Annotated in this window: 87 protein-coding genes and 1 pseudogene (1 of these 88 only partly in view); 44 read left to right on the top strand and 44 right to left on the bottom strand. The window is 33.6% G+C overall.

Annotation, left to right across the window (positions count from 1 at the left end):
* Positions 1-325 precede the first annotated feature (325 nt).
* Positions 326-1,003, bottom strand: a complete 678-nt coding sequence (gene trmD, locus FNW52_RS05395) for a tRNA (guanosine(37)-N1)-methyltransferase TrmD (protein WP_143376441.1) — start codon at positions 1,001-1,003, stop codon at positions 326-328.
* Positions 1,004-1,174: 171 nt separating this feature from the next.
* Here trmD and FNW52_RS05390 point away from each other — a divergent pair, with 171 nt between their 5' ends.
* From FNW52_RS05390 to FNW52_RS05345, 10 genes are all read left to right on the top strand, one after another.
* On the top strand, positions 1,175-3,301 hold the full coding sequence (locus FNW52_RS05390; RefSeq protein WP_143376440.1) for a M3 family metallopeptidase: 2,127 nt from the start codon (positions 1,175-1,177) through the stop codon (positions 3,299-3,301).
* Positions 3,302-3,612: 311 nt separating this feature from the next.
* On the top strand, positions 3,613-4,635 hold the full coding sequence (locus tag FNW52_RS05385) for a hypothetical protein (RefSeq protein WP_143376439.1): 1,023 nt from the start codon (positions 3,613-3,615) through the stop codon (positions 4,633-4,635).
* Positions 4,636-4,977: 342 nt separating this feature from the next.
* The gene (locus FNW52_RS05380; protein WP_143376438.1) at positions 4,978-5,400 is read left to right on the top strand and encodes an Rrf2 family transcriptional regulator; all 423 of its coding nucleotides are present in this window, start codon (positions 4,978-4,980) and stop codon (positions 5,398-5,400) included.
* 53 nt (positions 5,401-5,453) lie between these two features.
* Positions 5,454-6,119, top strand: coding sequence for a class I SAM-dependent methyltransferase (locus tag FNW52_RS05375; protein ID WP_143376437.1), 666 nt, complete (start codon positions 5,454-5,456; stop codon positions 6,117-6,119).
* Positions 6,120-6,186: 67 nt separating this feature from the next.
* Entirely contained in the window at positions 6,187-6,540 is a 354-nt protein-coding gene (locus FNW52_RS05370) for a DoxX family protein (protein WP_143376436.1), read from the top strand.
* A gap of 41 nt (positions 6,541-6,581) precedes the next feature.
* Positions 6,582-7,190 (top strand): hypothetical protein, encoded by a 609-nt coding sequence (locus tag FNW52_RS05365; protein ID WP_143376435.1) that lies wholly within the window; start codon positions 6,582-6,584, stop codon positions 7,188-7,190.
* A gap of 548 nt (positions 7,191-7,738) precedes the next feature.
* Positions 7,739-8,635 carry an alpha/beta hydrolase gene (locus FNW52_RS05360; RefSeq protein WP_143376434.1) on the top strand — a complete coding sequence of 299 codons (897 nt, stop codon included), beginning with the start codon at positions 7,739-7,741 and terminating at the stop codon, positions 8,633-8,635.
* 128 nt (positions 8,636-8,763) lie between these two features.
* Positions 8,764-9,660, top strand: a complete 897-nt coding sequence (locus tag FNW52_RS05355) for a GNAT family N-acetyltransferase (protein WP_143376433.1) — start codon at positions 8,764-8,766, stop codon at positions 9,658-9,660.
* A gap of 246 nt (positions 9,661-9,906) precedes the next feature.
* On the top strand, positions 9,907-10,626 hold the full coding sequence (locus tag FNW52_RS05350; RefSeq protein ID WP_143376432.1) for a GNAT family N-acetyltransferase: 720 nt from the start codon (positions 9,907-9,909) through the stop codon (positions 10,624-10,626).
* A gap of 26 nt (positions 10,627-10,652) precedes the next feature.
* Positions 10,653-11,237 (top strand): hypothetical protein, encoded by a 585-nt coding sequence (locus tag FNW52_RS05345; RefSeq protein ID WP_143376431.1) that lies wholly within the window; start codon positions 10,653-10,655, stop codon positions 11,235-11,237.
* A 26-nt stretch (positions 11,238-11,263) separates the two neighbouring features.
* Here the strand turns inward: FNW52_RS05345 and FNW52_RS05340 are convergent, their stop codons facing one another.
* The gene (locus tag FNW52_RS05340) at positions 11,264-11,818 is read right to left on the bottom strand and encodes a thioredoxin family protein (protein ID WP_143376430.1); all 555 of its coding nucleotides are present in this window, start codon (positions 11,816-11,818) and stop codon (positions 11,264-11,266) included.
* Positions 11,819-11,971: 153 nt separating this feature from the next.
* On the opposite strand from FNW52_RS05340, the gene FNW52_RS05335 reads away from it, so the two are divergent.
* The gene (locus FNW52_RS05335; RefSeq protein WP_143376527.1) at positions 11,972-12,307 is read left to right on the top strand and encodes a tRNA-binding protein; all 336 of its coding nucleotides are present in this window, start codon (positions 11,972-11,974) and stop codon (positions 12,305-12,307) included.
* Positions 12,308-12,505: 198 nt separating this feature from the next.
* On the opposite strand, the gene FNW52_RS05330 is transcribed toward FNW52_RS05335, so the two are convergent.
* The 5 genes from FNW52_RS05330 to FNW52_RS05310 form a co-directional block, all read right to left on the bottom strand.
* Positions 12,506-13,033 carry a YceI family protein gene (locus FNW52_RS05330; protein ID WP_143376429.1) on the bottom strand — a complete coding sequence of 176 codons (528 nt, stop codon included), beginning with the start codon at positions 13,031-13,033 and terminating at the stop codon, positions 12,506-12,508.
* A gap of 165 nt (positions 13,034-13,198) precedes the next feature.
* Positions 13,199-14,017, bottom strand: a complete 819-nt coding sequence (locus tag FNW52_RS05325) for a sulfurtransferase (protein WP_143376428.1) — start codon at positions 14,015-14,017, stop codon at positions 13,199-13,201.
* Positions 14,018-14,019: 2 nt separating this feature from the next.
* Positions 14,020-14,568 (bottom strand): alpha/beta hydrolase, encoded by a 549-nt coding sequence (locus FNW52_RS05320; RefSeq protein ID WP_143376427.1) that lies wholly within the window; start codon positions 14,566-14,568, stop codon positions 14,020-14,022.
* Between the two features lie 316 nt (positions 14,569-14,884).
* Entirely contained in the window at positions 14,885-15,265 is a 381-nt protein-coding gene (locus FNW52_RS05315; protein WP_143376426.1) for a PUR family DNA/RNA-binding protein, read from the bottom strand.
* Positions 15,266-15,333: 68 nt separating this feature from the next.
* Positions 15,334-17,094 carry an ABC transporter ATP-binding protein gene (locus FNW52_RS05310; protein ID WP_143376425.1) on the bottom strand — a complete coding sequence of 587 codons (1,761 nt, stop codon included), beginning with the start codon at positions 17,092-17,094 and terminating at the stop codon, positions 15,334-15,336.
* Positions 17,095-17,296: 202 nt separating this feature from the next.
* Here FNW52_RS05310 and FNW52_RS05305 point away from each other — a divergent pair, with 202 nt between their 5' ends.
* From FNW52_RS05305 to yajC, 3 genes are all read left to right on the top strand, one after another.
* Complete coding sequence (locus FNW52_RS05305; RefSeq protein WP_143376424.1) at positions 17,297-18,403, top strand: Glu/Leu/Phe/Val dehydrogenase; 1,107 nt, start codon at positions 17,297-17,299, stop codon at positions 18,401-18,403.
* A 333-nt stretch (positions 18,404-18,736) separates the two neighbouring features.
* Positions 18,737-19,648, top strand: coding sequence for a transcription antitermination factor NusB (gene nusB / locus FNW52_RS05300; RefSeq protein ID WP_143376526.1), 912 nt, complete (start codon positions 18,737-18,739; stop codon positions 19,646-19,648).
* A gap of 208 nt (positions 19,649-19,856) precedes the next feature.
* Entirely contained in the window at positions 19,857-20,132 is a 276-nt protein-coding gene (gene yajC / locus FNW52_RS05290; protein ID WP_143376423.1) for a preprotein translocase subunit YajC, read from the top strand.
* Between the two features lie 83 nt (positions 20,133-20,215).
* Here yajC and FNW52_RS05285 read toward each other — a convergent pair whose 3' ends face one another.
* From FNW52_RS05285 to FNW52_RS05270, 4 genes are all read right to left on the bottom strand, one after another.
* The gene (locus tag FNW52_RS05285) at positions 20,216-20,779 is read right to left on the bottom strand and encodes a hypothetical protein (RefSeq protein ID WP_143376422.1); all 564 of its coding nucleotides are present in this window, start codon (positions 20,777-20,779) and stop codon (positions 20,216-20,218) included.
* Positions 20,780-21,380: 601 nt separating this feature from the next.
* Positions 21,381-21,944 carry a YdeI family protein gene (locus FNW52_RS05280; protein ID WP_143376421.1) on the bottom strand — a complete coding sequence of 188 codons (564 nt, stop codon included), beginning with the start codon at positions 21,942-21,944 and terminating at the stop codon, positions 21,381-21,383.
* A 150-nt stretch (positions 21,945-22,094) separates the two neighbouring features.
* Positions 22,095-23,372 (bottom strand): peptidase T, encoded by a 1,278-nt coding sequence (gene pepT / locus FNW52_RS05275; protein ID WP_143376420.1) that lies wholly within the window; start codon positions 23,370-23,372, stop codon positions 22,095-22,097.
* 155 nt (positions 23,373-23,527) lie between these two features.
* The gene (locus tag FNW52_RS05270; RefSeq protein WP_143376419.1) at positions 23,528-24,178 is read right to left on the bottom strand and encodes a hypothetical protein; all 651 of its coding nucleotides are present in this window, start codon (positions 24,176-24,178) and stop codon (positions 23,528-23,530) included.
* Positions 24,179-24,526: 348 nt separating this feature from the next.
* On the opposite strand from FNW52_RS05270, the gene FNW52_RS05265 reads away from it, so the two are divergent.
* Complete coding sequence (locus FNW52_RS05265; protein WP_143376418.1) at positions 24,527-25,489, top strand: ion channel; 963 nt, start codon at positions 24,527-24,529, stop codon at positions 25,487-25,489.
* Here FNW52_RS05265 and FNW52_RS05260 read toward each other — a convergent pair.
* On the bottom strand, positions 25,481-26,170 hold the full coding sequence (locus tag FNW52_RS05260) for an NAD-dependent deacylase (RefSeq protein ID WP_143376417.1): 690 nt from the start codon (positions 26,168-26,170) through the stop codon (positions 25,481-25,483). The two genes, FNW52_RS05265 and FNW52_RS05260, sit on opposite strands and share 9 nt — an antisense overlap.
* Before the next feature lie 238 nt (positions 26,171-26,408).
* Between FNW52_RS05260 and FNW52_RS05255 the strand changes: the two genes are divergently transcribed.
* Positions 26,409-27,068 carry an RNA methyltransferase gene (locus tag FNW52_RS05255; protein WP_143376416.1) on the top strand — a complete coding sequence of 220 codons (660 nt, stop codon included), beginning with the start codon at positions 26,409-26,411 and terminating at the stop codon, positions 27,066-27,068.
* 384 nt (positions 27,069-27,452) lie between these two features.
* Here FNW52_RS05255 and FNW52_RS05250 read toward each other — a convergent pair whose 3' ends face one another.
* The 3 genes from FNW52_RS05250 to FNW52_RS05240 form a co-directional block, all read right to left on the bottom strand.
* A complete protein-coding gene (locus FNW52_RS05250) occupies positions 27,453-28,220 on the bottom strand; it encodes a carboxypeptidase-like regulatory domain-containing protein (protein ID WP_143376415.1) in 768 nt (255 codons plus the stop codon).
* Positions 28,221-28,597: 377 nt separating this feature from the next.
* Positions 28,598-30,535, bottom strand: coding sequence for a DEAD/DEAH box helicase (locus tag FNW52_RS05245; protein WP_143376414.1), 1,938 nt, complete (start codon positions 30,533-30,535; stop codon positions 28,598-28,600).
* A gap of 833 nt (positions 30,536-31,368) precedes the next feature.
* On the bottom strand, positions 31,369-31,950 hold the full coding sequence (locus FNW52_RS05240; protein ID WP_143376413.1) for a non-canonical purine NTP diphosphatase: 582 nt from the start codon (positions 31,948-31,950) through the stop codon (positions 31,369-31,371).
* Positions 31,951-32,186: 236 nt separating this feature from the next.
* Here FNW52_RS05240 and FNW52_RS05235 point away from each other — a divergent pair, with 236 nt between their 5' ends.
* Positions 32,187-32,618: a lipocalin family protein gene (locus FNW52_RS05235; RefSeq protein WP_143376412.1), complete on the top strand. Its 432-nt coding sequence runs from the start codon at positions 32,187-32,189 to the stop codon at positions 32,616-32,618.
* 71 nt (positions 32,619-32,689) lie between these two features.
* On the opposite strand, the gene FNW52_RS05230 is transcribed toward FNW52_RS05235, so the two are convergent.
* Positions 32,690-32,944 (bottom strand): non-canonical purine NTP pyrophosphatase, encoded by a 255-nt coding sequence (locus FNW52_RS05230; RefSeq protein WP_143376411.1) that lies wholly within the window; start codon positions 32,942-32,944, stop codon positions 32,690-32,692.
* A 253-nt stretch (positions 32,945-33,197) separates the two neighbouring features.
* On the opposite strand from FNW52_RS05230, the gene FNW52_RS05225 reads away from it, so the two are divergent.
* Positions 33,198-34,022 (top strand): KilA-N domain-containing protein, encoded by an 825-nt coding sequence (locus FNW52_RS05225; protein ID WP_143376410.1) that lies wholly within the window; start codon positions 33,198-33,200, stop codon positions 34,020-34,022.
* Between the two features lie 585 nt (positions 34,023-34,607).
* Here the strand turns inward: FNW52_RS05225 and FNW52_RS05220 are convergent.
* Positions 34,608-35,396, bottom strand: coding sequence for an NYN domain-containing protein (locus tag FNW52_RS05220; protein ID WP_143376409.1), 789 nt, complete (start codon positions 35,394-35,396; stop codon positions 34,608-34,610).
* Positions 35,397-35,804: 408 nt separating this feature from the next.
* Between FNW52_RS05220 and FNW52_RS05215 the strand changes: the two genes are divergently transcribed.
* Positions 35,805-37,067, top strand: a complete 1,263-nt coding sequence (locus FNW52_RS05215; RefSeq protein WP_143376408.1) for a pyridoxal phosphate-dependent aminotransferase family protein — start codon at positions 35,805-35,807, stop codon at positions 37,065-37,067.
* A 113-nt stretch (positions 37,068-37,180) separates the two neighbouring features.
* On the opposite strand, the gene FNW52_RS05210 is transcribed toward FNW52_RS05215, so the two are convergent.
* Positions 37,181-38,299: a GTP cyclohydrolase gene (locus FNW52_RS05210; RefSeq protein WP_143376407.1), complete on the bottom strand. Its 1,119-nt coding sequence runs from the start codon at positions 38,297-38,299 to the stop codon at positions 37,181-37,183.
* A 20-nt stretch (positions 38,300-38,319) separates the two neighbouring features.
* Positions 38,320-39,270, bottom strand: a complete 951-nt coding sequence (locus FNW52_RS05205) for a transporter (RefSeq protein WP_143376406.1) — start codon at positions 39,268-39,270, stop codon at positions 38,320-38,322.
* 136 nt (positions 39,271-39,406) lie between these two features.
* On the opposite strand from FNW52_RS05205, the gene FNW52_RS05200 reads away from it, so the two are divergent.
* From FNW52_RS05200 to FNW52_RS05170, 8 genes are all read left to right on the top strand, one after another.
* Positions 39,407-39,688 (top strand): DUF4834 family protein, encoded by a 282-nt coding sequence (locus tag FNW52_RS05200; protein ID WP_143376405.1) that lies wholly within the window; start codon positions 39,407-39,409, stop codon positions 39,686-39,688.
* A gap of 210 nt (positions 39,689-39,898) precedes the next feature.
* Entirely contained in the window at positions 39,899-42,328 is a 2,430-nt protein-coding gene (locus FNW52_RS05195; protein WP_143376404.1) for a YfhO family protein, read from the top strand.
* A gap of 156 nt (positions 42,329-42,484) precedes the next feature.
* The gene (locus FNW52_RS20675) at positions 42,485-42,640 is read left to right on the top strand and encodes a hypothetical protein (protein ID WP_185965923.1); all 156 of its coding nucleotides are present in this window, start codon (positions 42,485-42,487) and stop codon (positions 42,638-42,640) included.
* A gap of 4 nt (positions 42,641-42,644) precedes the next feature.
* Complete coding sequence (locus FNW52_RS05190; protein ID WP_143376403.1) at positions 42,645-43,106, top strand: nucleotidyltransferase; 462 nt, start codon at positions 42,645-42,647, stop codon at positions 43,104-43,106.
* A 24-nt stretch (positions 43,107-43,130) separates the two neighbouring features.
* Positions 43,131-44,426, top strand: coding sequence for a glycosyltransferase family 4 protein (locus FNW52_RS05185; protein ID WP_143376402.1), 1,296 nt, complete (start codon positions 43,131-43,133; stop codon positions 44,424-44,426).
* A gap of 30 nt (positions 44,427-44,456) precedes the next feature.
* A complete protein-coding gene (locus tag FNW52_RS05180) occupies positions 44,457-45,920 on the top strand; it encodes an oligosaccharide flippase family protein (RefSeq protein WP_143376401.1) in 1,464 nt (487 codons plus the stop codon).
* A gap of 133 nt (positions 45,921-46,053) precedes the next feature.
* On the top strand, positions 46,054-47,745 hold the full coding sequence (locus FNW52_RS05175) for a mechanosensitive ion channel family protein (RefSeq protein ID WP_143376400.1): 1,692 nt from the start codon (positions 46,054-46,056) through the stop codon (positions 47,743-47,745).
* Between the two features lie 274 nt (positions 47,746-48,019).
* The gene (locus FNW52_RS05170) at positions 48,020-48,319 is read left to right on the top strand and encodes a hypothetical protein (RefSeq protein ID WP_143376399.1); all 300 of its coding nucleotides are present in this window, start codon (positions 48,020-48,022) and stop codon (positions 48,317-48,319) included.
* Between the two features lie 87 nt (positions 48,320-48,406).
* Here FNW52_RS05170 and uvrA read toward each other — a convergent pair whose 3' ends face one another.
* Complete coding sequence (uvrA, locus tag FNW52_RS05165) at positions 48,407-51,202, bottom strand: excinuclease ABC subunit UvrA (protein WP_143376525.1); 2,796 nt, start codon at positions 51,200-51,202, stop codon at positions 48,407-48,409.
* Positions 51,203-51,600: 398 nt separating this feature from the next.
* Between uvrA and FNW52_RS05160 the strand changes: the two genes are divergently transcribed.
* On the top strand, positions 51,601-52,185 hold the full coding sequence (locus FNW52_RS05160) for an RNA polymerase sigma factor (protein ID WP_143376398.1): 585 nt from the start codon (positions 51,601-51,603) through the stop codon (positions 52,183-52,185).
* A 309-nt stretch (positions 52,186-52,494) separates the two neighbouring features.
* Here FNW52_RS05160 and nth read toward each other — a convergent pair whose 3' ends face one another.
* A complete protein-coding gene (gene nth, locus FNW52_RS05155) occupies positions 52,495-53,145 on the bottom strand; it encodes an endonuclease III (protein WP_143376524.1) in 651 nt (216 codons plus the stop codon).
* A 207-nt stretch (positions 53,146-53,352) separates the two neighbouring features.
* On the opposite strand from nth, the gene bcp reads away from it, so the two are divergent.
* The gene (bcp, locus tag FNW52_RS05150) at positions 53,353-53,805 is read left to right on the top strand and encodes a thioredoxin-dependent thiol peroxidase (protein WP_143376397.1); all 453 of its coding nucleotides are present in this window, start codon (positions 53,353-53,355) and stop codon (positions 53,803-53,805) included.
* Between the two features lie 257 nt (positions 53,806-54,062).
* Here bcp and FNW52_RS05145 read toward each other — a convergent pair whose 3' ends face one another.
* Entirely contained in the window at positions 54,063-55,526 is a 1,464-nt protein-coding gene (locus FNW52_RS05145) for a TonB-dependent receptor (RefSeq protein WP_143376396.1), read from the bottom strand.
* Positions 55,527-55,625: 99 nt separating this feature from the next.
* Between FNW52_RS05145 and FNW52_RS05140 the strand changes: the two genes are divergently transcribed.
* Together FNW52_RS05140 and FNW52_RS05135 are read left to right on the top strand one after the other, a co-directional pair.
* Entirely contained in the window at positions 55,626-56,390 is a 765-nt protein-coding gene (locus FNW52_RS05140) for an MBL fold metallo-hydrolase (RefSeq protein WP_143376395.1), read from the top strand.
* 101 nt (positions 56,391-56,491) lie between these two features.
* Positions 56,492-56,992, top strand: a complete 501-nt coding sequence (locus tag FNW52_RS05135; protein ID WP_143376394.1) for a hypothetical protein — start codon at positions 56,492-56,494, stop codon at positions 56,990-56,992.
* 346 nt (positions 56,993-57,338) lie between these two features.
* Here the strand turns inward: FNW52_RS05135 and FNW52_RS05130 are convergent, their stop codons facing one another.
* The 7 genes from FNW52_RS05130 to FNW52_RS05100 all read right to left on the bottom strand — a co-directional run bounded on the left by FNW52_RS05130 (position 57,339) and on the right by FNW52_RS05100 (position 64,927).
* Complete coding sequence (locus tag FNW52_RS05130; protein WP_143376393.1) at positions 57,339-57,980, bottom strand: alpha/beta hydrolase; 642 nt, start codon at positions 57,978-57,980, stop codon at positions 57,339-57,341.
* Between the two features lie 82 nt (positions 57,981-58,062).
* On the bottom strand, positions 58,063-58,389 hold the full coding sequence (locus FNW52_RS05125) for a hypothetical protein (protein ID WP_143376392.1): 327 nt from the start codon (positions 58,387-58,389) through the stop codon (positions 58,063-58,065).
* A 179-nt stretch (positions 58,390-58,568) separates the two neighbouring features.
* Positions 58,569-59,822, bottom strand: coding sequence for a dihydroorotase family protein (locus FNW52_RS05120; RefSeq protein ID WP_143376391.1), 1,254 nt, complete (start codon positions 59,820-59,822; stop codon positions 58,569-58,571).
* A 12-nt stretch (positions 59,823-59,834) separates the two neighbouring features.
* The gene (locus tag FNW52_RS05115; RefSeq protein ID WP_143376390.1) at positions 59,835-60,653 is read right to left on the bottom strand and encodes a hypothetical protein; all 819 of its coding nucleotides are present in this window, start codon (positions 60,651-60,653) and stop codon (positions 59,835-59,837) included.
* A gap of 1 nt (position 60,654) precedes the next feature.
* Positions 60,655-61,764 (bottom strand): DUF3696 domain-containing protein, encoded by a 1,110-nt coding sequence (locus tag FNW52_RS05110; protein WP_143376389.1) that lies wholly within the window; start codon positions 61,762-61,764, stop codon positions 60,655-60,657.
* Positions 61,754-62,899, bottom strand: a complete 1,146-nt coding sequence (locus FNW52_RS05105) for a DUF262 domain-containing protein (protein WP_143376388.1) — start codon at positions 62,897-62,899, stop codon at positions 61,754-61,756. The genes FNW52_RS05110 and FNW52_RS05105 overlap by 11 nt, the downstream gene beginning before the upstream one ends.
* A gap of 99 nt (positions 62,900-62,998) precedes the next feature.
* Positions 62,999-64,927 (bottom strand): BatA and WFA domain-containing protein, encoded by a 1,929-nt coding sequence (locus tag FNW52_RS05100; protein WP_143376387.1) that lies wholly within the window; start codon positions 64,925-64,927, stop codon positions 62,999-63,001.
* A 246-nt stretch (positions 64,928-65,173) separates the two neighbouring features.
* Here FNW52_RS05100 and FNW52_RS05095 point away from each other — a divergent pair, with 246 nt between their 5' ends.
* Together FNW52_RS05095 and FNW52_RS05090 are read left to right on the top strand one after the other, a co-directional pair.
* Complete coding sequence (locus FNW52_RS05095; RefSeq protein WP_143376386.1) at positions 65,174-65,998, top strand: Bro-N domain-containing protein; 825 nt, start codon at positions 65,174-65,176, stop codon at positions 65,996-65,998.
* A 59-nt stretch (positions 65,999-66,057) separates the two neighbouring features.
* The gene (locus FNW52_RS05090) at positions 66,058-67,188 is read left to right on the top strand and encodes a lactonase family protein (protein WP_143376385.1); all 1,131 of its coding nucleotides are present in this window, start codon (positions 66,058-66,060) and stop codon (positions 67,186-67,188) included.
* A 97-nt stretch (positions 67,189-67,285) separates the two neighbouring features.
* Here FNW52_RS05090 and FNW52_RS05085 read toward each other — a convergent pair whose 3' ends face one another.
* The 4 genes from FNW52_RS05085 to FNW52_RS05070 all read right to left on the bottom strand — a co-directional run bounded on the left by FNW52_RS05085 (position 67,286) and on the right by FNW52_RS05070 (position 72,055).
* Positions 67,286-68,638: a DEAD/DEAH box helicase gene (locus FNW52_RS05085; protein ID WP_143376384.1), complete on the bottom strand. Its 1,353-nt coding sequence runs from the start codon at positions 68,636-68,638 to the stop codon at positions 67,286-67,288.
* A 232-nt stretch (positions 68,639-68,870) separates the two neighbouring features.
* Positions 68,871-69,635 (bottom strand): TIGR02757 family protein, encoded by a 765-nt coding sequence (locus tag FNW52_RS05080; RefSeq protein ID WP_143376383.1) that lies wholly within the window; start codon positions 69,633-69,635, stop codon positions 68,871-68,873.
* Between the two features lie 33 nt (positions 69,636-69,668).
* Positions 69,669-70,781, bottom strand: a complete 1,113-nt coding sequence (locus FNW52_RS05075; RefSeq protein WP_143376382.1) for a hypothetical protein — start codon at positions 70,779-70,781, stop codon at positions 69,669-69,671.
* 575 nt (positions 70,782-71,356) lie between these two features.
* Positions 71,357-72,055, bottom strand: coding sequence for an ABC transporter ATP-binding protein (locus tag FNW52_RS05070; protein ID WP_143376381.1), 699 nt, complete (start codon positions 72,053-72,055; stop codon positions 71,357-71,359).
* A 331-nt stretch (positions 72,056-72,386) separates the two neighbouring features.
* Between FNW52_RS05070 and FNW52_RS05065 the strand changes: the two genes are divergently transcribed.
* Positions 72,387-72,785 carry a hypothetical protein gene (locus tag FNW52_RS05065; RefSeq protein WP_370511563.1) on the top strand — a complete coding sequence of 133 codons (399 nt, stop codon included), beginning with the start codon at positions 72,387-72,389 and terminating at the stop codon, positions 72,783-72,785.
* Positions 72,786-72,866: 81 nt separating this feature from the next.
* Here FNW52_RS05065 and FNW52_RS05060 read toward each other — a convergent pair whose 3' ends face one another.
* From FNW52_RS05060 to serC, 5 genes are all read right to left on the bottom strand, one after another.
* The gene (locus FNW52_RS05060; protein WP_143376380.1) at positions 72,867-73,169 is read right to left on the bottom strand and encodes a DUF6787 family protein; all 303 of its coding nucleotides are present in this window, start codon (positions 73,167-73,169) and stop codon (positions 72,867-72,869) included.
* A 221-nt stretch (positions 73,170-73,390) separates the two neighbouring features.
* Entirely contained in the window at positions 73,391-75,490 is a 2,100-nt protein-coding gene (locus FNW52_RS05055) for an ATP-binding protein (protein WP_143376379.1), read from the bottom strand.
* 380 nt (positions 75,491-75,870) lie between these two features.
* Positions 75,871-76,455 (bottom strand): DUF937 domain-containing protein, encoded by a 585-nt coding sequence (locus FNW52_RS05050; RefSeq protein ID WP_255515495.1) that lies wholly within the window; start codon positions 76,453-76,455, stop codon positions 75,871-75,873.
* A 74-nt stretch (positions 76,456-76,529) separates the two neighbouring features.
* On the bottom strand, positions 76,530-77,480 hold the full coding sequence (locus FNW52_RS05045) for a D-2-hydroxyacid dehydrogenase (protein ID WP_143376378.1): 951 nt from the start codon (positions 77,478-77,480) through the stop codon (positions 76,530-76,532).
* A gap of 97 nt (positions 77,481-77,577) precedes the next feature.
* A complete protein-coding gene (gene serC / locus FNW52_RS05040; protein ID WP_143376377.1) occupies positions 77,578-78,648 on the bottom strand; it encodes a 3-phosphoserine/phosphohydroxythreonine transaminase in 1,071 nt (356 codons plus the stop codon).
* Positions 78,649-78,945: 297 nt separating this feature from the next.
* On the opposite strand from serC, the pseudogene FNW52_RS21075 reads away from it, so the two are divergent.
* A pseudogene (locus tag FNW52_RS21075) lies at positions 78,946-79,518 on the top strand (Uma2 family endonuclease).
* A 1-nt stretch (position 79,519) separates the two neighbouring features.
* Here the strand turns inward: FNW52_RS21075 and FNW52_RS05025 are convergent.
* Positions 79,520-80,578: an acyl-CoA reductase gene (locus FNW52_RS05025; protein WP_143376374.1), complete on the bottom strand. Its 1,059-nt coding sequence runs from the start codon at positions 80,576-80,578 to the stop codon at positions 79,520-79,522.
* Between the two features lie 150 nt (positions 80,579-80,728).
* Between FNW52_RS05025 and FNW52_RS05020 the strand changes: the two genes are divergently transcribed.
* Both FNW52_RS05020 and FNW52_RS05015 read left to right on the top strand, forming a co-directional pair.
* Positions 80,729-81,079, top strand: a complete 351-nt coding sequence (locus tag FNW52_RS05020; RefSeq protein ID WP_143376373.1) for a 4Fe-4S dicluster domain-containing protein — start codon at positions 80,729-80,731, stop codon at positions 81,077-81,079.
* Between the two features lie 176 nt (positions 81,080-81,255).
* Positions 81,256-82,419, top strand: coding sequence for a hypothetical protein (locus FNW52_RS05015; protein ID WP_143376372.1), 1,164 nt, complete (start codon positions 81,256-81,258; stop codon positions 82,417-82,419).
* Here the strand turns inward: FNW52_RS05015 and FNW52_RS05010 are convergent.
* Together FNW52_RS05010 and FNW52_RS05005 are read right to left on the bottom strand one after the other, a co-directional pair.
* Positions 82,414-83,160, bottom strand: coding sequence for a class I SAM-dependent methyltransferase (locus FNW52_RS05010; RefSeq protein WP_143376371.1), 747 nt, complete (start codon positions 83,158-83,160; stop codon positions 82,414-82,416). The genes FNW52_RS05015 and FNW52_RS05010 overlap by 6 nt on opposite strands.
* A 91-nt stretch (positions 83,161-83,251) precedes the next feature.
* Complete coding sequence (locus FNW52_RS05005) at positions 83,252-85,960, bottom strand: TonB-dependent receptor (RefSeq protein ID WP_143376370.1); 2,709 nt, start codon at positions 85,958-85,960, stop codon at positions 83,252-83,254.
* 519 nt (positions 85,961-86,479) lie between these two features.
* On the opposite strand from FNW52_RS05005, the gene ychF reads away from it, so the two are divergent.
* From ychF to FNW52_RS04970, 7 genes are all read left to right on the top strand, one after another.
* The gene (gene ychF, locus FNW52_RS05000) at positions 86,480-87,574 is read left to right on the top strand and encodes a redox-regulated ATPase YchF (protein ID WP_143376369.1); all 1,095 of its coding nucleotides are present in this window, start codon (positions 86,480-86,482) and stop codon (positions 87,572-87,574) included.
* A gap of 182 nt (positions 87,575-87,756) precedes the next feature.
* Positions 87,757-88,023, top strand: a complete 267-nt coding sequence (locus FNW52_RS21070) for a hypothetical protein (protein WP_143376368.1) — start codon at positions 87,757-87,759, stop codon at positions 88,021-88,023.
* A 201-nt stretch (positions 88,024-88,224) separates the two neighbouring features.
* Positions 88,225-88,746: an NADPH-dependent FMN reductase gene (locus FNW52_RS04990; protein WP_143376367.1), complete on the top strand. Its 522-nt coding sequence runs from the start codon at positions 88,225-88,227 to the stop codon at positions 88,744-88,746.
* 240 nt (positions 88,747-88,986) lie between these two features.
* A complete protein-coding gene (locus FNW52_RS04985) occupies positions 88,987-90,849 on the top strand; it encodes a DNA topoisomerase IV subunit B (protein WP_143376366.1) in 1,863 nt (620 codons plus the stop codon).
* Between the two features lie 32 nt (positions 90,850-90,881).
* Positions 90,882-91,502: a hypothetical protein gene (locus tag FNW52_RS04980; protein ID WP_143376365.1), complete on the top strand. Its 621-nt coding sequence runs from the start codon at positions 90,882-90,884 to the stop codon at positions 91,500-91,502.
* A gap of 7 nt (positions 91,503-91,509) precedes the next feature.
* The gene (locus FNW52_RS04975; protein ID WP_143376364.1) at positions 91,510-92,595 is read left to right on the top strand and encodes a YhcG family protein; all 1,086 of its coding nucleotides are present in this window, start codon (positions 91,510-91,512) and stop codon (positions 92,593-92,595) included.
* Complete coding sequence (locus FNW52_RS04970; RefSeq protein ID WP_143376363.1) at positions 92,596-95,316, top strand: DNA gyrase/topoisomerase IV subunit A; 2,721 nt, start codon at positions 92,596-92,598, stop codon at positions 95,314-95,316. It begins immediately after the preceding gene.
* A gap of 66 nt (positions 95,317-95,382) precedes the next feature.
* Here FNW52_RS04970 and FNW52_RS04965 read toward each other — a convergent pair whose 3' ends face one another.
* The 3 genes from FNW52_RS04965 to FNW52_RS04955 form a co-directional block, all read right to left on the bottom strand.
* Complete coding sequence (locus tag FNW52_RS04965; protein ID WP_143376362.1) at positions 95,383-96,150, bottom strand: TerC family protein; 768 nt, start codon at positions 96,148-96,150, stop codon at positions 95,383-95,385.
* A 49-nt stretch (positions 96,151-96,199) separates the two neighbouring features.
* Positions 96,200-96,574, bottom strand: coding sequence for a DNA topoisomerase IV (locus tag FNW52_RS04960; protein WP_143376361.1), 375 nt, complete (start codon positions 96,572-96,574; stop codon positions 96,200-96,202).
* Between the two features lie 187 nt (positions 96,575-96,761).
* On the bottom strand, positions 96,762-96,844 hold the 3' end of the coding sequence (locus FNW52_RS04955; protein WP_143376360.1) for a DUF1572 domain-containing protein. It continues 493 nt past the right edge of the window; 83 of the gene's 576 nt are visible here — the last part of the coding sequence; its start codon lies off the right edge, out of view; it ends in the stop codon at positions 96,762-96,764.

Genomic DNA, 96,844 nt, shown 5'->3' with positions numbered 1-96,844 from the left:
CTGAAAACTTTTTTATTTATTCCAACACTGAAAACTGAAAACTGCGACTGAAAACTTTTTTATTTATTCCAACACTGAACACTGAAAACTGCGACTGAAAACTTTTTTATTAAAACTGAAAACTGCGACTGAAAACTTTTTTATTTATTCCAACACTGAACACTGAAAACTGCGACTGAAAACTTTTTTATTTATTCCAACACTGAACACTGAAAACTGCGACTGAAAACTTTTTTATTTATTCCAACACTGAACACTGAAAACTGCGACTGAAAACTTTTTTTTAAGCGTTCCAACACTGAAAACTGAAAACTGCGACTGCAAACTATTCTCCAAGCAAATCCGGTCTTCTATTCTTAGTGTGTTCATAAGCGGTATCTTCTCTCCATTTGTCAATTTTGGCAAAATGCCCACTCAATAAAACATCGGGAACTTTCCAACCTTTGTAATCGGCAGGGCGTGTATAAATTGGCCCCGACAATAAACCGTCTTGAAAACTATCCGTCAAGGCCGAAGTTTCGTCACTCAAAACACCAGGAATCAATCGGATTAAAGCGTCTGATAACACCAATGCACCTAATTCCCCTCCAGATAAAACATAATCTCCAATCGAAATTTCTTTGGTAATAAAATGATCGCGAACGCGTTGATCCACTCCTTTATAATGACCACACAGTATAATGATATTTTCATACATCGACATGGTGTTGGCCATTTTCTGGTTTAGAGTTTCCCCGTCTGGCGACATGTATATGATTTCATCGTAAGTTCTTTCGCTTTTCAAATGTGTGATACAGGCGTCAATTGGCTGTACTGTCATTACCATTCCAGCACCACCTCCAAAAGGGTAGTCATCGACACTCTTTTGTTTGTTGGTCGTGTAATCTCTTAAATTATGAAAATGAACTTCTACAAGTCCTTTGTCTATAGCGCGTTTCATAATCGAAGCTTCAAAAGGACTTCTTAGTAAATCTGGTAATACGGTAACGATATCAATTCTCATGTTGCTTTTTTAAGAACGGCAAAGGTACAAATTAATTTATAGGAGCTTCCGCAACTTCTAACACAAACTTCTGGCTTAAAAAACAACAATAATTAGATTTAATTTAAATTTAACTGTCTAAAACTCTTTTTTTGACTATTTTTAGCCCAAAAAAATAAACAATTATTAACTATGCAAATTTTTTCAAAATTATTCATTGCTGGTTCATTGCTTTTAGTGGCAACTCTACCAACTGAAACAGTGAATGCTCAAAACAATTCGGTTAAAATGACAAATCCGCTATTGCAAAAAAGTACTTTACAGTATCAAGCACCCAATTTTAGTTTAATAAAAGACGAACACTTTAAACCAGCTTTTGAGTACGGTTTAAAAATTCACGATCAGGAAATTGACGCAATTGCCAATAACCACGCAAAACCAACCTTTCAAAACACTGTTTTGGCAGTAGAAATTTGCGGAGTGGATTTAGGTAGAGCCGTAGGTGTTTTTTATAACCTAGCAGGTTCGAACACCAACCCAACCTTGCAGGCTATAGAAGCTGAATATGCTCCAATATTTTCAGGGCATAACGATGAAATTTATTTAAACAGTAAATTATACAATCGTTTCAAAGCAATCGATTTGAATAAATTGAAAGGCGAAGACAAAAAATTGACACAATACTATTTGCAACAATTTGAATTGGCAGGTGCTAATTTATCCGAAGCCGATAAAGTCAAAATGAAACAAATCAATGAGGAGCTTGCGAGTTTAAGCACCCTTTATGGCAACAAATTATTGTTAGCACGTAAAAACGGAGCGGTTTTATTTGACAATGCCGCCGATTTAGACGGATTGAGCACTGCCGAAATTGATGCAGCCAAACTAAAAGCAAAAGAGGCAGGTTTCGAAAATAAATACCAAATTGGACTCTTAAACACTACCCAACAACCTTTGCTTACCAGCTTGAAAAACCGAGATTCAAGAGAAAAAATATACAAAGAGTCTTGGTATCGTGCCGAAAAAAATGACGAAGGCGACACCCGTGAAGTCCTTGAAAAAACAGCAAAATTGCGTTTGCAAAAAGCCAATTTGATGGGCAAGAAAAGTTTTGCCGAATGGAAATTGCAAGATCAAATGGCAGAATCACCTGCCACAGCTATGGAATTGCTAGCTAAAATTGCTGCTCCAGCTGTTGCCAAAGCCAAAGTAGAAGCTAAAGAAATTCAAGATTTAATAGACTCCCAAAATGGTGGATTTAAATTAGAGCCTTGGGATTGGAATTTTTATGCAGAGCAAGTGCGTAAAGCCAAATACGATTTAGACGAAAGTCAAACCAAACCGTATTTCGAATTAAATGCCGTATTAGAAAAAGGTGTTTTCTTTGCCGCCAAACAAATGTATGGCATCAGCTTCAAGGAAAGAAAAGATTTACCAGTCTATAACTCAGATGTAAAAGTCTATGAAGTTTTTGACGACAAAGGTACTTCAATCGCTATTTATTACTTAGATTTTTATACCCGTGACAACAAAAACGGAGGTGCTTGGATGAATAATTTAGTAAGCCAATCGCATTATCTAAAACAAAAACCAGTAATTGTTAACGTTTACAATTTTTCAAAACCAGTTGGAGAAAACCCTTCTTTAATCAGTTTTGATGATGTAATTACCATGTTTCACGAATTCGGACACACCCTACATGGTTTGTTTGCCAACCAACAATACGTAACTCTTTCTGGAACTTCGGTACCGAGAGATTATGTAGAATTCCCTTCTCAGATCAATGAGCATGCGGCATTAGACCCAGCAATCTTAAAGAATTACGCCATTCATTACCAAACCAAACAGCCGATACCACAAGACTTGATCGACAAAATCAAGAAAGCAGAAACCTTCAATAAAGGCTATGATGTGACAGAACTTTTAGCCGCTGCAACCCTAGATATGGCTTGGCACAGTGTCGAAAAAGAATCCGATTTTAAACCAACCTTGGTTTTCGAGAAAGAAGCCTTAGAAAAATACGGATTATTAGTCAATGAAGTTCCTACACGTTACCACACTCCTTATTTCGCACACGTTTGGGGAGGCGGTTACTCAGCGGGGTACTACGCTTACACTTGGTCAAAAACCTTAGATTACAACGCATTCGATTGGATGCAAGCCAATGGTGGTATGACTAGAGCAAACTGCGAGCGATTCAAAAAATACATTTTATCCGTAGGAAACAGTGTCGATTTAAACCAAGCCTTCAAAGAATTCATAGGTCACGATATGCAAACCGAACCATATCTGAAAAATGCGGGACTATCAGCCCAATAATTTTCTAAAATTCAATACACTAAATGACATTCGAAAGGATGTCATTTTTTTTAGGAGCAATCCCGATAACTGTCGGGACCAGCTATCCGTTGCAATGTTTTATTACCCTGTCAGGGTTTTGAACCCTGACAGGGTAATAAAAGGATTTCCACTTCTATCTGGGCTAGGCCGCAGTGGAATTAAGAATTCTAAAAAACCATTTTTATTTTAAAGTAAAAAAAGTACAAATCATCTTTAAACGGTAAGAATTATACGTTAAATTTGAATAATTTTACAAGAACACTCAAACTATAAAAGTTGACAGCACAATTATGAAAAAAATACAAAATACAATAATTCTACTATTTTTAGTTCAAATAAGTTTTGGACAAAATCAAAAAATAATAAACAATCAAGCTATTCAATTTAGGTTAAAACAAAAAAACGACACCATTGATTTTATACTAGTTGACACCAAAACTGATGTAAAAAAACCAATATTCTTATTTTGTCAAGGTTCCCTACCAATGCCTTTATTTGTAAAACCTGAAAAAGAAGAAATGTGGATGATTGGTGGTGGAATTACAAATTTTGACCTAATCGAAATCAAAAAAAACTATCATTTAATTGTAATTTCAATGCCGAAAACGCCAGTTATTGCAAATGAAAAAAACTTAAATAAGTCCTATTGTTACATTCCAAATCAAAATGAACCTGATGAATTTGACAAAGAATACATGAAATCTGATTATTTAGAAAATTACGAAAAAAGAGCCAGTGAAGTTTTAAAATTTTTGCGAAAGAAAAAATGGGTAGATAATTCCAAATTAGTTGTAGCAGGACATTCACAAGGCTCAAAAGTAGCTACAGTAATAGCATTAAATAGTAAAAATGTCACACATTTGGGGTTATTTGGAGCCAATCCATTTGGGAGAATTGACCAAAGGATTAGAGATTATAGAAAAAATGCAGAAAGTAAACAAATAACTTGGCAAGAAGCGGATCAAAAAATAGACAGTACTTACCAAATGCTTAGAGATTCCTATAATGCCGATACATTAAAAAAAGAACCTTATTTGTTAGCGTGGAAATCCTTTTCGAGACCCTTACTTAATGATTGGTTGAAAATCAAAGTCCCAACCTATTTAGCGTATGGCACAAATGACATTTCCTCTGATTTGTGTGATATAGTACCACTGTTTTACATTCAAAACTCAAAAACAAACTTGACCTATAAAAGATACTTAAACTTAGAACATAACTTTTTTGAAGTAAATGAAGACGGGGAAGCAGATTACGAAAAAGAACATTGGAATGAAGTTATGAGCAGTTTTGTTAAATGGACATTAAAATAAATGTCTTTCCCCGCTCCCCGAAGTATTCGTATCCGCTTTGCAAAGTGTCATGACTTTTCGTTTTTTTTTAAAGAGCTTGAAAACGCAAAATAGGATAAAAGAGTCTCCCGACTTTTTCCGTGGATGTTTTTAGAACTGTATGTGTTTCGAGCGTTATAAATAACTGCAAAGTAATATATGATTTTCTAGCAAAGGTTAATCAACCATGTTTTATAATCGCTCAGAGCTACAATTAGCACTTAAATTTAAGTTCATAAAAGAGGAGAACTTTTTTTAAAATAAAATTTGTAAACACGAAAAGTTTATATATCTTTATAAACTAAATATAACGTATATAAAGTTATGGCTTATTCTCTTTCTTTTTCAAAGTCAATTCTTGTGTTGATCTTTATATCTGACAAAACAAGACGTGGAGAAACTGAATTCATTTCTACCAAAGTAATGAGTGAACTCCTAAATATTCCAAAGCCAACATTGTCGGTGATTTTAGGCAATCTTATGAGAGCTGGAATTTTGCAAACCAAGGAAGGTGTTAACGGAGGTGTTAGAATGGCAAAAGGAGAAGCTAACATTTCTTTGCTAGACATACTAATAGCAATTGAAAATGAAAAACCTTTATTCCAGACAGAATATGACTTGAATGTAAGTGGTGCTCGACCTGATAATGCCAAGAAATCAATAAATGCGATTTTAAAGGATATTGAGAAAAAAATTAAGGAGGACATGAAGAAGACTACGCTTAAAGATATTCTAAATTCAATGTGATTTTTTTTGAACTAAACTATATATACTAAATATAACGTTAATTGCATTTAAAAATGAAATCAATATTTCTAAAAGCACAAGACAGCGGTTGGTATTCTGAGTTTTTAAAATCAGTAGTAGAAAAAATTATTGAGGATGAGGACGTACATAACATACTGGATATTGGAACTGGTCCGGGGAAACTTCTAGAATTGCTGATAAATCAAGATAGAACTTTACAAATTACTGGAATTGATGTTAATACAGCGATGATAGACGAAGCTCGCAGAAGATTGTCAAACAAGAACGTGTCGTTTCAATATCAAAAAAAAGATGAACCATTAGGATTTGATGATGCTGTTTTTGATGTAATTACATTCTGCTCTGTTCTTTTTTTGCTTGACAACAATACAAAAACATTCTTACTGAATGAGGCTTTAAGAGTATTAAAACTAAAGGGAAAAATAATAATACTAACACCAACTGGAGATAAATCTATACTTTCTGCCTTTTCGGAAGTAAAAACTTTTAGGTTTCACAAATACAACTGGACATTTATACTATGGAAAATCTTTACCTCAATAGCAGGAAGAAAATGGCAAAAGCAAAAATGGCTTGAACAGTTTTTTGAGGATAAAAAAATGAATTATTCGATTTCTAAAATATTTAACAATAATGCATCAATTGAAACCGCCACGAAGAGTTTTCCTTTCTATAAAAGTGAAAAAGCGTTCCGATAATTATCGGGATTACAACCAATTTTTAAATGCTTTTTCGGAATAAATAATAACTAAAAATTAAAAAAAAATGAACACTACACTTTGGATTATTCAGGGCATACTTGCCACCGTTTTTTCATTATCAGGCCTCATCATTTATTTGCTGAAAAATAAATTGGCTTCAAAATTATCTTGGTTAAATGAATACTCGCCCAATATGGTGCTTTTTATTTGTACTTCTAAGATTGTTGGAGCTTTAGGTTTAATTCTGCCCGTGTATTTTAAGGTTCTACCTATTCTAACACCGATTGCGGGATTTGGTCTTGCTACAATTATGATTTTGGCAATCGCTTACCATTTTCGCAAAAAAGAATATAAAGATTTACCAGCAGCAATTTTGTTTTTGGCTTTGTCGCTATTCGTTGCTTTCAACAGATTTTAAAAATAAAAACCCATTTATAAACAATTAAAATTAAAATAAAAATGTCAAAAAATCTCAAAACTTTTTCGCTATTACTTCTAACAATCATTGGTCTTGCTTCGACAAAACTTAATGCTCAGAGCCTAAAAAAAGAAAATAAAACAACTTTTTCTATTGAAACAGATCCTTCGACTTTTGCCTTTGGTGGCTATGCCTTTCATATTCGTATTAAACCTAAAAATAGTGAACATTTCGTTATTGGCGCGGGAGTTTACGCATTAGATTTACCTAGTTTAATGGTCGATTTAAACAAGGACAACAAAGCCAAAGGATGGAATGTTAGAATTAATAGTGCCTATTCTTTATTTGGCGAATACTATTTTAAAGAAGCAAGCAATAGATGGTTTGTAGGTTTGCAGACGGGTATTCAAAATTATAAAAACACTAATAGCAACATTTTAAATAAAGAAAGCAAGTATAGTAATTTATTGATAATGCCATCACTGGGTTACACTTGGAGCCCATTTAAATTCCCTCTCTACGTTAAACCATGGGTTGGATTAGGTTACACAACAAAGATTTCAGGCGATAACTCAATTGATAACTTAAACTATACTATTTCTCCGTTAGTACCCTTCGCAACATTGCACATTGGTTATATCCTAAATTAAGTATTTCATATATTTACAAGTGTAATATTGTTAAAGAATTGTTCCAAAAAAATCTGAATAGTATTACTGCAAGTCAGGTTTCTGTCAATAATAAATGATGCGCGCAGATATTTAATTGGAATTTACTTTCACTGATTAATTTGTAGACTTTTCACAAGATTAATTTTTTTTTTTTCAAAACAATCACATACTTGCTCATTTTTTTATTCACTATTATGGCATAATACTGGGTTGTTTGTATGTTTTTATGACCCAGTATTTTGTTTGCGATTTGAACAAATGACGCAAGCTTAAAAACGAATGCGCTGTAGAATATTCAACTCAATATACTAAAATGGATTAAAAATACATTTCAAAGTACTGATTTTATTATTTTTAGATAACATAACATCTTATTTTGTAGTTTAAATCTATTATATTTACTTGCTTTTTTAACAAAATAAGTTTCGACGGAGTTTTTTAGACGAACTAACGTTACTGGCAATATTTGCCGAATGGAGAAGCTGAAAAGAAAAATAGTAAGTAAACATAATTAAACAATAAAAAAAATGAATAAAAAAGTAACATTACTCTTTGGAATCCTTTTAACCATTATAGGGTTTCTAACTTACAACTTGTTTTTTGTGTCAGAATATAAACCTTATGATAAATCAAAGCACCAGCCTTTTATTCTGTCGGTAGTGGATACTATTCCTTCAAAAATATTAAAAGAGACAAGAGTTGTAAATGTCTATTTACCAGAAGGTTATTCTAATGAATCAGAAGAAAAATATTCTGTGATCTATTTGCTTGATGGCGGAGTAGAGGAAGATTTTATACATATTACAGGTTTGGTAAGATACAATGCTCAACCATGGATTAATAGATTTCCAAAATCCATAGTAGTAGGAATTGAGAATATTGATCGAAAAAAGGATTTTACTTTTTCAGTATCCAATTTGGATTTTGTAGATAGAATTGGATTGCAGAAAGACCAATTTCCAACTTATGGGGGTTCTTCTAATTATATTTCATTTCTTGAAAATGAGTTGCAGCCTTTTATTGCAAATAAGTATAAAACAAATGACCAGAAAACTATTATTGGAGAATCACTTGGAGGTCTTTTGGCAACAGAAATATTATTGAAACATAGAAATTTATTCGCAAATTACATTGTAATGAGCCCTAGTTTGTGGTGGGGAAAAGAATCATTATTAACCGAAGCATCAAATCTATTAAAAGCGGGAAATAATAAGGAAGTTAAAGTATATATAGGTACTCCCAATAAAGAGGAAAACCAAATAATGTATAAGGATGCTGTTGCTTTAAGTAGAATATTGAAAAAAGATGGCGGCAAGAAAATGAGTGTTTATTTTGATTATCTTCCAGACGAGACTCATGCAACAATTATTCATCAAGGGGTTTATAACGCTTTTAAATTATTAAATCCAAAAACTGAATTTTAAAAATAAAGGCAGATACTTTTTTAAAACTTGATAATGATGAATTTACGAGTTTTTTAGACGAACTGACGTTAGCGGCAAGCATTTGAGACGGCGCGACAAACAACTGACAGCCTATAAACCTACAAACAATGCAACAAACTTACAGCACAGACCGACTTTTGCTAAATGAAATACATTTAAATGACGCTGAATTTATTTCGGAGTTAGTAAACACTCCTGAATGGATAAAGTTTATCGGGGATAGAAATATCAAGAGCATAGCCGATGCTAACGAATACATTCAAAAAATAATTAGCAATCCGAATACTAATTTTTGGGTCGTACGAATACAAGACCAACAAACACCTATTGGTATTATCACTTTTATCAAACGTGATAATTTAGATCATCATGATATTGGCTTTGCTTTTCTTGCGAAATACACCAAAAAAGGATATGCTCATGAAGCCTCAATTGTTGTATTAAATGATGCTGTAAAGAATGCTAACCACAAACTTATTCTTGCAACAACGGTAAAAGAAAACACTAATTCTATTCAACTACTGGAAAAACTAGGTCTGCGATTTTACAAAGAAATTCAAAATGAAAGCCAATTGTTGCTGGTGTATTCTATTACTGCGGACAAATTACTTATTGACCAATTGACTGAATCCTTTTTCAATATTTTTGCAAACAGCAATCAACAGCAACCAGATTGGAATACGATCTTCACTATTTGTTTGCCTGAAACTATAATAATAAAAAAGAACAGCGGCAAGGAAGAAGTTTATAATCTAAACACTTTTATTGAGCCCAGAAAAAAAATACTCTCAGATGGGACGCTTACTGAATTTAGGGAATATGAAACATCCGAAGAAACTAGAGTCGTTGGTAGTATTGCTCAGCGTTTTTCTAGATTTCAAAAGAAAGGATATCATAAAGGAACTTACTTTGAGGGGAATGGCAATAAATTATTTCAATATGTCAAGACAAACAGTGGGTGGAAAATAAGTTCCGTTATTTGGGAAGACGATACCCTTGAATAACCAGAAAATGAACATTATAAATTAATAAAAAAACACATGTCCTCGTAACTGTGCAGTTGCAATGATGTTAGCAGTCGTTGTAACAGAGGATAGTATCAAGAATAAATAAAAACCCTTTTGAAGTATAAAAGCATGAAATCGCCATGACAGAAGCTGTCGCAAACACCAATAAAGATCTGGCGACCCGAGCGATAGCGAACTGGCGTAGCATACCATATTCCTATAAAAAACAAATATTATCTACATATGAATGAAAAAATAACAAATAACCTATTCGAATTCTGGAGTTACATCGGACAACAAAATAACATCTATACTGACTCTTCCAATTACAAAGCAGTTTCTGTTCTTGGTTCTGATTGGCCGAAAAGGATTTATTCTATTGAAGATAAAAAAGCAACTTATGATGAAGTGCTGCAACTAAGTAACCAAGATTTGTTGCCAAATATTATCACTCTTGATGAAGATAAAGCACTAACAATTAGGGGTAAAACTCAATTGCTTTTCGCACAGACAAACATGTCTTTGGACTTAAAAAACTACACGAGTGAAAATGTAAAAAACACGGGCATCCATCAAATAGAAACAAAAACAGAAGCCTTTGAGTTTGCAACTATTGCGTCACAATCTTTTGGCTATACAGTTGATGGCGAAATCATTTATAACATTTGCAAAGACAGCTCTAGGGTTAAAAATTTCATCTTCAAAGATAAAGAAAAAAGCTACGGCTGTGGAATTGTCTTTTTTGACACCGATAATAATGCAGGTTTTCATATGATTGGTACTATTCCTGACGGACGAGGCAAGGGAATAGCAAAAAGTATAACGGAAAGATTAATTGATGAAGCACTAATTAATAATTGCAATTATTGCGTTCTCAATGCTTCTAAAATGGGCGAACCAACATACGAAAGACTTGGATTTACCAGTTTCGGAACATTAGAAAATCACATCATACTAAAATAGAATAACGAATTTTCAAATCAGATTACATGAGTAAAAAGATGTTTTTTATGACCCGACTGTATTTTACAGGAATAGTAATAATTGCTATTTGGTCACTATTAAGTTGGAACCATTATCACGGAGGAGTACCAAGTCATCATATTTTGGCTCGGAAAGACTTACCTGAAATCTCAAATTGGTGGGGAGGACTTTTACTCCCATTACTTACTTTATTTCTGTTATTTCGAATGGAGAAGAGAGTAACCGGGAACAATGATGTGACATTACAATTAATCCATTTTCCTAGAAGTATTGTTTATGGATTTGTTGGTGGCTTATTTTTTGGAATAACACTTTCTATCTTTTTTACTTTTGGCAATACCGAAGTGCCGGGTTATATGCTTATGGGACTTCTTTTACTATCAATGTTGTTACCTATTTATCGAGCAGAGTGCCTTCTTGGCTTTGTCATTGGTATGACTTATACATTTGGTGCTGTTCTTCCCACTGGGATAGGGTCGATTTTAGCAATAATTGGTGCAGTACTATATTTATTGGTTCGACCTATGCTATTGTTTATAATATCTAAGCTAAGGTACATGGTGCCTCAAAATAAGCATAAGACAGATTGATTCTAAAATCTAAATTCGGCTCTTTTCTACTTCCACTTAATATTACAACCTATACTCGGTTTTTGAGGTTCTTTCAAACTTCTATTGTAAATTAAAGCATCTATGGCGCCTCTTAAATCACTACCGCTTAATGGGATTCCGTTTCCGGGTCTAGAATCGTCGAGTTGCCCTCTGTAAAACAATTGGTCTTCGATGTTAAACAGAAAAAAGTCTGGGGTGCAAGCGGCATCATACGCTTTGGCGACTTCTTGACTTTCGTCAAATAAATAAGGGAATTCCATTTTGTTCTGGAAGGCAAATTCGGTCATTAATTCAGGTGAATCTTGAGGGTATTTTGTAACGTCGTTACTCGAAATGGCAATTGTCCCAATGCCTTGTACCCTATAATCATTGGCAACCCTTACAATTTCTTCGATAACATGAAGAACAAAAGGGCAGTGATTGCACATAAAAATAACCAAAGTTCCTTTCGAACCTTTTAGCTCGTCATAGGAATAGTCAAAATTTGAATTAGTGTCTTTTAAGCTGAATTTAGGAGCCAAAGTTCCTAAAGGCAACATATTTGAAGGAGTTTGTGCCATTAAATTTTTTTTTACTCCTTCTTGAAAGGAGATGGGTGTGTTTTAGGTTCAATGTTTAAAGTTAAGAAAAAGGATTGTTTTTTTTGCTTAGAAATAGTAAATTTAGATTTTAAAAAAACTTTAAATTAAACTATGGAAACTTTAAACAAAACGATGGAATTAACTTGGTCTGAATTTGAAAGAGTAGAAATGCGTGTGGGAACAATACTAGAAGCCAATGATTTTCCTGAGGCGCGTAAACCAGCCTTTCAGCTTACTATTGATTTTGGTGCTGTCATCGGAATTAGAAAAACATCGGCACAAATTACCAAGCGATATGCAAAAGAAGTTTTGGTAGGAAGACAAATTGTTGCCGTAGTTAATTTTCCAAAAAAACAAATCGGGAAGTTTATGAGTGAATGTCTCGTGCTAGGCGCAGTAGGCGAGGAGGGAGACGTGATTTTATTATCACCTGATTTTAAAATAGAAAACGGGTTAAGGATAGGGTAGCGTCCAATGTCATTAAGTTAAGGAATAATTGATAAAATGATTGCTGATTTTTGATTAACGATTTTTGATTTAAGATGGGGTAAACCTCGTAAAATCGAAAATCTTAATTTTTACCAACACCAAATCTGAAATCAAAAATCGTTAATCTTCAATCTAAAATCGCTTAACTTAATGACATTGGGGTAGTGTCTGGTAGTATTATTTCTTCAATAACTCAATATTGGCAGCTATCTTTATTTCTTCTCCCACCAAAACACCGCCTGCTTCTATTGTAGCATTCCATGTCAATCCAAAATCTTTGCGATTTATTTTTCCATTCAACTCTAAACCTACTTTAGTGTTTCCCCAAGGATCTATGGCGGTACCACTATATTTTATTTTCAAAATGGTTGGTTTTGTGATTTCTTTAATGGTTATTTTGCCTATTAATTCAAAATTGGTATCACTGGTTCTTTTAAATTTAGTGGAGAAGAACGTTATTTTGGGAAACTTTTCCGCATCAAAAAAATCGATGCTTTTTAAGTGAGCATCTCTTTTTTGATCGTTGGTATTGATGGAATCTACATTTGCGGTAAAAGAAAACACTGCATTTTCAAAATTATCTTCTGCTTCAGCAGTTCCTGTTATCTCATCGAACCTTCCTGTTAAAGTAGCAATTCCAAGATGTTTAACTTTGAAATGGACTTCTGAATGTGTTGGGTCTATTTCCCATTTTGTAGTTTCCATGATTCCTCATTTTTTTTTTATTAGTTTGTCAATTAAAATAATATAAAGTAAGATACAAAGGTACTGATTTTAACTCTGTTTAGATCGGTTTTAAAATGATAAGCGTTTGTTTTTCAGTGTGTTTGTCTATTTTTTTAAACTTTAATTCAAAATAAAAACGGAAGATTATTTTTCAATAGGAAGATCACTAGAACCCCATTCCGTCCATGAACCATCATAAATAGCTTTTGGGTTATCGGAAATCAATTCGCAGGCCAATAATACAATGCAAGCAGTAATTCCGGAGCCACAGGTGAATAGTAAGGGCTGGCCGTTTAATTGTAAGATATCAGTCAACTCTGCTACTGATTTGTATTTTCCGTCTTTTTGAAGTGTTGCAAAAGGAACATTTATTGATCCAGGAATATGACCACTTCTTAAACCGGCTCTCGGTTCTTCGTGAGCGGCATAAAAACGATCTTGAGATCTTGCGTCCATCAGCACCGCTTCTTTGGTTTTTATATTCTCCAAAATATGCTCCTTGTTTTTTATAAGTTTGGGCTGTAATTTTGCTTCAAAATTGCCAACAGTATAGATAGTCTCTTGACGATTTTCTGTAGGATAACCTTCTTTGATCCATTCCGGAAGACCTCCATCCAAAACAAAAACATTCGAATGTCCCATGGCTTTAAACATCCACCAAGCTCTTGGACTTGAATAAATCCCCAAAGTGTCATAAACAATAATAGTACTGTTTTTATTGATACCTAATTTTTGAGATTCGATAGTGAATTGTTCTGGTGTTGGAAAAGTATTGGGTAACGCATTGCTGGTCTCACTAAAATTGTTTTTGATGTCAAATAAACGGGTACCTTTAATTTGTAAATCTGGATTTTGATTTTCTAAACCAGATTGGTTTTGATCTAATTTTGCCTCGAGTATGATTAGTTCTGGGTCATTCAAATGATCTTGAAGCCAAGCTGCTGAAACTATTGGATTTGTCATGTTTAGGGATTTATTTTAGCTATTAATTGTTGTAGAAAAACTTGTCCTTCTTCCCAATATTCAAGATTAGAATCAGAGTTGATGTGCCCTTTTTGACCGATATTTGCAAAATCACTTCCCCAATTACGGGCTAGTTCTTGGGCTCTTTCTAGAGAAATATAAGTATCGTTTTCGGTTCCAACCACGATAGAAGGAAAAGGTAATTTCGAGGTTAGAATGGGAGCAAAGTTCCTTAGGAAATCTGGTGTGTGTTCGGGAGAATCCACATCAGCGGGTGCTACGAGCATGGCGCCAATGATATTTGGGTTGTTGTTTTGGGAAAGCCAATGCATCACGAGCGAAACTGCTAGACTATGAGCAACCAAAATCGTTGGTTGTTCCAGTTTTTGGATGGCTTCGTTTAGATTATTCAGCCATTGTTCAAGTTGAGGTTCGTCCCAATTGTTTTGTATGACTTTGGTCGAATTTGTAAATTTTTTTAGCCAAAAGCTTTGCCAATGCTTTTCGCCAGAATCACCAAGTCCCGGAATGATTAATAAGTGTGGTGTCATTTTTAATTATTTTAATAGTATAAAAGTATCCTTTTTTATAATAAGTTGATCGTTGAGTTTTTTACAAATTTATTCTTTCTGTTCTTTGCGACTCTGCGCCTTTGCGAGCAAAATTTCACGCAAAGGCGCAGAGCCGCAAAGCATATTTTCAATAATTGGGCTCTTGGTGCGAGTTACAGACAGTTAGATTGTTTTTTTTTTATATACTGAAATAAAAGAGAAGTTGTAGAGTGGTCTTACTTTTAAAATAAGGCTGTAATAACAAAAAGCCCAAAATATCAATAGACTTTTGGGCTTTAAGTTAAGTAAGCATCAATTAAATATCGTCAAAATCGATATCGGTAAAACTAGATGTGCTCGGTATAATATCTTCATTTGTTTTATCTGAAGCATATTCTTTTTTGAAATCTTTTTGGTGTCTTTCAGAGATTACTTCTTCACCTTTGTGGTTTAAAACGTAAGAAGTCATATCTTCTAAAATTTCAGAGAAGGCGGTAAAATCTTCTTTGTATAGATAGATTTTATGTTTTTTGAAATGGAAAGAACCGTCTTCTTCAGTAAATTTTTTACTTTCGGTAATCGTAATATAATAATCATCTGCTTTTGTAGCTCTTACATCAAAGAAATAGGTTCTTCTACCAGCTCTTAAAACTTTTGAGAATATTTCTTCTTTTTCTAACATATCATTTTCTCTCATAATCTTTTCGTCATTATTTTTATTTAATAGCACTCAAAAATCATAAAAATATATGTATTACACAACAATTAAAGCAATTCTTTTTCTGAAAGTTGTTTTAAATAGAGTGTTGCATAATGTCCTTCTTCATTTATCAATTGATTATGAGAGCCTTGTTGAATTATCTTACCATCTTCTAGAATAATAATTTTATCTGCATTCTTTGCCGATGAAACTCTATGACTTACAATTATAGTAGTTTTATTCTTGCATATTTCGTAAAGGTTGTTCAAAATAGCTTCTTCGGTTTCGGTATCAACTGCAGATAGACAATCATCAAAAAGTAAAATGGCTGGATTTTTTATGATCGCTCTGGCAATAGAAACGCGCTGTTTTTGACCTCCAGAAAGCGTGATTCCTCTTTCTCCTAATATGGTGTCATATCCTTTGTTAAAACTAAGAATATTGTCATGAACGACAGCGCTTTTTGCGGCAGCTTCGACTTCTAGATCGGTGGCATCTTCTTTCCCGAACTTAATATTGTTCTTGATACTGTCTGAAAATAGAAACGCATCCTGCGGTACAACTCCAATACTAGAGCGCAAATCAAATAAATTCAACTGACTGATTTCTTTGTTGTCAATCAAAATCTGCCCACTTGTAACGTCATATAATCTAGATAATAAAGCCAAAATAGTTGATTTACCAGAACCTGTTTTTCCTAGAATCGCCAAAGTTTCTCCTTTGTGTACTGTAAAGGATACGTTTTGAAGTGCTTTTATATGGGTGTCTTCGTAAGTGTAACTTACATTGTCAAAAATAATTCCGCCGTCAATTTTAGATTTGTTTGGATTTTTATTGGCTATTTCTGGTTCAATTTTCAAAAATTCATTCAGTCTTTTTTGGGAAGCTTCGGCTTCTTGAACCATAGAGGAAACCCATCCCAAGGAAGCAACAGGCCAGGTAAGCATGTTGACATACAAAATAAATTCGGCAATGGTTCCGAGACTTTTTATGGTGCCATCAATGTACATTAGACCACCGAAGTAAATTACAACTAAGTTACTGACTCCAATCAAAGCGAGCATTAATGGACCGAAAAGCGATTGTATTTTGGCCAAACTCAAACTTTTACTTTTACTTTCATTGGCCAAATTTGTAATGTTAGCTTGATGTTGTTCTTCTAAAGAATAGGCTTTTATAACTCGAATCCCCGAAAAAACTTCTTGCGTATAACTTGATACTTTGGACAGGTATTGCTGGAAAGTAGTAGATCGTTTATTGATCTCAGAGCTTAATTTAAAGATACAATACGATAATAGAGGTAAAGGTAAAATTGTGTATAAAGTAAGGCGAGGCGATACATTATACATATAGCCAATTACGATGGTAAACCGAATGAAGGTGTTTATAGAGTACATAACGGCTGGCCCTACATACATTCTTACTTTAGAAACATCCTCGCTAATGCGATTCATTAAATCGCCCGTTCGGTTTTGTTTATAAAAGTTTTGGGATAAGTTTTCGTATTGACGAAATACTTCATTCTTTAAATCAAACTCAATATGGCGCGACATTACAATCAGCGTTTGTCTCATCAGGAAGGTTAGAAAACCAGCAATTATGGTAGTGGCAATAATTAATAGGATATTCGAAATTAATTGCTGACTTATAATGGTGGTGTCTACGGTATTACTTTTAGAAAAGGCCTCAATTTCATTAAAGGACTTACTGATCAGTTTTGGTGTAAATAAAGAAAATATTTGTGCGATTATTGTGATGATAATCCCAAGCAAAAAGCTGAATTTATATTTAATGAAATATTTATTTAAATAACGTAATTCTTTCATATTTTAAGAGATTCGGTATTGAATTGTTTTTGTTTTTTATTGAATGCTTGTTTTTTGATAATTGTCTTATAAATTTCAGTAGTAATGTATTGTTGCTAAATATTTGTTTTTTGAATAAAAAAATATTGTATGTGTATTTTTTATGTATGTTTGATGTATCTTTTTGACAAATTCGTAATTTATAACTAAAAAAAATAGTACAATGGATGCTACCGTTACAACTGGAAAAGAACTTCAAAAAATGGATCCTGTTTTTGGACAATTGTCTTTTAATGATCACGAACAAATTGTATTTTGTAATGACAAAGATACAGGTTTAAAAGCAATTATTGGTATTCATAATTCGGTTATGGGGCCTGCATTAGGAGGAACTCGTATGTTTAATTATGCAAGTGAATGGGATGCTCTGAATGATGTTTTGCGTCTTTCTAGAGGAATGACTTACAAAGCTGCGATTACAGGATTGAACATTGGTGGAGGTAAAGCCGTTATTATGGGTGATGCCAAAACTCAAAAAACACCTGAATTGATGCGTAAGTTTGGAGAATTTGTACATTCATTAAGTGGAAGATATATTACAGCTGAAGATGTTGGAATGGAAACATCGGATATGGATTTAGTGAGAGATGTGACTCCTTATGTTACTGGAATTTCTGAAGAAAGAGGTGGAGCAGGAAATCCATCACCAGTTACCGCTTTTGGGGTATATATGGGAATGAAAGCCGCTGCAAAACAAAAATTTGGTTCAGAAAAATTAGAAGGAAAAAAAATATTGGTTCAAGGAATTGGACACGTAGGAGAAACTTTGGTTGATTATTTGACAAAAGAAGGGGCTCAAGTTATTATTACTGATATCAATGAAGAAAGATTAAATGAAGTGGCAGCAAAATATAATGCTCAAGTATTTACTGGAGACGATTTGTACAGTGCCGATGTTGATATTTACGCGCCTTGTGCTATGGGAGCAACAATCAATGATGCTACCGTAAACAAAATAAAAGCAAAAGTGATTGCGGGTGCAGCTAACAATCAATTGGCAAATGAAGATATACACGGTCTAATTTTGCAAGAAAGAGGGATTCTTTATGCACCGGATTTCTTGATTAATGCGGGTGGAATTATCAATGTTTATGCTGAGTTGGCTCATTATGACAAAGCAGAAATTATGCGTAAAACCGAAAATATTTATAATACTACATTAGAAATTTTTGATTATGCTGTTGCAAATGGAATAACAACGCATCAAGCAGCTTTGACTATTGCTCAAAATCGTATTGATTTAAGAAAAATAGAAAACAGTAAAAAATAGTTTTCAGTTTTCAGTCTCAGTTTTCAGTCTCAGTTTACTCCCGATAGCTGTCGGGACAGTTTGGGCTGAGAACTGAGACTTTTATTTTGAGATTGTTTGAAAACTGCGACTTCATCAGCATGTTCTACGGCAAACCGAGACTTCATCAGCAGATTCGGCTGAAAACTGAAAACTGTGACTGAAAACTATAACCGCAAACTACGATTGAGACTGAAACTTTCTCAAATTAAGCAGTCATAAATTTTCATTTCAGCGATGAAATTCTTAGCTTTGCATGCTAATTTAAAAAGTTCTTACAAGGTGGTAAATAGAAGACACATTCGCGTTAAAGTCATGCAATCCATTTATGCAATGCATCAAAATGGTTCTGATAATCTGGAAAAAGAAGAGAAATTTCTTTTTCATAGTATTGATGCCATCCAAGATTTATACCTTGTCATGCTTTCTTCGCTGATAGAAATTTGCAAAAAAGAAACTGTCTTTTTGCATCTGTCAAGCCAAAAACACTTGGCAACGAAAGAAGAGCGTAATCCTAATGAAAAATTCATAAAAAACAGTATTTTTCAAATTCTTGCCGAAAACAACTCTCTTAGTATCGCTCTAGAAAATCGTTCTATTAACAATTGGGACTTAAATGATGATTACATTATTCTTTTGCTTAATGCTATAAAAGAAAGTGATTTGTATGCCAAATACATGAGCAATGATGTGAATACTTTTGAAGAAGACAGAAATTTTATTGTGGATATATTCACGGATGTTATCGTTCCTAACGAAAAATTATACGATTATATTGAAGATGATAAGCTGACTTGGATTGATGATGTTCCTTTGGTAAATACACATATTATCAAACAATTAAAAGGAATAAAACAAGGAGAAGATGATAATTTTAGAGTTCCTAAATTGTACAAAGACAATGAAGATAAAGCTTATGTGAAAGATTTGTTCAGAAAAACAATTTTGAATGAATCAGAATTGGCTAAAGAATATGTTGATAAAACACCAAATTGGGATAGTGATAGAATTGCCGAGATCGATACCATTATTCTTAAAATGGCGATTTGTGAATTTTTAAAATTCCCTTCTATTCCTGTAAAAGTGACCTTGAATGAATATTTAGAATTGGCAAAAGAATATTCTACGCCAAAAAGTAGTATTTTTATCAATGGAATTTTAGATAATCTAGTAAAAGAACTGGAAAAAAGTAAAAGAATCGTTAAGATAGGTAGAGGTTTGATGTAAAAAGTCAGAAGTCAGAAGTCAGAAGTCGGAAGTCGGAAGTCGGAAGTCGGAAGTCGGAAGTCGGAAGTCGGAAGTCGGAAGTCGGAAGTCGGAAGTCAGAAGGCAGAAGGGTAATAGGTTTTTTAAAAAATAAGGAAAACCCAAAATTCAAGATTGAAAATTCAAATTCTAATATAAAATTAATTAACAAAAACTAAATATTTAAATTATGGGACAATTAACTCAGTTTGCACCGTTTCTATTAATGTTTGTAGTGATCTATTTCTTTATGATCAGACCACAACAAAAAAGAGCTAAAAATGAAAAAGAATTTGAAAGCACATTAAAAGTAGGAGATAAAATCATTACAAAAAGTGGTCTTCACGGTAAAGTTACTGAGCTTGCAGATACTACCGTAATTATTGAAACTATGGCTGGAAAGTTAAAAATGGAGCGTTCTGCTATTTCTATGGAAATGAGTGCTGCTTTGGCTAAAAAACAGTAGTTAAGAAATTATAATATTTAAAATCCCAAATTCCAATCTTTGTTATTGGAATTTGGGATTTTTTTTGAACTCTAAAAATTGAATTATTTCTTTTTATTCTTTTTTCCTTTTTTAGATTTTTTTGCTTTTGCTTTGGCTTTTTTCTCTTTTGCTTTGGCTTTTGCCTTTGCTTTTTTAGCTTTATCTTTTTTGGCTTTCTTAGCTTTTTTGGCTTTCGCTTTTGCTTTTTCCTTTGCTTTTTCCTTTGCTTTTGCTTTTTTTGTTTTTTCTTTCTCTTTGTCTTTGGCTTTGTCTTTCATTTTTACTTTGTTTTTTTTCTTTTTCTTTTTCTCTTTTTTTTCTTCCGAAATTATTACTTTTTCTTCGGTCTTAACGTCTTCGAAAATTTGATCTTTGGCCTCTCCGCTATTTTTAACTTTTGCTGCTGGAGTGCTTACTTTTGCTCTGCTAGGTCTCGATGCTGCTTTTGTAGTAGCTGGTTTTACAACGGTTGTGTTTTCGACTGTAGGTTTTGCAACTCTGGTTTTTGTTTTTGTAATAGCTGGTTTTGAAACTGTTGATTTTTCTGCAACAGGTTTTTTATTTTGTATCGCCTCAGGATTAACAGCTATTTCTGGGATTGCATTTTCTTCTTTTTTTTCTATCATAATGGTATGTATTTGTATGTGGTTTAATGCATTGAAGGTATTGAAGAACGGGAAAGGGGTTCGTGTAAACCTTACAGATGGAGTGTCAATTATTGGTTATATAAAATTTGAAACTTCGTTCTCTTTTTAGTTTGCTAAACTTGTATTCCTACGAGCAAAACACAAAATGCACCGAGCCTGCGGCTCTATTTTTGTGCTTTGCGTTGTAAACTGGACTAAAGTCCAGCCTTGTAAAATGTACCGAGCTCACGGCTCTATTACGTAATGTGATAGTTCCGTAGGAACGGGACATATTGTAGCAACGGATTTTAATCCGTTGAATAATGAGCGAAAAATTTAAATAACAACCTAGAAAACAAAAAAAGAGAACGAACGAAATTTTTAGAATTCAAACAAATTTGACATTCTGCCTTACAGAGTTAGTGAATTGTTAGGTCTACATTAACAAATATAATGAATATTTACGTGTTATAATGTTAAGTTTATGAGGATTTACAATAAATATTAATGTTGTTTTCGAATTGTTTTTTGTTTTTGAATAAAAAAAATCCCAAATTCCATTGATTGGAATTTGGGATTTTCATATTGAAATTTTAATTTACTACCTATATTTATCATTCAGACCAATATTGTCTAAAATCATTGGCTTTATCTTTTCAATTCTAGAAAGTTTAGTTTCTTCTCGTTTTGCCGTTTCGATATATTCTAAAAACTCTCTTTGTTTGTAAGGACTAAATTTTAGGAATGCTTCTTCCAATTTGGTATCAGTATTTAATTCTTTTTGGAAAATATTCGGAATTGTAATTGTCGCTTTTGTCTTTTCGGGTTTAATTATTTTTCCCTGTTTTTCATTTTCGATAGCTTCCTGAATATAGGCTAGAATTTCCGTCTCATTGATTTCCTCTTTTGATGTAAATCGCCATTGTCGCAATGATTTGGTAACTCCCTCATTGGAGTTGACCAAATGTTTCTTTTCATCTTTTAAAAAGACACCATTGAAAAACCAAAGTGTAAAGAAGTTTTTGAATCCTGCAACTCCAATCACATTTTTGTTATCGAGTACATATACACAACCGCCCCATTTGGTGGTTTCAACCAATGCTGTTTTTGCAATAATTGATTTTAGGGTTTCTAATTCCTCAGACCATTGATTGATTTTGTCCATGTATTACGGATAGATTTAACGTTGCTATTCAGCTAATTTTAGTCTCTGTTTTCAGCCCTAAATGGGTGTTGATTTAAATTAAGAAAGCGAATTATATTGTTTACGGACAACTCTGAAAACTGCGACTGCGACTGAAAACTGTAACCTGAATTACCTTCTTCTTTTCGGTTTTTCTTCTTCTTTTAGATAGTCACCTTTGGCAGTCAATTCGGCAATTCGCACAATTACATTCACTGCTTTTTGCATACTTTCTACAGGAACATATTCATACTTTCCATGAAAGTTATGTCCACCTGCAAAAATATTAGGACAAGGCAAGCCTTTGTAAGATAATTGACAACCGTCTGTTCCTCCACGAATAGGTTTGATAAGTGGTTTGATTCCGAGTTCTCTCATGGCGCTTTCGGCAATATCAACAATATGTTTTACCGGTACCACCTTTTCTTTCATATTATAATACTGGTCTTTTACTTCGGCAATGACAATATCTTCTCCAAATTTCTTTGCAAATTTCTTGTTGAATTTTTTAGCGATTTTAGCAATAAAATCTTTGCGTTTCTCAAACTTTTTCTTGTTGTGATCGCGAATGATTAATTCTAAAACCGTTTCTTCGATGCTTCCTGATAGATTGTGCACATGGAAAAATCCTTCGTAACCTTTAGTGTCTTGTGGAGTTTCTTCCTTTGGTAATTCATTGATAAAGTCATTGGCAATAAGCATCGAATTAATCATTTTTCCTTTGGCATAACCTGGATGAACGCTTTTTCCTTTGAAAGTAATTTTGGCTCCAGCCGCATTAAAATTCTCGTATTCTAATTCACCTACTTGGCTACCGTCCATGGTGTAAGCCCAATCGGCAGCAAATTTTTCTACGTCAAAATGATGGGCACCACGACCAATTTCTTCATCGGGAGTAAAACCGATTCTAATTTTTCCGTGTTTGATTTCTGGATTGTTGATTAGGAATTCCATTGCGGTAACAATTTCGGTAATTCCAGCTTTATCATCGGCACCCAGCAGTGTTGTTCCGTCAGTGGTGATTAAAGTTTGTCCTTTGTATTGTAATAAATCCTTAAAATATGAAGGAGATAAGATGATGTTTTGTTCTGCATTTAGGACAATATCTGCACCGTCATAATTAGGAATAATTTGTGGTTTTACATTGGTACCAGTAAAATCTGGGGTGGTATCAAAGTGAGAAATGAAACCTATTGTAGGTACTTCATGGTCTACATTACTTGGTAGTGTTGCCATTATGTAGGCTTTGTCATCGATGGTAACGTCTTGTAATCCGATAGTTTTTAATTCTTCTACTAGTTTATGGGCTAAATCCCATTGTTTTGCTGTACTAGGCGTTGTTGTTGAGTTTGCGTCCGATTCGGTGTCTATGGTAACGTAACTAATAAAGCGGTCAATTATATGTTGCATGGTATTTTTTTTTGGTGGTAAAGATAGACATTTTTAAAAAATATTTTGTTGGATATAATTACTCTTGACTGGGTTAGATCTAAATGAAAAAAATCCGCTTGTAAGCGGATTTTGAAAACTAAATTGGTTGGGATAATTCTTGGTTTTATTGTTTTTTATTTTTTAACAGCTTTTTCTTCGGCTATTTTAGCTTCTGCTGCTGCTTTTTTCTCTGCTTCTGCAGTTGCTTTAGCTATTTTCTCTTCTAGTTGAGTGTTTTTTTGTAGGGCTATTTTAGCGGACTCTGCTAATTTTTGATCCGCTTCCTCTTTTTCTTTTTTAAGTTTTTCAACATCTTTGGCAATTTTTTGTTGAGCTTCTTTGGCTGCATTGGCTTCCTTCTCGTAGTTTGCCAGTTTATCTTTAGAGAGTTTATCCGCTGCTTCTGTTGCTTTTTTATCCGCTTCTGCTTTGGTTTTGGCGGCCATGGCTTGTTCTTTTGCTGTTTTTTCAGCGGCGGTTTTTGCTTCAGCGGCCTCTTTTTCGGCTGTTTTTTTGTCAGCATCGGCTTTTGCTTTAGCATTAATCGCTTCTTCTTTTGCTGTTTTTTTATCAGCTTCCAGTTTTACTAGATATGCTTTTTCTTGATCTTTTAGGTCTTGCATTTGTTTTTTGAAATCAATTGGAGTAGCAGCGGTTTTTGCAGTTTCTTCGGAAGTAGTAGCAGTTTTTACATCGATAACAGTTGCTTCATTTTTTGATTCTTGTGCCGAAATGGATTGTATGCAAAAAAGAGAGATAACGATTGAGAGGAATTTTAAATTCATAATTTTTATGGTATTTGATTGGTATTGATGGTTTTATGTCGAAACAAATATAACTTTTTTTTTATTTTATTGACTTTTTAAAGATGAAAATATTTGAATATTTAGCTATCATGGTAGTACTAGTGATAAAAATATTTTTTGAACAAGATTATTCGTGTTATTATCATACTGGGTTTTAATTTTCCTTTTTTAATCATTTTATTTTGTGCTTTGATGCGATACTATTGAATTTTATATTGTAACTGCTGTCTCTTAATTTGTTTTTTGATTTAATGTAGTACTTTATCTTCGGCGAGTAATTTATGTAAATGAAATTGGTTAATTTGCACTTAAATAACTCAACACATTATGGCATTATTTCATAGATTAAATTCCAAATCAAAAACACTCGCTAATACCGGATTTGGTAGCAGTGCCTCTAATTATGGTGGGCGGTTTATCAATAAAGACGGATCGGCCAATGTAGTAAAAAAAGGAATTGGTTTATTTGATAAAATAAGCTGGTACCACACCATGTTGAATCTTTCTACCTGGAAATTCCTTTCTATTTTATTATTGTTTTATATTGGAATCAATTTTCTGTTTGCGGCGATCTATTTTGGTGTTGGGATTGAGCATCTCAACGGAATAGCAAAAACGGAAAGCGAATGGGTACAATTCGGGCAGGCATATTTTTTTAGTGCACAAACTTTTACAACCGTAGGGTATGGACACATAAGTCCAACCGGTTTTTATGCCAGCGCATTATCATCGGCCGAAGCTTTAATTGGATTGTTGAGTTTTGCTATTGCCACAGGTTTGTTTTTTGGAAGATTTAGTAAACCAGCCATTTTTTTGAAATTTTCTCATAATGCTATCATTGCTCCTTATAATGAAGGAAAAGCATTGATGTTGCGATTGGCTCCATTCAAAAACACCAACTATATTGATGCCGAAGCTAGTGTAACGCTCGGGATGCGAATAGAAGAAAATGGTGTTATGACTAACAAATTTTTTACTTTGGATTTGGAATTTCAAAGAGTAAGTTCGTTAGTGCTGAGTTGGACTTTGGTTCATCCCATAACCAATGAGAGTCCTTTATATGACTTGGGAGTTTCTGATTATGACTCTATTTTGGGCGAAATTATTGTGGTTATTAAAACGTTTGACGATATGTTTAGTACAACGGTTGCTGCTCGAACTTCTTATACTTTTAAAGAAGTAGTTTATGGAGTCAAATTTATACCGATGTATACCAAAAGTAAAAATAACCAAAGCACCGTTCTGGATTTGGATCAATTGAATTCGTTTGATAAAGTTATTTTAGATTAGATTTAATTTTTCTTTTAAAATAAGCATTCCTTCGGAAGCAATATTCGGAATTACGACCAATGGATTTCTGAGATTTGGAATTTTTATGGGTTTGGGATCTATATAATAAATTGGAGTTTCCTTTTTGGTAAAATCAATTAAACCCGCAGCTGGATAGACTTGCAGGGAAGTTCCAATTACCACAAAATAATCGGCTTGTTCTGTTATTGCAATTGCTTCGTCTAAGGCGGGAACTTGCTCGCCAAACCAAACAATATGGGGGCGAAGTTGATTTCCTTGTTGGTCAACATCTCCAAAATTCAAGTCGTGTCGCCAGTCTAAGATATAGTTCTCGTCTTTGATGCTTCTCACTTTTAATAATTCGCCATGCAAGTGGGTAACATTCAAGCTTCCTGCGCGTTCGTGTAAATCATCTACGTTTTGGGTAATGATGAAAACTTCAAAATCATTTTCAAGTTCGGCAAGAATCTGATGTCCTTTGTTGGGGTGTACGTCTTTTAATTGTTGGCGTCTTTGGTTGTAAAAATCCAAAACTAAAGAAGGGTTTTTATGCCAGCCTTCGGGAGTAGCTACATCCATCACGTTATGACCCTCCCATAATCCATCGCTATCACGGAAGGTTTTGATACCACTCTCGGCACTAATTCCTGCTCCGGTAAGGACTACTAATTTCTTTTTCATTGGTTGTGTTTGTTTAAAAGGTTCTGTTTTTCAGAACGTTTAAATACATTTATAAAGTATTGTCAAAAATAACCATATAAGTAATATAAGTTCAAATAAGTCAAGCTTAAATGGACTTATATTACTTATATGGTTCAATTTTTTTTCTCGTGTGTTGTGTAAAGATAATTTCTTTTGATTGTTAGTCTAGCTTATAAAACTACTCTTTTTTAGTATTTTTGCCGAAAAAATAATTGCAATGATTGATATAGATTACCTCACTTTTCTAGAAAATATTTTAACCGATAATCGGAAAGAGAAATTTTTGAAAGTTTTGAATACCAGAACCAAACATTTTACGATAGCGGTAGAAGATATTTTTCAAATGCATAATGCCTCTGCGGTAATGCGCAGTTGTGAGGTTTTTGGAATTCAGGAGCTGAATGTAATCGAGGAACGTTATGGTAAAAGTATCGACAAAGAAATCGCGATGGGTGCTCAAAAATGGGTTGATATTTCGACTTTTGACAGTGTTACCAATTGTATTGATACGCTGAAAGACAAAGGATATCAAATCATCGCCACCACGCCACATGAGAATGATTGTTTGCTGGAGGATTTTGATATCTCGAAACCAAGTGCATTGTTTTTTGGCACCGAAAGAGACGGATTATCAGAAGAAATTCTTCAGAGAGCCGATGGTTTTCTTAAAATTCCGATGGTGGGTTTTACGGAAAGTTTGAATATCTCGGTTTCGGCGGCTATTATTATTCAAAACCTAACGAATCGATTGCGTAATTCTGATATCAATTGGAAATTGTCTGAAGAAGAAATTTTGGAGAAACGACTGGATTGGGCTAAGAAGTCGATTAAGGATATTAAGAGGATAGAGGAGCGGTATTATAGTAGTGTTCAGTGATCAGTTTTTGAGTGATCAGTCACAGTATTCAGTCACAGTTTCCAGATTGGTGAATTTAGCATCAGTATTCAGATTGGAGAATTCAAGTTAAACTTTATTTTCTAGTTTTACACTAAGGTTCTTAGATTACGGAAATGCTACGTGAGGGATAGACGGAAGCTACCGAAGTAGCCCATCCCGATAATTATCGGGAAGCCCGACAGCATAAAGAGAAGGGGCCGACTCACCAGTGCGATGAGTTGGCCCCTTCTCTTTATGGTGGCACGCCTAAATGATTTTGAAAACTAGACTTGTTATTGAATACTGCAATCTGAAAACTGCGACTGAAAACTTTTTTACTCGTTCTATACTGAAAACTGCGACTGAATAGACTGCAAACTAGCTTTACTTTTTCTTCAAGACCTTATACTGTTCATAACAACCACTTATAGCGTCCATGATTTGAAGGTCATTAGCGGTTTTGATAAAAGCTTCGGAGTAGCTACATCTGGTTAATATTTCGGCAATCTCGTCTTTAGTAACACCTAATAGTAATGAAATGGTTTCTCTGTCAAATTTGGTTTCTAGAAGGTTTCTCACGGTGTCGTCTTTTCGCATCTCTTTGAGTTTTTTGAGCTGTTGGGGTTTCTTCCCGAAGACATTATAGAGCATATCGGCAGGATTGAATATGGACCCGAGCACTTTTCCAAAAGCTTCAGGGGCGTATTGTCCACCTTCATAAGCTTGATTTAATCCAGAAATACTATAACGGTAATCTTCTTTTATGGGGATTAATTTGGAGTCAATTTCTAGATAACCGGTAAGATAGTATGGGCTTATGACCACTTCCTCTAAAGCGATTGCTTTTTGGGTCAATTGAATGGTTGTTTTTTTGTTTTTCACCCAGTCATTGGTTACTCTAACTCGTAAGGATTGATAACCAAGAAGGGTAATGTGCAAGGTGTCACTTTGAGTAACTGCAATCTCAAAATTACCTTTGTCATCAGTAGTAGTACCGGTAACTTGATTGATGTTGATGATATTTGCATTGGCTAGCGGGGTGCCAGTGTTGTCGCTGATGATGGTACCAGAAACTTTTACGGGAGTATCAGTGGTTTGGGCAACTGTACTTATGGAGGCTATTAAAAATAAAAAAACTACAAAATATTTCATAAACTGATTTAAAACTTTAAAAGTAATAAAACAGGATTAAATATTTTGTAGTTCCAGTATAATTATAAGAAAATTAACAGTAGATATAAAGTGCAAACCAGAGGGCAGATTGCAGAGGGCAGATTGCAGAGGGCAGAAAACAGAAAAACAGAAACATCAAGCAGGTTACAGAATGTAGAGTAGTAAAATGATGTTGACTATAAAATAAGCCTCATTCTATACCAGTCGTACTTTTAATTGTCCAATCGTTATTGGACTGTATATTGTGTACATAATCGGCATTAAACAAAAAAAAATCCCAAACGAGTTTGGGATTTTTTTCTTATTATGGTAATCTAAAACCTGCTTCCTGCAACCTGCTTTCTGCAAACTTTTCCTTAGTCTCTTCTTGGTCTTCTAGGTCTTGGCGCATCACCAAAGCTTTCAGAACGTCTTGGAGCTCTATCAGATGAACCTTCTTCTCTTGGTGCTCTGTCAGATGAAAAACCACCTGTTCTTGGAGCTGATGAGCTTCTTGGTCCAAAACCACCTTCTCTAGGAGCAGAACTTCTTCCGCCACCAAATCCGCCAGATCCTTCTCTTCTAGGAGCAAAACTTCCTTCTCTTCTTGGAGCAGAACTTCTTCCACCACCAAATCCGCTTCCACCACCTCTAGAATCTCTTCCGTTGTGATCTCTTCTTCCACCACCGTCGTTTTTAGAGATTTCAACATTGATACGACGTCCTTCTAATTGTACGTTGTTCAATACTTCCATAACTTTATCCGTGTGTTCTGGATCTGTGTTAAAGAAAGAGAAACCTTCTTTTACATCTACTTTGAAAACGTCATCACGACCTAAGTCTAATGTCTCTTTCAAGTAATCTTTTAATGACATCCAGTCGAAATTGTCTCTAGAACCAATGTTTACAAAATATCTTGTAGCACCGCTATTGTTGTTTTCTCTTGGAGCACCATCTCTATCATCACGATCACGTCTTTCAGAATTTGAAGACTGATTCGTAATGTCTCTGTTCTTTTTGTAGTAAGCAATAAAACGGTTAAATTCTACTGATACCATTTTCTTGATCAATTCTTCTTTCGATAAACCTTCAAGTACATTGTTGATAGCTGGAAGATAGTTGTCAATTTCGTGATCAACTTCAGTATCCTTAATTTTATTGGCTAAGTGCAACAATTGGATTTCGCAGATTTCAATTCCGGAAGGGATCGTTTTTTCTTCGAATTTTTGTTTGATGATTCTTTCGATAGAAGAAATCTTGCGCAATTCACTTTTAGTAACAATTACGATAGAAGTTCCTAATTTACCAGCACGACCAGTACGACCAGAACGGTGGTTGTACGTTTCGATTTCGTCAGGAAGTTGGTAGTTTACTACGTGAGTAATATTATCAACGTCAATTCCACGCGCAGCAACGTCAGTAGCTACAAGCATTTGGATTTGTCTTCCTCTAAAAGATTTCATAACACCATCACGTTGCGCTTGAGATAAATCTCCGTGCAAAGCAGCAGCGCTGTATCCGTCTTCGATCAATTTTTCGGCAACAGCTTGTGTATCACGTTTTGTTCTACAGAAAACTACTGAGAAAATATCAGGGTTAGCATCTGCCAAACGTTTCAAAGCTTCGTAACGATCACGTGCATTTACTAGGTAAAATTCGTGAGAAACCGTTGCAGAACCTGAATTTTTAGCTCCAACTGTAATTTCAATTGGATCTTTCATGAATTGTTTTCCAATTCGTGCTACTTCAGCAGGCATAGTTGCAGAAAACAACCATGTGCTTTTTTCATCAGGCGTAGTAGAAAGGATGTTTACGATATCTTCGTAGAAACCCATGTTCAACATTTCGTCTGCTTCGTCAAGGATACAATAGTTAATTTGAGAAATGTTTACCAATCCTCTGTTTATCATATCTTGCATTCTTCCTGGAGTCGCCACAATAATTTGTGCGCCTCTCTTAATGTCTCTCGCTTGTTCTGTAATGCTAGCCCCACCGTAAACTGCTACCACATTAATACCTTTTTCGTATTTAGAGTAGTTTTTAATTTCGTTGGTAATCTGCAAACACAATTCACGTGTTGGAGATAAAATCAATGCTTGTGTATTTCTGTTGTCGGCATCAATTTTCTGAATAACTGGAAAACCAAAAGCTGCCGTTTTCCCTGTCCCTGTCTGAGCCAACGCAACTAAATCTGTGTCTTTTTCCAATAATAGGGGAATCGCTTTCTCCTGTACTTCGGTCGGATTCTCAAATCCTAGATCTAAAATCGCCTTCAGTAACGATTCACTCAATCCTAATTGTTCAAATTTATTCATATGTATTTTTAAAATAGGGTGCAAAATTACTGTTTATAATTCATATAAACTAATGCTATTTTAAGATTTAATGTTTTATTAGTATTTGATAATCAGAATTTTAGATTTCAGATTTTAGAATTTAGAATTTTGATTTTGGATTTTGAGGTCTAAGAAGGGTTTTTAAAGAAGAAATTTTGATCAGAAAATAATGGTTTTTAGGAGCAGAACATTTTTCTTTCCATAACAAAATCCGTCCCGCCATCATTCCAATCTTTCTGGTCTCGTCCCGTCAAAAAAGACGGGACGAGACCAGAAAGGATTTTCCCTTCTGTCGGGGCTATTCTACCACTTTTTATTTTCATAAGACCTTTGCAAAAGCTACGGGGGGGCAACAAATTATATTTTTAACCCAGAATCCGCATTAGACTTCATGTCGAAGACAAATTATAATGAGTGCGCTACCAGTCCCGAAACTTTTGGAATTATTAGATTAACAAATACAATTGGTATAAACCCCGAAAGGGGTGTGATGATTATAGAAAACGCATGGCATCGGCGAGTAAATCCCGAAGGGATGAAATTATTTAATTTTTTTTAATTGAAAAAACACATCTTAATAATCAAAACATTAAGATGCGAAAATATCACCCCTTCGGGGTTTTGGGACGCTGTAATTACTTATTCTATAATCATTTCACCCTTTCAGGATTTTCAGAAGACATAAAAGATTGTATTTGACCTGTAACCATCAAAAAAGCCAATGATTTTTAATGTGGAATTTGGGTTTAAAGAAGACCTTATGAAATAAAAAAAATCTGCGTAAATCTGCAAAATCTGCGTGCCATTTTCTCTTAGATTTGATTATTAGTCAAAAAAGCAATAAGTTCCACCGTAGCCTTTCCTCTATGGCTGATTTTGTTTTTGGTTTCCAATGGCAATTGAGCAAAAGTTTCTTGGTGATTTTCAGGTCTAAAGATGGGATCATAACCAAAACCTTGATTTCCTGCTCTCTCCAAAGTGATTTCGCCTCGTGCAATACCCGTAAAAAGATATTGTTTTCCTTTAAGGTTTAAAGCAATGACGGTTTTAAATTGGGCTTTTCTATTGGTTTTGTCCTCCAAATTTGAAAGTAACAGCGTCATATTGTCTTCTGCCGAGCGTTGTTCTCCCGCATAGCGAGCCGAGAATACGCCTGGTTCACCATTAAGTGCATCCACTTCTAGCCCTGTATCGTCTGCAAAACAATCGTAACCATATTTCTCGGTTATATAATTGGCTTTCATTATGGCATTTTCTTCAATAGTATCAGCCGTTTCGGGAATTTCTTCGTGACAACCGATGCTTTCGAGACTAATTATTTCAATGCTTTCAGGAAGCATGCTTTGTATTTCTAGGATTTTATTGGCGTTGTTGGTTGCGAATACAATTTTCATTTTCTTTTTTTGAGACAAAATTACACAGTTTTTAAAATGCGTTTGTTTTTTATTCTCAATATTTTTTTGTTTTGTAATAATTTGATTTTAAATGATTGATCAAAATTGGGTAAATAATTCATGTTGGCTTTTATTTAATAAAACTTGTCTGTAGGTAAAATTATCTGAAAAATATTTTTTTTATTAAGTTTTTTATATATAATATTGCACTTTAATAATTGTAAATTTAAAAAATAATGAAAAAATTAAGTATTTTATTTGTATCTGTTTTAGCTTTGGGAATGTCTTTTGTGTCTTGTAGTAAAGATGATGATACAGCTGAGGCTTCTATTGAAGGAAAATGGAATTTGAGCAAAATGAGTATGACAGCGAATGGAGTAACTTCTAAAGAGGAGGACAACCCTGAAAATACTGTAGGCTGTACTAAAAATTATTTAGAAATTAAAACTGGAGGTGTTGTTGTCTATGGTGATTACGAAGGTTCAGCTTGTACTCTTTCAAAAGAAACTGGGACATGGTCTAAAGAGGGAAATAAAATCACAATTAAATTAGGTACTGATACTGATATTTATGAAATAGTGAGTGTAACAGATTCTGGTTTGACTCTTAGATATACATTAACTCTATCTGGACAGTCTTTTCTTGTAAATGACATTTTTACAAAATAATAGTTTATTTTGTATCGAATAAAAAAACCAACAGTAATGTTGGTTTTTTTTATGGCAAAAATTTATGATTTCTACTGTTTATATTTGATTTCACTTCTCTCAATTTCAGATTCGAGTCTAGTATCATCGGTAAAACAAGCATAACAGTATTTTTTGGTTTCATAATTGGCTTTCATTATGGCATTTTCTTCAATAGTATCAGCCGTTTCGGGGATTTCTTCGTAACAACCAATGCTTTCGAGACTAATTATTTCAATGCTTTCAGGAAGCATGCTTTGTATTTCTAGGATTTTATTGGCGTTGTTGGTGGCGAATACGATTTTCATGGATGATTCAGTTTTTTTAGTGTAATTGACTTAAATGGCATGTGGTAAATGAAGAAAATTCTTATTGCAATGAATTGATTTATTCTTATTTTAGCAAAGTTATTGTTTTAAAGTTGAAACCGCCACGAAGAAATTTTATTCCTATAAAAATGAATAAGCGGTTCCTGACAACCAAATTTTAAATGCTTTTGGAAGAAAAGAACACTCTTAAAACGTACATTATAAAACGAGATGGTTGTAAATAAATGACGCTATGGCAAAAAGTAAAATAATAAATGTAAAAGGAACAAGTGTTACATTAGTATCGAACGGAACCAGTGATTATATTTCGTTAACGGATATTGCAAAATCTCGGAATAGTTCAGAACCTTTCGCCGTTATCAATAACTGGATGCGCAGTCGAAGCACTATTGAGTTTATTGGTCTATGGGAAAAACTATGCAACCCAGATTTTAAACCTCTCGAATTCGAGAGGTTTAAAAATGAAGCTGGAAGTAACTACTTTGTTCTTTCGCCACAACGGTGGATTTCAGAAACAAATGCAGTAGGAATCATTTCTAAATCTGGAAGATATGGCGGCACCTTTGCTCATAAAGATATCGCTTTTGAGTTTGCGTCTTGGATTTCGTCTGAATTTAAATTATATCTAATAGTAGAATTCCAACGTTTAAAAGACGACGAAAATGACCGACTAAAACTAGAATGGAGTTTTCAGAGAACTTTGGCAAAAGTGAATTATCATATTCATACGGATGCCATAAAACACAATCTAATTCCAGTAGTGCTCGATAAGAGTAAAATTAATTTTGTTTACGCTAATGAGGCCGATTTACTGAATGTAGCTTTATTTGGTATGACGGCAAAACAATGGAGAGCAGAAAATTTAGACACCGAAGGAAATATCAGAGATGCCGCTACGATAGAGCAATTGGTGGTTTTGTCGAATCTAGAAAGCGTAAATGCGGTTTTTATACATCAAGGTCAAACGCAACCAGAAAGACTTTTGCAACTCAATGCCATTGCGATTACTCAAATGAAAGCATTGGTCAATAGTAAACAAATTAAGAATTTGAAGTAAAAATAGGGTTTGTATCGAAATGATTGTTACTGATTCTTTTCTGCGGAAGTCTGCGAGTTCTGCGTGAAATTTCCGCGCGGAACTCGCAGACTTCCGCAGATTTCAATCTAATATTACGGTTTGGCTTTTGAATTCGTGATTCAAAACAATTTTTGGTAAACACACGGACAAGCATACAAATTATTGAACTAAATCAATTTACACTATAATATTAGGAATTGTATTGTTAGTATTTAGTTTGTCTATTAAAACGAGTTAAATAACGGTTAAAGTATTGATAAATATACATTTAGAATGAAACATGTTGTACATTTGATTGTGGTTTTGATTAATTACTTGAGCATATAATATCACAAATATTTCAATATTAGAAAAAGTATCTCAATAGTCAGCTATACGGGTTTAGGGTATAAGTTAGATAATGATGAATCAGAACTTACAAATCGGAGGGTGGTACATACGCCCTCCTTTTTTGTGATATAGTCTAATGTCTCGTTATATTAGGGGAAATTTTGATTAGAAAGATGTGAAAATTCATCCCCATGTCTGTAACTATTGAAGTCTATTTTAAAAAAATACAATTGGCTATGTATAACGCAATCGCACATATACGTGCTTGATTCCTTTTTTATCTGAATCTCTTTCGTCTATTTCCAGAATATCGGTTAGGGATTTTAACATAGGTGTCAGTTTATTGAAACCGTAACTTCTAGGGTCAAACTCGGGTTTTTTCTTTACGATTAGGTTTCCCACATCACCCAAGAAAGCCCAGCCATCATCATCACCAATAGCATCGATGGTGTCTTCTATTAGCTCTATGGTTTGATTGTCGATTTTTATGGAGACTTCTTTTTCGGTAGTTTTTTTTGTGTCTTTGGTATCTGCGGCAGTAGTTGAAGCGGTTGCTTTTGGTTTTTTCTTTTTGATGGCGCCATCCAAAACTTCGATATAAATGAAACGGTCGCAAGCTACAATAAAGGAATTAGGCGTTTTTTTCTCGCCAATTCCGATGACTTTCATGCCGGATTCTCTTAATCGGATGGCTAATCTTGTAAAGTCGCTATCGCTGGAAACAATGCAAAAACCATCTACTTTATCCGAATACAGTAAATCCATCGCATCAATAATCATAGCCGAATCGGAGGAGTTTTTCCCTACGGTGTAACTGTATTGTTGTATGGGTGTAATAGCGTGTTCGAGTAAAACCGATTTCCAACCTCCGGCATTGGGTTTGGTCCAATCAGCATAAATACGTTTGGTTGTTGGGGTTCCAAACTTGGCGATTTCTTCCATCATTCCTTTTACGTTGCTGTAGGGAACATTGTCGGCATCAATGAGTACAGCGAGTTTTAGTTCTTTTGTATTTTGAGACATACCTAAATTATTTTTGATTTTAGACTTTTGATTTTAGATTATTTTGATTGTCAATTTTTAGAATTTAGATTTTCATATTGAAATTGATATTGCCATTGCCATTGATTCTGATTCTGATTCAAATATACGGTTTTTATTGAAAAAAGTTGTTGATTACCGCATTAACCCTGATAGATATAAAAAGTTTACCATATAAGAAATATAAGAACAGATAAGTTTTTTTATTTAGCTTAAATGATCTTATATTTCTTATATGGTTGGAATTAAATGCTGCTTATTTTAGAATACAGCCATTTTTTTTTAAGTGGTTTTTGGATAGAAAAAATAATTTTGCTTTCAATACGCTAATAAAATTTAAATAATTAATTTTGCAACTTCTTAAAATTAATACTAGTACATAGATATATTATGGTAAAAGATTTATTCGAAAGAATTCAAAACAATAAAGGTCCACTAGGAAAATGGGCTTCACAAGCAGAAGGTTATTTTGTATTTCCAAAATTAGAAGGAGAATTAGGGCCAAGAATGAAATTTCAAGGTAAAGATATTTTGAACTGGAGTTTAAATGACTATTTAGGTCTTGCAAATCATCCTGAAGTACGTAAAGCGGATGCTGATGCGGCTATCGAGTTTGGTGCTGCTGCCCCAATGGGAGCAAGAATGATGAGTGGTCACACGAAATATCATGAGCAACTAGAAGAAGAATTGGCAGCTTTTGTAATGAAAGAATCAGCTTATTTGTTGAATTTTGGTTACCAAGGAATGGTGTCTATCATTGATGCTTTGGTTACTAGAAATGATGTGATTGTGTATGATGTTGATGCACATGCCTGTATTATTGACGGGGTTCGTTTGCATAGCGGAAAACGTTTTACATACCGTCATAACGATATCGAAAGCATGGAGAAAAACCTGGAGCGTGCTACAAAACTAGCCGAAACAACTGGTGGTGGTATTTTGTTTATCACTGAAGGTGTTTTTGGAATGCGCGGACAACAAGGGAAGTTGAAAGAGATTGTAGAAATGAAAAAGAAATACAATTTCCGTTTACTTGTTGATGACGCACATGGTTTTGGTACACTTGGTAAAACAGGTGCTGGAGCAGGTGAGGAGCAAGATTGTCAAGACGGAATTGATGTTTATTTCTCTACGTTTGCAAAATCAATGGCTAACATTGGTGCTTTTGTTGCTGCCGATAAAGACATTATTGATTACTTAAAATACAATTTGCGTTCTCAAATGTTTGCTAAATCGTTGCCTATGATTCAAACCATTGGTTCTTTGAAGCGTTTGGAATTGCTAAGAAACTCATCTGAATTGAAAGACAAACTTTGGGTAAATGTTAATGCATTGCAAAGTGGTTTGAGAACTAGAAATTTCAATATTGGGGATACTAATACTTGTGTGACTCCGGTTTATCTTGAAGGAAGTGTACCAGAAGCTATGGTGATGGTGAATGATTTGAGAGAGAATTACGGTATTTTCTTGTCGATTGTAATCTACCCAGTTATTCCAAAAGGGATGATTTTATTGCGATTGATACCAACTGCTTCGCATACTTTATCTGATATTGATGAAACACTTACAGCATTTGAAGACATTCGTGAAAGATTAGAAAACGGAACGTATAAAGAAATCGCTAGCAGAACTAAAGTTGATTTGGACGCTTAGATAGTTTTCAGTCTCAGTCTCAGTTTTCAGTACTTAAGATTGCATTTAAAAAAATCCATTCGCTTTGTGAATGGATTTTTTTATTTTTGACAACCCGCGACTGCGACTGAAAACTACAACTCTTTTCTAAACGTTTTTCTTCTGCAATGCACTACAGGATTGAAATTTTTCCAAATTAACTGGATCGCTATATTGTCTGATAATTCAGGGGTTCTGAAACAGTTTTCAATTCCTTTTTCGGTAAATGTTTTGTGATATTCACTAAAAATTACGGCTGTTACTCCTTTGTTTTGATATTCTGGATGTACGCCAATAAGGTAGAAAACAACATCTTTACTGTTGCGTCTTGCATTTAGTAAATGCAGGAAACCAAAAGGGAATAATTTACCGTTGGCTTTTTGTAATGCTTTCGAAAAACTAGGCATCACAATAGCAAAAGCCACTAGATTTCCATCCTTGTCTTCTACATATTTGATGTATTCTGGATTAATGAAACTGATGTATTTTTTCTTGAAGTATTCTTTTTGAACGTCTGAAATGGCTACAAACGAAGATAAGTTCGCATACGATTCATTAAATAAATCAAACATCTTATCGACGTAAGGCATCACGGCTTTGGTCGATTTAAAATTGATGGGTTTGAGTTGGTATCTTTTTTTGACTAACTCATTTATTTTTTCGAAAAACTCAGGTTTGGCATTGGCAAATGGGAATTTGTTTTCTAGGTATTCTTTCTCGGTTACGTAGCCTAATTGTTCAAAATGGGTGGCATAATAAGGATGATTGTACCATGTAATCATAGTTCCTAATTCGTCAAAGCCTTCGGTAAGAACTCCTACTTTGTCCAGATTGGAGAATCCCATTGGGCCTTCTACATATTCAAGATTGTTTTTTTTTCCCAATTCATATACTTTTTCAAGCAATGTTTTGGTTACTTCTAGATCATCAATAACATCAAACCAACCAAAACGAACTTTTCTTTTTTGTTGGTGATTGACTTCGTCCCAGTTGATGATTGTCGCAATTCGACCTACAATTGTATCGTTTCTATAAGCGACATAAAAGTTTGCTTCGGCACTTTCAAAAGCGGGATTTTTGGTTTTGTCAAACGTTTCCAATTCATCGGCAATAATTGGCGGCACCCAATACGGATTGTCTTTGTATAAGGAAAAAGGAAATTTTATAAATTCGATTAGCTCGTTTTTTGTCTTGGCTTCTTGTATGGTAATCATTATTTTCGGGAACTATGTTTTTATTTCTTAGATTTTTTGCTTTGTTTTCTTGAATGGGTCTTTTTCGCCATTTTTTCGGCTGCTTGTTCTTCTTTGCTTAAGAGATGAACTTCTTTATAACGGCCATCATAACGCCATGATACGCCCACTCCTCCGTAAAGAATAGAAGGGGTATTCTTAAAATTGGTGCTTAAGGAAGCATCTACTTGCAGGTTTTTGTTGATCAAATAAGCAGCGCCACCTCGAACGATTGCATCGCTATAAAAATCACTTTTTATCCCTTGGTTTTCTACAAAGGCAGACCATTTAGGATTAATTCCTTTGGTTAGTGTAACGATGTAACTCAAACTAGGGTAATCGGTTGCTATATAATTATAAATAATATTGGTTACAAAAACCCAGCTTCCATCGCCTAAATGGTTTTGTAAAATCAAAGCGGCTTTTGGGGAGAAACTCGATTGAGGTGAGAAATAGAATGGATTATTGGCACCTGTATAATTGGCACCTGCAAATACGGCTACTGCGGGGATAACTTGATGCCAATTGAATTTATGATTGGCTTTCCAACTGTATAAATCCACTTCTTTTTTATACCCTTTATTAGGGTCATAAATTAAATATTTCGCTCCCAAAACGCTTTGTTTAAAATCGGCTCTATCGTCAATTCTCATCGGGTAGGTAAATCTTTCGTTTACATATTGAATATCAGCTATAAATTCGAGACTTTCTAGGAATGCTCCATATCTTAATTCCATATCAATCCCAAACCCGTTGGCATCATATTTTGATAAATTATGACTTTCTTGGATCCCAAAAACACCAGTCTCTACCTGAATAACGGTTTTTCCGACGGCAAAAGCCGACATGGATTCGCCTGGTCTATTCGAATTGATTTGATCGGTGTGTTGTCCGTAATGAATTGTTGGAATCAAAAAAACTGCTGCAATAAATAAATTTTTGATAGTGAACATACTAAATTATTTGAGTTGAAAAGGGATAACGCATTTCAAATGTACTATATTTTATCATTTATTTATGAATGATATTTTTATTTTGTCCCAAAGTTTCGAGTTGGATTTATTAATTTTGTCCAAAAATTATATGATTATGCAAACAGCCTCTTTTTCGGGTTTTATAAAAGCGATATTTTACATGATCGCTTTCTATTATATTTTTAAATTTTTGGCTCGATTGTTTTTACCTTTATTAGTTAAAAAGGTGGTAGAAAAAGCAGGGCAAAATTTTCAGCAGCAACAGCAGCAAACTCAGAATACGACTTGGAATAAAACGCCCAATAATGATGAAATTATAATCAATACCGCTAATGACAAAAATCCTCGCGAAACAAAAAAAGTGGGGGATTATGTAGATTATGAGGAAATTGATTGATGATTTCTGATTAACGATTTCTGATTTAAGATGTGTTGAATCTCCTGAAGAAGGCAATGTTGTTGTTATCACGAAATCTAAATCATTAATTCATAAGTTTTTAATCTAAAATATCTCCCGTCCCGAAACTTCGATATCGTGATAAATCTGAATTCAATCCTGATAGCTATCGGGACGTTAATCCTCAATCTAAAATCTAAAATCATATTAATGAAGCAACTTCAAAAGTTCTTTCCGCATGCACTGGCCATACTTGGTTTTGTACTAGTTTCTACCCTTTATTTCTTTCCTGTTTTGCAAGGAAAACAAATTTTTCAATCGGATATTGCCCAATATACGGGAATGGCCAAAGAACAAAATGATTTTAGAGCAACCCACCAAGAGGAACCTTATTGGACAAACTCCGCTTTTGGAGGAATGCCAACGTATCAATTGGGAGCCAAGTATCCTCACGATTATATTGGTGCAATTGATGATGTATTGCGATTTTTGCCACGTCCTGCCGATTATTTATTCCTTTATTTTCTTGGGTTCTATGGCTTACTGTTGGTTCTAAAAGCTGATCCGCTAAAAGCCTTTTTCGGCGCTTTGGCTTTTGGTCTTTCAACCTATTTGATCATTATTCTTGGAGTGGGTCATAATGCCAAAGCACACGCCATTGCTTATATGCCACTGGTTGTTGCTGGTTTTATTTTGGTTTTTCAAAAAAAATACATTTGGGGAGGATTGCTTACCATGTTTGCGGTTGCATTAGAAGTAAATGCCAATCACTTTCAAATGACTTATTATTTATTGATTTTGTTATTGATCCTTTCTGGTTATTTTATTTACGAAGCAATAAAAGCAAAGGAATATAAAACTTTAATGTATTCCCTTGGGACGCTTTTCATCGCTGGAATTTTTGCTATTGGTGCCAATGCAACTAACTTATTGGCAACAGCCGAATATGCTAATTTTAGCACTCGTGGGAAAAGTAATTTAAGCTTTAATCCTGATGGAACCAAAAGAACTACTGACGTGGCTATGTCTCGTGATTATATTACGGAATACAGCTATGGAATTGCCGAAAGTTTTAACTTGATTGCACCTAGACTTTTTGGAGGTTCTAATAATGAAAAGGTCGGAACAGACAGCAGTATGTTTGAGTTTATGATTTCACAAGGAGTGCCAGAAGCACAAGCAACTGATTTTGTTTCTGCCATGCCAACCTATTGGGGAGATCAGCCAGGTGTGTCTGCTCCTGCATACATAGGAGCGGTGGTTTTCTTTTTGGGAGTTTTAGCTTTGTTTATTGATGAAAGAAAAATTAAATATGCATTCCTAGGTGGTGCGATTGTTACTTTAATCCTTTCTTGGGGGAAAAACTTCCCTGCATTAACGGATTTTTGTATCGATTATATTCCGATGTACAATAAGTTTAGGGCGGTGTCCTCCATTCAAGTTATTTTGGAATTGTGTTTCCCTGTATTGGCCATTATGGGATTGCAATCTTTTTTTAAATTAGAAAAAGAAAAGCAATTAAAACCCTTGATGCAATCTGGAGCAGTTGGTTTAGGACTGATTTTGGTTCTGTTTTTGTCTAAAAGTTTGTTCAGTTTTTCAGCAGCTAACGACAGTTATTTTCTTCAAAGTTATGGACCTGATTTCGTAGATGCCTTAAAATCCGATCGAAAATCGTTGTACAGTGCTGATTTATTGCGTTCAGGATTTTTTATTCTGATTGCAGTTGGCGTGTTATGGTTGTTTATTAAAAATAAGATGGCCCAAAATACTGCAATTATTTTAGTTGGTTTGTTTATGGTTTCCGATTTGTTTTTTGTGGATAAGAATTATGTTTCTAATAAAGATTTTATAAATTCTAGAGAAGTTGAAGTTCCTTTTCAAGAAACCCCTACTGATACAGAAATTTTAAAAGACCCAACAAATTATCGTGTGTTTGATATACAGGGTTTGATGCAAGCCAGAACATCTTATTTTCATAAAGCAATTGGTGGATATAGCGCAGTAAAACCTCAAAGAATGCAACAATTGTTTGATTATCAAATCGCCAAAAATAACACTGAAGTGCTTAATATGTTGAATGTTAAGTATGTGATTCAAACGGATAAAGAAGGGAAAGAATATCCAATTATCAATCCAGATGCCAATGGAAATGCTTGGTTTGTGAGTCAGGTAAAATGGGTTCAAAATTCGGATGCAGAAATGAAAGCTTTGGATAAATTAAATTCTAAAGCGGTGGCGGTTGTTAATGAAACTGAATTTGCTGCCATTAAAAATAAGGCTTTCGCCAAAGACAGTTCGGCAACTATAACTTTAGATTCTTATAAGCCGAATAACTTGAAGTACACATCAACCAATTCAAAAGATGGTTTGGCTGTTTTCTCTGAAATGTATTATGAAAAAGGTTGGAAAGCCCTTGTAGATGGTAAAGAAACTCCAATTATGAGAGCCGATTATGCTTTGAGAGCGATTGTGGTTCCTGCGGGTAAACACACTATAGAGTTCAAGTTTGACCCTCAGGTTGTGAAAACCGGAAGTGCGATTACGCTTTTAAGTTGTATTGGGATGTTGTTTCTTTTAGTTGGTGGGATTTACTTTGAGAGAAAGAAAAGAATTAAAATATTTAAAAGTTACAAGTAAAAGGTCTTAATTGTCCTCAAGTCAAGCTAAAAGGAGTAGTTGGAAATGATTTTAATTCAATGATAATGAGACTTTTATGTATTTTACTTTATGACTTGCGACTTTAGGAAAATAGATAAAGTTAATTTTGTAAATTTGATTAGTTATTTAAAAAAAATGAAAGCAACTATATTAAATCATGCTCATCCTTCTATAATGGAAGCAAGGTATATCGAAGAGATAAAAAAAATGACACCACAACAACGTTTTGAAAAATTGATGGCTATTATAGAAATTTCTTATCTTTTGAAAACCGTTAAAAAAACTAATTAATTCAATGAATAGTCAAATAGTAGAAATTTGGAAATACTTCTTTTTAAATAAAGTTAAATATTTGACTATAGGCGGGTTTGCTGTGAATATCTATGGCTATGGACGAAATACGGGTGATATCGATATTTTTATAAAAGATTCAATCGAGAATAGAGAAAATTTAAGAGAGGCCTTAAAACAGGCGGGAATAGGAGATTTTGAAAATTTAAATACAATGCAATTTATTCCTGGATGGACAGATATTACATTGAATTTTAATTTGCGATTAGATATTATGACCTCCGTAAAAGGTTTAGAAAACACCACGTTTGAACAACTTTTAGAAAAAGCATACATTACAGAAATTAGTGATATTCCAGTTTATTTTATAGATTATGAAAATTTAATCATTGCCAAGAAAGCTGCAAATCGTCCAAAAGATTTGTTAGATATTGAAGAGCTTGAGAAATTAAATAGAAATTTATAATTCAATATCACAAAACCATTAAAATTGAACTCAAAAAAAATCCTCATCATAACGTATTATTGGCCACCAGCAGGTGGGCCAGGGGTACAGCGTTGGCTTAAGTTTGTAAAATATTTACCTGATTTTGATATTCAGCCGATAGTTTACATACCCGAAAATCCAACCTATCCCATTATTGATGCTAATTTAGAAAGTGAAGTTTCGGAAAAGGCAATTATTTTAAAAAACAAAATTTTCGAACCTTATCAACTGGCTTCGTTTTTTTCTAAAAATAAAACCAAAAAAATCAGTTCGGGTATTATTCCAAATCAGAAGAAACAATCTTTTCTGGATAAGACTTTGTTATGGATTCGAGGAAACTTATTTATACCTGATGCACGAGTGTATTGGGTAAAACCATCGGTTTCCTATTTAGAAAAATATATAGTAGAAAATAATATCGATACCATTGTTACGTCTGGACCACCCCATAGTTTGCATTTGATTGGTTTAAGCTTAAAGCAAAAGTTAAACCTTACTTGGTTTGCAGATTTTCGTGATCCTTGGACCACCATAGGATATCATAAATCCTTGAAACTATCGACAAGAGCTGCCAGAAAACACAAAGCGTTAGAATATCAGGTTTTGAATACTGCAGATACTATTATTGTGACCAGCAAAACGACCAAAACCGAATTTGAAGATATTACCAATAAACCTATCGCTATTATCACCAATGGATATGATACGGAGGAAGTAGTAAAGTTAAGTCTGGATACAAAGTTTAGTTTGGCGCATATTGGTTCCTTTCTTTCGGAAAGAAATCCAGCTATTTTATGGGAAAGTTTGATTGAACTTTTGGCGGAAGTTCCAGATTTTAAGTCTCATTTGGAGATAAAATTGATAGGGGCGGTTAGTCAAGAAGTATTAGAAACGATTTCACAGTTTGGGTTGAATTCTTATTTGCATAATTTAGGCTATGTGTCGCATTCAGAAGCCGTAATGCATCAAAGGAATTCACAGGTTTTGTTGCTGATCGAAATTGATTCGGAGGAAACCAAAAGTATAATTCCCGGAAAGTTATTCGAGTATATGGTTTCTAACAGACCTATTATTGCTATTGGTCCAGCCGAATCTGATTTTGCTGAAATTATTAAAGAGACCAACACAGGAGTATTTTTTGAATATACCGAGAAATTGAAATTGAAAACTTTGATTTTAAAGTATTATAATCAGTTTTTAGAGGGGAATTTACAATCGTATGCTGTAGGTTTGCAAAAATATTCCAGGCAGCATTTAACCAAAGAATTGGCACAATTGATTAATCAATCAGAAATCTAAAATCGTTAATCAACAATCTAAAATCTATTAATGGGCATAGTCTTAAATCAGTCTTTAAAAAACACAATAATCACTTATATCGGTTTTGCAATTGGAGGTATTAGTACACTTTTTTTATTCCCTCCCATTTTAGGTAAAACATTTTATGGATTATCTAATTATATTTTGTCTTGTGCAAATGTAATAATGCCTTTGTTTGCTATTGGAATGCAAAACACATTGGTTAAGTTTTATTCGCAATGCAAAACAGAGAAAGAGGAAAATCAGTTTTTATCTTTTACTGTATTATTTCCTATTTTGTTAAGTATTCCAATCATCTTAATTGGTTTATTTTTTTATGATGAGATTGCATTTTTTGTAACTAAGAAAAATCCAATAGTAAAAAATTTCATTTGGCTTATTCCTTTCATTGGTCTTTGCATGGCCTATTTTGAAATTTTCTATGCATGGTCTAGAGTACATATGCATTCCGTTTTTGGTAATTTTATTAAGGAAGTAGGCTTGCGGTTGTTTTCGTTAGTAGCTCTTTTAGGCATCTATTTTAAATGGATTACAGCCGTTGATTTTATTTATTTAACTGCGGGTATTTATTTTGTAGCTTTTTTGACAACTATGTTTTATGCATTTCGAATTAAAAAACCAGTTTTCCAATTTGAAATTCCAGAAAATGTCAAAGGAATTTTAGAATATACTTTTTATATTATCTTATCAGGCAGTGTCGCTAATTTACTTTTGGATGGAGATAAGATTATGCTCAATCAATACATGAAGATTGAGAATATCGCATTCTATTCGGTAGCAACCTATATCGCTTTAGTAATATCGGTACCCAGTCGGGCGATGCATCAAATTGTATATCCAATTACGGCAAAATTAATGCATGAAGACAAGCATGACGAATTGAATAACTTGTATAAAAAAACATCTATTAATCTTCAAATGGTTGGGGGATTTGTGATGCTTTGTATTTTTGTCAATATTGACCAACTATATGAAATGGTGCCAAAAGAGTATAGTGGTGGTATTATGGTAGTGTTTATGATTGGTTTGTCTAAATATTTTGATTTGATATTAGGGAACAACAATGCTATTATTTTTAATACAAAATATTATAGAACCGTTTTGTTTTTGGGTGTTGGATTAGTCGCTTTGACTATTGGTCTAAATATGATTTTTATTCCTGTTTTTGGGATTATAGGTTCGGCATTTGCTACCTTATTGTCGATCACTTTATATAGTTTAGCCAAATTATTATTTGTTGTAAAAAAACTGCATTTGTATCCATTTACCAATCAAACGTTACATTCTTTGGCAATTACGTTTGTACTATTTTTGTTGTTTTACTTTTGGCAATTTCCTTTTCATCCTATCGTTGGTATTGTATTAAAATCGTTTTTAGTGACGGTAGTCTATATTTATGTCAATTATAAATTTGTGATTTCTGTAGAGATTAATCAAGTTCTTGATAAATTGATTCAGAAATTTATAAAGTAAATAGCCAAACAATTTCTTTTTTTATGTACTCATTTTAAAAATTAGTCATTCACTTTTATTTATATTTGTTAGTATAGACGCTTTATTAGTATGATTAAGCGCTTTTATGCTAAGTATTTAAATAAAAAAAAAGATGAAAAAGTTTAGAAGTGTAGTCCTACTGTTTTTATTTCTTTTGTCTTCAACGATATTATTTGCACAAGTTAGTGACAGCAAAAAACGTATAATAGAGAAAGGCAAACTTGATAAACCAATACCACCCGAAAAAAAGAATGAATTAGTTGGATATCCAGTTGCTCCATTTAAGGATACTTTATTCTTTATCTACAATAAAATTGGATCTTTTAAGGCCGAAAATCGTGCTACTGCAATTGCTAGTAGAATTGATTCGCTTTATAATGATCCATTCTATAGCCCGGATTCTTTGCTAGTAAGTACATCTGACGGAAGTGTTGATGTCGTTTATAAAAGAGATTTTATAATTATGTCAGTTACAGAATCAGATGCCAAAGTGGTGGGAGATAATAGTTTTTCTTTGGCTCAAAAAAATCGTTCTATAATTAATAAAACCATTCTCTATCAACAAGAGTATAATTCGGAGCGTAATTGGTTGAAACGTATTGGATTGTCGGTACTACTTCTGGTAATAATCATTTTAATAGTATGGATAATAAATAGATTGTTTAGATGGTTTAAATTGTATGTAATCAGGAATAAAGAAAAACATCTAACAGGTCTTAAAGTAAAGGAATCCTACGTCTTTTCTCCTGATAAACAGCTTGAATTTGTTTTGAGAATAATTGGTATAATCCGAATTGTTGTCTTAGTATTTGTGCTTTATATTTCATTACCCGTGCTTTTTAGTGTTTTTCCGGCAACAAAGCACTATGCAACTATACTTTTAAAATGGATTTTTTCTCCGGCTAAATCTGCATTGATGGGATTTGTTCATTTCTTGCCTAATTTGTTTTCTATTATTGTAATTGTACTGCTGTTTGTCTACCTCATAAAAGCAATTAAGTTTTTTGTAAATGAAATACATAAGGGACAAATAAAAATAGATGGGTTTTATAGTGATTGGGCTATCCCTACTTTTAATATCATTAAGATTTTGATGTATGCTTTTATGGTGGTGATCATCTTTCCGTATTTGCCGGGATCTAATTCTCCTATTTTTCAAGGTGTTTCGGTTTTTATAGGAATTTTGTTTTCTTTAGGTTCTTCTAATGCTATCGCTAACATGATTGCTGGATTAGTAATTACGTATATGCGACCTTTTAAAACGGGTGATTTTATTAAAATTGGTGATGTAAGCGGAACTGTACTCGAAAAAACAGCATTGGTTACGAGGATTCGAACTTCTAAATTTGAAGATATTACCATTCCTAATGCGACTGTTTTATCCAGTTCGTCCATAAATTATTCGTCTAATACAAAAGACGATTCAAATGGTCTGGTCATTCACACTACTGTTACGATAGGCTATGATACTGATTGGAAAGAAGTTCATAAAGCCCTTATTAATGCCGCTACAAGAACTGATTTGTTAGAGTCAATTCCTGCTCCGTTTGTATTGCAGACCAGTCTTGATGATTTTTATGTTTCGTATGAAATTAATGGGTACACAAAGCAGCCTACTCAACAGCCTTTAATTTATTCTAAACTGCATCAAAATATTCAGGACTGTTTTAATGAAGCAGGTCTCGAAATCATGTCTCCTCATTACAATGCGCTTCGTGATGGAAATAAAACCACTACGCCGAATAATTATTTAAATTCCGAATATAAATCACCTGCCTTTAATGTTGATGTCACAAAAAAATGATTTTTAGGGGTAATTTGGTTTGTTTTCTGTTTTTAGCGCCTATTTCACCACTAATTTATGTAAGTTAATATTGATGAATTATTTTATAATGTGTTTTGTAGCGATAATTTTTGTTTTTAATTTTTATTTTATTTTGCAATCTATTGATTGTTAGGTAGTTGCGTTTCATGTTTTGAAATATCACTAAAAGTGGGTATTGCCTGTTCTATTTGCAGGATGTAATTTTGCAATATTCTAACAGATATTATAAAAGTGTAATCAAATAAATACTTAAATGATAAAAAATCAATTTATTAATCAAAATAAATTAAACAAGTTTACAAACACAATTGCTGATAAAATCAAAAATGGTTTTGTTATTGTAGAACGAAATGATAAAATGCCTTTTACCATTCTAGTCAAAGAAGGAAAAAAAGTAAATCATGGTTTTAATTTTTTTGTTTGTTGTGCTACTTTTGGAATGTGGTCATTGCCGTGGTTGTATTTAACTCAGGTATCTTCTAGAACTAAAAAAATATTGATTGCTATAGATGAAGACGGAAATATTTTCGAAGAGAATTGTTATATGGGATAATGCATTTTTTAGATTTTATAGAAAAGCCACGACTCAATACTAGTTGTGAAGTGGCTTTTTTATTTCAAATAAATAAAAAGTATTCGGTTATAATTTTTCCTTTAAATATTTTGCTGTAATTGATTTTTTGTTTTTTACGATTTCTTCGGGAGTTCCTACGGCTAATAATAATCCGCCATTTTCGCCTCCTTCAGGGCCAAGATCAATTACCCAGTCCGCACATTTTATTAAGTCAAGATTGTGTTCTATTACCAGTATAGAATGTCCTTTTTCTATCAAGGCATCAAAGGATTTTAATAGTTTTTTAATGTCATGAAAGTGTAATCCTGTTGTAGGTTCGTCAAATACAAACAGCGCTTTCTCTTTGGTAGCTCCTTTGACTAAAAACGAAGCGAGTTTGATACGTTGAGCCTCTCCTCCAGAAAGTGTCGATGAGGACTGTCCCAGTTGTACGTAACCTAAACCTACATCTTGCAAGGGCTGTAGTTTTTGGGTGATTTTTGTTTGTTTATTTTTTTCGAAGAATGCTATAGAATCATCGATGGTCATTGTTAGAATATCATGAATGTTCTTGCCATCAAAAGCGACTTCTAAGACTTCTTTTTTGAAACGTTTTCCGTTGCAGGTTTCACAAGGCAATTGTACATCGGCCATGAAAACCATTTCGACATTTATGGATCCTTCCCCTTTGCAGGTTTCACATCTTCCGCCATCGACATTAAAGGAGAAATGTTTGGCTTGATAACCTCTTACTTTAGACAATTTTTCTTTGGCATACAATTCCCGAATGTCATCATAGGCCTTGATGTAGGTTACAGGATTGGATCGAGAGCTTCTACCAATAGGATTTTGATCTACATATTCAATGTGTTTAATTTGCGAAAAAGAACCAGAAAGCTCGCTAAATTGCCCTGCTTTTTCTCCAGCATTATCCAGTTTTTTCTGCATGGCAGGAAAAAGGATTTTCTTGACAAGTGTGCTTTTTCCACTGCCCGAAACTCCTGTAATGACTGTTAAAACATCAAGCGGAAAAGTAACGTCAATATTTTGGAGATTGTTTTCTCTGGCGCCTTTTATTTCGATAAAATTTTTAAAAGGTCTTCGTTTTTTGGGAACAGCAATCTCTAAATTGCCATTGAGGTATTGTGCCGTGAGCGAAGTCGAACGGAGGATTTCGTCATAAGTACCTTGTGCTACTAGATTTCCGCCCAGTGTTCCCGCTTCGGGGCCAATGTCGATAATCATATCGGCCGCTTTCATAATGTCTTCATCGTGTTCAACCACAATCACGGTATTGCCTAAATCACGCAAAGACAACAGCACTTTTATCAAGCGTTCGGTGTCTTTTGGGTGTAAACCAATACTTGGCTCATCCAGAATGTACATAGACCCCACAAGGCTACTACCTAAAGAAGTTGCTAAGTTTATACGTTGTGATTCCCCGCCGGAAAGTGTTGCTGAATTTCTGTTTAAGGTCAAGTAATTCAAACCCACTTCGGTTAAAAAAGACAGTCTATTATTGATTTCTATTAATAATCGTTTGGCAATTTGTTTTTCGTATTCATCCAAATCAATGTTTTTGAAAAACTCAACCAAGTGTTTGATTGGTAAATCAACCAAATCAGAAACCGTTTTGCCATTAATTTTCACATAAGATGCTTCAATTCTCAAGCGTTTTCCTTTGCAGACATGGCATTTGGTTTTGCCTCTATAACGAGAAAGCATTACTCGATTTTGAATCTTATAATTTTTCTCTTCCAATTCTTTAAAAAAGTCATTCAGCCCTTGAAAGTATTTGTTTCCCGTCCAAATCAAGTCTTTTTGCTCTTCGGTCAGTTGAAAGTAAGGTTTGTGAATAGGGAAATCAAATTTATAGGCATGGTTGACCAATTCGTCTCGAAACCAGCCCATACTTTCGCCACGCCAAGGAAATATGGCATTTTCAAAAATAGAGAGCGAAGTATTGGGAACGACCAACTCTGCATCGATTCCTATAATGTTTCCGTAGCCTTCACAAGCAGGGCAAGCTCCATACGGATTGTTGAAACTAAATAAATGAACGTTAGGTTCTAGAAAAGTAATGCCATCCAATTCAAAATTATTCGAAAACGAAAGCCTATTATCTGAATTTAATTCTTGTAAATAGCAAATCCCTTTTCCTTCAAAAAAAGCAGTTTGTACAGCATCTGATAATCGATTGTAAAACTCTTCTTCCTCTTTGACTACGATTCTGTCAATTATGAGTAGAATATCTTTATGATCTAAAGTATGTTGCTCTGCAGTGGTAAAATCATCCAAACGAACCATCTCATTATTGACCAAAATCCTTGCGAATCCTTGTTGCAATAAGACTTTTAGTTTGTCTTCCAATTGTCTTCCTTCTTCGAGATGAATAGGGGCGAGGAGTAGCCATTTGCTGTCAAGCACAAATTTTTTGACTTCCGTAACCACATCAGTAACGGTGTTTTTTTTGACTTCTAGACCTGAAATTGGTGAATATGTTCTGCCGATTCTAGCAAATAGTAATTTGATGTAATCGTAAATTTCTGTTGATGTTCCTACTGTAGAACGCGCATTGGTGGTATTTACCTTTTGCTCTATGGCAATAGCTGGCGCAATCCCTTTGATGTATTCTACTTTTGGTTTATCCAATCGACCCAAGAATTGTCTAGCGTAGGAAGATAAACTTTCTACATAGCGACGTTGTCCTTCGGCATACAAAGTATCAAAAGCCAAACTTGATTTTCCAGATCCCGAAAGTCCAGTAATAACCACAAGTTTATTTCTGGGAATGGCCACATCTACATTTTTTAAATTATGTACTTGCGCTCCTTTTATAATGATGTTTTTCTTCGGGTCGAGTTTGGAAATGTCAATTGGCATACTAAAATGAATTTCCACAAAAGTACTTAATTTTAGTATGTGAATGTCTATCAATTATGAACTACACTCGAAATTTATATGGAGTAGGGAGTCTAAAATGGGATGATTTGCCAATCTTAAAATCTGGATGTTTTCTTTAATAATCTGGAAGATTTTTTTAATGTTTAATGAATTAAAAAGCAGGCAAAATAAAAGCAGTGAATTTTTGTCTCTAAATAATCTCGAAGAAGGGGTGTTGTTTTAAATAAAATAACATTTATCATGTTTTTTATTGTGTAATAAGATAAAATTGTGTTAAATTTGTGACTCCATTAACCTGTAATAATTCACAAGGCCTATACAGCAAAACTACTTTTTAGAAAATTCCCCAAACTTAATTATATCTAAAAGGAAATGTTATGGCTAATATTCAAGTATCAGACGCTTTATTGGTAAAGGATTATGTTGCTGGTGACGAAAGTGCATTGGCTTCACTAATCAAAAGACATGAGTCTAAAATTTATGGATTTATATATTCCAAAATTTCAGATAGAGATGTTTCAAATGATATCTTTCAAGATACATTTATTAAAGTGATAAAAACTTTAAAAACCAATTCCTATAACGAAGAAGGGAAGTTCTTGCCTTGGGTAATGCGAATTTCTCACAATTTAATTATTGACCATTTTCGAAAAGCCAAAAAAATGCCTTTGTTTAGAGAAACAGAAGAGTTTTCTATTTTTTCAATCATGTCTGACGATTCGTTAACTATTGAAAATAAGATCATTGCTGATCAAGTAGAAAAGGATATTAGAAAATTAATAGAAGGGCTTCCTGCAGATCAAAAAGAAGTATTGATTATGCGAATGTATCACGACATTAGTTTTAAAGAAATCTCAGAAATAACGGGTGTAAGTATCAATACGGCCTTAGGTAGAATGCGTTATGCTTTAATGAATTTGAGAAAAATAATAGATAAAAATCAAATTGTTTTGACGAATTGATAATAAATAGAGAATTCTTCCGTTGTAATATAAAATAAATTTTTTATACTTATGGAAAAGAATTACTTTAAAAAGTCAAAAACCCCAAAAAAAATGAAACCAAATAAAGAGGTCGTTTCTTTTTTATTAAATTACTCTAAGGCATTGAAAATTGTCAAAATTGATGGGGAGGTTTTTGAAATCATAGTCAATTAATATCTCCTTTCAGATCTTAAAGAAAGAATTTCAAGTTTTAGAAATGCTAGACTTGAATAATAAATTTCACTAATTTTTTTAAAAGATTAGTGAAATTTGTTTTTTATAATAGGTTTACTTTTTTAGATAGTCATCCAATACTGTTTTTCTTCCAATCGTTTTGGTGATTATATCTTTTTCCAGATCCCAGCCTCGCGCAGGCGAATACTCACGTCCGTACCAAATAATTTGTAGGTGTAAATCATTCCATAATTCTTCAGGAAAAATGCGTTTGGCATCTTTTTCGGTTTGAACCACATTTTTACCATTGGTCAAATTCCAACGATACATCAATCGATGAATGTGAGTGTCCACCGGAAATGCAGGAACTCCAAAAGCTTGCGACATGACCACGCTGGCAGTTTTATGACCTACCGCTGGTAATTCTTCTAGATATTCAAAGCTTTGAGGTACATCGCCGTTATGTTTGTCAATCAAAATATGAGACAATCCATGAATTCCTTTCGATTTCATAGGTGATAAGCCGCAAGGACGAATTATTTCCTTAATCTCCTCCACCGACATTTTGATCATATCATACGGATTATCTGCTTTGGCAAAAAGTATTGGTGTGATTTTATTTACCCGCACATCTGTACATTGAGCCGAAAGCAAAACGGCAATCAGCAAAGTATAAGGATCTTTATGGTCTAGCGGAATAGGAATCGTAGGGTATAATTCTTTTAATGTATTGATAACAAATGTTACACGTTCCTGTTTGGTCATTTTCATTAGATTTGAGATGTAAAGAAAAACTATTTCAATGGCAATTGCAATGTCAAAATTCAATTACAATAGCAATTTCAATGTCAATTTCAATTTCAATTTCAATTACAATGAGAATGGTGAATTTTTAATCCTAAAATCTTTACTCGATACTCTATTTTCTATTTTCTAAAATCTAAATTTGTAATCTAAAATCTAAAATAAATTATGACCACATTAAAAAAAGGAGATCAAGCACCTAGTTTTTCGTGCTTAGATCAAGATGGGAAATTGCATCAATTGGCAGATTATACAGGAAAAAAATTAGTGGTTTTCTTTTATCCAAAAGCTTCGACTCCAGGTTGTACGGCAGAAGCATGTGATTTAAGAGATAATTTCGAACGTTTTCAAGCCAATAATTACGCAATTTTAGGGGTAAGTGCCGATAGTGCAAAAGCACAAGCCAAGTTTAAAGATAAATACGAATTTCAATTCCCATTACTAGCTGATGAGGATAAATCGGTTATCAATGCCTTTGGAGTTTGGGGACCCAAAAAGTTTATGGGAAGAGAATACGATGGAATTCATAGAACGACATTTGTAATTGACGAAAATGGAGTTATAGACGAAGTGATTTCAGAAGTTAAGACCAAAGCCCACGCTGATCAGATATTGAAATAAGTGTTCAGTGATCAGTACCGATTCCTCAATATTGTCATCCTGACGAAGGAAGGATCTTCGCAAGTAACTCGACAATATTGTCTTTGCCGTTATGTTATGAGTAAAAGAGCTGATTATATTGGGATTGTCGAGCTACTTGTGGAGATTCCTCGTTCCTCGGAATGACAATTTTGAAGTGGAATTTTTCAAAAAAAATCCAAGAAAAACAATTTGTCTTTCTTGGATTTTTATGTTTAGTACGAACAGGTTATTATTACTTAGTTATTAGCACTTAAAAGTGTATTGGGATGATATCCAAAAAGGTGTTGCTCTTTGATAATTTCCGAAACCCCAGCCGGTAACATAGATTCCCAACCTGGTTTTCCTTCGCTAATCATTTTTAATACTTCGCGAGAGAACACTTGTAAAATATCAGGATTGTAATCGTCAATATCTACTACTTTTCCATTGAATTTAAAGAATTTATAGAGCTCTTTCATTCTAGGATGTACTTTTAGATTTTCAGAGGTTATGGTTTCTCCGTCTTCCCCTAGCATTGGATATAAAAATACTTTCATATCACGGTAGAATAATTTTCCGAAAGCTTCTAGTATTCCACCGCTTAAGTGACGATAGTATTTCTCGTCAAAGATGTCAATCAAGTTATTTACTCCCATAGCAAGACCCATTCTGGCCTTGGTATAATTAGAGAAATATTCGACTACTTTGTAATATTCTTGGAAATTTGAAATCATTACGGTTTGACCTAATGAACAAAGTAATTCGGCTCGATCCATAAAGTCTCTTTCGTCAATTTCACCATCAGAACGAAGATTGGATAACGTAATTTCAAAAATCACTAAAGTATTTTCTTTTTCTACTTTATTTTCTTCCAGAAACATTTTTAATGACTTTTCATACATGTCCATATTTACGTTGGTAACCGGACGGAAACTACCTCTAAAAGCAAGGATGTTTTTCTTGTATAAAATTGCGGCTGGAAGTATGTTTTTACCTTCGGGATTGAACATTACTGCATCGGTCATGCCATTTTTTACCAATTGTAAGCTCATCAATCGGTTGTCAACATCGGCAAAACGTGGGCCTGAGAAATTGATAGTGTCAATTTCTAATTGGTCTTTGTCTAAGTGGTCGTATAAATAGCGTAATAATTTTTTGGGATCGTTGTATTTATAAAAGGCACCATAAATTAAATTCACTCCAAGTACTCCAAGGGTTTCTTGTTGTAATCTAGAATCCGTTTCTTTGAAACGAATGTGGATAATAATCTCATTGTAGGCTTCGTTTGGATCGAGTTGGTATCTAATTCCGACCCATCCATGTCCTTTAAATTGTTTGGCAAAGTCTATAGTGGCAACTGTATTGGCATAACTAAAAAACATTTTGTTAGGATGTTTTGTTCTACTTAATCGTTCTTCAATCAACTTACCTTCAAAAGTAAGCATCTTTTTGAGTCTGCTTTCTGTTACATAACGACCGTCTTCTTCAATTCCATAAACAGCATCACTAAAGTCCTTATCATAAGCAGACATGGCTTTTGCGATTGTTCCAGAAGATCCACCTGATCTAAAAAAATGTCTTACTGTTTCTTGACCAGCCCCAATTTCGGCAAAAGTTCCGTATATGTTTTCATTCAAATTGATACGAAGTGCTTTGTCCTTTAAAGAAGGGATTTGTTCGATAAATTTATCTCCTTTTAGTTTTATCTTTTTGGCTTCCATTTTTTTTTGTTTAAATACGGTAATTATGTTACAAAGTTAATGAAATAGGCAGCTAATGAAAGAGAATTAATTCTATTTTTGTAAAAAAAAGAAACACAGTTGAAGGTATATTTTTTAGGAACAGGTACATCGCAAGGAATTCCTATTATAGGGAGTGACCATGAAGTATGTAAAAGTGCTGATAGTAAGGATAAAAGGCTTCGAGTTTCGGTTTGGATATCTTGGGATAGTCATTCTTGCGTTATCGATTGCGGTCCTGATTTTAGACAACAAATGCTGACTAGCAATTGTAAAAAAGTAGATGAAATTCTTTTTACGCATGAACATTCTGACCATACTGCTGGTTTAGATGATATTCGCCCCTTTAATTTTAGGCAAGGAGTGATGCCTGTTTATGCTCATAAACGAGTTATTGAAAACCTTAAAAAACGTTTTGATTATATTTTTGAAACCGAAAATAGATACCCAGGAGCCCCTTCTGTAAAAACGATTGAAGTCGAAAATGACCGACCTTTTTTAATTGGTGATAAAATGGCAATTCCTGTCAATGTTATGCATGGTAATCTTCAGGTATTTGGGTACAGGATTGATGATTTTGCCTATTTAACTGATGTTAAAACTATTGAAGAAATTGAAATTGAAAAATTAAAAAATTTAAAAGTCTTGGTGGTCAATGCTTTACGCGAAGAGCTTCATGATAGTCATTTTAATTTGCAAGAAGCATTAGATTTTATAGCTTTGGTCAAACCCCAAAAGGCCTATATTACACACATTAGCCATATTTTAGGTTTTCATGAAGTAGTGCAAAAAGAACTTCCAAACAATGTTTTCCTGGCTTACGATAATTTAGAAATTACAATTTAATTGAATCAATAAATATATGAAATCGCCATGATTCAAAAATCATAAATTGGAACTAAGAATGGCGATACCATGTTCCATTAAAAAACAAATATTATCTTCACATGAAAAATTCATTACTCCTTTACGCTTTAATTTTGTCTTTAGTCTTTAATGTTTATACCTATATGTTTTTAAGCAAAGAGGTGACTTTTGAGCAAGAAAAATATAAAAAAACAACAACCAGATTAAAAGACAGTTTGCAATCCGTTAGCAATAAATTGTCTGATGCGAATTATTTTTCATTAGAAAAAAATGAAAACGCCCAAAATTATTTTGAATCGGCTAAGTCGGATAAAATTCGAAATTATGCTACCTTAATTCCGTATGTTACGGCACAACTATTGGATTTAAATTCGAATCCAAAAGGAAATCCTTATACTGGGCAAGAACAATTGGGAGCCAATAAATTTTTGATCAATAAAGTAAAAGTCTTGAACCACCGTTGGATAATTGCTGATTATAGCGACGGAGAATATTGGGGAGAAGTGCTGCTGAAATATTTTATCAACGAAGATGAAAGTGTTTCTTTTGAAGTAAATCAGTCTTTTCTATATCAGAAATAGGAGTTTTCAGTTTTCAGTCTCAGTTTTCAGTCTGTAGATATCGTATAAAAAAGTTTTCAGTTTTCAGTCTCAGTTTTCAGTCTGTAGATATCGTATAAAAAAGTTTTCAGTTTTCAGTCGCAGTTTTCAGTTTGTAGAAATCGTATAAAAAAGCTTTTAGTTTTCAGTCTCGGTAGTAACTGAAAACTGCGACTGAAAACTATTTCCCATCTCGGTAGTGACTGAAAACTGAGACTACGACTGGAAAACTTATTCCCATCTCGGTAGTAACTTAAAACTGAGACTGCGACTGGAAAACTTATTCCCATCTCGGTAGTGACTGAAAACTGAAAACTGCGACTGAAGACTATTTACCGCTAAGCCAATTCTTTAAATCATAAAAATTCTGTGGAGCAACTCCATGACCCACAGGGTATTCTTTATAGGTAATGGCTACTCCTAATTTCTCTAGTATTCCCGGTGTTTTTCTAGCCCAATCCACAGGAATTACTTGATCTACCGTTCCGTGTGAAGCAAATATTTTAAGTTTGCTTAAGTTGTTTTTTAGGTAATCTTCGGCTACGATTTCTAAATTGAGGTAACCACTCATGGCTGCTACTTTATTCACTTTTTCTGGATACGAAAGTGCTACAGCATAACTCAAGATCGATCCTTGGCTGAAACCAAAAAGCGTTACATCATTAGAATCAATAGGATAGTTGCTTGTTAATTCATCAATAAAGCCAGCAATTGTATCTCTGGATATTCGGGCTTGATCGTTATCTGAAAATTTGTTTTGATCGGCATCAAAATTGATCGCATACCAAGCGTAACTCCCATATTGTAAGTCATAAGGAGCGCGAGCGGAGATAACATAATACTCATCAGGTAATTCAGGAGCAAACGAAAATAAATCGGCTTCGTTGCTTCCATAGCCGTGAAGCATGAGTATAAGTGGGTTTTTGTCTAAAATTACTTTGGGTTCTCTTATTTTATATTCTAAAGACATTTTTTTGTTTGTATTGTTAGTTTTTTTTTAAATCTTCAATCATAAATCGTTAATCTACTCCCGATAATTATCGGGACTAAAATTAAGAAATGCTTTTGAGCCATTTTTGAAAATAAATTCCCAACAATGGAACGGGTTTTGTTTCCCCTTTTATAGCACTGAAAATGCCATAAGACCATAAAACAGAAATGAAAACCCACATAGGTGCTGAAATCATTAAACTGTTGAAATTGCTGATGATTAATCCCAAGGAAATAAAAGTAAGGGTAAGTCCCAATCCTTGACGGATATGAAAAGAGGCGAATTCATTTTTGTCTTCGGCATTCATAGACATCGCTATAAATACACCAATTCCTAAAATATAACTGGTAATGGCTGCTGTTTTTCCAGCTTCGATAGTGTTGTTCATGCTATTTAGTGGTTCTACCACAGTTATCTTGGGTTAATTTTATTTAGCCACGAATTTCACGAATTAGTCACGAATTAATTCATTTAAATTTCAAGAAATTTGTGCAAATTAGTGTAATTCGTGGCTAACTTTTTTCTTTAATTTAAGGCTGCTCACACTGTTGAGGATAAATCTATTTATTATCCTAAAATTAATTTTCCTTGATTCAAAATCCCATACGCTTTACCTTTTAGATTGGTACCTAGAAAGGCAGAGTTTTTTGATTTTGAAAGTATATTTTCTTTGGTGAAAACACTATTTCCTTCGGGATTAAATAAAGTAATATTGGCAATTTCACCTTCTTTAATACTGTGGTTTGCAATGCTGAAAATCGCTTTTCCTACTGTGAATTTTTCGATTATAGTTTCTAATGGAAGTACGGTCAATAAAGCACCAAAAGCGCTTTCTAGTCCGATAGTTCCGTTTTTGGCCATATCAAATTCCATTTTTTTGTGTTCTATGTCTATCGGATTATGGTCGGATGTGATCATATCGATGGTTCCGTCCAGAACTCCATTAAGTAATGCTTGTCTATCGCTTTCGGTTTTCAATGGCGGAGTTACTTTGTATCGGGTGTCAAATTCTTCTAGTTTTTCATCGGTTAAAACCAAATGATGAACGGTTGCGCTACAAGTAACATGCAATCCTTTTGCTTTAGCTTCTTTAATTAATTGCACCGATTTTGCTGAAGAAATAGTTGGAATATGCATTTTTCCCCCTGTATATTCTAATAAAAATAAGTTTCTGGCAATTTGCAGTTCTTCGGCCAAATTAGGAATACCTTTCAGTCCTAATCGAGTCGAAACAACACCTTCGTTGGCAACACCATTCCCTTTTATTTTGTCGTCTTGTGCAAAAGCAATAACCAAACCATCAAAATCTTGTACGTATTGCAAAGCTATTTTTAGCAAATTGGCATTGTCTAAACTTTTGGTATAATCGCCAAAGGCAACAGCACCCGAATTTTTCATATCATACAATTCGGCCATGTCTTTACCTTCGCTTTCCTTGGTTAAAGCACCAATTGGATAAAGTTCTGTGGCAAAACCATTGGCTTTGTTTTTTACGAAATTAACTTGCGCTTGATTGTCTATAATCGGGAAGGAGTTGGGTTGCAATGCTATGGCGGTAAAACCACTTTTGGCAGCTACATCCAGTCCATTTGAGATCGTTTCTCTGTCTTCAAAACCTGGTTCTCCAAGGGAAACACTACTGTCAAACCATCCTTGGGAAATATGTAGGTTCTCTAGTTTTATTTCTTCGGCGTTATCGGTATTTGGAAGTGCCGCCCCCATTTTTTTTATAAAACCATCTACAATTAAAAGATCTACAGTCTGGTTGTGAAAGGGACTTTTCGAATCGATAATTTTGGCGCCTCGGATGATTATTTTCATAGAATTCGGTTTCTAGTTATTGAATAATTTGTTTTTTATTTCTTTAGGAATTTCTTCCGAATCTTGGGTTACGTGATACCCGTGATATTGATTTTGGGGTGTGTTATTTTCAAATTTGAAAACAATCACCATTTCATTTGATTCATCATAGCCAAAAAGTTCTCTTGAATTTATTCCAATTGCCTTTTTTAATATTGCCGTTGCGTTTTCGGGACTACCGTACAAAGGACTTATTAATTCTCCCTTTCGATGGATTGGATTAGGAATGTTGTGCTTAGGAATTGGTTGGAAATTTCTTTTAGGAATTCGATTCTCTGAAAACCACTGTGTCATTTCTTCTATATTTGATAAGACTTCTATTGATTCTGTAGTTCGTTCGTTAATCGTGATTTCGATTGATGAGTTTGCTGTTGAAATTGCTTGATGGTTTAGCAAAGCGAAAGGATTTCCGCTATCATTATTTTGTCTTTGAGTAACTTCGCATAACGTATGGTTTTCTATTCCTTGATTGAAAATTGTATAATTATTTTGATTTAATTGAGCAGTGTTTTTTCTCCAATCAAAAAAATCAGAAAAAAGCGAGTGTAATCTTCTTTTAATTGGATTAGGGAAGCAGTCTTCAATTATTTCAAAATGTTTGAATAAATTAGTGTAAGACTCACTATCGTAATACCCATTGTAATTTTCGAATTGGACTGTTTCTTTGAGGGATTTTAGATTTTCAAGATATGAAACCACATTTTTTTCATTTATAAGTATATCAAGATTGTTAATCCAATGAAATTTTGGATTATTTTCTGGAATTAATATAAATAGATTGGCTTGACTCATCTTAAAACCCCATTAAAGTGTCCATGTCAATATCCAACTGATCAAAGAACCCTTTCGGAGGCCTTTGTATTTTACCTCCTTCAAGAACGGGTAAATGAATGGCTTCGGTTGCGTGTTTTTGTTCATTTCTATCAAAGTAATAAATAGAACTATCGTCTTTAGAAATAATATCTTTTTTAGTAGCAACTAAAATCCCATTTATAATATGATCACTATGGGTTTCTATAATAAATTGCACTCCATTTTTGGCTGATTTACAGATCAATTCCATTAATTTTGCTTGTGCACCAGGATGAATGTGAGCCTCAGGATTTTCTATAATTACGATACTTTCGGGCTTAGAATGCAGCGCTGCAACGATTATTGGCAAAACATAAGAAACGCCAAAACCTATGTTTTTCGCTTTAAAATCAAGAGTTGGAGTTTGTCCTTGCCCTCTATCAAAACTATAATCTATTTTGTAATTTAGTCCAGAGGATTTAATTTTTATATTAATATTAGGACTTATATCTCTCATCCATTGTTCAACTTGAAATATTAAAGTAGCATCATCATTTTCATTTCTTTTTAATGAATCGCTAATAATTGATTTCCCGAAAAAATCTAAATAATGTGCTACAAATTCACATTTTCCTTCAATTTTTGAGATTTGATTTTCGTATTCTACAACCGAAGTGTGTTTTGTATAATTATCAATAGGACCATTCCTATATGCACTAATGTATTGAAAATTATTTTCAAATAATTTAAAATTAGAATCATCAAATTTTGATGGATTTAATTCCAACGTTTTTAAAAAAGTATCATTAATGTTTGATGGGTTAGCAAGAAATTTAAAATTGAGGTTAGTATGATCGGAGCTTATAGAAAATCTAATAAAATCGTCGTTTGCAGATTGATAAACAGCATCTTCGACTATTCCAACAGAGCATAAGTCACCATTTAGTTCCAATCCTTGAGATAATTTTGAAGATTGTCTTAGTAGTAATAATGCTTGAATAACAGATGATTTTCCCATTCCGTTTAAGCCAGTCAAAATGTTTATTTTCGAAAGATTTAATTCGGTATTAGAATGTGATTTGAAGTTTTCTATAATAAGTTTAGTTATCACTAGCTAAGGTTTTTATAATGATTGATTTTATTTTTTCAAATCTGTTTTTTACACTCGTCGTTGAAGCGGTTCCTGTTGATATTGATTTCAGGAATGTTTCTTCATTATCAGCATATAACAGCATAAGATTTTTTTTGAACTCTTCTCTTTTGAATAGTAATTTTTTTCTCTCTTCGGATGAAAGCCATGCAAAGTTAACGCTTATGGAATCATACAAAGCTTTAGAGATAGGTTTTCTATTATCTTTTGGCGTAAGTTTTTTTCTAAAGGCATCTCTGTAAAAAACTTTGTGGGATAACGTCATAGCTGCTTTGAAATTTTCTCTTAAGCTATTAAGTTCGTTTTCTCTTAATTTTGAAATTTCACCCATGCCAGTATTCATAAACTCATCTAAATTACCTCCATATTTATCGGTATATCCTAATATATAAAAAGCAACGAATCTGTTCACAAAGTCACGGTCTTCTTGTCTTTTAGAAGGGACTTTGTTATCGGTAGCTTTTTTGAATTCGTCTGATTCGGCTAATTCTTTTATGAGTATTGCAGGAGTTCCTTGATTAAGAGCATGGCGCATTTCTTGAGGAGTAAGGATAATCCCTCCAGTATTAACCTTTTTAAAAATCAAAAACTTTACATTTTTAGGTGTTTGTTTTTTTATTAGATAAAGATTGACTTTGAAACCACTTATTTTTCTCTTGTCTTCTCTAGATAAATCGTCATATTTTTTTTCTTCGTATTCTTTTAGGAACTCTAATCCGTGTAGTGATAAAGTTTTATCAACAATAAAAGATTTAAAAGTAGAAAGACGTTGCAATCCGTCAACCACTTCCCATCTTCCCGAGTCTTCTTCACTAAAATAAAAAGAAGGAAGAGGTAGCCCTAAAAGGATAGATTCAATCAACTGGCTTTTTTTGGAGTCAGACCATAAATCTCCTAATCGCTGAAATTCAGGGTCTAAACGAATTTCATTGTGTTGTAAATTTTCAATAATAGAACCTAAATTCACATTTTGGTGATCAATACTTATTTTACTAGGGTCATAAGGTTCTAAAGAAATTTCATCACCCAAATCTTCCTTTTCAATATCTGAAGTTCCATTGTTTAAAGATTTTTCACTTAAGCTTGTATTGGTCATAGTTGAAATGGGTTGCAAATTATTTATTAAAATGCTATTTTGACAAAAATAGGCAATCTTATTTATTTTAACAAATGAGTTAACTTTATAGAAAATGGGTTACTTCACAAATTTGATAATTGCCATTTCTAATGCTAAAAATAACAGTACAAAGATAATAAACCATTTCCAAATTTGATTGTCAGTTCGACTGGTTTGTAACGTGTCAAAAATAGTTGCAATGGAATCACTTGTTTTGTAATCGGATAGTATACTTTCGTTGATTTGGTCTAGATCACTTTCGGTTCTGGGATAATTAAAACTGATGTTTTCTATTGGCTTTTTGGAATCATAAATCGTGTAATTACCTGCTTTTTGGGGGTAATCATTAAAAAATAATTGTACTTTATTGTTCAATAATTGTTGTACTGGGATAAATTGCTCTTCCTGATTTTTTACCGTTAGAATTTCATCTTTAGATAACAAAACAGGGACAAGATAAGAGGCGTTGTTGCCAATGGTGTTGGCATTAATTCCGTTGTTTGTCTTGCTCAAAGCCATTTTATAAAATACAGGAACAATCAAAGGAGATTGTTGAAAATTAGAATTTAATGTGTTTAATGGAGCCGAAAATACATAAACGGATGAAACGGCATTTCGAAGCCCTATTAAAAATGGGGATTGATCTTCAAAACTTAAAACAGCAGGACTTGTACTCGAAATGGTAAAACCTTTTTTTGTTTTTGGATATTGAAAATTATTGGTTTTATTTTCGAATACACCAGTAAATAATGGATGACTGAAATTGATTTTGGTAATCAGTTTTTCATTCGAATCTAATGATTTGAATTGAGCGGAACCAAATTGATTCATTAATGCATTCAAATTGGATATTGTAGCCGTTTCCGATGGAATTACAATAAGATTCCCGCCTTTACTCACGAAGGATTTTAAAGTAGTTTGTAAAGCTTGTGGGATTTCGTCCAGTTCATTTAGAACAATGGCGTCTTGCTTGTCGATGCTGTTGTAATCTAAAGTGCTTAATGTGGCAGCACTGTAATTGAATTCATCGGCAGTATAAATTCGGCCCATGAAATTGCTTTTTTCGGGTGCTCCAATACTGATAATATTGGTTTTTTTGATTTTTGAAATGCTGAAAAACAGTTTATTGTCATACATCAAATCATTGTCTTCAATGGAAACATAGCCATGAAAAGCTTGTTTGGGGATAGTGAAATTAATGGTTTCTTTTTTGTCCTTAAAATTTATAATGGTTTTGGCAATCAGTTTGTTTTGATTATACAAAGCCATTGGAACGGGCTTTAAATCAGTGCTGTAATTTGTTGCAATAATACCTAATTCGTAAAAATCATCCAGTGTTTGATGAATGAAAACACTGTCGATAGCTACATTGTTTTTTTGTTCTGCCTTCGGAATAATAAAATACGGAATGTTATCGGTGCCCATGTTTTTTAATTGGTTTGGAGTCAAACCTACGGCATCGGTAATGATTACAATGTCTTTTTTGAATGCCGATTTATGTGCTTTTACTTTGGCTATTATATTGTCTAATTGAAAAGGAGTTGCGCTATATTTTAGGTTTTGCAATTCAGTACGAATGGTTTTTATATCTGTATTCCAGTAATTATCAGTATTGGTAAGCAAAGAAAAATTTGCATTTTCTGGTGTTTCTTCAAGCAGTTCTTGAATGGCACGTTTTAATAATTCGCCTTTTTTTCCTTTGGCTTGCATACTAAAGGAATTGTCTAGGATAATATACATTTCATTGCTGGCATTTTTACTGTCTTTAGACTCAAAAAAAGGTTGAGCAAAGGCAAGAATGATACAAGTCAGTAAAAGCATTCTACAAGCTAAAAGCAACCATTTTTTGATTTTGGAACTTTTCCTGGTTTGAATAGAAAGGGCTTTTAGGAAACGAACATTAGTGAAATATTCTTTTTTGAATCTTCTTAATTGAAATAAATGCACCAAAATTGGAACAATCAACAAGAATAGAAAGTATAAAATTTCGGGTTGTTTAAAGTGCATTCTAAAGTTTTGTTTGCTTCACAGGATTTTTTACAATGAAGTTCATTGAATTTTGTGTGTCAAAAATACAAATTTGTTGACAGTTTCTCATGATGTTACTATAATTTTTCAAAAGAGGAAACAAATAGGGTAATTCTGAAAGATAATAAGTATTTTAGCTTTTGCAAAAATACCACTACAGATAAATTATTGTTTTTTTTAAGGAGAGAATGTGACCTAGCTCTTTTACTTATAAATGAATGTAAAATGACAAAAGAAACCGCATTACAATTATTTGAACAAAAGCAAGTTCGTTCTTTATGGAATGAAGAGGAAGAGAAATGGTATTTTTCTATTGTGGATGTTATTGGGATATTGTCAGAAAGTCCAAACCCGAATAATTATTGGAAAGTATTAAAAAATCGTTTGAAAAAAGAGGGAAGTCAGTTGGTTACAAATTGTAACCAACTGAAAATGGTTTCGTCTGATGGTAAATATTATAAAACGGACGTTGCTGATACAGAACAATTATTTCGATTAATTCAATCTGTCCCATCTCCAAAAGCTGAACCATTCAAACTTTGGTTGGCTCAAGTGGGGAGTGAACGTCTTGATGAAATGCAAGACCCAGAAATAGGTATTGACAGAGCATTACAACACTATTTGCAATTGGGTTATTCTGAAAGTTGGATTAATCAGCGTTTAAAAAGCATTGAAATCAGGAAAGAGCTTACGGATGAATGGAAAAGCAGAGGATTAAAAGAAGGAACGCAATTTGCCATATTGACCGATATCATAACCAAAGCGTGGTCTGAGAAAACCACCAAAGAATATAAAATTCTGAAAGGGTTGAAAAAAGAGAATCTTCGGGATAATATGACCAATACAGAATTAATTTTGAATATGTTGGCGGAGGCTTCTACCAAAGATATTTCACAAGCAGTTAATCCAAAAACTTTTGGAGAAAGCCAAACAGTTGCTCAACAAGGCGGTAATGTTGCCAAAGTGGCCATGATAGAATTGGAAGCAAAAACTGGAAAGAAAGTAGTGACGAGTGTTTCTGCGAAAAAACTTTTAGATAATAAAAAGTAGTAACAATATCAATGGCAATAGCAATTTCAATTACAATAGAAAATCAATATCAATAACATATGAAACAGACCTTTCTTTTTCTTCTCTTAGTTTTTACTGTAGCTTCAACACAAGCGCAAAAAAACTTACTCAATCTTATCGTTGGTACCTATACTAATACGTGCTATAGTAAAGGGATTTATGTATATGAATTTGACACCAATAATGCTCAAATGAGATTAAAGAAATCTTCGGACAGTATCGTTAATCCTAGCTATGTAGCGGTTTCTAAGGATAATAAATTTATTTATGCTGTAAATGAAAACGGAGGAGAAAGTACCGTAAGCTCTTTTGCATTTGATCAAGTAAACGGAAAACCCAGTTTTATCAATAAAGAAAGTTCCAAAGGGGCTGATCCCTGCTATATTATCAATGATGATAAAAATGTGATTGTTGCCAATTATTCTGGGGGTAATATTTCAGTTTTTGGGATAAAGCAGGATGGAGGTATAACCGAAGCCAAGCAGGTTGTACAGCATTATGGTAAAGGAGCAAATGCAGACAGACAAGAAAAGGCTCATGCACACATGGTTTATTTTTCGCCAGATAAAAAATATGTTTTAAGTAATGATTTAGGAAATGATAAAGTGTATGTGTACAATTATGATCCATCCCGAAGCGTCGGGACGACTGCCGAAATTTTAACATTAAAAGATAGTGTTTCGGTAAAAGCGGGAAGTGGACCAAGACATTTAACGTTTAGCAAGAATGGGAAATTCGTTTATCTATTGCAAGAATTAGATGCTTCATTGACCACCTTTAGTTATGCAGACGGAAAGTTAACCCAAATCAATGAAACGAGTATCTTGGCTAAAGATTTTAAAGGAACTTTTGGCTCAGCGGATATTCATATTTCGCCTAACGGAAAATTTTTATATGCTTCGAATAGAGGAGACGCCAATACAATTTCGATTTTTAAAGTTTCGAAAAAAGGGAAATTAGAATCAAGAGGCCAAATAAGTACTTTAGGAAAAGGTCCAAGAAATTTTGTGATTGACCCAACGGGAAAATTTCTTTTGGTAGCACATCAATATACTAACGATATTATGATTTTTAAGATTCATAAACGAAAAGGAACGCTAACGGATACTGGAAAAAAGATAGACTTGTGTTCTCCTGTTTGTTTGGTGTTTAGTAATGTAAAAAAGTAATCAGTTTTCAGCAGTGTGATTTTATCTTAAAAAAACAGCCAATGGTTTTTAAACCATTGGCTGTTTTTTTAAGAGACTGAAGACTGAAAACTGAAAACTACTTATTCTTGTCTTTTCTCTTTTTATCTCTGGTCTTCAACATATTTCTATTTACAGAACCGTGTGTTTTTTTCTTGGTAACACCAGGCCCACCCAAATTGACTTTCTTATTCTTTTTGCTTTTTTCTTGAAAAGCACCATCACCGTCTAGTTTTTGTTTTTTCATCAAAAACTTAATTGGCTGTCTGTCTTTTTCAGGTTCGATTAGTTTAGCTGAAACTTCAACTTCTTCTGGGAAAGCTTCAACGGTTAATTCGGTATTCATTAATACTTCAATAGCCACTTTTGATTCTTCTTCACGAGGAGCAATAAGACTTATAGCCGTTCCAGTAGCATCGGCACGACCCGTTCTACCAATACGGTGCATGTACAATTCTGGTAATTCGGGCATCTCAAAGTTGATTACGTGTGTAATATTCGAAATATCCAAACCTCTCGCCATAATATCGGTAGTGATCAAACCGCGTAAATTTCCTTCTTGAAAGGAAGCCATAGTACTCAAACGGTAATTCTGGGATTTATTGGAGTGAATAACCCCAAACTGACCTTCAAAATCTTCCTCGATTCGTTCGTGAACCATATCGGATATCTTCTTGTTATTCACAAAAACCAGTACACGACTCATGTCTTCGTTGGTTTGTAATAAGTGTTTTAAAAGATTGATTTTGGTATTGAAATTAGGAGCTTGATAGGTAATTTGTGTAATGTTTTCTAAAGGAGTTCCTGATGCTGATAGGGTAACCTCTTCTGGATAATCAAAATAGTCATTCAAAATAGCATCGACTTCATCGGTCATCGTTGCCGAAAAGAGTATGTTTTGGCGTTTTTTTGGCATCATAGCCAAAATAGCGGTCAATTGGGTGCGGAAACCTAAATTCAGCATTTCGTCAAACTCATCGATAACCAACTTTTGCATTTCTTCAAATCGGATGACATTATCCAATGTTAAATCCATGATTCTTCCAGGAGTCCCCACAAGAATATCACATCCTTGATAAACCGTTGTTTTTTGGGTGTTTATATTAACACCACCAAAAATACCAACCGTACGAACCGACATGTATTTGGTTAATTTCTCTACTTCCTCAACTACTTGAACCACAAGTTCACGAGTTGGAACTAGGATTACTATTTTAGGAGTATGACCTGGAGTGAATTTATATAATTTTAATAAAGGCAATAAATAGGCAAATGTTTTACCAGTACCCGTTTGTGCAATTCCCATCATATCACGACCAGACATTATCACAGAAAAAGTTTTTTCCTGAATAGGAGTAGGGGAAGTAAAACCTAAATCGTCAATTGCTTTTTGGACTGATTTAGGGAGATTGAATTGTTCGAAAGTGCTCATTTGTATTTTAATTTTGTGCAAAGATAGGTTTTTTGAAACTAAGGATTGAAAGAGGAGGCTAACTTTGCGTTTTTTGAAAGCTTTTTGCTCGTGCATTACAAATATCCCTTAATATGTTTACAAGAAAATACTTTTGCATATTACTTAAGAAAATAATTATTAGAGGTTCAAAAAAAACAAAATATAGGTTCTTTGCCAAAATTAAAGGGTAACTCGATTTGACCTTTTTTTTCTAAAATCCTTCAAAAACGCCTAATCCAAATAACGCGAAATCATATTTTACGGGGTCAGTTGGGTCCAATTCTCGAAGTTTTAAATCCAATTCAGTTAATGCTTTTCCATCGTTTTGTTTTCGGGTAAGCAAACCCAGTTTTCTGGCCACATTTCCAGAATGTACATCTAGCGGACAGGATAAGAGTGCGGGTGATATGGATTTCCAAATACCTAAATCTACTCCTTTGTTGTCTTGTCGAACCATCCACCTCAGGTACATGTTTATTCTTTTGGCAGCAGATCCTTTCAAAGGGTCCGAAATGTGTTTTTGGGTTCTATTTAGATGTGGAATTTCAAAAAAAAACTTTTTGAATTCGTGTATGTTTTTTTGTAAATTATCTTCGCCTAAGTTGTTGCTAAAGACAGTTTCTAATCCACCATGATTTTTATAAATATGCTGTAAGCCTTTTATAAACCCAATGAAATCTTGCCCGTTGAAGGTACGATGAACAAAGGACTCTAATCGCTCTAAGTCGGTTTCCTGATGTGACATTACAAAATCATAGGGTGCGTTTCCCATCAATTCCATCATTTGATGCGAATTTTTAATGATCATTTTTCTATTTCCCCAAGAAATGGTGGCACTCAGGAATCCTGCAATTTCGATATCTTCTTTTTGAGAAAACAAATGCGGAATTTGCACTGGATCACTCTCGATGAAATTCGTGTTGTTGTATAGTACAACTTTCTCATCGAGGAAAGATTTGAGTTCTGAGGAATTCATTTTTATAAATAATAAGGTTAGCTAAATAACTACTTAGTTTTTATGATTTTTAGTTACAGTTCTCTTTGAATAGAAGCCATCTTTGAGTAAAGAAGTTCGGAGTTGAGGGATTATATGATAGTATTTTTCAAAATAATCTAACTGCACTTTATTGACACAGGGTAGTGGTCCGTTTGCCGTTCCCCAAAAAAAGAAATTTTCTTTTGGAGAATAATATTCCATATTTCTACATTTTCTTTTTTCGAATGGAATTTTAGATAATGAAGAGTTTTCGCTAGGGATGAAAATTTGTGTCCAATTTAAATTTGCCTTTCTTTGATGTAATTTGTTTTCTGTTAAATATTTAAAATTAACGAATTCAATTGCAACTATGGGTAATATGGAAAGATATAGTAATAAGTAGCTAATCATTTTTTTGCTTATTTGTAAACGTTCACAAAAATCACTTATAAATAATGCTGTTAAAAAAATAAATTCAGGCAAGAAAAATCGAAATTGCGGAGAGACTGAAAGTATAATTATGAAATGTATTACTAATATGAAATATAAAATTTTATAATTATTTTGTTTTTGTGTTTTTTTTGTAAAAAGGACTAAAACAAAAAGAAGTAGTATTCCCCAATTGAAAATTCTATTGATTCCTCCTAGGTGCAACCAAGAATTTATTTTGAATAAATAACTAGGTTGATCTAATTTTAAATTTTCGAAATAACCTGTATTGTTTGTTGCTTCAGTAATAAATGCGAGTATTGTTTCTGGGATTTTCCAATCAACAGGGAGAGGGAATAAATTTAAAGGATAAAATGGATAACCCGAAGTGATGCTGTTTTTTAGGATAAAAAGTAAGGTCGTTATTGTACCTGCGCTAATGAAAAAAAGAAGTCCTTTTTTTTCTCGAACAACCAAATATAAAGGGATTAATATAAATGATGCAATTGTGATTTTTATAAAAATCAATAATAGAATTAAGAGTGTTATTATTTTAAAATTCTCATCAGAATTTTTTTCTTCTAAAAAAAGATAAAAAATAATCTGTGAAAGTACTAAAAGAATAAAATCTGGAGAAGGAGAATTTATAAATTGTAAGAATAAGACATTAAAGAGCATTATAAGACCAATCCAATGGATTTCTTTTTTTTCTTTCATTCTTTTCTCAAAAATTGTTAAGTAGTAAAAAGAACTAATAATCAATATAAAACCATTTAGATCATTGATTCGATTGGATATGAAATTAAAATTAAATCCTGCTTGAAGTACATGAAAAGGGGATGTCTGAGCAAAAAAGATGTGCAAGTTAGCTAATCCTTTTATAAAGCCATATTCGTTTATCCATTTAATAGTTTGAATATAGTAACTTTCATTATCGGTAAGAATTGGCGATTGAGCACATTTCAAAAGAGATAATAATAGTAGGACTACAAGAGTGCTTTTTGAAAATAATGAAAGTGAATTGAAACTTAGTTTTGTTTCCTCCCAATATTGATAGATTACTTTCCTTTGGTAATAAAACAATAAAAAGGAAACGGCTAAATTTACTATAAAGACTTCAATTCCAATTTTGAAAAATAAACTGAATATATTTAAAACGAAGCATTGGGTACAAATACCTAAAAATAAGGTGATAGAAATGACTCTTTTTTTAATTCCTAAAATTGATTGCAAAAAAACTCCAGCCGTCAGAAAAAAGAAGGCTAGAATCATCCAACTAATCAGGATAAGTATCATGGGTTTATGGTAATTTGTCCATCTACCATGACTAGCTTTCTATCGGCCATATTGGCCAGCTCTTCATTATGGGTTACGATCACAAAAGTTTGTCCGAATTCATCTCGAAGTTGAAAAAATAATTGGTGTAGATTTTCGGCAGAATGAGTATCTAAATTCCCAGATGGCTCATCGGCAAAAATAACATCGGGTTTGTTGATTAATGCTCTAGCTACAGCAACACGTTGTTGTTCCCCTCCCGAAAGCTCGTTGGGTTTATGATGAATTCTATGGGATAATCCCAAATAATTTAATAGTTTTAGGGCTTCTTTTTCAGTTTCAGTTTTAGATTTATTGGCTATAAAAGCGGGGATACAAACGTTTTCTAAAGCCGTAAATTCGGGTAATAATTGATGAAATTGAAAAATAAATCCCAAATTTAAGTTCCTGAATTTTGATAATGATTTGTCATTCATATTCAAAATATCTTCTTCATTTATTCGTAATGAAGTTTGGGTTTCGGTATCTTGATTTTCTACTTCCGTTTTTATTGGACTTGGTTTATCCAATGTTCCCAAAATTTGTAAAAGTGTTGTTTTTCCTGCACCCGAAGCACCTACAATAGAAACAATTTCACCTTTTTTAATGTGTAAATCGACTCCTTTTAATACTTCGAGCTGATCGTAATATTTATGTATGTTTTTTGCGTGTATCATTTTATATCATTAAGGATAGCCTGTTTTTTTGATATAATGCCGATATGGTATAAATATAGTCTGATTTTTATTAGACTATATTGAATCCCTAATCGGTATCAAACTGTTTTTACAAAGAAACAAAGATTCTGTCGATAAAAGTAAGGTTTTGCTTTATTTTTTTAAAGATAACTGTCTTTTTATTTCTAAATAGTATTTGTGTTTGTTTTATTAATGTATTTAAATTTTGAGTAAATTAGACTTAATTAACCAAAGCTTTTAGCTTAGAGTATTACACTTTTTTGTCTAAATGAGATTAGGATAGTTGGGAGTTAATTTTATAATGATAAATATGAATAAAGATATACAAAAAACGGCTGTTTTGAATAATAATTTGAAAACTAAAAAACTCCTTTTGGGGTTGTTGTTTGATAGTATTGGAATGCTGTCGTTTACGATTCCATATATTGGTGAATTTGCTGATGTTGTTTGGGCACCATTGGCAGGTTTTTTGATGACCAAAATGTACGAAGGCAGAGTAGGGAAGGTAGCAGGTATTTTGACTTTTGTTGAAGAAATAATCCCTTTTACAGATGTCATACCTTCTTTTACGCTAACGTGGATGTACACGTATTGGGTAAAGAGAACTGACAATGGGAAATTCAATAGCAATAGCAATAACAATAGCAATAACAATAACAATAGCAATAACAATTTCAATGGCAAAATGAAAATAGAAAATAGAAAATAGAAAATAGAAAATCAGATAGTCTGAGAATAGTTGTTTTTAGTAGAAAGGAGGTTTAAAAAGCTGAAAACTGAAAACTTTTTATCACTTTTTAAATAAAAATCCCAAGCCCATACTTTTAAGCATTTTTTTCTCGAAAGCCCAAAAGAATTTAAATTGTCCGAAGAGGAACCCTATCGCTACTAATAAAACTTGATAGATCGGGAAAATAAGTAGCAATCGGATAGGGGTAAACCAAAAGCCTAAATCTTCTTTAGTTATCCCCAACCACACACAGAATGGTTTTGACAACCAAGCTGATGCAGATCCTGTTATTGCAAAAACAATAATAATTAGTGTAAGTTGAAAATTGGATGTTAATCCCCAACGCTGTCTTAATCCTCCCATTATTAATTTATCATGAATGCAAATATACTAAGATTGGAACTATTCAGCCCTTAGTAATTAGTAAAAAGTGATTAGCCTTTGGACGTGCCCAAAAATAGGTGTCTTTCATCAATAAAAAATATTTCAGTTGAAGTTTTTTAGTCTAATTGCGAAGGGATGCATCTTATAATAACGATTAAACGCTAATCAGTAAGGACTATTCATGTACAGTTGCTAATGGTTTATTTTTTCTGAAAAAAGTGATCAATCATCTCAAATAATTGGCCTCTATTTATTGGTTTTGAGATATAATCATAAAACCCAGCTTTAAAAATTAACTCTTTATCTTCATTCGTAGAAAAGGCAGTTTGAGCAATTATGGGTAAATCAGGACGTATGGGTTGTATTTTTTTAAGAGCTTCAAAACCATTCATTAGGGGCATTTTTATATCCATTAACACCAAATCAATGTTTGGGTTGCTTAGACAAATATCGACAGCTTCTTGCCCATTCAGGGCGCGAATGATCTTGTAGTTTTTGGCTTTCATTACCTTTTGAAACAGCAAGAAATTAATATTATCATCCTCGGCAATTAGTATGGTTCCTTCTTCTTCGCCTTTGGATAGCGGAATTTGATTAATTGGTTGAACCGTAATTTTTGGGGTTACGATGTATTCTAGCGGAATGATAAAAGAAAATTCAGAACCCTTTCCTAATTTAGATTCTAATGCGATTGTTCCTCCCAGCATTTCTACATATGCCTTAGATATTGCCAGTCCTAATCCGAGTCCGCGAACTTTGATCGATTGATCTCCACCAACTCTTCTAAAACGGTCAAATATGTGTTTTTGATCGCTCTCTTCTATTCCAAATCCAGTATCTTTTACTGTAAATTTTAATTGATTGTTTTTTTTATCTATTTCATAACCAAAGGCAACTGAGCCTTGTTCTGTAAATTTTAGGGCATTGGTTATCAAATTTGTGATTATTTGTTTGAGTTTTACTTCATCCGTTTTTATGGGATGTAAAGCTGGATTTTTGCTTTCTATAATTTTAAAATCTATTTTTTTTGATTTTTTATTAGTGATTTTGATGCTTTCATACAAATCATTTATGCAAGATTCTAGATTTACTGCGGTATAATTGGGTTTTGTTTGATGCGATTCTATTTTTGACATTTCGATAAGGTCATCAATAATTGCAATTAAATTTTTTCCACTTTTGTCAATAGCCGATAAGTATTCTAATTGTTCTTCTTTTTCGACTTCCGTATTCAAGAGCAATTCAGTAAAACCAATTATAGCATTCATAGGTGTTCTAATCTCATGCGATAAATTTGATAAGAAGGAAGATTTTAGCTTGTCACTTTCTTCAGCTTTTAATTTTGCTTTTACCAATTTGTTTTTTTGTCTGGTATTTTCTTCAAAGAGAGAGCCAATATTTTTAAAATTACCTTCAGTATTTTTTAAAATTGCGATAGATTCTTTATCTCCAGTTTCAAGTGCTTTGGTAATTGCGTTCAAAGGGATAGAAACCCATTTTTTGGTGTATATAATACTTAGCATTAGTAGTGCTAAAGCGATAAAGAGTATCGTAAAAAGGCCGTTTAAAATGGTTATGATAAACTTACCAAAAGGTCTTTCAAAATAAACTTGAGAGATAAAATTACCTCGGTTGTCTTTTAAATCGACTTTGTAATGAAGTGTATAATCTCCTATTTCTTTGTTTTTTGGATGATCGAATACCGTTATTGTGGAACGGGTGATTTTTTCAATTTTTTGTTTAAGCGATTGATCAATTTTTCGAGCCAAAATAAAATAACCAGTTGGTTTACTATAGTTTGTGTCGTTAGATTTTGTGATTGTAATACCAAATACTTGAATTATCCCGTCTGATGTTTTTAAATAAAAATGTGTTTTTTTTGATTTTTTTAGTGCAATTAATGCTTCTTTCGGTACGAAGTCGGTTTCTTTTATCTTTGAACCATTGGTATGATTGATGATTTTATTGTCTAAACCATACACCCCAATATAATCGGATTTGTACAGCTTTGGGTTAGCATACATTTCGTTATACCAGTTGGCATCTTTGTTTATAGTGTAATCTGCAAAATCATTCCAATTGGCTTCACTTTCCATAGAAGTGCTAATCTGATTGTACTCAAGTTGCACCATTCTAGAAACTTCATTTTGAAATTGTGTACTATAATCGGATAAAATGCTTTTCTTGATATTATAAGTGTATATCAGAAGAGTTATAACTAATAGTATCGAGAAAACATTGATACCTGCAATTAGTAATATTATTTTGGGGTTCGATTTTTTGGGTTCGATTTTTTCCATTAAAGAAAGAATATGGTTTTTGAAAGAATTTATAACTCTAAATAGCCTTAAAAATGTTTTAGTGAAAAGTAGTTTTTAAGGTCTGTACCAATTATCGTGCCGTAATTTTATGTAAAAAAAATAGTAAGTTAGAAGCCAGATACAGTGATCGTTTGCCATTTTATAATTGAAAAAAAGAAGAAAACAAAGATTTTCTAAAAATAATTTTCAAGGGTTTGTGCGCACAAGGATCCTTTCTTTTTTTTATAAAAAAGACAAAAACCTATATAAAGGTACGGAAAAAAGTAAATACTTGTTAATGAGTGGTGTGTGTAAATAAAAAAAGACATTTACGGGTTTGTAAATGTCTTTTTTTGTAGATTGTTGAGTCATAATTAATTTTATTTTCCAAATAATTTCCCTAGAAGTCCGCTAATTCCTCCGCTGCTTTTTGTCACTGCTAAGGCATCTTGCATATCGAGTTTGCCATCTGTGTTTTGATCCAATCCAAATTGGGTTCCGTATTTTGAAATGGCATCCATAATACCTGCTGATTGTGCGCCTCCACCAGTAATAGCCTCTACCAAATCGGTAATTTGAAAACTGTCATTAGAATCGTTGGTCTTGTTTACAAGTCCTCCCAGTATTTGCGGAATTAGACTTCCTGCAACACCTGCGGCCGCTCTAGTATTCAATCCAAATTTCTCTCCCAAACTTTCAGTAAGCTGTTGCGTGATTTGTTGCACAGCTGGATTCGAGGGTTCTTGGGCATTGTTGCCTTGAAGCAATCCTGCTAGTTTTTCGACACCACCATCAGAAGCCATTTTTTGTAAACTAAAAAATATAGAACTTCCAGCCTCTTCCAGTACAGCCTCATTGTGTTCATTTGGTATTGCATCGTTTTTCACAACAGTTTCTTGACCATATTGCTGTACTAATTGTGTTAATTGCTCAAATATTGGTTTTTGGTTAAAATTAGAAATCAAATTTAATCAAAAAAAAGTGGAGATTTATTAAGCTATGTTAATAAATCTCCACTAAAACAATTAAGGTCAGTGGGTTAGTTTAGTAATCCAATGATTTGTTGTGCTAATTCTGTACCAATTCTATCTTGAGCTTCTTCTGTAGCTGCACCGATATGCGGAGTCAATGAAATTTTTGGGTGCATTAAAATTGTTATTTCTGGTTTTGGCTCGCTTTCAAAAACATCCAATCCTGCAAATAATACTTTTCCGCTATCCAATGCTTTTACAAGTGCAACTTCATCAATTACCCCACCACGAGCGCAGTTTACAATACCTACGCCATCTTTCATAGTTGCTAATGCAGCTTCATCAACGATGTAACCATTTTGAGCAGGAACGTGCAAGGTAATGAAATCAGCTTCTTGAAATAAAGATTCTAATGATTGTGATACAATAGTTGTAGTGATAGATTGACCATCAAAAAATTCAACTTTTACATCTACTTGCGGAATAAAACTATCGGCAGCGATAACTTTCATACCCAAACCAAGTGCCATTTTTGCAGTAGCTTGACCAATACGACCTATACCAACAATACCAAGAGTTTTTCCTCTTAATTCAATACCATTTGCGTATGCTTTTTTCAAACCATCAAAGTTTGAATCTCCTTCTAGCGGCATGTTTCTGTTAGAATCGTGCAAGAAACGAACACCAGAAAATAAGTGCGCAAATACCAATTCAGCAACTGATTCAGAGGAAGAAGCGGGTGTATTAATTACATGAATTCCTTTGCTTTTTGCATAATCAACATCAATATTATCCATACCAACACCACCACGACCAATAATCTTTAATCCTGGGCAAGCATCAATAATATCTTTACGAACTTTGGTAGCACTACGAACCAAAACTACACCTACATTGTTTTCGTTTACAAAATTAGCTACTTGTTCTTGAGCCACTTTTGTAGTTATAACTTCAAATCCAGCTTTTTCTAAAGCTAGAATTCCACTTTTAGAAATTCCGTCGTTTGCTAATACTCTCATTATTTATGTCATTGTGAGGATCAAATTTATCTCATCCTCATAGTTGATTTATTATTTTGTTTTTTGGCGCTATCCTAAAAACTATCGAAACTAATTACTAAATACTTTTCTCAAGATCTTTCATTACATCTACCAATACTTGTACACTTTCTAATGGTAATGCATTGTACATAGAGGCTCTGTAGCCGCCTACAGAACGATGTCCCGGTAATCCGGAGATTCCTGCGGCTTTCCACATAGCATCAAAAGTAGCAGCATGTGCTTCATCATTTAACAAGAAGGTAGCATTCATATTCGAACGATCTTCAACAGCTGCGGCTCCTTTGAATAATGGATTTCTGTCGATTTCTGCATAAAGCAAGGCTGCTTTGGCATTGTTAATTTTTTCGATAGCAGCTATTCCTCCTAGATTTTTTAACCATTGTAAAGTCAATAACGACGCATATACTGGAAAAACGGGTGGAGTATTGTACATACTTTCTGCTTTAATATGTTTAGCATAATCTAACATACTTGGAATGTTACGACCATTTTTGCCTAGAACTTCTTCTTTTATAACCACCAAAGTAGTTCCTGCAGGGCCCATGTTTTTTTGAGCTCCAGCATAGATAATGTCAAATTTAGAAAAATCTAATTCTCTTGAAAAGATGTCAGAACTCATATCACAAACAATAGGCATGTCTAATGATGGGAATTCTTTCATTTGTGTTCCAAAAATGGTGTTGTTACTAGTACAGTGAAAATAATCTGCATCGGCGGGTACTGTATATCCTTTTGGAATATGATTGTAATTCTCCTCTTTTGAAGAAGCTACGATTGCAGTGTTTCCGAAAGATTGTGCTTCTTTTATAGCAGCCGCAGCCCAAGTTCCAGTGTCTAAGTAAGCCGCTTTTCCACCTTCTTTTAGTAAGTTGTAAGGAACCATTAGAAATTCTAAACTTGCTCCTCCTGCTAGAAAAAGAGCTTGGTATCCTTTACCTTCCAATCCTAAAAGTTCAAGAACAATTGCTCTTGCTTCATCCATCACAGTAACGAAATCTTTACTTCGATGCGAGATTTCTAAAAGAGATAATCCTGAGTCGTTAAAATTTAAAATAGCTTGTGCTGACTTTTCGAATACTTCTGGTGGTAAAATACAAGGACCTGCGCTGTAGTTGTGTTTTTTCATGTGTAGTTAATTTTTGCTTGTTTATTAGAACATGGAATCACCATTTCTCGTTATATGGTTATGATTTTTGAATCATGGTGATTTCATGGTGTAGTTGATATCCAAATTTTAAAAATGCAAATTTCGGGAATAGGAGTCGAAAAACGTTAAATTATTCTCGATATTTATAAAGTTTTTCTTTATGTTGTTAACAATAACGTTTTAGTAGTATTCCGAATTTATAAAATAAACACTGTTTTTATGTCATTAAAAATAAATATATTTGTATAAGTAAATGTTTGAAAATAATTCAAAAACATGGGACTTCCAGAAATAAAATACATCACAGAAAAAGAATACCTGACCGCCGAACGATTGGCTACCGAAAAGCACGAGTATTTTCAAGGGAAAATCTTTGCTATGAGTGGGGCTTCTAAAGCGCATAACGAAATTTTCACCAATGCTTTTGGAGAATTAATCATTCGGTTAAAAGGGAAACCTTGCCGCCCTTATGGTAGTGATTTTAGAGTGAATATCCCTAAAAACACACTCTATACCTAACCAGATATTAGTGTTTTTTGTACAGATCCCGAAACCTTGGATCCTGAAAACGATACGGCTACAAATCCTACGGTAATTATTGAGATTCTATCAGCATCGACTCGGAATTACGATCAAGGAGAAAAGTATAATTTGTACCGAGAAATAGACTCTCTAAAAGAATATATTTTGATTGATAGCCAAGTCGTAAAAGTGATAAAACACTCCAAAAACGAGGATGGCAGCTGGTTGCTCGTAGAATACAAATCTATTGAAGATGCTTTTTTTATAAAGTCTATCGCTGTTGAACTTTCTTTGGTTGATCTTTATGAAAATGTAAAATTTGAATAATCTAAAGTTGCATCAAAAACGAAACAGTATCAACATTATCGGCGTAATCCCATAGTTCTGGTTGCTGTGTTTGTCCAAAATCGATGCTGTTTTTTACTAAATTGTTGCTTGTGATGCATTGTATTTGCTCGTTTTCATTTTCTAAACGTTTTTGCAAATCATCTAAATTGTCATAATATTCATAAAACACACTCGAAATAGGAGAACCATAACTCGAATCTTCTTTGATGGTCAAAAATCCATTGTCCAGTAATTTGAAATTACTCATTAAGAAAACGGCTTTGTTGTAATCGTAATTATTGGCATATTTTTCATAATGAATCACATCTTGGTATTTGAAAATACCTTCAAAAAACGGAACAAAGGAATAGTCTTTGGGTACAAAAAGTTTGGATATACTTCTACAACCCAAACCAAAATACCTAAAAATATCTTCGCCCAATGCGGTTAATTGTGCTGTGGTTTCTTCGCCATTCAATACTGCAATTGAGTTTCTGTTTTTTCTAATGATAGAAGGTTTGTCTTTAAAATAGTACTCAAAATAACGGGCAGTATTATTGCTGCCAGTTGCAATTACCGCGTCAAAATTCTCTAATTTCCCTTCTACAAATTCGATTTTGTTGGCAAATTGAGGTTCAAAGGCAATAAGGTAATTGGCCATAAAAGGCAAGAGATGTTGGTCGTTTGAAGAGGTTTTTATCAAAACAGTATGTCCTGTTATTAATACCGACAAGAAATCATGAAAACCAACAAGGGGAATATTACCCGCAAGGATTAATGCCACCTTTTTAGGTTTTACTTCGCTAAAATCATATTTAGAAAGCCATTGGTCCAAGTTCTCTTTGGTCAAGGCTTTGGCCCAAGATTGAATAGAAAAAAAGACTTGTTCTGGAGTGAACCAGCCGTTGTGAGATTGAGAAAGTTGAATTAAATCCGTGAATTTTTCAAAAAACAAATCATTACCAAACACAGTTTCTTTCTTGATGCAATTCCCTTCGTTAAATTGGCTTAAGAATTTTCCTAATTCAGTAAATGCAATTTTTTTTGTTTCTAATGTCATAATGTTTGTTTATGAAATGTTTTGATTGTAATTTTGCACAAAAATAAGCTATATAAAGTTATAGACAAAAGATAATAAGAGTTATGGATGATAGATTCTCCTAGCAGGCAGAATCTAAAATCTAAAATCATAAATCTAAAATTAAAAAGAATGGCAATTATAATAACCGACGAATGTATTAATTGTGGCGCTTGTGAACCAGAATGCCCAAATACGGCAATATACGAAGGAGCTGACGATTGGAGATATAAAGATGGAACAAAACTAAAAGGAAAAGTAATTTTACCTGATGGTACAGAAGTTGATTCTGATGAGGCACAAACACCAATTTCTGATGATGTGTATTACATTGTTCCAGGTAAATGTACTGAATGTAAAGGGTTTCACGATGAGCCTCAATGTGCGGCTGTGTGTCCTGTAGATTGTTGTATTCCAGATGATAATCATGTTGAAGATGAAGAGACGCTGTTGAATAGACAAGCTTTTCTACACAATGAATAATATTTAGGTTCCTGTTAGAATTATAAAACCTGTGTCTTTACGCAGGTTTTTTTATATATGTATGATGCGTTTTTAGGTACTTTTCTCTCTTCTTTAGAAATGATAGTGTTTAATTGATTTTTTTTTCTATTTTTAAATAATTATTTTAGGAATTTATCATTTGTATTTAATTAATTATGAAAAAAATCCTTGTTTTACTTCTGTTTGTTTTATGTTTTAATGTTTTTTCGCAAACTAATGAAAGAACATTAGTACTATTGGACAGTGATTCTAATCTGCCAATAGAAGATGCCGTGGTATTAGTTTTAAAAACAAAACAAGTTTTAATGTCTAATAGTGAAGGAAAGGTTGTTTTTGAACTAAAAGGAGGTTCAAATGTAAAAGTGATGCATACCTCTTATTTGCCAGTTACTATAAAATGGGCTTCGTTAAAACAAACAGAAAATAGTATCTATTTAAAGAGTAAAATAACTACTCTTGATGATATTGTTGTGACAAAACAACACCCTCAAGAAATAATTAAAGAATTAGTTGAAAATTCGATTAAAAAGCTAGATGTACCCGCTAGGTTGAAGGTCTATTCAAGAGAGTTTTTTAAATTGAATGGGATTTATGCTTATTTTAATGACGGACTCATAAATTTTCAATTGTATAAAGATCAAAAAAAAGTAAAATCGACTTTATTAGTAGAACAAAATCGATCTTTTGGTTTAATAGATGACGAAATTAGTTCAGATCTTTTAGGGTATAATTTAAATGTAATGATGGAGAAATATTACGTTTTTACAGCTTTAAGACCATTATTAGATGTGAAATCAAAAAAGAAATTTACTTTTATTGTTAAGGTGTCTCCATTAAATGAGGCATATAATGAAATAATAGCAATTCCTATAGAAGGTTCAAATGAGTTGTTGGATGATTTTAAAATTGTTTATGACGTTAAAAGAAAATTAATTATTGAGATAAATGCGGAAGTTTCTCCTAGTTCATTGGCCGAAGTTAAAAAAGAAATGGGGAAAGGCTCAAAAAATATAATTAGATCTGTGTTTAAAACCAATTACAGAGTTGATTTAAATAACTATTATTTAGTTAGTTCAAAAGAAGAGATTAATTATGAAGTTGATTTAGGGAATGAGATAAAAAATATAGAAGTGCTAAATAATTTAGTGACAACAAACTTTAATATCCAAAGTTACACCTATAAAGAAAGTGATGTTTTTAAGGACAGAACTCTTTTTAATATAAAAAATTCTATATTGACAGATTATTGGAATGTTTCAGGACTAACTCCTACTGCCAAAGAATTAGAGGTAATAAATAAAGTGATAAATAAATTATAGACTCTTCTTTTTAGCCATGATTACATAAGTGTCATAAGCGTATGTTTTGCGGTCTATAGTCTTGATGATTTCAAAATTGTTGAGATATAGAAAAAGTTGAATCTCATTTAATGTAAAAACCCGAACTGTAGAAAAATCATTCGTAATAATTTCTTTTTGACCATTCACTATAGTGTAATATTGCGCAGTCCATTCGAGCATGAAATTTTCGAGTAAAGTGGTATTCCAGTGGCTTTCCCGGATGTAGTTTATTTTTTCATAAGTAGCTTGGTGTATAATGGTTTTGTTTTTCTTTATAAAAGGAATAAACCTATTGGCATCTATGAAATCAAAAATAATTACGCCTTGAGGATTCAAATTTTTGTAAAGTGAGTCAAAAGTGTTATTGATGTCTTCATTGCTAATGAGGTAACTAGTAGATCTTCCCGTGATTATAATGACGTCAACCGGATTTTTTAGTTCAAAACTGCGCATGTCTCCATGTATAAAGACGCTGTTTTTGTTTCTTTCTTGAGCAATGGCTATCATACTTAGACTGTAATCAAGCCCTATGTACTCTTGATTGTTTTCTCGAAAACGTTTGGCTAGATTTCCAGTTCCGCTTCCTATTTCCAGAATAGTATTACAATTGTTTTCTTGAATTAAGTGATTGTAAAATTCATATTCCTCATCATAATCAATGAAGGATTGGTACATGGCATCAAAAATAGCTGCCATTTTCCCGTCGTATAAATTTGCCATGGTATAATTATTGGTACATATAAATTTATGAAATTAAATAAAAAAAAAGGCTATCAAAAGATAGCCTTTTTATAATTATTCAAAAATTGAATTAGAATTTATAGTTTAAAGATAAATTCATCATTGTTCCCAATTGACTGAAATGAGAACCATCATAAGTCATTTGAGAATAACGACCATTGAAGGTTAAATCATTGATTTGGTTTTTTAATGTTACAGGGTTGTTCATAACTGCTTCAGCTCCAGCAGAACCGTCTGACTTTAATTTCCATTCTGGGAGTACATTAAACAAGTTGTTTACATTTAAAGCTAAGCTAATTTTATCAGTAGCTCTATAAGAAATACCTAAATCAGTAACTATTTTTGTTAAGAACTCAACAGTAAGGTTTTTGTCATATAAATCAGCATTTTTGAATTTTGCTGGACCAAAAACGGTATTGTTTAGTGAAAATGTGAATTTGCTTATTTCGAAGTCTGCTCCAAGAATAACTTTGAACTCTGGACGAGAAGTAAGTAATAATGCTTCTGAAGTTTTACCAAATACAGATTGACCAACAGCTTCTACACTTGCAATGTTACGAACATCTCCATCTAAAGCATTCTCAATAGTATAGTTTCCAGAAAGGTTTATGGCTAATTTACCAGGTCCTAATTCTATATTTCTATAATTAGCGACAAGATCTAAACCAGATGTTTTAGTGTCAATTGCATTTGTAAAGAATGATTGGATGTTACCAGGACTAAATGTGATTTTATCTCCTAAAACGATACGGTCTTTAACGCTAATGTAATAATAATCTAAAGTAGCACTAAAGTTTTTACTTGGTTTAATTCCAGCTCCAACAGTGTAGTTGGTTGAGCTTTCTGCTTTTAAATTTGGAACTCCTCTTAATCTAGCAGCAGATGAAACGTTATTTATAATTCCTTCTAGCTGAATTCCCCCCCCACCAAATGAGGATTGAACTTTTTGAGTATAAATTTGGTGTAAAGTAGGTGCTCTAAATCCTGTAGATACAGAACCTCTTAATGTAACTTTGTCATCCAAGAATTTATATCTTGAACTCAATTTCCATACTGTTTTATTTCCAAAATCACTATAATCTTCATAACGTACTGTTCCTTCAAATAGTAAATCTTTTGTTACGTCCAATGAACCACTAAGGTAAAAACCAATGTTATAACGGTTAAATTTACCAGTGTTTTCTGGCATATTACCTTGATAAGAATCTGCACCTAATCCAATATAAGAAGCTTCGTCTCCTTCTCTAACTTCAAATGTTTCTGTTCTAAATTCAGAACCTAATGCAATGCTGAAATTATCAAAAACTTTTTTGTTGATGTCGATGTTACCTACATAATGTGTAAAACCTACACCACCTGGGTTAAAGCTAATTGGGCCACTATAGACGTTTGGGTTAGGAGCGTAAATAAAGTTTCCTAGGTTGTCTTTAGAGCGGTTGTGAGAATTTGAAATGGTGTAGTTTTGTTGGTTTCCACCAGTTGTGAAACTCGCATCTGCATTCCAGCCGTCTTTTTCAAATTTATAGCCTATAGTTGCATTGTAGTCATTTAATTCTCCTTCAAAAGTTGGCACGTAACCTTGGTAAGAAGCCAATGTACCATTTCCGAATAAAGATGGTAAGTAAGGGTAATCAGTAGCAGTTCTCCAATATGGAGTTCTGTAATTGGCAAATGAATTTACTTTTTTGTAAACATAGGCTGCATTGTAATATAGTTGTGTGTGATCGTTGATGTCTTTGCCACCATTGATAAGGAATTTTGCAGCTGCAGTTTCTGGAGCTCCGTTGATATTTCCTGCATCAGGATTTTTTGCTAAAAAGTTTTTAATATCTGTTAAAGTGTTTACTCCAGCAGTAGTTCCTCCCCAGTAATTAAATTCTCCATCAGCATCTACTGTACCAGGACGATTTGACATTTCTGTTTTAGAGAAGTCTAAAGTGTAATTTACAAATCCATTATCGCCAACAGTTGTTCCATTGTTAATGGTTAGACCAAACATTTCTCCATCACCTTCACTTGTAACACCAGTTCTAAGAGTGGCTGAACCAGCATTATTACTCTTTTTTAAGATGATATTCATTACCCCTGCAATAGCGTCAGAACCGTATTGAGCAGACGCACCATCTCTTAGGATTTCTACTCTTTCGATGGCGTCTGTAGGAATGGCAGAAATATCTGCTCCCGTTTCACCTCGTCCTGGAGACGTTTGTACATAAACTAAGGCGCTTAAGTTTTTACGCTTTCCGTTAATAAGGATTAAGGTTCTGCTTGGTCCCATATTTCTTATTTCGTAGGGATCAAGCAATGAAGTCGCATCGTTTACAGGTGTGTTTACCGTGTTAAATGATGGGATTCTGTACTGTAATGCTTTATCGAAAGAGGCTTGTCCAGTAGAGGTTAAGTCTTTTGCGGATAATACATCAATTGGTAAGGCCGAAGTAGTGTTGGTTCTTGCTGCTGTTCTGGAACCTGTAACAATAACTTCGTTTAGATTTTGACCGCCTTCTTCGGACAGGGAAACATTAATTACTGAGTTGTCAGCTACACGTGTAATACTGTTGTAACCAACATAACTAAAAATTAATGAAGATCCTTCTTGTACGGATATTTTATACGATCCATTCATATCGGTAGAAACACCGTTTGAGGTTCCTTTTTCTACAATGTTAACGCCTGGTAAAGCGTTTCCAGTGTTGTCTTTTACGATTCCTGATATTTCTTTTTGCGCCAGCATAAACGTGGCGTTGAGTAAAAAGAATAATAATGTGATTTTTTTCATAATTTGTGAATTGATTGGTTATTGGTTTTGTTTGTGTTCAAATATAACAAAATTTTAACATCATAAAATAATAATGTTAAAAAATATCTAAATTTTGTTGAAGTATTTTTTTTTGTAAATATTTTACTTCCTTGCTTGTATAGGAGGTATGAATATTCAATTTATAGTGATGGTGGTGGTTTGGAATTTGAAGGGTCTGAAAAAATAGTATATTTTGCAATATTGGCTAAAGCGCTACTGTATAAATAGGATGTAATTCATAAAATCTCTATAAGCCCTAATCCGTTACTGAAAAGGGAGTCCTAAAATTTGCGGAGTAATGCCATTATATCTTATATTTGCAAACTTTAAAAAAGGATTTACTAAAAACAAATAACAGGAGGTTGTTATTTGTAAACATACATAACATGAAATCGCCAAGATTCAAATGAAAAAAAGCATAAAGAATGGCGAATACCTCCCGTCCCGATAATTATCGGGAGCTATCGGGATCATTAAAAAATCAAATATTATCTTCACATGAAAGCAGGAATCGTAGGGTTACCAAATGTTGGAAAATCAACATTGTTCAATTGTTTATCGAATGCAAAAGCGCAAAGTGCTAACTTTCCTTTTTGTACCATCGAACCTAATATAGGTGTTGTAAGCGTTCCAGATTCAAGAATGGAAAAACTGGAAGAATTAGTAAAACCAGAACGCGTGCAAATGGCAACTGTTGATATCGTAGATATTGCAGGGTTGGTAAAAGGAGCCAGTAAGGGAGAAGGTTTAGGAAATCAATTTCTTGGAAATATTAGAGAGTGTAATGCTATTATTCACGTTTTGCGTTGTTTTGACAATGACAATATTGTACACGTTGATGGAAATGTAAACCCAATTCGTGATAAAGAAACGATTGATATTGAATTGCAATTGAAAGATCTTGAAAACGTAGAAAAGCGTTTAGAAAAAGTAAATCGCGCTGCCAAAACAGGTAATAAAGAAGCACAAACAGAAAAAGCACTTTTAGACAGAATCAGAGAAACACTTTTGCAGGCAAAATCAGCTAGAATTGTTATCCCTGAAAATAACGATGAGGAAGTATTGTTAGAAAGTTTTCAGTTGATTACTGCAAAACCAGTATTGTACGTTTGTAATGTCGATGAAAATTCAGCAGTTACAGGAAATAAATACGTGGATCAAGTTCGCGAATTGGTAAAAGATGAAGATGCTGAGGTAATTGTACTTTCTGTAGGTGCCGAAGCTGATATTACAGAATTGGAAAGCTACGAAGAGCGTCAAGTTTTTCTTGAGGATATGGGGTTAAAAGAGCCTGGAGCATCTGTATTGATTCGTGCGGCTTACAAATTATTGAAACAACAAACTTATTTTACGGCTGGTGTCAAAGAAGTTCGCGCTTGGACAATTAACATAGGATCAACTGCACCGCAAGCTGCTGGAGTTATCCACACCGATTTTGAAAAAGGATTCATCCGCGCCGAAGTGATTGCTTATGAAGATTTCGTTCACTACGGATCGGAAGCTAAGTGTAAAGAGGCTGGGAAATTCAAAGTAGAAGGAAAAGAATATATCGTAAAAGATGGAGACGTAATGCATTTTAGATTTAATGTGTAGATTTTTGGACAAAAGGTAATAAAGCAAAAAGCAATAGAAAGAAACCTGCAAGAGTCATTTTGCAGGTTTTTTTATTTGGACCGCCTTTTTTTAAAGTTGGGACAGAAAATTTGATTAAAATTATTTATATTTGTTAAAATTATTTCTAATAAGTTTAGAATAAAATATTAAAATCCAATAAGATGAGTACACTAGAAATCAACTTGTACAATAAATTAAAAGCTAAAATTGGAGAAGCAGAAGCCAAGGAATTAATTGAGTTTATTGATTTTAGAAGTGAAGAGAAGCGAGTTAATTCCGATAAAATTTTAGCAACTAAACAGGATATTAGCGAAGTGAGATTAGAAATAAAAGAAGCTAAAACAGATATGATAAAATGGTTTTTTGCTTTTTTTATCACATTAGTTTTAATGATTTTGGGTCTTTATGCTACTGTTTTGTTAAAGTAATTAAAAAGTTTAACAAAAGCATTTTGTTGAATATGTAGCTATGGTATTTACCATATTTAATATGTTATTTTTAAAGGTGAGAAAATAGAAAGAAATCTGCAAGAGTCATTTTGCAGGTTTTTTTTATGTTTTTTTAAGTTAAGAACGTTTTTTCAATATATGTTTTGATTTTTATTACTTTTAAAACAAAAAAATAAAATCATGAAAATCATCGCCTTTGCAGGAAGTCCCAGTAAAAACTCCATTAATAAAAAATTAGCGACTTACGCTTCTAGCTTATTTGAAAATACAGAAGTTGAGGTGTTAGATTTGAATGATTTTCAAATGCCGCTATTTAGTGTAGATATTGAAGCTGAAATTGGTCAGCATCCTTTGGCAAATGCTTTTCTTGAAAAAATTGCAACTGCTGATCTTTTAGTAGTTTCGCTTGCCGAAAATAATGGGAATTACAGTGCTGCTTTCAAAAACACAGTGGATTGGTGTTCTAGAATAAATGGAAAAATTTTTCAGGAAAAACCAATGTTATTGATGGCTACTTCCCCAGGAGCTAGAGGTGGCGCAAGTGTTCTGGAGATAGCCAAAAATAATTTCCCGCGTTTTGCGACCGAAATTAAAGCTGTTTTTTCATTGCCAAGTTTCAATGATAATTTTGATGTTGAATTGAATGTTATTTCAAATCCAGAATTGGATAGTCAATTGAAAGAGATTGTTAAGGGGTTTTAAAAACTCAATTGCAATAGCAATATCAATTTCAATGGCAGTTCAAAAAATCTAAAATCTAAAATCTGCTCCCGATAATTATCGGGACTAAAATCTAAAATTACACCTGTCAATATCATTCTTAATAACTTTGCTGTTTTCCTCTTTTTAATTTTATCGATTTGCACTACATTAGCACACTCGAGGTCTTTGCGAAAAGCGAAAGACCGAACAGAACGCAGTTAAATTCGATAAAATCCCAAAATGTCAGATCAAAATCAATATACCGAAGATAATATCCGTTCTCTCGACTGGAAAGAACACATCCGTATGCGTCCCGGAATGTACATTGGGAAACTTGGAGATGGGTCTTCGCCAGATGATGGTATTTATATTTTATTAAAAGAAGTTCTCGATAACTGTATCGATGAATTTGTCATGGGTGCCGGTAAGAACATTGAGGTAACTATTAAAGATAAAACCGTTACCGTTCGTGATTATGGCCGTGGAATTCCATTGGGAAAGGTAATTGATGTCGTTTCCAAAATGAACACTGGGGGTAAATACGATTCCTTGGCGTTTAAGAAATCTGTTGGTTTGAATGGAGTCGGGACAAAAGCGGTGAATGCTTTGTCTCATTATTTTCGTGTGGAATCCGTTCGTGATGACAAACAAAAAGCAGCGGAGTTTTCGGGTGGAAATCTGGTTCTTGAAGAAGACGTTATTGAAACCACGAAGCGAAAAGGTACCAAAGTGTCTTTTATTCCAGATGAGACGATCTTTAAGAATTATAAATTCAGGTTTGAGTATGTCATCAAAATGCTCAAGAACTATTGTTATTTGAACAATGGACTGACAATTATTTTTAATGGCGAAAAATATTATTCGGAAAACGGATTAAAAGATTTATTAGAAGAAACCATACACGCTGATGACTTAGAGTATCCTATTATTCACCTCAAAGGAGATGATATTGAGATGGCTTTAACGCATAGCAAAACCCAATATAGCGAAGAATACCACTCTTTTGTTAATGGTCAAAACACCACGCAAGGAGGAACGCATCTCGCGGCGTATCGTGAAGCGATTGTAAAAACGATAAGAGAGTTTTACAACAAAAGCTTTGAAGCTTCGGATGTGCGTAAATCGGTAGTGAGTGCGATAAGCATCAAAGTAATGGAACCCGTTTTTGAGTCGCAGACCAAAACCAAATTGGGATCGACAGATATGGGTTCTGAACCTGGAATGCCTTCGGTTCGTACGTTTGTAAATGATTTTGTGAAAACAAAATTAGACAATTATTTACACAAGAATCCAACTACAGCCGATGCCTTGTTGCGAAAAATTCTTCAAGCTGAACGCGAGCGTAAAGAATTATCGGGAATTAGAAAACTCGCCACAGATCGTGCGAAGAAAGCCAATCTTCACAATAAAAAATTAAGGGATTGTCGTGCGCATCTTCCTGATACCAAAAATCCAAAGAGCTTAGAAAGTACTTTGTTTATTACCGAGGGGGATTCGGCTTCTGGGTCGATTACCAAATCTCGTGATGTAAACACCCAAGCGGTTTTTAGTTTGCGTGGTAAGCCTTTGAACTCCTACGGAATGAGCAAAAAAATTGTGTATGAAAACGAAGAATTCAATTTACTGCAAGCCGCTCTGGATATCGAGGACGGATTAGAAAAATTACGTTATAATAATATCGTAATCGCAACCGATGCCGATGTCGATGGAATGCACATTCGTTTGCTGTTGATTACTTTTTTCTTGCAGTTTTTCCCGGAATTAATCAAAGAAGGACATTTGTACATTTTACAAACACCGCTTTTTAGAGTTCGAAACAAGAAAGAAACTATTTATTGTTATTCAGAAGAAGAACGGAGAGACGCTATAGAAAAATTAAAACCCAAACCAGAGATCACTCGATTTAAGGGATTAGGAGAGATTTCACCAGATGAGTTCAAGAATTTCATTGGAGAAACCATTCGCTTGGATCCTATCATGATGGATAAAAACACTTCGATCGAACAGTTATTGTCGTTTTATATGGGTAAAAACACTCCAGACCGACAAGAATTTATCATCAAGAATTTGAAGGTGGAATTGGATGTTATAGAGAATGTTTAGAACCATTTAAATTCAAAATAAAATCTTAGTCTATGAGGAAAATAATTTTTTTGATTACTATTTTAATTTTGGTTTCTTGTAAAAAAGAAAATACAAAGAATCAAATAGAAGCTGAAGGTGTTCCGATTGTAAAATCAGTAAGCAAAGTAATTAACAGGAGAGATTTTCCTTTGAAGAATTTTTCAAAAATTGAATTAGTTTCTTACTATGACAGAATTCGTTGGGATACATTAAAATATAAAGGGAAACAGCCATTTCGAAAAGAATTAGTAGATAATTTTAAATTGACTTTTGATAGTACAATGATACAGGAGAGAGTTATTTTAAATAAAAGTCAAGAGAGGGAACTTCTAAATTTAATGATTTCTGATACATGTGTTCCTGAAGAGATGTCCTCTGCGTGTTATGATCCAAGACATATGATTTTGTTTAGAGATGATAAAAACAGAATTATTGGTTATAATGAGTTTTGTATAAACTGTATTGGTTCTAGAAGTTCAACTAATTTGGATGGATTCCAAAAATACTGTTATTCAGATATGAGTGATTTATTTAGAAAATTTGGAATTAAACTTTTTGTTGAATATGAAGATGGGGGAAAAGAATATGAATTTTTACGAAAAAAAGGTTATTTAAATTATAAAATTAAATAAAGATATATTGTCAGAAAATCTTCAAAATAAAGCTTTATTTTCTCAAGTAGTCGAACTATTGCAAAATGCTCGACAACAGGTTTTGCGTACCGTAAATTCAACAATGGTTTATACCTATTTTGAAATAGGAAGAATGATTGTAGAAGAAGAACAAAACGGAAAAGATAGAGCCGAATATGGAAAACAACTATTAAAAGGGCTTTCTGAACAGTTGATCAATGAGTTTGGGAAAGGATTTTCTGTGGATAATTTACAGAATATGAGAAAATTGTATTTAACGTATTCAATTTCCGAGACAGTGTCTAGTTTTTCTAAAGAAGTGAATCAAAAATACGAGACAGTGTCTAGTATTTTCAAAAATGAAAGTATAAAAGAGATGTCTAAACCCACTTTGAATTTTATATTGACATGGTCTCATTATATTTTCTTGATGAGCATAGAGGAAGTAAAAGAAAGAAAATTCTATGAAATAGAAGCAATTAAATACAGATGGAGTTTAAGAGAATTAAAACGCCAATACAATTCTGCGCTTTATACACGATTAGCTTTGAGTCGAGATACAGCCGGAATTTTGAAACTTTCTGAGAAAGGTCAGATTATAGAGAAGCCAAAAGACATTATCAAAGATCCCTATATTTTGGAGTTTTTAGGATTGCCTGAATTGCATCGGTATTCTGAATCCGAACTGGAAGAAGAAATTATCAATAAATTAGAGCATTTTTTATTAGAATTAGGTCACGGTTTTACTTTTGTAGCCAGACAAAACAGAATTACTTTTGATGATAAACATTTTCGAATCGATTTGGTTTTCTACAATCGAATATTAAAATGTTTTGTTCTAATTGATTTAAAAATAGGAGAATTAAAACACCAAGATTTGGGACAAATGCAAATGTATGTCAATTATTACGACAGAGAAATGCGTTTGGAAGATGAAAACAAAACCATAGGAATTGTGCTTTGCCAAAACAAAAGTGATTTGGTTGTAGAATACACTTTGCCTGATAATAACGAGCAAATATTTGCCAGTAAATACAAAACAATTCTGCCAAGCAGAGAAGATTTAATACAATTAATTTCGGAATCAAAATAAATGAAAGACGAAGAAGACGATAACCTAATTCCAGCAAACGAAGAAAATAATTCGGAAGATCATTCTAATGATGACAATCAAGAAAACGATTCCGATGAAATTATTGAAGTAGAAGCCAAATCTTTTGAAGGAGGACATTTTTACGAAAATGATGAGGATGAAAATGATACCATTACCAAAGTTACAGGAATGTACAAAGATTGGTTTTTGGATTATGCTTCCTATGTAATTCTGGAGCGTGCCGTTCCTGCTATTGAGGACGGTTTCAAACCGGTGCAACGAAGAATCATGCACTCTTTGAAAGAGTTGGATGATGGTCGTTACAATAAAGTTGCCAATGTAGTTGGGCACACCATGCAGTACCACCCGCACGGGGATCAGAGTATTGGGGATGCTATGGTACAAATTGGGCAGAAAGAATTATTGATAGATTGCCAGGGAAACTGGGGGAATATTCTAACTGGTGACGGTGCCGCGGCTTCTCGTTATATCGAAGCGCGTTTGTCTAAATTCGCTTTGGAAGTTTTGTATTCTCCAAAAATTACCGATTGGGGCGTTTCCTATGATGGACGTCGTGCCGAACCGAATAACTTACCCGTAAAATTCCCGTTATTGCTGGCTTCAGGGGCAGAGGGTATTGCAGTAGGTCTTTCGACCAAAGTATTGCCTCATAATTTTAATGAGCTGATTGATTCATCCATTAAAATTTTGAAAGGAAAACCATTTACCTTATATCCCGATTTCTTGACGCAAGGTATTGCCGATGTGTCCAATTATAATGATGGATTGCGAGGAGGACGTGTTCGGGTTCGTGCGAAAATTGGTCAACTCGACAAAAATACGTTGGTCATTACACAAATTCCGTTTTCGACGAATACGACGACTTTGATTGACAGTATTTTGAAGGCCAATGATAAAGGTAAAATCAAAATCAAAAAAATTGAAGACAATACTGCTGCTGAGGTTGAGATATTAATTCATCTTTTTCCAGGGGTTTCTCCGGATAAGACGATCGATGCTTTGTTTGCTTTCACGGCTTGCGAAACTTCGGTGGCGCCATTGGGTTGTGTGATTGAGGATAACAAACCTTTGTTTATCGGGGTTTCGGATATGTTGAAAATTTCAACAAACAGAACCGTTCAGCTTTTGAAAAGCGAACTCGAAATCCAATTGAGCGAACTCGAAGAACAATGGCATTTTCTTTCTTTGGAACGTATTTTTATCGAAAATAAAATCTACCGTGACATTGAAGAGCAAACGAGTAGAGAAGGGGTAATTACCGCCGTTGATGAAGGGTTAAAACCGCATATCAAGCATTTGAAGCGTGCTGTGACCGAAGAAGATATTCTACGTTTATTGGATATTCGAATTATGCGTATTTCGAAATTCGACAGCAACAAAGCGCAGGATAAAATCGAAGCTTTAGAAGGTAGCATTGAACAAGTAAAATATGATTTGGAACACTTAATCGATTTTGCCATTGCATATTTTACCCGATTAAAAGAGAAATACGGAAAAGGGAAAGAGCGCCAAACCGAGTTGCGCATTTTTGATGATATCGAAGCTACAAAAGTGGTTTTAAGAAATACCAAATTATACGTAAATAAAGAAGAAGGTTTCGTTGGGACAAGCTTGAAAAAAGATGAATACGTTACCGATTGTTCTGATATTGATGATGTAATTGTCTTTTTGCGTAATGGAAAAATGATGATTACCAAAGTCGATGCCAAAACCTTTGTTGGAAAAGACATTATTCATATTGCTATTTTTGACAAAAGTGATAAACGCACGATTTACAATATGATTTACCGCGACGGGAAATCGGGGCCATCGTATATTAAACGATTCAATGTTTCGGGGGTAACTCGTGACAAATCGTATGATTTGACCAATGAAACTGCGGGTTCTCAAACCTTGTATTTTTCTTGTAACCCGAATGGGGAGGCTGAGGTAATCACGATCTTACTGCGTCAAGTGGGAAGTGTCAAGAAATTGAAATTCGACATTGATTTTGCTGCTTTGGCAATTAAAGGCCGTGCTTCCAAAGGGAATTTGGTAACCAAATATCCAATCAAGAAAATTGAATTGAAGGAGAAAGGTATTTCAACACTTTTACCAAGAAAGGTTTGGTTTGATGATACCGTACAACGATTGAACGTAGATGCCAGGGGAGAGTTGCTGGGCGAATTTAGACCAAGTGACAAAATTCTTGTGATTTCGCAAGCAGGAAAAATAAAAGTCATTACGCCAGAATTGACTACTCATTTTGATGAAGACATGATTGTTTTAGAAAAATGGGTTCCTAAAAAACCGATTTCGGCAATTTATTTTGATGGAGAAAAAGAGCGCTATTATATCAAACGTTTCTTGGTAGAAACCGAAAATAAAGAGGAAAGCTTTATTACAGAGCATCCTAATTCTAGATTAGAAATTGTAGCAACGGATTATCGTCCCGTAGCCGAATTAGTTTTCACTAAAGTAAAAGGTGTTCAGAAAGAAAGTTTAACCGTAGATATTGAGTCTTTTATTGCTGTAAAAGGGTTTAAAGCGCTCGGTAATCAATTGACAACTGATAAATTGAAACAAGTGAATTTATTGGAACCTTTGCCGTATGAAATTCCAGAAGAAATTATTCCGGAAGAAATAGAAGTACAAGGCGAAACCAATGCTGATGATGTTGACATTCATCTGGATGATGACGGGCAGGTTGTTTTGTTTTAGCATAAAAAAAATACAGTTACCGAAAAGTAACTGTATTTTTTTTTGATTGAATTCTTCCTATTATAATTATTTCTTTTTAGTTTTCATATTTAATATTTCTACCAATAAAGAGAACGAAATAGCAAAGTATAAATAGCCTTTTGGAACAGGAGTCACATGGCTGCCAAAAATAAGGGCGTTTGCTAAATGGGCGCTTTCCGTCAATAGCATAAATCCAATTAAGATTAAAAAGGACAATCCTAAAATTTGAATAGACGGATGCTTGTTGACAAAATTCCCAACAGGAACTGCAAATTGCATCATTATTAAAACCGAGATTACTACAGCCGTAATCATAATAACCAAGGCACCTTCGACACCATTGGTCATACCTACAGCAGTTAAAATACTGTCAAAAGAAAAAACCAAATCAATCATTATAATCTGCAAAAGTACACTCTGAAAAGATTTTGTTGCCGCTTTGCCTAGTTCTTTTTCCTCATGACCTTTTTCATCTACCTTCTCCCGAATTTCATTGGTGCTTTTATAAATCAAGAATAAACCACCTAACAATAAAATAATACTTTGACCGGTAACTCCTGCTTGAAACCAACTCAAATCAATGGTAAACCACGGCTTTTTCATTTGAATTAAAAAATTAATTCCAAACAACAATCCAATTCGCATAAACATCGCTAGAAACATTCCTACTTTGGTTGCTTTCTTACGTTTTTCTGCGGGTAATTTTCCAGTTGCAATAGAGATAAAAATGATGTTGTCAATACCTAAAACAATTTCAAGAAATGTCAATGTTAACAAGGCAATCCATGCATCTGGGTTTAAAAATACTTCCATTTTATTTAGTTGGGGGTTAAAATTATGAGTTTATGTAAGCTACAATTTTTTAATCGGCAATCTTAGTAACCGTTCCTTTTTGTTTCGAATCAACGCCTACCATTCCAAATTCAAAGGTATATGAATTTTTTGTAGTTGTCAAAATTTTCATGTCAATTGCTTTTTCTTCGGCTTTGCTTTTGGGGTGTTTTTTTTGCAAAACATACTCGCAATCGTTTACCCAACGAATAGTAGAAGTGTCTGTTTTACCCTCAAAAGTCTCTATTTCAATACTGTCATTGCGTTCAAATAACGTTGTTTTTTTAACGCCGTCGATTTTATATTCAAATTTAAATTTTCCGGTTTTAAAGTCTATGCAGTTGCGTTCTGCATTATAGCAAGACATTAGTAGTAACACAGGTAATAGTAATATTATTTTTTTCATTTTTTTATTAGTGTTTCATTTTTATTAGGGCCTTATCCAGCTGTTCGTTACAACTCCTCGGTCTATCCCCTTTTTTTCCAATGCCCCAAAAGGAGCTTCCTTTGGTCGCTCTTTTGGGGCAAGAAAAAAAGGGTTTAGCCCTGTGGGGTTTTTACTTCCATCTGGGGCAATGCGATTCGTATATTTATTATTTCAATCTTCTAAATTCTTCTTCCGTAAAATTTTTAATTGCTTTCTCTTGTGCAAATTTATCTACATTATAGCTATTCG

This window comes from Flavobacterium sp. ZT3R18, from assembly GCF_007097385.1.
In the GTDB taxonomy this organism is placed as follows: Bacteria; Bacteroidota; Bacteroidia; order Flavobacteriales; family Flavobacteriaceae; genus Flavobacterium.
The sequence above is the reverse complement of the archived record's forward strand: the minus strand, read 5'-3'. Positions and strand labels throughout refer to the sequence as shown.

What these genes read in the sequence shown, in the direction of transcription:
- FNW52_RS05210 (WP_143376407.1), bottom strand. Translation starts at nt 38,299, where the DNA reads ATGATTACCATACAAGAAGCCAAGACAAAAAACGAGCTAATCGAATTT.
- FNW52_RS05390 (WP_143376440.1), top strand. Translation starts at nt 1,175, where the DNA reads ATGCAAATTTTTTCAAAATTATTCATTGCTGGTTCATTGCTTTTAGTG.
- FNW52_RS05075 (WP_143376382.1), bottom strand. Translation starts at nt 70,781, where the DNA reads ATGAAAGAAAAAAAAGAAATCCATTGGATTGGTCTTATAATGCTCTTT.
- FNW52_RS05245 (WP_143376414.1), bottom strand. Translation starts at nt 30,535, where the DNA reads ATGAATAAATTTGAACAATTAGGATTGAGTGAATCGTTACTGAAGGCG.
- FNW52_RS05045 (WP_143376378.1), bottom strand. Translation starts at nt 77,480, where the DNA reads ATGAGAGTATTAGCAAACGACGGAATTTCTAAAAGTGGAATTCTAGCT.
- FNW52_RS05020 (WP_143376373.1), top strand. Translation starts at nt 80,729, where the DNA reads ATGGCAATTATAATAACCGACGAATGTATTAATTGTGGCGCTTGTGAA.
- serC (WP_143376377.1), bottom strand. Translation starts at nt 78,648, where the DNA reads ATGAAAAAACACAACTACAGCGCAGGTCCTTGTATTTTACCACCAGAA.
- FNW52_RS05085 (WP_143376384.1), bottom strand. Translation starts at nt 68,638, where the DNA reads ATGAGCACTTTCGAACAATTCAATCTCCCTAAATCAGTCCAAAAAGCA.
- nusB (WP_143376526.1), top strand. Translation starts at nt 18,737, where the DNA reads ATGCAATCCATTTATGCAATGCATCAAAATGGTTCTGATAATCTGGAA.
- FNW52_RS05065 (WP_370511563.1), top strand. Translation starts at nt 72,387, where the DNA reads ATGAATAAAGATATACAAAAAACGGCTGTTTTGAATAATAATTTGAAA.
- FNW52_RS05190 (WP_143376403.1), top strand. Translation starts at nt 42,645, where the DNA reads ATGAATAGTCAAATAGTAGAAATTTGGAAATACTTCTTTTTAAATAAA.
- nth (WP_143376524.1), bottom strand. Translation starts at nt 53,145, where the DNA reads ATGACCAAACAGGAACGTGTAACATTTGTTATCAATACATTAAAAGAA.
- FNW52_RS05330 (WP_143376429.1), bottom strand. Translation starts at nt 13,033, where the DNA reads ATGGAAACTACAAAATGGGAAATAGACCCAACACATTCAGAAGTCCAT.
- FNW52_RS05055 (WP_143376379.1), bottom strand. Translation starts at nt 75,490, where the DNA reads ATGGAAAAAATCGAACCCAAAAAATCGAACCCCAAAATAATATTACTA.
- FNW52_RS05095 (WP_143376386.1), top strand. Translation starts at nt 65,174, where the DNA reads ATGACAAAAGAAACCGCATTACAATTATTTGAACAAAAGCAAGTTCGT.
- FNW52_RS05305 (WP_143376424.1), top strand. Translation starts at nt 17,297, where the DNA reads ATGGATGCTACCGTTACAACTGGAAAAGAACTTCAAAAAATGGATCCT.
- FNW52_RS05115 (WP_143376390.1), bottom strand. Translation starts at nt 60,653, where the DNA reads ATGAGTCAAGCCAATCTATTTATATTAATTCCAGAAAATAATCCAAAA.
- FNW52_RS05230 (WP_143376411.1), bottom strand. Translation starts at nt 32,944, where the DNA reads ATGAAAATCGTATTCGCCACCAACAACGCCAATAAAATCCTAGAAATA.
- FNW52_RS05225 (WP_143376410.1), top strand. Translation starts at nt 33,198, where the DNA reads ATGGCAAAAAGTAAAATAATAAATGTAAAAGGAACAAGTGTTACATTA.
- FNW52_RS05355 (WP_143376433.1), top strand. Translation starts at nt 8,764, where the DNA reads ATGCAACAAACTTACAGCACAGACCGACTTTTGCTAAATGAAATACAT.
- FNW52_RS05205 (WP_143376406.1), bottom strand. Translation starts at nt 39,270, where the DNA reads ATGTTCACTATCAAAAATTTATTTATTGCAGCAGTTTTTTTGATTCCA.
- FNW52_RS04990 (WP_143376367.1), top strand. Translation starts at nt 88,225, where the DNA reads ATGAAAATCATCGCCTTTGCAGGAAGTCCCAGTAAAAACTCCATTAAT.
- FNW52_RS05340 (WP_143376430.1), bottom strand. Translation starts at nt 11,818, where the DNA reads ATGGCACAAACTCCTTCAAATATGTTGCCTTTAGGAACTTTGGCTCCT.
- pepT (WP_143376420.1), bottom strand. Translation starts at nt 23,372, where the DNA reads ATGCAACATATAATTGACCGCTTTATTAGTTACGTTACCATAGACACC.
- FNW52_RS05235 (WP_143376412.1), top strand. Translation starts at nt 32,187, where the DNA reads ATGAAAAAATTAAGTATTTTATTTGTATCTGTTTTAGCTTTGGGAATG.
- FNW52_RS05060 (WP_143376380.1), bottom strand. Translation starts at nt 73,169, where the DNA reads ATGGGAGGATTAAGACAGCGTTGGGGATTAACATCCAATTTTCAACTT.
- FNW52_RS05070 (WP_143376381.1), bottom strand. Translation starts at nt 72,055, where the DNA reads ATGATACACGCAAAAAACATACATAAATATTACGATCAGCTCGAAGTA.
- FNW52_RS05120 (WP_143376391.1), bottom strand. Translation starts at nt 59,822, where the DNA reads ATGAAAATAATCATCCGAGGCGCCAAAATTATCGATTCGAAAAGTCCC.
- FNW52_RS05370 (WP_143376436.1), top strand. Translation starts at nt 6,187, where the DNA reads ATGAACACTACACTTTGGATTATTCAGGGCATACTTGCCACCGTTTTT.
- FNW52_RS05250 (WP_143376415.1), bottom strand. Translation starts at nt 28,220, where the DNA reads ATGAAATATTTTGTAGTTTTTTTATTTTTAATAGCCTCCATAAGTACA.
- FNW52_RS05360 (WP_143376434.1), top strand. Translation starts at nt 7,739, where the DNA reads ATGAATAAAAAAGTAACATTACTCTTTGGAATCCTTTTAACCATTATA.
- yajC (WP_143376423.1), top strand. Translation starts at nt 19,857, where the DNA reads ATGGGACAATTAACTCAGTTTGCACCGTTTCTATTAATGTTTGTAGTG.
- trmD (WP_143376441.1), bottom strand. Translation starts at nt 1,003, where the DNA reads ATGAGAATTGATATCGTTACCGTATTACCAGATTTACTAAGAAGTCCT.
- FNW52_RS04980 (WP_143376365.1), top strand. Translation starts at nt 90,882, where the DNA reads ATGAGGAAAATAATTTTTTTGATTACTATTTTAATTTTGGTTTCTTGT.
- FNW52_RS05365 (WP_143376435.1), top strand. Translation starts at nt 6,582, where the DNA reads ATGTCAAAAAATCTCAAAACTTTTTCGCTATTACTTCTAACAATCATT.
- FNW52_RS05325 (WP_143376428.1), bottom strand. Translation starts at nt 14,017, where the DNA reads ATGACAAATCCAATAGTTTCAGCAGCTTGGCTTCAAGATCATTTGAAT.
- FNW52_RS21070 (WP_143376368.1), top strand. Translation starts at nt 87,757, where the DNA reads ATGAGTACACTAGAAATCAACTTGTACAATAAATTAAAAGCTAAAATT.
- FNW52_RS04960 (WP_143376361.1), bottom strand. Translation starts at nt 96,574, where the DNA reads ATGAAAAAAATAATATTACTATTACCTGTGTTACTACTAATGTCTTGC.
- FNW52_RS05315 (WP_143376426.1), bottom strand. Translation starts at nt 15,265, where the DNA reads ATGAGAGAAAATGATATGTTAGAAAAAGAAGAAATATTCTCAAAAGTT.
- FNW52_RS05025 (WP_143376374.1), bottom strand. Translation starts at nt 80,578, where the DNA reads ATGACATTAGAAACAAAAAAAATTGCATTTACTGAATTAGGAAAATTC.
- FNW52_RS05145 (WP_143376396.1), bottom strand. Translation starts at nt 55,526, where the DNA reads ATGGAAGCCAAAAAGATAAAACTAAAAGGAGATAAATTTATCGAACAA.
- FNW52_RS05170 (WP_143376399.1), top strand. Translation starts at nt 48,020, where the DNA reads ATGATAAAAAATCAATTTATTAATCAAAATAAATTAAACAAGTTTACA.
- FNW52_RS05280 (WP_143376421.1), bottom strand. Translation starts at nt 21,944, where the DNA reads ATGGACAAAATCAATCAATGGTCTGAGGAATTAGAAACCCTAAAATCA.
- FNW52_RS05005 (WP_143376370.1), bottom strand. Translation starts at nt 85,960, where the DNA reads ATGAAAAAAATCACATTATTATTCTTTTTACTCAACGCCACGTTTATG.
- FNW52_RS05080 (WP_143376383.1), bottom strand. Translation starts at nt 69,635, where the DNA reads ATGAATTCCTCAGAACTCAAATCTTTCCTCGATGAGAAAGTTGTACTA.
- FNW52_RS05320 (WP_143376427.1), bottom strand. Translation starts at nt 14,568, where the DNA reads ATGACACCACACTTATTAATCATTCCGGGACTTGGTGATTCTGGCGAA.
- FNW52_RS05200 (WP_143376405.1), top strand. Translation starts at nt 39,407, where the DNA reads ATGCAAACAGCCTCTTTTTCGGGTTTTATAAAAGCGATATTTTACATG.
- FNW52_RS05215 (WP_143376408.1), top strand. Translation starts at nt 35,805, where the DNA reads ATGGTAAAAGATTTATTCGAAAGAATTCAAAACAATAAAGGTCCACTA.
- FNW52_RS05160 (WP_143376398.1), top strand. Translation starts at nt 51,601, where the DNA reads ATGGCTAATATTCAAGTATCAGACGCTTTATTGGTAAAGGATTATGTT.
- FNW52_RS05345 (WP_143376431.1), top strand. Translation starts at nt 10,653, where the DNA reads ATGAGTAAAAAGATGTTTTTTATGACCCGACTGTATTTTACAGGAATA.
- FNW52_RS05175 (WP_143376400.1), top strand. Translation starts at nt 46,054, where the DNA reads ATGAAAAAGTTTAGAAGTGTAGTCCTACTGTTTTTATTTCTTTTGTCT.
- FNW52_RS05240 (WP_143376413.1), bottom strand. Translation starts at nt 31,950, where the DNA reads ATGAAAATTGTATTCGCAACCAACAACGCCAATAAAATCCTAGAAATA.
- FNW52_RS05195 (WP_143376404.1), top strand. Translation starts at nt 39,899, where the DNA reads ATGAAGCAACTTCAAAAGTTCTTTCCGCATGCACTGGCCATACTTGGT.
- FNW52_RS05350 (WP_143376432.1), top strand. Translation starts at nt 9,907, where the DNA reads ATGAATGAAAAAATAACAAATAACCTATTCGAATTCTGGAGTTACATC.
- FNW52_RS04970 (WP_143376363.1), top strand. Translation starts at nt 92,596, where the DNA reads ATGAAAGACGAAGAAGACGATAACCTAATTCCAGCAAACGAAGAAAAT.
- FNW52_RS05180 (WP_143376401.1), top strand. Translation starts at nt 44,457, where the DNA reads ATGGGCATAGTCTTAAATCAGTCTTTAAAAAACACAATAATCACTTAT.
- FNW52_RS05335 (WP_143376527.1), top strand. Translation starts at nt 11,972, where the DNA reads ATGGAATTAACTTGGTCTGAATTTGAAAGAGTAGAAATGCGTGTGGGA.
- FNW52_RS05105 (WP_143376388.1), bottom strand. Translation starts at nt 62,899, where the DNA reads ATGACCAATACAAGCTTAAGTGAAAAATCTTTAAACAATGGAACTTCA.
- FNW52_RS05270 (WP_143376419.1), bottom strand. Translation starts at nt 24,178, where the DNA reads ATGAATTTAAAATTCCTCTCAATCGTTATCTCTCTTTTTTGCATACAA.
- FNW52_RS04965 (WP_143376362.1), bottom strand. Translation starts at nt 96,150, where the DNA reads ATGGAAGTATTTTTAAACCCAGATGCATGGATTGCCTTGTTAACATTG.
- FNW52_RS05100 (WP_143376387.1), bottom strand. Translation starts at nt 64,927, where the DNA reads ATGCACTTTAAACAACCCGAAATTTTATACTTTCTATTCTTGTTGATT.
- FNW52_RS05265 (WP_143376418.1), top strand. Translation starts at nt 24,527, where the DNA reads ATGGCATTATTTCATAGATTAAATTCCAAATCAAAAACACTCGCTAAT.
- FNW52_RS05010 (WP_143376371.1), bottom strand. Translation starts at nt 83,160, where the DNA reads ATGGCAAATTTATACGACGGGAAAATGGCAGCTATTTTTGATGCCATG.
- bcp (WP_143376397.1), top strand. Translation starts at nt 53,353, where the DNA reads ATGACCACATTAAAAAAAGGAGATCAAGCACCTAGTTTTTCGTGCTTA.
- ychF (WP_143376369.1), top strand. Translation starts at nt 86,480, where the DNA reads ATGAAAGCAGGAATCGTAGGGTTACCAAATGTTGGAAAATCAACATTG.
- uvrA (WP_143376525.1), bottom strand. Translation starts at nt 51,202, where the DNA reads ATGCCAATTGACATTTCCAAACTCGACCCGAAGAAAAACATCATTATA.
- FNW52_RS05380 (WP_143376438.1), top strand. Translation starts at nt 4,978, where the DNA reads ATGGCTTATTCTCTTTCTTTTTCAAAGTCAATTCTTGTGTTGATCTTT.
- FNW52_RS05135 (WP_143376394.1), top strand. Translation starts at nt 56,492, where the DNA reads ATGAAAAATTCATTACTCCTTTACGCTTTAATTTTGTCTTTAGTCTTT.
- FNW52_RS05255 (WP_143376416.1), top strand. Translation starts at nt 26,409, where the DNA reads ATGATTGATATAGATTACCTCACTTTTCTAGAAAATATTTTAACCGAT.
- FNW52_RS05015 (WP_143376372.1), top strand. Translation starts at nt 81,256, where the DNA reads ATGAAAAAAATCCTTGTTTTACTTCTGTTTGTTTTATGTTTTAATGTT.
- FNW52_RS05375 (WP_143376437.1), top strand. Translation starts at nt 5,454, where the DNA reads ATGAAATCAATATTTCTAAAAGCACAAGACAGCGGTTGGTATTCTGAG.
- FNW52_RS05310 (WP_143376425.1), bottom strand. Translation starts at nt 17,094, where the DNA reads ATGAAAGAATTACGTTATTTAAATAAATATTTCATTAAATATAAATTC.
- FNW52_RS04985 (WP_143376366.1), top strand. Translation starts at nt 88,987, where the DNA reads ATGTCAGATCAAAATCAATATACCGAAGATAATATCCGTTCTCTCGAC.
- FNW52_RS05285 (WP_143376422.1), bottom strand. Translation starts at nt 20,779, where the DNA reads ATGATAGAAAAAAAAGAAGAAAATGCAATCCCAGAAATAGCTGTTAAT.
- FNW52_RS05125 (WP_143376392.1), bottom strand. Translation starts at nt 58,389, where the DNA reads ATGAACAACACTATCGAAGCTGGAAAAACAGCAGCCATTACCAGTTAT.
- FNW52_RS05260 (WP_143376417.1), bottom strand. Translation starts at nt 26,170, where the DNA reads ATGAAAAAGAAATTAGTAGTCCTTACCGGAGCAGGAATTAGTGCCGAG.
- FNW52_RS05130 (WP_143376393.1), bottom strand. Translation starts at nt 57,980, where the DNA reads ATGTCTTTAGAATATAAAATAAGAGAACCCAAAGTAATTTTAGACAAA.
- FNW52_RS05220 (WP_143376409.1), bottom strand. Translation starts at nt 35,396, where the DNA reads ATGTCTCAAAATACAAAAGAACTAAAACTCGCTGTACTCATTGATGCC.
- FNW52_RS20675 (WP_185965923.1), top strand. Translation starts at nt 42,485, where the DNA reads ATGAAAGCAACTATATTAAATCATGCTCATCCTTCTATAATGGAAGCA.
- FNW52_RS05385 (WP_143376439.1), top strand. Translation starts at nt 3,613, where the DNA reads ATGAAAAAAATACAAAATACAATAATTCTACTATTTTTAGTTCAAATA.
- FNW52_RS05090 (WP_143376385.1), top strand. Translation starts at nt 66,058, where the DNA reads ATGAAACAGACCTTTCTTTTTCTTCTCTTAGTTTTTACTGTAGCTTCA.